Source organism: Bartonella sp. MR90HLJMH (assembly GCF_042194115.1).
GTDB lineage: Bacteria > Pseudomonadota > Alphaproteobacteria > Rhizobiales > Rhizobiaceae > Bartonella > Bartonella grahamii.
This window is the reverse complement of the sequence record NZ_JBHIMM010000007.1, coordinates 1-115,343: the sequence shown is the minus strand read 5'-3', so window position 1 is coordinate 115,343 and position 115,343 is coordinate 1. Positions and strand designations below refer to the sequence as shown.

Below are 115,343 nucleotides of genomic sequence, written 5' to 3'. Positions count from 1 at the left end.
GAGGACATATAATGATTTTGTCGGGTGTGGTTATGTCATACAAGACCCTTTTTAGGGGAAAGCATAGCGACGGACTTAACGCCGTGTTTTCAACGCCCAGTGCCCTTATAGGGTGTCAATTGAAAACTCCATTACGTTAAGGATTACTAGTATGAACGCTATAGTTAAAAATCAAATGACCTCCATTATTGCTACTGTTGCAAATGATACCCCCTCCTTTCAAAAGCACGCTCTTGCAAAAAAAATATGAATTAACAAATGAAATGAAAACAGTGAAAGATCTTTTAAGTGATCGAGTTCGAACCATTTATCGCATACGTGCATTAAGAGACTTTGGTAATGTAAAAGCGGATGACTTGGTGGTTTTATAGAGCATGAGGGCAATTTAAGTCACGAAGGGAATTGCTGGGTTGGTGGTAATGCATGGATTTATAATGATGCCTATATTTCTGATAATGCTCAGGTTTGTGGTCAATGCTAGCATTTGTGACACTATGCTTTTAAACAGCAAAAAGAAAGCCATGTCATTTGCGTGATGTGGCTTTATGTTTATCAAAAGATAAAAAAACATAATTTTATATGTTAAAAAATAATAATATCATTTTGAAATAATTGAAAAAATTATTAAAAAAGTAAGTGAAAACATGCTAAATAAAGTGATGTTAATTGGCTATTTAGGTGCTAATCCCAAAAGCAAAACAATGAATTCTGGTACAGAAATAGTCAATTTTAGTATAGCGACTTCTGAGAGCTATGTAGATAAAAAGACCAATCAAAAAGTAGAAAAAACAGAATGGTATTCAGTTGTGATTTTTAATCCACATTTGGCAAAAATTGCACTTCAATATCTAAACAAAGGTTCAAAGGTTTACGTAGAAGGCAAATTACAGACACGCAAATGGCAAGATAAAAATGGGTATGGCCGTTACTCAACAGAGATTATCTTGCCACAATTTAAAGGCGAATTATATTTACTTGATGCAAAGAAAGATCAATCGGCATCCCCTACTCCTTCATCCATTACTACCCCAAATTATGCTATCGTTTCAGGTGCTGCTGATCATAGTGCATCTCTTAATGATGCTATCCCATTCTGACTGATAAAATATGGCAAAGAGAAAAAATCGTACAAAACGCGGACGTCCTCGAATTAAAGGATGTATCAGAGAACCAAACGGACGCATCTCACGAGCAAAAACACTGGCAGGTACCCCAACGGGTAAAATGATATAGCCTCTCTTTTTTCTCCTTGCACGACGCATGATACGCCCCACCGCCTGTATGACATCTACATGACTTTATGGGGATGTAAAAACATAACCGCATCAAAAACAGGGACATCTACTCCTTCAGAGAGATATCTTACATTGGTGAGCAAACACGGACAAACATTCTCCCCCGCATCTTCCTTAAGCCAATCAAGGGCTTTATTACGTTCTTTGGCACTTTGTGTTCCATCAATATGAGCAAATTTACAGTCAAAAGGCGAAGTCTCTTTATGGACCTTATGAAGATCATATAATTCTTTCTGTATTTCTTTAGAATTGAATGTATCACGGATACGTTTAGACCTATTGATATCTTTACAAAAAGCCAAAGCCCGACGCATGAGATTTGGGTTATCACTCAAGTCAACCTTCAGATCTATTTTAGCAAGGGCTTGATAACAGCCTATGATCTTGGTTTTATCGTCAAGAATAAGTCCATAATTCTCATCTGTTATCAGATGTTGAATGGATTGACTTACTTCCTCTTCATCAACACACAAAATAATAATCTTATAAGGAGATAAAAGTTCATTCTTAACGGCTTTTGAGAGAATGTATAGATATAAAGCTCTTTTCCATAGAGTTCTTCATCATCCATAGAAGCCAGAACGGCATTGATCTCATTGGCTTGCTTTTTGGCATTATCCGTAAAGGCCTTGGGGATTGCTGTCATGTACAGACGTTTTTTACCCCGAATGATGCTGTTATCGTGAACCTTGATAAATTCAGATTCACGTTTGTCTGTTCCCAACACAACCCCAGTCGTACGGTGTACTTCATCACAAATGATCAGATCAAATTCGGATAAATCACATTCCTTTTGCTCATCCGCAATCACTTGGATTGATTGGTAAGTAGCAAACACCACGGTCATTGCATGTGCTAAGGCTTTATTTGCTTTTTCTCAAAGTTTTTGAGCATCAGTTGGTAGCTGGTAGAGCGAGATCTGAAACATCGAGTTCGACAGCATCATCTTGTGTTTTACGACGCTTGCCAATTCATATATCAGAACATACCGCAAAGGAAAGCAAGGGGACTTGTGCAGGTGTAAGCGCCCTCGCATTAGTATTCCGGAAGCCTGAAAGTACTGAGTTTGAATCAGCTTTTTTGCTTTTAGTGCTCATCGCACTTGGACATAGCAAAATCTCCCAGAATTCCGATACACCCACAGAGTGGGCTCATTTTTATGATCAAACTTTAGGGCTTTCAGACCCTACTGATCGCTGCCTAGACAACCAAAAACACCTTTAAAGTATTAAAGGAATTTCACGCGATTAGCAACCAAAATGAAAGCAGTGTTTCTTATCTCTCAAAAACTGTAAGATTAGGCACTCTTCAAAAGAGAGACAATGCTAAGGGCTGTCATCGTGGTTAGTTATCAACCCACACAATGCCTCTTGTTCAGAAAACGCACAACACGAGATAAGAAAAAATGTTGTTTGCAAAGTTCTCTCTTGCCTATACAAAGAAAAAATAAAAAATTTGGAGGGCTCCTATGATAAATGACATTTACTGTGTTGGACTCAATTATGTTGAACATGTTCATGAACTAGGCAATACTGTTGAAAATGAACCCGTTATCTTTAGCAAGCCAAACAGTTCACTCATCTTAGGCAATGAAATTTATCTCCCTGATTTTTCCAAAGAAATCCATTTTGAAACTGAAATTGTGCTCAAAATCTCAAAGGACGCTTTCATGGTCACAGAGGAAGAAGCAGAAAAATGCTATGATGCCGTAGCAATAGGTCTTGATCTCACAGCGCGGGATTTGCAAACAAAACTGAAAGGAAAAAGGCTTCCTTGGCTTTTATCGAAAGGATTTAAAGGCGCTGCATACGTCTCTGACTTCATAAACAAGGAAAAAATAAACAACCCAATAACCTTTGCAATGAAGTTGAATGGCGAAACAAGACAAGTTGGCAATACGAAAAATATGATCTTTAGCTTTGAGAAGATAATCTCATTTTTAAGTCACTACATTCAGCTAAGACGTGGTGATCTCATATACACAGGCACTCCACAGGGTGTCGGAAAACTTTCTCAGTTTGACAGAATAGAATTGTATCTCGAAAATCAATTAATTTCAGAGCTAAAAGTAAAATGAATCATCAAATACTGACCTTTTTCATTGTTTCATTTTTTTTAGTCATCTCACCGGGGCCGAATATGGCCCTTATCATCGATAATGCAACGAGATTAGGAAGAAAGAACGCATTTGTAAACGTTTTAGGATTGTGTACAGCAACATATGTGCATGGGGGGCATTTTCCATACTAGGTGTATCAGCGCTCATTCTCAACAACAAAACGCTGTTTTTTTTAGTAAAACTCATGGATGGCAGCTATTTATTATACATGGGCTTTAAATCAATTAAATCTGGAATACACAACTTAAATTCAAAAGAAAGAAGTTCAACGAATGAAAAGCATGCTACGAGTGAAACAAAGCTTTTAACCAGCTACAGAGACGGCTTTCTGACACAAATACTAAACCCCAAAGTATCAATATTCTATATAGCGGCCTTCCCGAAATTTTTATCTTCTGGTGGTGGCATTAAAAAAGGCTTTGAACTTGTAACCATACATTCCTTCAACATCTTTGCATGGTTTACCTTGATGACCATTTTTATATCATTTGCCAGCTCCGCTTTAAAAAAGCAGCGAATAAAAGGTGCGATTAATATAGCGACAGGAACAGTTTTATCTCTGTTTTCTTTTTTCATTTTCTTTGGATAGTTTTATCTTTTGATAACAAATTGCAAAGCTAATAAAGCAATCTTTTTCTGATTCTGTCTCTCACGATGAATAGCTCAACCTCTAACAGAGCTTATACAATCCCCAGTTTTTTCTTTGTATAACTGAATTACGCTGCATTTCTTTATCATAGTCTCAAGGATTTTTGTGTAAACGATGTGAATTTCTCGCAACGTTTTATAAAATGTTATCAATATCTAAACAAAATCCTTATTAATTACTTTAGAAGAAATAAGCTATGATATTCCTCTTTTCGTTTATGAAACAAAAGTAACTTTTTGATTTATGATAGCATCATACAAACAAAAAGTGATTTTAAAAATCATTTTAATTTTCTATCATTAAAAACTGTTTCTTAAACTAAGATGAGAACTCTTGAGCGCTATTTGAGCAAAATTAAAATTCTCACCATTGTGAATAATAACAATAAAAAAACTTCCTATTCAAATATCTGTTACGTTATTTAAGAGGAAAACATCCTCTTTTTTCAAAACCATATTCTTGTCTTTATCCACACAAAATCATAAAAAACGTTTTTTTCCTTTACACCTCATTTATATCATGCTTCGATACAGAATGATGCATTTTTTAGTGTAATTTAATCTCAAAATAATTAAAGGGAACCCCCAAAAAATGAACTGTAAACAAAATTTAAAAGATGGTCCTCATATGAAACTACAACGTGGCCTAGATAACCGTCACGTACAACTTATAGCCCTCGGTGGAGCTATTGGAACAGGTCTCTTCATGGGATCAGGAAAAACAATTAGTGTAGCAGGCCCTTCCATCATACTCGTTTATGCTATTATTGGATGTGCCCTATATTTTGTAATGCGTGCTATGGGAGAATTATTGCTTTCTAATTCACAATACCGGTCCCTTATTGATTTTTCAACCGATATGCTAGGACCAGGAATCGCTTTCTTTGTGGGCTGGAACTATTGGTTAAGCTGGGTTGTAACTGGAGCTGCAGATATTATTGCTATCATTAACTATATGCATTTCTGGTGGCCAACACTTAATCCATGGATTGTTGTTTTTGCTTGCATTGGTTTCTTTTTAATCCTTAACCTCCTTGCCGTAAAATTGTTCGGTGAACTTGAATTCTGGTTTGGTCTTATCAAAGTCGTAGCAATTTTGGCATTAGTTATTGTTGGATTTTATATGATCGCCACAGGCTTTACCTCTCCGAATGGTACTGTTGCCTCTCTTAACCATGTATGGAACGATGGAAATATCTTCCCGCGAGGAATTACAGGTTTTTTTGCTGGATTTCAAATTGCCATTTTTTCTTTTGTTGGTATAGAAATTGCTGGAACAACGGCAGCTGAAGTTAAAGAACCTAAAAAAGTTCTCCCTAAAGCAATTAATGCAATACCGGTGCGTATTGTACTCTTTTACATCCTTTCTCTCACTGTGATTATGTCCGTTACTCCTTGGAATCAAATTGTTCCAGAAAAAAGTCCCTTTGTCTCCATGTTTTGGCTTGCAGGCATTCCAATAGCTGCTGGTTTGGTCAATTTTGTTGTTCTCACCTCGGCTGCCTCTTCAGCAAATAGTGGTATTTTTTCGACTAGCCGCATGATATACGGGCTTGCAACACAAAAAGGTGCTCCTCCAATTTTAGGGAAGCTTTCCAAATACCATGTTCCAGCCAATGCTCTGTTCTTTTCCTGCCTATGTATTTTAGTAGGATACACAATCGCATCATCATCTCCAAGCATCATAAGTGCTTTTACAATTGTGACGAGCATTTCAGCGATTGCATTTTTATTCGTATGGTCCGTCATTTTGATTAGCTATATTGTGTATCGTCGCAATCACCCTCATCTACATGCTGAATCCGTCTACAAAATGCCGGGAGGTGTCATTATGTGCGGGATCGTGTTAGTCTTTTTTGCTTTCATGCTCTATTTATTGACATTAGAACATGATACCCTAACAGCTTTAAAATACAGTATCTTTTGGTTTATTTTCTTAGGTATAATGTATTTTATATTTATAAGAAAAAAAATCTCTCCAAAGAACAAATAAAATCTATACAAAACATCTCAAAAAGGGGTAACTAAAGTTACCCTTTTTCTACTTAACCTCCTCCTCATACCTCAAAAGACGAGGATTCCTCGCAAGTCTTGGTTTGTAAACAATCCGACTTTGTTAAGAGAGATGCCTGCTGACCACTTATATGATTCACCTACATAAGGCTCTATGGGCTAGCCCTACCCTGAATACTCACCACACATTCTAAAAATACTTAATATGTAAAATTTTATATGCTTTATATCACTACTCTAAACAACAGTATTTTACTGCATTATAGGATAAGAAACGCGCTCTTCTGTGAAGAATTCTCTATAAACTTCACTGATATTGTTTATTAATAAAACATGAGCTTTTATCTAAAACCACCCCCAAAAAGTTATATTCAATTTTTTAGCAAAATTAAAAATACAGCTCTAAACAGAATATATCTTAATAGCTATCTACAATAAAAAAAGATTCTATGAAAATATTTTTCTATTTATAATAAATTTTAAATATAAATATTTAAATTTAAATTTAAAATATATTTTTAATATTTAAATAATATTTTAACAATTTGAATATTATTATATTTATATACAAATATTTAAATTTAATAAATTTATAATTTTATTTATATTTTTCTGTAAAGGAAAATATTTATTAATAAATAATTTTAAATGAAAGCTATTTAATACAATGATTTATTACAAAATAATTGCAAATAAAATATATATAAATAATAAATTATTATTTATAATAAATAATATTATTTATTATAAATAATAAATAATATATAATGTTTATAATTTATGTATAAAACATAAAAAATATAATATAATTTATATTTTAGTTCTTATGTATAAAATAATTATTCCATTAATTTATAATGTTTTTTCTTTATTGACATATAGTCATAGAAAAAAATTCCTTTACTCCTTAACCATAGCGTGTTCCGATAGAAGGCATTACCTTTTTTAGGATAATTTTTATTTAAAAATAACTAAGGGGAACTTCCCAAAAATGAACAAACAAAATTTAGAAAAAAAACCTAAGAAGAAATTGCAACGTGGACTACATAATCGACACATACAACTTATAGCCCTCGGTGGTGCTATTGGAACAGGTCTCTTCATGGGATCAGGAAAAACAATCAGTGTAGCAGGACCCTCAATTCTACTCGTTTATGCAATTATTGGTTGTGCTCTATACTTTGTCATGCGTGCTATGGGAGAGTTATTGCTTTCTAATACACAATATCGATCTTTTATTGACTTCTCAACCGATCTTCTAGGTCCGTGTGCCGGATTCTTTATCGGCTGGACATATTGGTTATGTTGGATTGTCACCGGAACTGCTGAAATTATTGCTATTGTCACTTATACACACTTTTGGTGGCCTGAACTCAATTCGTGGATTCCTGTTATAATTGGTCTTATGTCCTTTTTAATTCTTAACCTCGTCGCCGTAAAACTATTTGGCGAACTTGAGTTTTGGTTTGGTTTTATCAAAATCGTAGCAATTCTAGTCTTAATTGTTGTAGGATTTTATATGATCTTTACCGGTTTTGTCTCTCCAAACGGCACGGTTGCTTCTCTTAGCCATATATGGAATGGTGGAAATATTTTTCCGCGAGGAATTACAGGCTTTTTTGCTGGATTCCAAATTGTTATTTTTGCTTTTGTTGGCATTGAACTCGCTGGAACAGCTGCTGCTGAAGTACAAGAGCCTCAAAAAGCTTTACCACAGGCTGTTAATTCAATACCAATCCGCATTGTATTCTTTTATATATTCTCTCTTCTTGTGATTATGTCTGTGACACCGTGGAATCAAATCAGTCCAGAAAAAAGCCCATTTGTAACAATGTATGCACTTATTGGTATTCCAACTGCTGCTGGTTTGATGAACTTTGTTGTCCTCACAGCTGCCGCATCTTCAGCAAATAGTGGAATTTTTTCTACCAGCCGTATGATATATGGGCTAGCAACACAAAAAGGTGCTCCTAAATTTCTAGGAAAACTTTCTCGTAACCACGTTCCAGCCAACGCATTATTCTTTTCATGTTTATGCATCTTATTTGGTTATGCAATTGTATCGTTATCTCAAACCCTCATAGCTGCTTTTACAATTGTTACGACGATTGCCGCAATTTTGTTTATATTTGTATGGTCTATCATTTTGATCAGCTATATCGTCTATCGTCGTAATCGTCCTCTCCAGCATACTGTCTCTCCTTATAAAATGCCAGGAGGTGTTATTATGTGTTGGGCGCTTCTTGTTTTCTTTGCATTCATTATTTATTTATTATCATTAGAAGCTGATACTGCCATAGCTTTAAAATACACTCCAGCGTGGTTCATATTTTTAGGAATTGTATACTTTCTTTTTGGAAGAAAGAATTATGCAAAAAATTAAAAAATAAAGCTTATGTTGCAAAAAACATATAAAAAAGGGTAACTAAAGTTACCCTTTTTTGATATTTATCTATAAAATTATAAAAGCTATTAACAAAATATCTCTTTAGAAGCTTCAATTACGCTCTTTATCAACCAAAGCGTTAGACTTTATCCAAGGCATCATAGAACGAAGTTTTTTACCAACTTCTTCAATAGGATGATTATCATTTAAACGCCGCATGCCTTTAAAATGAGCTGCACCAGCTTTATACTCTTGAATCCAATTTGACGTAAATTTACCCGTCTGAATATCCTTCAAAATACGCTTCATTTCTGCTTTTGTTTCATCAGTAATCACGCGTGGACCAGACATATATTCGCCCCATTCAGCCGTATTGGAAATCGAATAATTCATATTTGCAATGCCCCCTTCATACATGAGATCAACAATCAGTTTAACTTCATGTAAACACTCGAAATAAGCCATTTCCGGTGCATAACCTGCTTGTGTTAATGTTTCATAACCTGCCCGAATCAGTTCAACAAGACCTCCACAAAGAACCGCTTGTTCACCAAAAAGATCAGTTTCGCACTCTTCTTTAAATGTTGTTTCAATTACCCCAGCACGTCCACCACCAAGACCACATGCATAAGACAATGCTACATTATGAGCATGTCCTGAAGCATCTTGTGCCACCGCTATTAAGCAAGGAACACCACGACCACGTTGGTATTCATTGCGCACTGTATGACCTGGACCTTTAGGAGCAATCATCACAACATCAACTGTTTTTTTAGGTTCAATTAAGCCGAAATGAATGCTCAAACCATGCGCAAAAGCAATCACCGCCCCATCACGTAAATGATCATGAATATGCTCTTTATAAATATCAGCTTGCAATTCATCTGGTGTTGCCATCATGATGAGATCTGCCCATTTTGCAGCTTCCGCAACACTCACCACTTCAAAACCATCGGCCATAGCCTTCTTAACTGTTTCCGACCCTGAACGTAAAGCTATTTGCACATTTTTAACACCGGAATCTTTCAAATTTAAAGCGTGCGCACGCCCTTGAGAACCATAACCAACAATGGCTACTTTTTTCCCTTTAATAAGATTAACATCCGCATCACGATCATAATAAACACGCATAAAAAAACTTCCTTCTTTTTCTATTTAAACTGGATTTCAGATTATTTTTATTAAATAAGAAACATTATCTTCAGTGCATCACACACTTATAAAGACAAAAAACACCGCTTATAAGAACATAGCAATTGAATAATTTTTAAAGTTTACATATTGCATAAAAAAACTGTAGTCCCCAAACATTCCCAAAACATATACGGATCCCCAAATCAACTTCAACTGCTATTCCACAAAAACAATAATTACACAAAACAAGATTTCTAAAGAAAATATATTTGCTAATATTTTACTCTTCTATCGTGCAACAAAACCCTATATTCTAAAAATTAAGATACAATATACAATTGTTAACATGAACCAAATCAATACGGATAGCAAGAAAAATTACAAAATAACAAGTGTTGTTTTAATACAATCTTCAAAAGCATATACAACAATATCTTTAGAATAATAGAGAGGACGTTTTTACTTTTTACGTTCTTTAATATCCGCGCTTCTCACGCGAAAAAGAACACCCCCATACTGCCATTATGTTATTCATTTATGGCGCCTTATAAAAAAACTTTTAATGTGCTCGAGCCCTTTTCAAGAATCCCCTATAATCGCCTAAGATTTATTACACACCACTCTCTTTACTTCATAAAGCTACAAGTCGATATCATCATTCTATTTGACAGCTCTTATTGCATTAAGCCTATTCATAAAAAGCATTTTCTGATTTTAAATCTATTCATGATGAAATCATCAAAACCCTTATATGCCCAATATGCCCAAAACTGCCACAACATTGAATTAGCCAATAAAATGATGATAGCAATAGACTTCATATCATTCATGAAGATTTTACGTTATACTATTTACAGATAACCCGTAAAATGAGCTCAAACATCAAGAAAATTTGTGTATTGATCCATTAAAATCCTACGCACTTCTTTATAAGGAAAACACTTTCCAAACCCTATTTCTTCTCCCTAATAGATAGTACAAATAAAAAACACCGCATACACTCAAAACAAAAGATAGAAAGCAACCAATAAACAGAGCAACAATAGAATATTTATAATGCACGCTAATAGTGCTATTTATCTAAACATATATTATTTTTTAAAGATAAATTGGCAAAGCTTTATAAAAATTTCTCTTTCAATTTTATAGAGAGAAAAAGATTACGATAATAACCGGATAAAACGCTGAACAGTATCATGCATTCCATACTCTAATGCATCGGCAATGAGCCCATGACCAATAGAAACTTCATCAAGCCAAGGAATGTTTTTGACAAGAGCAGGAAGATTCATAAGCGTCAGATCATGCCCTGCGTTCATACCTAACTGCAACTCTTTTGCTCTTCTTGCTGCTAAAACAAGTTTATTGAGCTCTTGATCCTGTTTTATCTTATCCTGAAATGCACCACCGTAAGGTCCCGTGTAAAACTCCACACGATCAGCCCCTATTGCTTTAGCAGTATCAAGACCATCGATAGTAGGATTAGCAAAAAGTGATACACGAATCTTTCTTTTTTTCAAATGCTGAATAATAGGTGTTAAAAATTCTGCATCATGAGCAAAATTCCAACCATGATCAGATGTTGACTGATCTGGATCATCAGGAACAAGAGTAATCTGATCAGCATACTTTTCAGCGATATCCAAAAATTGATCACTTGGATAACCTTCAATATTAAACTCAGCTGTAGGAAAAGTATTCTTGATTAAACAATATATATCTGGCAAATCCGCAAAACGAATATGCCTTTCATCGGGGCGTGGATGAACCGTCAAACCTGCCGCTCCAGCAGCAAGCGCTATATGCCCCATATTCGTGATACTTGGCCACGGAAGATTACGTCGATTACGCAAAACAGCAACAGCATTAAGATTAACCGAAAGTTTTACCGCCATGCCCATTTCCATTTTTCTATAATGTGTAACAAGATAGAAAAAAGGCATTTTCCATCTGAAACTTAGATGATATACATATTTTTTCTATCGAACAATCATTAAACGTTCTGCTGCGCGCGTAATTCCCGTATAAAGCCAGCGCGCATACATATCACGAAATGCAAAACTTTCATCAAACAAAACGACGTTATTCCATTGAGAACCTTGCGCTTTATGAACCGTTAATGCATACCCATAATCAAAATCATCATATCGCTTTTTTAATTGCCATGAAATTTCTTGATCAGGGTTTTCAAACGCTGCTTTTAACAGTTTAATCTTTGCTACCCCACGCTCACTTTCTTCTGGTTTCACAAGAAGATTAATACTTGGTTTAACTGTTTCCTTCTGTGAAGTCATCACCTTCCATAAAGAGCCATTCAACAAACCTTTAGTAGGATCATTTCGCAAACACACCAGCTTATCTCCTGCTTGCGGATAATCTGCTGTAAATCCTTTTAACACACGCAAACGCTGATTATAAAGGTAGCGCGTACGATTAACCCCTACCAATACCTGATCAGCATCCAAAACCAATTGTTGATTGACCTCTTTACGTGTAACAACGCGCGCTTCTCCATAGTCACCATAAGCAATATCGCGTCCTTCACGCACATCCATAGCTAAACGAATAATCGGATTATCCCGCGCTTGCCGATGAATTTCTGAGAGAAGAAAATCTGGTTCTCCATTGGAAAAAAATCCTCCACCTGATATAGGAGGCAATTGACCTGGATCACCCAGAACAAGAATTGGCGTCCGAAAGCTCATTAAATCACGCGCCAATTTTTCATCTACCATCGAACATTCATCGACAATAATGAGCTTAGCTTGTGCAGCTGCACTCCTTCGATTTAATGTAAATGTTGGAGCAATAGACTTCTTTCCCGTAATTTCATCGGAAACTTCTTCTTCCCCACGCGGACAATAAATCAACGAATGAATTGTACAAGCATTGCTTGCACCTTTAGAGCGTAAAACCTGTGCCGCCTTCCCTGTAAAAGCAGCAAACTGGACAGAACCATCAACTGTTTCTGCAAAATAGCGCGCAAGCGTTGTCTTACCCGTCCCCGCATAGCCAAAAAGGCGAAAAAGTGGAGAACGCCCTTCCTTCAACCACGCAGCAACAGCCTTCAATGCACTATCCTGTTCCCGTGAAAACTGCATAGCTTACCAACATAAGATTTGCATAAAAAGAGCAGTATTTTGAAAAAAAACGACTATCAAGAAAAACTTTTTTATTAAGAATTGCTGACACACGCCCATCTAACAACTTTCGTAGCACAATTATCAATTATTTACCCATTGCTTTTTCAAGATATAGTAAAAATCTAAATTTTATCTATACATCGATCTTCTTGGTAACACCTTATACTTATCAAATAAAATATCATTTTCTACAACAGTAACAGCAACAATGGAATATACATATCTTAAATTTAAAATAATACCTATATACGCTTTTTCTAACCAAAATTTAGAATGAGAAAAAGAGCATTGCAGTTGCAAAACCCTCTCTAGAAAAAATGTCCTTAACAGGATAAGAATAATGTAATTTTATGAATACTATTTTACACAATCACTCAGCTTTCTTGCACATAAAAATAAAGTACATCCACTATTACGAAATAATAATTACATATATCAAAAACCTTTTGGCAGAAATAGCTCTCAACAAAACTACTTAATCCTATGATGATACACCTATAAAGTTCCTATCTCCCTCTTATCATGATTTTAATAAATTTACTCTTCATGCTACAAATAAGTTATATCTCAACGAATAAAGAGAGACATCACGCTTATATGAAGCGCGCTTTATCTCGCACAAATATGTAGCTTTTTCTGTTTCGACAATAAAATCTGGTTCGTAAGTATGGCCTTCTTGGTAGTCTATTATAAGAAAATTGGGACATGGGTTTCAGTCCAGCGTAGCACTTCAGATCCGTCCTCTAGAATATGAGAAAAGCGCAATTCTCCATCTACTGAGTCAAACTTTTTCTTTTTGTCGCAATGTTTTAAAGTTTATAAAAACTAACTGATTAATGCTATTCTTATTGCTAGAAATAACAATGAAATCAAGGGGGGTAATTTGTTAATAGGCTTGGCGTTATGTCAAAATATCAGCTATGAGATTGCTTTTTGGTTGTTTTAGAAATGAAATAATGAGCTCAAATATTGATGAATGAAACGGGAGATTTAAATTGAAAATATTAATTCCAGATGACTATCAAAAAGCCACCCTAACATTACAGTCTATTACAAAATTAATGAAATCGCATGAAGTGCTTGTTATAAATAATTTAGCTAAAGAATGTGATTTAGAAGATAAGCTCAAAGAGATAGATATTCTTATCTTAATCAGAGAGCGAACTATAGTTGATAGAAATCTTCTACTGAAACTGCCAAATTTAAAATTAATCTGCCAAACAGGCCCTATAGGTTCACATATTGATATAGAAGCTTGTAGAGACTTAGGAATTGAAATATTAGACGGTGGTGGAGATCCAACTTCTGCTGCTGAATTTGCGTGGCTCTTAATTATGTCTGCGCGTAGAAAACTCTGTAAATCTGTGTCTGATATGAAAAAAGGACGATGGCAAACAACATTTGGCAACCAAATGAAAGGGGCTACTCTTGGAATATTCGGGTTTGGGCGTATTGGTAAAATGGTTGCTCAATATGCTCAAGCTTTTGGCATGTCCATTTTGGTTTATGGGAGCGAGCGTTCAACGCAAGAAGCAAAAAATTTAGGTTATCATTTTACGCATTCAAAAGATGAATTTTTTACACGTCCTGACATTATATCCGTACATTTACGCTTAAGCGATAAAACCAGAGAAATCATTCAATTAGATGATCTATTGAGCATGAAACCTCATGCTATTTTTGTCAACACAGCGCGTTCAGCTTTGGTTGAAAAAGGGGCGATAGAAAAAATACTAAGTTTGGAAAATTCAACTTACTTTGCACTGGATGTTTATGACAGCGAGCCGGTATATGAGAGCAAATTATTGCAATCAGATAGAGTTCTTTGCACGCCGCATCTGGGCTATGTGACTGAAGAAAGCTTTGAGAATTATATTGAAAAAGCTTGCCAAAATATAGCATCTTTTATGAAGAGCGTTTAATGCCAGCTGAACCAATGTTTGTAAAATTTATCTTATATCGCTAGCCTATCAAATTTGCACGACACATAATAGCTTATTTCCTTAAATTAAGCATATTCCTTAGCTTTCATATTAATACCAATCGTATTGACAGATTTTTATGTAATCAGCATAAAATACCTGATTTATTGTTGCAATCATTATTAGAAAAAAGTCCACTTTATTGGAATACACTTTAATTGGAGGGAGAGTATAGTGAGCAATAATAAATTTATAGAAAAAAATTATTATAGATGGATTGTATTGCTTGTTGCCACTATCGCTCAAGCATCAGCCTGCTTCTTTGTTCAAGGGATTGGTCCTTTAGCTGAATTTTTTAAGAAAAATTTCTCGCTCAGTGACTCTCAGATAGGTTTGCTGTCTTCAGCAGCACAGTTCCTACCTATTATTGGGTTACTTGTAGCTGGTGAATTACTAGACAAATTTAACGAGCGCTATATTGTTGGAGTTGGCGCGGTCGGCGTTTCTGTCGCTCTTTTGTTGGGAGCAATCGCAGATAACTATATTTCCCTTTTGGTTTGTTTGCTCATTGTAGGGGGATTTTATAGTTCTGCTCAACCCGGTGGCGCTAAATCTGTTTCTTCATGGTTTCCACAATCGCAGCGCGGATTTGCAATGGGAATAAGGCAGGCGGGACTACCATTAGGTGGGGCATTAGCTGGGATAGTTCTTCCTGCTAGTGCGCTTGTTTATGGCATACAAGGTGCGTTTTTGGTCGGTGCCATAGTTTCTTTTTTAGGTGGATGTATATTTATTATTTTTTATCACTCACCAGCAAAAGTTGTAGCTATCGTTCCAAAAAGCAAGGCAAGAGTTTCGTTCTATGCAAATATAAGATCTCGTCTTGCGATGTTGGCTGCACCGCATATGAAGAATATTATTTTTTCAGGCGTTTCACTTGTGATCGTTCAATATGTTTTAACCATTTTTATAACGATCTATTTTTATAGAATCTATCACCTGTCTCTAGATAAAAGTGCTTATTTGTTTTTTGTTTTACAGGCTTCTGGTGCCTTAGGAAGAATTATTTTAGCAGCGTGGAGTGATCATTGTAGAAAAGGACGATTTTTTCCTGTCTTGTTTTGCATGATTGCAGTAATTTTTGGATTTTTAATATTAATTTTAGGCATGAGTGGATCCATAATTTATTTAACTATTTTATCTGCTTGGTTAGGTTTTTTTGGAATAGGATGGTATGGCCCTTGGGTTGCTTATATTGTAGACTCTTCGCCGAAAGAAAGCGTTGGCTTTTCTCTGGGTTTAGCAATGTCTGTAAATCAAATCGCAATTATTACTGCTCCACCATTATTTGGATTAATCCAAGATTTTACAGACACTTATTTGCTAACATGGCTGATTTTAATTTTAATTATTGTTTTTTCACTTTTCTTAATAAAAAAATAGGGAAATATAATTGGGGAAGAAATTATAATGATAAATGAAAATGCTTTTGAATTAAGCAATGTCGAAAGAGATAAACTTTGGTAGACTTTAGACCACGTTATTTATGATCCATACGGGTGTATTGAATATTCGGTTGAACTAAAAAATAGCATTTTCGCTGCTATCACATAGAATATTGACAATTCTTATGAATCAAAAGGTGTCTATTACCCCGAGACCATTTAATCTTTGAAAACCTTCCAATTGATAGACCAATTAATACGTCACCTAATCCTTATAATTTAGATGCGTCTTGTAAAAGTGGCTATATTAGCAAAAATTTAATTATGATGTTTTCTTTATTGATCGGAGAGCCTTATTCAATTAAGTTTGAAGGCGAATATATAGTAAATAACCTAGTTCCTTTAGAAGATAATAAAAAAGATTATACAGGATTAGGATCTGAAGTTGAGTTAGATTTTCATATAGAAAATGCTGCACTAAAATTTATAAAGGGTTTAAATTTATCTCCTAAAGGGATATTTTTATCTGGTGTTCGCAATGATGTTGATGGCCCGTTAACGAGAATATCTGGTGCACGTCTAGCTTTAAAACTTTTAATTGAGAAGGATTTGAGTAGCTTAAGCGATAATTTATATATAATTAATATTCCTTATAGAGGAGAAAAATGGGGTAACCTCTACAAGTAAAGTGCCCCTAGTTCAAGGGGACGGTGAATTCCCAGATATCAGCGCTGTTTTTTATCCGGGCATGTTAGAGCCACAGTCAAAAAAAGCTAAGGAAGCTTTAAATCATTTTTATGAAGCTATGAAGGCTGTATCTTTTGGAATTGATGTACAACCAAGAAGATTATTATACATTGATAACAAAATGGCTCTACACTCTAGAGATAAATTTTTTGGATCATTTGATAGTTATGAAAATCCAATGCGGTGGATTCAAAGAGTGTTTGTGTCTGTAGATTTATGGAATCATAAATATGTAGAACAAATAAAAGAAAGAATATTTAATTTTCAATGTTAATGTCCTGATAATGATACGATGTTGAGTATTATTCCGGTTTATATATATTGACTACACATCTCATATATATAGATCTCCCCCGCATAATCAGGTGAGATTACTACCTGATTATAAGCTATGGTGGATAATTGATTTTCTATGGCTGCATTTGATCTTCGTTATTTTTGCCCTTCCTTTCAAGCCGCTAGGGGGATTTTCCTATCAATCCCTTGAAAGAGCGATTTGGAGCAATTTCATAATGCGAAACCAAAACATAGTGACAAACTTTTCTATTGTTTTCATAGGCATGACGGTTTGCATGGTCGCACCCTTCAAGCACGGTGGCTTTTTTTCTTGCACGATGGAATCTTTCATATATGAGACAACATAATTAATTTATAACAGATAATTCAATGTATTATCTAAAAAATGCAACGAAATAGCTATTAATGTGAACATATGAATTAAAAAAACAAACATCGCGTACAAATAATAATACACCCCATGTCTTTAAACAAAGAATGAAAATCATAAAATGAGCTCTAAGGATAATAGGAACTCTCCACAAAGAAGAGACAGAGATGAAGACTTCAAAGAATTCAAAGACTTCATCATCACCATCTTTCACTATTTTGTTAACATATTAATTTTATACAAGAATCTTTCCCTCGGAAGAAACAGCATTTGCAACAGCTTCCTCGCTTGCCTCATCGGGTAATAACATCTCATTATGGGCACATCCTGATGGGATCATAGGAAAACAATTTTCTAAATGATAAACACGACAATCAAAAAGAACAGGCTTATCACTGTCAATCATCTGCTGAATTTTATCATCAAGTTCATCGGGTTTTGAACAATGAATTCCCACGGCTCCATAAGCTTGTGCCAATTTCACAAAGTCAGGCATAGATTCCGTATAAGAATGAGAAAGACGATTACCATGCAGCAATTGCTGCCACTGGCGAACCATCCCCATATACTGATTATTTAAAATGAAAATTTTTACAGGTGTGCCATGCTGAATAGCTGTTGCAAGTTCTTGAATATTCATCTGAATGGAAGCATCACCAGAAATACACACAACAAGCGCATCAGGATGGGCTATTTGAACACCTATAGCCGCCGGAAGACCATACCCCATCGTTCCAAGACCACCAGAAGTCATCCAATGTTTTGGTTCATCAAAATGATAATACTGTGCTGCCCACATCTGATGCTGTCCGACATCCGTTGTGATATAAGCACGAGCATCTTTGGTCAGTGCATAAAGCCGTTCAAGAGCATATTGTGGCATGATAACATCTTCTTTTTCCATATATGCCAATGAATTGCGTGATCTCCAGCGATTAATTTGCGTCCACCACGCCTCACGGACTTCACTGTTAAACGCTGGTTGCTGTATCTTTAAGAGTTGCGTCATATCTCCTAAAACACAAGCCACATCACCAATAAGTGGAACTTCTGCTTTTACGATCTTATTAATAGAAGAAGGATCAATATCAATATGAATAATACGCGCATGAGGTGCAAATGCATCCAATCGCCCTGTGATACGATCATCAAATCGTGCTCCAACAGCCAACATGACATCACAATCATGCATGGCCATATTAGCTTCATAGGTTCCATGCATCCCAAGCATTCCAAGCCAATTTTTGCCAGAAGCGGGATAAGCACCAAGCCCCATGAGTGTTGATGTAATCGGAAAATCACCCAGTTGAACTAAATCGCGCAAAAGCTTTACAGCTTCCATCCCCGATGAAATAACACCACCACCAGAATAAATAACAGGACGCTTTGCTTCTACTAAGAGAGAAACAGCCTCTTCAATAGCCTGCGCATTCCCTTTCGATTTTGAATAAGAATGCATAAATGTCGGCACTTGAGGCGCTCTATAAATTCCTGAAGCAAATTGAACATCCTTAGGAATATCAATCAAAACCGGTCCAGGACGACCTGATTGAGCAAGAGAAAAAGCTTCATGAATAATAGCCGCAAGATCATTGACGTTTTTAACCAGCCAATTACGCTTCGTACAGGGCTTTGTAATTCCAACCGTATCAGCTTCTTGAAAGCCATTTGTTCCAATGATCGTTGTCGCTACCTGACCAGAAAAACAAACAAGAGGTATAGAATCCATAAGAGCATCTTGCAAAGGTGTAACAGCATTCGTTGCGCCTGGACCAGAAGTCACAAGCATAACACCTACCTTTCCAGTACTGCGTGCATAACCTTCAGCAGCATGCCCTGCAGCTTGTTCATGGCGCACCAAAATATGCTGGAGTGTATCTTGGTGATAGAGAACATCAAAAATAGGCAGAACAGCCCCACCAGGGTAACCAAAAATATGTTTAACCCCTTGATCTATAAGAGCCTGAACCACTATTTCAGCCCCCGACATTATTTTTCCATCTGCACTCTCTTGCTTTCTTGGATCATTTCTCATTTTTCCCACTCACCTACTTGATAGGACAATAAAAAAGCCCCTAACGGAGCCCATAAAAAAAGACCCCAAAGGAGCCCATTACACAACACACACTGTATGATCACCCCCATTATTCCAACGTATAAAATATATAAAAATTTCCTTGTAGAAAGATTTCTAATTCCATTGATACCATTCGTCAATAAAAAATTCTATTTTCTAAAAAATTCTTTTTCACGAATTATCTTTTATCTTTCGAAAGTTTCTTTACAAAGCTCTAGCTCTTTTATCAAAAAGTAAGCATCCATTCTTCATCAAATTGATTACGAAACCATGTCATTTGTCTTTTTGCATATCTCCTCGTTTGTATTTTCACCGCTTCAAGAGCATTCTCAAAGCTTCTATATCCATCCAAATAAGCTATAAATTCAGGTATACCAATAGCCTTCATTGCTGGTAATGAAGGGAAAAGCTTAAGATTCTTCATGATCATCGCCTCTTCTAAAGCTCCTCTTTCAATCATAGAATCCAAACGTTTATGAATACGTTCATAAAGCAGAGGACGTGGTGGCATAAGAAGAATTTTTTCTGCACAATCTGACGAAATCAGAGGAAGCGTTTTTTTCTTCTGCCACCAACTGAGCTTCTTACCAGTTGCCTCATAAACTTCTAAAGCACGAACAATACGTTGACCATCTTGCGAAGAAATTTTCTCAGCAAGAACAGCATCAACTTGCAACAATTGGCGGTAAAGGCTTTCAGCTCCCTCTTTATCAAGCCGAAGTCGCCATTTCTGCCGTACAGCATCTGGAATATGAGGTATTTCCGAAAGCCCTTCTAAAAGAGCACGAAAATAAAGCCCTGTTCCACCAACAAAAATAACCGATCTTAAAGAAAAAGTTGCCAATAGCTTCTCGACATCACACAACCATTGCCCTACTGAATAATTCAAAGTAGGACTCACATAGCCATAGAGATAGTGTGGAACAATCGCAATATCAGCCTCCGTAGGCCGTGCTGTTAAAATATTTAAAACATCATAAACCTGCATTGAATCAGTATTAACGATGAGAGCATTTTTTTCTTGAGCCATTTGTAAAGCAAGCGCTGACTTACCACTTGCAGTAGGCCCCGCTATTAATGTAACTGTTCTCTGTGTCATGAATAGCAATTTCTCCCAATCAATAACTTATTGCAACACACAGCCCCCCCAAAGCCCCTATGAAACTTATAAAAAAAGAAAAAATGGACTTAATAACAACACCAAAGAAATTTCCAAGCATTTTTGCTATCATAATTCAATAATAAACTACATCCATAATCATTCTGTCCGTTAGTCCATTAAAAATAAACATATTCTTTGTCATCATTTATGAAAATAATACTGAGCTTAACCTATACAATCAGACAGCTTTATTTTTTTCCTATAAAAACAACATGCTACTCCGGTTTATAATAAGAGATTCAGAAATTGTCTTCTTCACGCTCTCTTTTTTATAACTATTTTTTCATCCATCACCAAGAAAGGTATAAATATATATAACTAATTTAGTCTAATATAATTTTTCTCTAGGATAACTTTTTTCAAACTGAAGTGAAAAAAAACGTTCTCTATAGCACACAAAGTACAATCACAAAGTGCTAAAAGTCTCACTAGATAAAACATTCTTTATAATAATAATTGCACCCTTTATTTATAATAGTTGAGCGTTTTGCAATCTGAATAAGAGCTCCCAATATCATAAGATTTTCTCATTTTTATCCTTCTCATAAAGTGCCATATCAATACCATTCACTTGTGCATCAAAAGCAGAGATAAAAATTGACTTAAACACAAGACAGTGATCTCTTATGCAGCATTTCAAAGCCTAGGCTGTTGCAATATTGGGAACTAGCAAATCTATTATGGTACCAACTTATACTTTTATTTAATGCAAAAATAGAACTGCCCAACGGATTTTATGTTATACAATCCATGCTCTTTGTCGTGAAATGAGCTTGAAAAATATTGAACATCACATGGCTGAGCTACAAAATAGCCCATATACCAAGGCTGATAAAAAACAAAAAATTAATTTTTAAGCCTCAATCTATTGGGGTATCAATCCATTAGAAGCGTTACGAACCGTAACTCTCCATCTGGACGCGCTACGATGAATAGAGCATTTTTGCGTCCGGCTTCACGTAATTTATGAATCCGTTTTTTAGCTTCATCGATTGTTGTGATAGCACTCTGATTGATATCAATAATGACTTCACCAACGCGAATACGCTTTTTATCCGCTGCGCTATTTTGTGCAACAGATGTTACCACTAGTCCTCGAAGTTTATCTGAAATTGAATAACGATGACGCAAATCCTCTGTCAATTCAGATAGCGTCATTCCCATAAATTGCATTGTCACGCTTTTCGACAGATCATTATCTTTTTTATCATCAACTTCTTCTTCTATATCTTCATTTGCATCTGTTTCAATCAAACGTCCAAGCTTAACTTTTACTGTTTTTTCTTGTCCATCCCGTAAAACGGTAACATCTACCACTTTTCCTTCCGGACTTTCCGCCACTAAACGCGGCAAATCACGTGCATGCTTAATTTTTGCATTGCCAAAGAAAAGAATAACATCTCCAGTTTGTAACTGGCTATTATCTACATTATTTTCTTCCGTCTGTTCTATTTTACCAGCCACCAATGCTCCTACCGCATTGTCCAATTTTAAACTTTTTGCAATATCCTCAGTCACCGGCTGAATACGAATAGCTAACCAACCACGCCTTATTTCTCCAAAATCACGCAATTGACTAATAACAGAAAGGGCCATATCTGATGGAATAGCAAACCCAATACCGATAGATCCTCCAGAAGGTGAAACAATTGCTGTATTAATGCCAATGACTTCACCATTTCTATCAAATAACGGACCACCAGAATTGCCCCGATTAATTGCTGCATCTGTTTGAATAAAATTATCATAGGGACCAGCATTAAGATCACGGTTACGTGCAGAAATAATACCAACCGTTACACTTCCACCAAAACCATAAGGATTACCAATAGCCATAACCCAGTCACCAATACGTGCTTTTTCTGAGTCACCAAAACGCACAGCTTTTAATTTTTTACGTCCCGCATCCACTTGAAGTAGTGCCAAATCAGTTTTGCTATCCTTGCCAAGAAGCTTCGCCTTGAGTTTTGTACCATCTGTAAAATTAACTTCAATATCATCAGCATCAACAATAACATGATAATTTGTAACAATAATCCCTTTTTGCGCATCAATCACAAAACCAGACCCCAAAGAACGCACCTTTTGAAATTGACTATTTTTTTGACCATCTTTGGGTGTAAAAAAATCATTAAAATATTCCTCCAGCAATGAATCTTTGGGAATAACGGGTACCGAAGTATTTTCATCCTGTTCGGTTCCTTCAACAGTCTGTGCCGTAGAAATATTCACAACCGTCTCCAAAAGCTCAGAAGCTAAATCAGGAACAGAAAGCAATGTCTTGTTTGTCTCTGCGCCCCAAGACAAATTCACTGATCCTGATAAAAACAAAATCACACACAAAACAACTCTTGTGATAAAAGACTTCAAAAACGTATTTCTACTCACGATACTTCTATCCATGACATGCCTTTAACCAAAGCTGCAAAGAGCCTTACTCAACTTATTATGCAAAATCAGTATGGCTTAACACTCTCTTACATGCATCATAAAAAAGCAGCTATAGAGCATACTTCTCATATGAAATAGTATACATCTATTCTCCACCAGACTTTGAATCAGTTTTGCTCAAACTAGGACTCATTGTTGATGAAAGCTTTTTCTTTACTTGCAGGGGATTTTGAAAATAAAAAAAGAAATCCTCATTTGGTGAAATGACCATCGAAACTCTTTCTAAATTCTTATACTGTTCCATCGCTAACCAAAAATCGTAAAAAGATGGATTAGCTTCCCGCGCATTTAATAAAATGCGAATACTTTCGGCTTGTCCTTCACCGCGAGTAATTTCAGCATCACGCTTTGCGGCTGCCACAATTTCCTCATATTCACGATTTGCTTCTGCCACAATACGATCTCGTTCTTGTTGACCACGAGCCCGGATATTTTCCGCAACAGCCTCCCGTTCAGCAGCCATTTGTCGATAAACATCTTCTGAAACAGCATCCGTTAAATCGGTTTTTCGAATACGCACATCAACAATCGTAATACCCAGCGAACCTGCATCTATAGAAAATTGCCGTTGCACCTCAGCCATCATTGCGCCTCGTTCATCCGATAAGGCAGCTTTAAATTCTCGCTTACCATAAACAGCACGCAAAGCGTCAATAAACCGTGGTGCAAGATTTTCACGTGCCGCAATTTGCGGACGCCCTGAAGCAATACGCTGTAAAAACAATTTAGGATCCGTAATACGATAAATAAAGAACGCATCCACTTCGTAATAAGCACCCCCACGAACTTGTACCGATTGCGTAGGAACATCATAACGCAACAAGCGATTATCCACCACAATCATCTTATCCACAAAGGGCATTTTCGAATAAATTCCAGGATTAGACTCGACCTTAACGATTTGACCAAAACGCTTAATTGCCACTTGTTGACGAGGATAGACAATAAAAAGTGACATCCACAAAATGATCAAAAGAAACATTATGGTACTAAAAATAAACAAAAAACGAGACTGCTGCATTATTAGCGTCCTCCAGAAATATGAGCATCCAAGAGCGATGTCGAACGTGCTGATTTCGCTTTTGCTTTTTCTGATAAATTGTTACCCAGCAATTCGTTCAAAGGAAGATAAGGCACCGCTGGAGAATTAATTTGATCAAGAACCAATTTATTTGGTGAAGAGAAAATACGCCCCATCGTTTCCATATAAAGACGATAACGCGCAGCCTCTGGTGATATTGCCGCCTCACGGGCTATAGCCTGAAAACGTTCAGCACGCCCGCGTGCCTCTTCAACCATTTGTGCTTTTTCACCTTTTGCGATTTCCCGTGTACGTGAAGCTTCACCATTTGCTAAACCAATCTTCGTAAAACGCACACGATTTCCTTCTTCAATCATTCGTCCACGTTCCTGCTCTGCCTGCTGAACAGAATTAAACGCAGCAGCAACCTTTGTCGGAGGAGCAGCTTCACTAATCGATACACGGCTTATTTCGACACCGAGTTGATATTTATCGACAGTCAACTGGGTAATCTTTCGCACATCGTTAGCAACTTCCTCTTTTTTATCGCGTAAAACATCATCAACAGGTCTGGAACCAATAACCTCGCGCATTGCACTTTCAGCAACCTGACGAACTGTCCCTTCTTGATCATTCACATTGAATAAAAATTGTCCTGGATGTGAAATGCGATAGTAAACAGAAAAATTGACATTAACAATATTTTGATCACTAGACAGCATCAAACCTTCACTTTGTTGTCTCTGTCCAGTCTGTCCACCAATTGCAATTGTTTTTTCAGTTAAAGGCACTTTCATATAGGTCTCAATTGGCCAAAAGTGAAAATGCAATCCATCCCCGATAATTCCCGCCTTAGGCACACCAAAACGCAATTCCACTGCTTGCTCATTTTGTTGGACGATATAAAGTGATTGATAGAGCAAAAAACACACAGCAAGCAGAAGGAACAAAACAACAATTCCCCCTCTACTAAATTGTTTAAACTGATCCTTCCCTTTACGCAAAATATCATCAAAATTGGGACCATTTCCGCCCCCATTATTGCCACCAGAACCAAAAAGATTCTTAGTCGATGTTTTTTTGTCACCACTGTTCTTGTTTTTATCGCCACTCCACGGGCCACCACCATTTTGATTTGTCCAGGGCATTATCACCTCTTTAACTGACTACCATTCATTCAAATACCAACCATTCAATTGGATCTTATAGGGATTATCTTATCTCATTACAATACAACTGACAGGTTCTTTTCACTTATGATTATTTTCGTTCATAAACCACAAAACGTGTCGGATGACTATCTTTTTCTCCTTTTGGAATATCTTGTGTTTCTACAATAGTCCATTTTTCTTTATCAAAAACAGGAAAAAAACTATCACCTTCTATAGAAGCTAAAACTTCTGTAAGGAATATTTTATCAGCCATATGCAACCCTTGTTGAAAAATTTCACCACCCCCAATAATAAAAACTGCATCTGCACCATTTTGAGAAGCCACACTTTTTGCAATCGAACAGGCTTGCGACAAAGAATGAGCAATAACAGCGCCTTCAGCCGTGAATACACAATTACGGGTAATAACAATATTTGTACGCCCTAGTAAAGGACGCCCAAGAGAATCCCATGTTTTTCGCCCCATAATAATGGGGTTACCAAAAGTCAAAGCTTTAAAGCGTTGCAAATCCGTGGATAAATGCCAAGGCATCGCACCTTCACGACCTATAACACCATTTTCTGCAACAGCTGCAATTAAACAAACTGGAAAAGTCATACTGCTACCGGTGCCTTAATATGTGGCTGCGCTTCATAATTAAGCAATTCAAAATCCTCAAATTTAAAAGAAAAAAGATCTGTTACCGCTGAATTTATAAGCATCAACGGCAAAGCATTTGGTATACGAGACAACTGGTATCTTGCCTGTTCAAAATGGTTAGAATAAAGATGAGCGTCACCCAGAGTATGAATAAAGTCTCCTGCTTTAAGTCCACTTACTTGGGCAATCATCATCGTCAACAACGCATACGAAGCAATATTAAACGGAACACCTAAGAAAATATCTGCTGAACGCTGATAAAGCTGACAGGATAGCTTCCCATCAGCAACATAAAATTGAAAAAAACAATGACAAGGAGGCAAAGCCATCTCCTCTATCAGTGCGGGGTTCCAAGCAGATACAATTAAGCGACGAGAATCAGGCGTTTCTTTAATCATCGTCAAAAGATGACTGATTTGATCAATATGCCGTCCATCGGGAGCAGGCCAAGAGCGCCACTGATAACCATAAATAGGACCAAGGTTCCCTTTCTCATCAGCCCACTCATCCCAAATTGACACACCATGTTCCTTCAACCATGCAATATTTGTATCACCTCTCAAAAACCACAAAAGCTCATAAATGATCGAGCGCAAATGCAATTTCTTCGTTGTTAACAGAGGAAAGCCAGCCTGCAAATCAAACCGCATTTGATACCCAAAAATTGATCGTGTCCCCACACCGGTTCGATCTGTACGATCAATGCCGTTATTTAAAACATGCGATAAAAGATCAAGATAGATTTTCATATAAATATTATGGTTGATTCTTAACGTTACAGGAAATAGAAACTTCAAAATTTATAAAAATACAATTCAAAAAAATCCTCCTCCCAAACATCTTTTATAGGAAATCATTATTATACGATTGCATTTTGATGAATCAAATCGTAAATAAATTTTAAAAGAAACAAGTTAGGTATGATCATAAAAGGGATAAATTTATGGAGAATGAACCAACTTTAGCACCACATGATACAAGAAAACGTATCTGGGCTATCGTGTCCAGTGCATCAGGTAATCTAGTAGAATGGTATGACTTTTATGTTTATTCCTTTACATCCATTTACTTTGCATCACAATTTTTTCCCTCAGAAGGCAATGTCGTTACGCAACTTTTAATGGCTGCTGGTGTCTTTGCTATTGGTTTTCTTATGCGCCCAATCGGCGGATGGCTTTTTGGCTTCATTGCCGATCGTTACGGACGCAAACGCTCAATGCTTATCTCTGTTTTTATGATGTGTGGTGGTTCGTTCTTAATCGCCCTACTTCCTACCTATGAAACCATTGGAGTAGCAGCAGGAATTCTTTTACTTTTACTCAGAATGCTTCAGGGGCTTTCTGTCGGTGGTGAATATGGTACAACAGCAACTTATATGAGCGAAATCGCCCTCAAAAATCGCCGAGGATTTTTTAGCTCTTTCCAATACACCACACTGATTGGTGGTCAGCTTCTAGCCAGTCTTGTTATATTCATTTTAGCGCTTTATCTCACTGAAGATCAGCTAAAAGCATGGGGTTGGCGTATTCCATTTGCCATTGGTGGACTAGGAGCAATTGTTGCGATTTATCTACGCCGCACGCTCCATGAGACAACGACCAAAGAAAGTCGTTCTAGTGCACAAGCTGGTAGTATTAGAGGACTTCTAAGCAACCACCGAAAAGCTTTTTTTCTAGTTATCGGCTTTACCGCTGGAGGATCGCTCACATTCTACACCTATACGACTTACATGCAGAAATATCTGATTACAACCACCGGCTTTGATAAACATACAGCCACAACTGTGATGACTGCTGCACTCTTTGTTTTCATGTTACTTCAACCTGCATTTGGTTTTATGGCTGATAAAATTGGAACAAGAACTTCACTCCTTATTTGGAGTGTCTTATCCATTATCTTTACCATTCCTGGACTTAATGTGATTGGTAGTACTGATAATACATGGATTGCTTTATCAGTCATTATTGGAATGCTCTGCATTATGAGCTTTTACACGTCCATCTCTGGCATTGTAAAATCAGAAATGTTTCCCGCTTCAGTACGAGCAATAGGAGTTGGGCTCTCTTATGCTATTGCCAACGCACTGTTTGGCGGTTCTGCTGAATATGTCGCGCTTGGATTAAAAGATCTTGGATATGAATCTGTCTTCTATTTTTATATAACCGGCATGATGATTATTGCATTCATTTCTGTTCTCTTAATGCCCGATGCCCGGAAAGAGGGTTATCTTCAAGGTGATAGTATCCATTAAATTTTCTAAACTAAATCAAGAATCCCGATTTTTCGGGCTTCTTGATTATGATAATACTGTAAAATCAATATTTACAACTTATTATAGACACGCCTTTCATAGCATAAACATCTCTCGTATCATAAAGGAGCAATGTCCTCTTCTTTGATATGAACCATGATGAATAAATTATCCCATGTCATGACCGTATATTTTTCATGATCCCAATAAATCCAGTATACTTAGCTTTAAAAACATCAGATCTGTTTTAATTAAGATCCTCTTTTCTTTATCAAAAATAAGCAAAACATCGTTTCCTTATTTGTCTAATAATGGAAATTAAACCGCATCTATTATCACCAATCAATCCTCTCTCAACACCCCTTTCTGATCTGAATAATCAATGATACCGTTAAAGATACAATAAAAATCAAAACATACCTTCCTATAAATATGAGCACCGTTTTGTTCTATGACAAAAAAAACTGCAAACATCATAAAAATAAGCTGTTTCCCCCCCCCTTTTTTTTAAGAAACATCGCAATATAATTGAATTTTTATGGCTTAAACTGTAAACAACCTTAAAGAGAAGAAAAGTTATCGATCTAAAAGGGGAATACTTCATGAATAATCAAACAACTTTAGATCCACATGATACAAGGAAACGTATCTTCGCTATCATATCCAGTGCATCAGGGAATCTAGTAGAATGGTACGACTTTTATGCTTACTCCTTTGCATCGGTTTATTTTGCATCACAATTTTTTCCTGAAGATGAAGATATCGTTACACAACTGTTAAAAACTGCAGGAATCTTTTTTATTGGCTTTCTTATGCGTCCAATTGGAGCATGGCTCTTTGGATTCATTGCGGATCGTTATGGACGAAAAAACTCGATGCTTATTTCTGTTTTTATGATGTGTGGGGGCTCTTTTCTCATTGCCATACTTCCCACTTATAAAACCTTGGGAATAACAGCAGCATTTCTCCTCCTTTTAGTCCGCATGTTTCAAGGACTTTCCGTTGGCGGTGAATATGGTACAGCAGCAACTTATATGAGCGAAGTTGCACCAAAAAATCGTCGTGGTCTCTTTGCTTCTTTTCAATATGCAACAACGATCACAGGTCAACTTCTCGCAAGTTTTATAATATTTATTTTATCCCTTTACCTTACTGAAGATCAGTTAAAAGCGTGGGGATGGCGTATTCCTTTTGTCATTGGTGGCTTTGGAGCAATTGTTGCAATTTATCTGCGTAGTTTGCTCCATGAAACAACAACCCACAAAAGCCGCTCTGAACAACATGCTGGTAGTCTTAGAGAACTTTTTCGCAATCATAAAAAAGCTTTCTTTTTGGTTGTTGGCTTTACAGCTGGTGGATCACTCACATTTTATACATACACCACTTATATGCAAAAATATCTGATCACAACCACAGGTTTTGATAAACAAACCGCAACAACGATAATGACTGCCGCCCTCTTTATTTTTGTGCTACTCCAACCCCTTTTAGGTTTCATAGCCGATAAAATTGGAGCAAGAGCTTCACTCATTAGTTGGAGTACCTTATCCATTATCTGCACCATTCCTGTACTTAAAATGATTGGGAATGCCCATAATGCATGGGCAGCACTCTTAATCATCATTGGAATACTCTGTGTTATGAGTTTTTATACGTCCATTGCTGGTATCATAAAAGCAGAATTGTTCCCAGCCTCAATCCGCGCAATTGGTGTTGGATTTGCTTTTGCCATTGGGAATGCACTATTTGGCGGTTCTGCTGAATATGTAGCGCTTGGATTAAAAAATATGGGATACGAATCTGTTTTCTTTTTTTACATAGTTGGTATGATGGTCATTGCACTCATCTCTATTCTCCTTATGCCCGATATAGATAAAGGAGGATATCTCGATAAAGACGATAAACTTCATTAAACTTATTTTTCGGAAAAAAAGCCCAAGAAAATGGGCTTTTTTTTATCATTATTTACACAAAAACTTAATTTTTATTTATGAAACCCATTTCATTATCTTACTCTCAATAATGGAAAGTCATCGAATATTTTCTATGACATACAGATATTACTTCCATAACGTATTGATTTGTAATGGTTGTTTATCATTTTGTATCTCAATTGAGAAACCCAAATACCATAAGATTTTTTCATTTCTACCCTTTTATATCTCGTCCTCATAACGATACCTCTTGCAACTCAGAAACAGAGTTAATGCTATGAATAAAATTATTTAATAAAAGAATAAAACAGCATTTTACAAAATATTTAAATTACAAAAAATGTATAAATCTATTGATGTAATTTACATTTAACAAATTTTCATGAACTTAAAGGTATTTAAATATAATAAAAACTTACTTAATTCTTATAAAGAATAATATTATATTTAATTATAAATTTATTAAAACGATTTTTATTATTTATATTAATTAATAAAACTATTTATACTATATAATAAATAATTTAAAATTGCAAAAGTATTTTATTTTAAATATTTTTCATAAAAATAATCATTTATACAATTGAATTTTTCTGGAAATCATAAACAATTATGGTTAGAAAATATCAACTATAAATTTAAAAGGGGAGCACTTCATGAAAAATGAAACAACTTTAGTACAACATGATACAAGAAAACGTATCTTCGCTATCATATCTAGCGCATCAGGGAATCTAGTAGAGTGGTATGATTTTTACGTTTACTCATTTGCTTCTATTTACTTTGCACCACAATTTTTCCCTTCAGATGGCGATGTTGTTACCCAATTTTTTAAAACTGCAGGAATCTTCTTTATTGGTTTTCTTATGCGCCCAATTGGAAGTTGGCTTTTTGGCTTTATTGCTGATCGTTATGGACGAAAAAACTCGATGCTCATATCTATTCTTATGATGTGTGGGGGCTCTTTTCTCATTGCCATACTTCCCACTTATGAAACTTTAGGGAGAACTGCAGCAATTCTTCTTCTCCTAATCCGTATGATGCAGGGACTTTCAGCAGGTGGTGAATATGGTACAGCTGCAACTTATATAAGCGAAGTTTCCCTTAAAAAACACCGCGGTCTCTTCGCTTCTTTCCAATCTGGTACGCTTATTACTGGTCAACTTTTAGCCAGTTTTATTATATTTATTCTGGCACTTTATCTAACGGAAGACCAATTAAGAACATGGGGCTGGCGTATTCCATTTGCTATTGGTGGATTGGGAGCATTCGTCGTACTTTATCTACGTCGTTCACTTCATGAAACAACCACCAAAGAAAGCCGCTCTCAAAAACACACTGGGAGTCTTAAAGAGCTTCTAAGCAAACACACAAAAGCATTTTTTGTGATTGTTCTCTTCGCCTCTGGAGGATCTCTCACATTTTACACTTGTACGACTTATATGCAGAAATATCTGATCACAACTACCGGTTTTGATAAACATACCGCTACAACTGTAATGACCGCGGCACTCTTTATTTTCATATTACTCCAACCCATATTTGGTATCCTAGCTGATAAAATTGGGACAAGAACTTTACTTATCCTTTGGAGTGCACTCTCTACTCTCTTTACAATTCCTGGACTTCTTATAATCGGTCACGCACATAATCCATGGATTGCGCTATCAGCCATTATTGGAATACTCTGTATTATGAGCATGTATACATCCATCTCTGGTGTCGTAAAATCAGCAATGTTTCCCTCTTCAGTACGAGCACTGGGAGTTGGTCTCTCTCATGCTATTGGCAATGCATTATTTGGTGGTTCTGCCGAATACGTAGCACTTGGATTAAAAAATATAGGACATGAATCACTGTTTTATTTTTACGTAATCGGCGTAATGCTCATTGCATTCATTGCCACCCTCTTTATACCGGATATGAGCAAAGGAGGATATCTTCAAGAAAACGAAACCGATTAAACCTTCGATGCTAAACAAAAAAGCCCAAAGAATTTTGGGCTTTTTTTATTGAGCAAAATTGAATTTTAAAATTGTTTAAATTTTATCAAGTGCGTTTAATTGTTTGGCTACCAAATAATAGAAAGTCATACGACTTTTTCTGCGATCTCCAGACATCATTTCTGCAACTTTTGACACAGCCATTTTAGCCCTCTGCTCATCCGCGCCTAATACATCTTGAACCCATTTTTCAACGCGTTCTAACTCTTTTGGATCCGATGTAGCAACAAGCGCTGCATCCTGCTTTTTCATCACCAAAGCTAAACGACGGCTAAGCCGTTCTACTGCTGCTTCATCGGGGTTTGAATCATATAGTTTAATATCTGCTAGATTATTGGTCATTTTGCATCATCTCCTCTCCAAAAATGAGCGGCCTATACTTTACAGCCGCATCATATAGCTCCATAAATAATTAGAGGATTAAAAATATTAACAACCCCCCCTTTTCCTAAGACTGTTCTTCATCTATATTTAAGGAGCTGGTTTACCAGCTATGGTAATAAATGGACAATGAAATAAACTCATTGGACCCGGGGGCGGTACCCGGCGCCTCCACCAAAATATAAGAGACCAAAGTTATATTTTGGTGGGGGCGAAATAGGATCGACAAGGGCGTAAAGATTGCTCTTTTACTCGGCATAGTACCACCGTTATCGGACTAAATGAGTAGTTGCAAATGACAACTATGCGGAAGCACGTCTCGCTGCTTAATGCAGTGCGAATGTTTCAATTTAAGTCTTAAACCGTCGCAGGTTTAAGCGGGGTTCGGAGGCACCTGGCAACAGAAGCCTTCATTTTTTTAAATGTTATTGATTGATCTTTCAGACATTATCAGACATTATTTACCATAGAGTTTCGTTTTTATTCGATTTATTGAGGTGCATCGTAGACAAAATACTGCTAATTTTAAAATATATTCTATCACACAATATCAATACGCCCCATTATCAATACGCTCCATTCTGCTACGTGAAATAAAAGGAATAAACTTCGATGGTTAAAGATCAAATCCGTTACGATATTCTCGTTCAGGATGCGCTTCGTGGAGTTATCCGTAAAGTTTTATCGGAAGTTAGCAAAGCAGGTCTTCCGGGAAATCATCATTTTTTTATAACTTTTTTGACGAATACCCCAGGTGTTAAAATTTCTCCTCGGCTAAAAAATCGCTATCCTGAGCAAATGACAATCGTCTTACAACATCAGTTTAGAGATCTCAGTGTTTCAGAAACAGCTTTCGAAGTAACCCTCTCCTTCAGGGAAATAACCGAAAAGCTCGTGATTCCTTTTACTTCTATTCAGGTCTTTTATGATCCTGTAGCAGCATTTGAAGCAGCATTTGATCTGCCCTCAAATCTTACCTCTGGAGAAAGTGAAAATTCAGAAAATACCTCAACTACGCCCATTACCTTATCAAACACACAAAAAAAAGAAAATACGCTTACAAAAGAACAAAATTTCAGTACAAATAAAGAATCTTCAAATAGCGATACAAAACAAAGTGCTGATGTTGTCTCTTTAGATTCTTTTCGGAAAAAATAAATTTTCTCATGACTGAATTGATTAATCTTCGCCGATTTCGAAAACAAAAAAAACGTATAGAAAAATCTCTTCGTGCTGAGCAAAATCGTTATCGTTTTGGACGAACAAAAACTGAAAAATTTTTTGAGCAACAAAAATCTTTAAAAACGCAAAAATTTCTTGATCAAAATCGTTTACGAAACGACGAATAAAGGTGGAAAAATGCACGAAAATAATTCTATCGATTGGTCAAAAGTCATTCCACGAAAAATATCTGTTCGCGTTGATGGGCACGCAACAAGCGTCTCTTTAGAACCGCCATTTTTAGATATTCTAAAAGATATAGCCCGCAAAAAAGGACAATCTTTAGCCTTTATTATCACTGATATTGATAGCAAAAGACCACAACAAGTCAATCTTTCGGCTTCTTTACGCGTTTATGCCCTTCAAAGCGTTCTCACCCAACGCCTTTAATGTTTATGCTTATTTTTTACGTTCTCTTTTTGTTTATTCAACTGAAGCTGTTGTGACTTTTTTTAGAGAAGTTTTTTTAATCTAGAACTTCAATGAAAAAAAGACTACAAAAGAGATATAATGAGTAATTTTTCTGATCACAACATACCTTTCTTTGAAGAAGATTCCCCTCCAGACCATGATAAAAAGAGCTCTGGTTTTTCCTCCCATACTCTAAAAGAACAAAAATCATATAACACAGACTATTTAAAACAACTCAATCCAGAACAGCAACAAGCTGTTATGAATACTGAGGGACCTCTTTTAGTTCTTGCAGGTGCTGGTACAGGAAAAACGCGCGTTTTAACAACCCGTATTTCTCATATTTTACGCTCTGGGCTTGCCTCTCCTCAGCAAATACTTGCTGTTACTTTCACCAACAAAGCAGCACGTGAAATGAAAATACGTATTGGTGAACTTATTGGAGGAGTTGTTGAAGGTATGCCTTGGCTTGGAACTTTTCACTCCACTGGTGCTAAAATTTTACGCCGTCACGCAGAGCTTGTTGGTTTAAAAAGAAACTTTACAATTCTCGATAGCGATGATGTTCTTCGACTTTTAAAACAGCTTATTCAAGCTGAGGGACTAGACGATAAGCGTTGGCCCGCACGAAACCTTGCCATGATGATTGATTCTTGGAAAAATCAAGGACTTTCACCAGAACATATCTCAAAAAGTGATGCTCATTCCTTTGGCAACGGCATGGGACGCAAACTTTATCACAGTTATCAAAATCGATTAAAAGATCTTAATGCTTGTGATTTTGGTGATCTTCTGCTTCATTCTATCTCTATCTTCCAACATAATCCAGATATTCTTCGCGAATACCATTCTCAATTTCGCTATATTCTTGTCGATGAATACCAAGATACAAATACAGCACAATATCTTTGGCTTCGCCTTTTGGCACAACATCCCCAAGGTCAACATATTAATCTTTGTTGTGTTGGCGATGATGATCAATCCATTTATGGATGGCGTGGTGCAAAAGTCGAGAATATATTACGTTTTGAAAAAGATTTTCCTTCTGCCAAAATTATTCGTCTAGAACGTAATTATCGCTCAACATCCCATATTCTTAAAACCGCCTCCCATCTCATTGCTCATAATGAAGAAAGACTGGGCAAAGTCCTTTTTTCTGCACAAATAAAGAGTGAGGAAGAAAAAGTAAAAATTCATTCAGCATGGGATTCGCAAGAAGAGGCCCGTGCCATCGGAGAAGAAATTGAACAAGCACACCAAACAGGTCATGCATTAAATCATATGGCTATATTGGTGCGTGCATCATTCCAAATGCGTGAATTTGAAGATCGCTTTGTAACGCTTGGTCTTAACTACCGCGTCATTGGTGGTCCTCGTTTTTATGAACGAATGGAAATACGTGATGCTATGGCTTATTTACGCGTTGTTGTCCAACCTGCTGATGATTTAGCTTTTGAGCGTGTTATTAATACACCGAAACGCGGCATAGGCGATGCAACCCTGCGCATTCTTTATGAGAGTGCGCGAGCACGTGCTGTTCCTCTCTTTTCTGCAGCCGCTGACATCATTGAAACAGATGAGTTAAAGCCTAAGGCACGCAGTGCGTTACGAAGCCTTATTGAAAACTTCCGCCGCTGGCAAAATATGCTTCAAGATACTCCTCATAAAGAACTTGCCGAGATTATCCTTGATGATTCTGGTTATACAACCATGTGGTTAGAAGATCGCTCACCAGAGGCTCCTACACGACTAGAAAATCTTAAAGAAATGATCCGTTCCATGGAACAATTTGAAAATCTTCAAAGTTTTTTGGAACATGTTGCACTCGTTATGGATGCTGAAAACAATGAAAATACCGATGCAGTCAACATCATGACACTTCATTCAGCCAAAGGACTTGAATTTGAAACAGTTTTTCTTCCTGGCTGGGAAGAAGGACTTTTTCCCCATCAGCGCTCATTAGATGAAGGTGGACGTTCAGGATTAGAAGAAGAACGGCGTCTTGCTTATGTTGGACTCACAAGAGCAAAAAAACACCTGCATATATGGTTTGTATCTAATCGTAGAATTCATGGACTTTGGCAATCTACTCTTCCCTCCCGCTTTCTAGATGAATTACCAGCAGAACATATAGAAGCCATAGCAATGGAAACATCTTATGGTGGTTATGGAAAATCTTCCTTTCAAAATCACGATTCCTGTTATACTGGCTATGCAACAGCAAGACAAAAGCATGCACAAAAAAACAAGACGATTGAAGGGAAAATTATCGCTCAATCAATCTCTCATGCATCATCAGATTTTTCCATCAATGATCGGATTTTTCACATAAAATTTGGTTATGGTCATATTACAGCAATAGACGATCATAAATTGACAATAATGTTTGAAAAAGCCGGAGAAAAGCGTGTACTGGATAATTTTGTCAACAAAGCTTAACTAAAAGCAAACCACGATCAGTTTTTGCAAGAGACCATTTTGTTTATTCTGATTATCATTTCCATTTGCGAACAAAAACTTCAATGGGTAAATTTTGCATATCAGGCAATGCATCGTAAATTTTATCAAGCGACCAATCCCACCAAGCCATCTCCAAAAGGCATTCTATGACATGATTGGGAAAACGCATCCGCAACCGTTTAGCAGGAACACCAGCGACAACCGCATAAGGCATAACATCTTTCGTTATAACAGCGTTAGCACCAATAATTGCTCCATGTCCAACTGTCACCCCAGGCATAATAACCGCGCCATATCCAATCCACACATCATGCCCAATAATAACACGTTTTGCACAACGCCTTTCGCGAAAAGAACGATCAAGAGCCATATAACGAAAATATTCGTTTGGACGATAGGTTATTTTATGCGTTGAAACGCGCTCCATAGGATGCTCCAACGCATTCATCCGTACATGAGATGCAATAGAACAAAAACGCCCAATATCGCTATAAATAGCCTCACTATTACGTTCTAAATAAGAAAAATCTCCAACGGTTACATCCCGTAAAATCACCCGCTCATTAATTTCCACATAGCGCCCTAATTTACAACCATGCAGCCGTGCTGTCGTATGGATACGAGGCTCACTTTCATGAAATCGAAGATCGTTCTCAATATTCATGCATCCCTCACCAATGTTTCATCAATAGATATGGAAAGACATACCAATCAAGCCAATAAAATCAACCATGAAACAGAGATTGCAAAACAAACCTGCCGATGTTACAATTTCTTGATCTATCTAAGAGAGTCAAACTATGAAAAATGTAATACGCATCTTGGGGCTGACAATCATATTTCTTGCAGGTATTTTTATTTATGATGCGCTGACAAATAAGCCTTTAGGTGATAATTTTACACTCACTGATTCTAATGGAAAAAATATCACTGAGGCTGATATTCGAAGCAAGCCTTCAATAGTTTTTTTCGGTTTCACTATGTGTCCTGAAATCTGCCCTACGACATTGATGAATCTTGATCGATGGCTTACAGCCCTTGGACCCAATGCCGATAAATTAGGCATATGGTTTGTTACTGTTGACCCTGAACGTGATACACCAGAAGTGCTCCATGAATATCTCAGTAATTTTAACAATAAAATCATGGGTATCAGTGGAGATCCTGATAAAGTTCATAAAATGGTCAATTCCTTTAACATCGTTGCTGAAAAAGTCCCTGGAACAGATGGAAACTATACATATAACCATACAGCAGCAATTTTTTTACTCAAAAAAGGTGGAAAATTAGCTGGCGTTATCCGTTATGACACGAAAGAAAGCGATAGCGAATTAAAAGATGAAATCGCCATTGAACGGTTAAAAAAACTCATCTTAAACTAAAAAAAGCCGATCAAAAGAAAGAACAGCATGTCGCAACAAATTCGCCTCTATTATACTGCTTCTAAAAATGAAGCAGAACGGTTCTATACCCTTATAGACACAGCCTTTGACGAAGAAGGTTATCCTCTTGCTCTTACAGAGATAAATGAACAAAATGCTGTATATGAACTTTCACTCTATGTAGACCAAGAAAACTACGAGCATATTTCGAAACGTTTTGCCCAAATCCTTTCTATAGATCCTAATAAAATTAACAGTGAAATTTTACCCAACATTGATTGGGTACAAAAAAGCCTAGAAGGACTAAAACCTGTGCAAGCCGGTCCTTTTTTTCTTCATGGAAGTCACAACCGAAACGCCATTCCAGCCAATGTTCTTCCTATTGAAATTGAAGCAAATCAAGCTTTTGGCACCGGACATCATGGAACAACAGCTGGTTGTTTAGAAATGATTGCCAAAGTGATGGAACATGAAAATCCCCAAAATGCACTTGATCTTGGTACCGGCAGTGGGGTACTCGCCATCGGCATCGCAATGCTCAAACCTATTGCTATACTTGCATCTGATATTGATCCAATCGCTATTCAAGTTACACAACACAATATCCAGCTCAATGGCGTAAAAAAATATATCACAGCTGTCACAGCAACAGATTTTGCCCATGATGAAATTGCTTCACGTGCTCCCTTTGATCTTATTGTTGCCAATATCCTTGCCAATCCTCTTATCGCACTTGCACAAGAAATGGTAAAGGCACTCCAAAAAGGTGGATCACTGATACTCTCTGGAGTTCTTGAAGAACAACATGCAGATGTTTTAAAGGCTTATGTAAAACAAGGGCTGAAACACATTGAAACATACCACCGTCAAGGATGGGTTACGATACATCTGAAATAAAGTAAAAGAAAAGGACGTCATTATGTATCAATCTTTTGAGGCGACAACAAATCCAGCCCATGCTCTAGAACGCATTGCCTCTCTGCGTAAAGAGTTTGACCGCCTTGGTCTCGATGGTTTTCTTGTTCCGCGGTGCGATGAACATCAAGGAGAGTATGTCCCTCCCCATGCTCAACGCCTTAGCTGGCTAACCGGCTTTACTGGATCAGCTGGGATTGCACTGATTTTAAAAAACAAAGCCATCATATTTACAGACGGACGATATAAGCTCCAAGTTCGCCAACAAACTGATCCTAATATTTTTGATTATGAAGATCTCATAACTTGCCCTCCCTCACAATGGCTTGAAAAAAATGCTCAAAAACTTTCTATTGGCTTTGATCCATGGCTCCACACCATCACTGCCACCGATGCATTGAGAAACGCATCAGAAATGAAAGCAGGTGGAAAACTTGTAGCAATTCACTCCAATCCCATTGATCTGCTTTGGCATGATCAGCCATCATTGCCACAAGCTGCCCTATCAATTCACCCTCTCAAATATGCTGGGTGCAATACGGATGAAAAACTCGCTTTGATTTACAAAGATATACAGAAAACTCATGCAAATGCTTTTATTTTTACAGACCCTTCCTCCATTGCATGGACATTCAATATACGTGGCAACGATGTTTCCAACACACCTTTTTCCCTTTGTTTTGCTTTCATTCCCATCCAAGAAACACCAGCCTTATTCATTAACAGCAAAAAACTTGGTGTAGAACAGAAACAATATCTGGAACGTTATGCAAAATTATATGAACCAGAACAGCTTATTCCAAAGATCAAAGAGTATGTTCAAAAAGGGACAGTGTTTGCCTTAGATCCACAGCTAACATGCGAAAAATTACGAACTGTTATTGAAGAAAAAAATAGCTCTTTCATCACACTTACCGATCCTGCCGCTCTACCACGTGCCATTAAAAATGACACAGAACTCAATGGCGCACGCAAAGCGCATCTACGCGATGGTGTTGCCCTAACCCGTTTTTTTTCCTGGTTAGATAAACAAATACCAGGGTCAATAAGTGAAATTTCTGCTGCGCAAAAATTAGAAGAATTTCGCATAAATACAGCAAAAGAAATGGGAGAAGAACTTAAAGATCTTTCTTTTGATACAATTTCAGCAGCAGGAGAAAATGGCGCCATTATTCATTATCGTGTAACAACACAAACAAATAAACAACTCAATGCGGGTGAACTTTATCTTGTTGATTCAGGCGGACAATATCGTGATGGAACGACAGATATCACACGTACAGTAGCAATTGGGAATATTGGAGAAGAAGAAAAACGCTGTTTCACGCTTGTCCTCAAAGGTATGATTGCTCTTTCAACTGCTTACTTTCCAAAAGGAACCCGCGGACAAGACATTGATATTCTAGCGCGCATTGCATTGTGGAAGGCTGGTTTTGATTATGCTCATGGCACCGGTCATGGTGTCGGGTCTTATCTTTCTGTTCATGAAGGACCACAAAATATTTCCCGCAAAGGATGCCAAGAACTCATCTCCGGTATGATTCTTTCAAACGAACCAGGATATTATCGCGAAGGTGCTTTTGGTATCCGTCTTGAAAATTTGATAATTGTAAAGCCAGCACAAAAAATTGATGGCGGGGATATAGAAATGCTTTCGTTTGAGACGCTTACACTTTGCCCTATTGATCGAAAACTCATTCTCCCAGAGCTTTTGACACAAGAAGAACGGCAATGGCTCAATGATTACCATGCGCGCGTTTATCAGATGAATGCACCTTACTTAAATGAAGAAGATAAAAAATGGGCAAAAGAGGCAACACTACCCCTTTAAATGAGGCAACACAAATATCTTCTAACGCTTCTTATAAAAACACCACACCCTTCTCTTTTAAAGAGGGAAATGCATATTTACCATCAGCAATCACAAAAAATGCTTCTATAAAATACTTCAAGTTTTTTTACCGATAGGATAAAAGCTCTTCCCAAACTGAAACAGAACGGGATATACTTATAACAGATAATGCTTATCAACTATCCTCTACCATCTTCACATGAGTTATAGCCTTATTCTGCTGTATAGAAATTTTCATTATATTTTGTAATCCTCCGCGTCTCATTTCTAAAACGCCTATTATAACCAGCTCATTACACTGTTTAAATTCAAAAATTCTGCATATTTAGTTACAATTTTTACCTTGATTCACAGTGATACCGTATATCTTTTACTAATAATAACCTTGTATATTCTTAATCATAAGAGTTTAAGTTTAATATTTAAATTCAACGTTTTTTAATCACTTAATAAATATCAAAATATATGGCGCTCTATTTTTGCAAAAAAAACAACCCCTATTATCCCCTTTTTGATTCCAGCCCCCCAAAATGTAAGAGAGATAACCATACAAACAGCATACGCATCTTCTAGAAAACGCCCTCTAAACATCATGTTCCTCAATCAACTGTAGCCAAGTCTCTTCATCGATAACCTCAACACCTAATTCTTCAGCTTTAGCCAATTTGGAGCCCGCTCCAGGTCCTGCAACAAGAAGATCTGTTTTTTTAGAAAGTGAACCAGATGTTTTGGCCCCTAATCGCTCTGCCAATGCTTTTGCTTCATCGCGTGACATATGCGCCAAAGTTCCTGTAAAAACAATTGTCTTCTCCGCTATTGGGGAAGAAGCTGTCGTGATAGGCTCTTCATCAAGAGGAGTTACTTCTTCAAGTAAAACAGACAAAACCTCACGATTATGCGCTTCTTGATAAAAATCAACAATTGCGCTCCCTACCTGTGGTCCAATTCCTTCGATATTGGTAAGCTCCATCCAAGCTTCATTGCCTTTTTCATTTGCCTTATCACATGGCATAAGTGCTCCCATAGCCGCAGTTTCAAAAGCTGTATAATTTTTATAAGTACGTGCAAGGCGGCGTGCATTCACCTCTCCAACATGACGAATCCCCAATGCAAACAAAAAACGGCTTAAAGGAATTTCGCGACGTGCATTAATGGCATCATACAATTTGCGAACTGAAACAGTACCAAAACCTTCTATATTTTCTAAACGTATCAAAGATTTTTCTTGGCGACGTTCTAAAGTAAAAATATCGGCTGGTGTATGAATACAAAGCGCTTCATCTTGAGCATAGAAAAAAAACTCTACCTGTTTTTTACCTAAGCCCTCAATATCAAAAGCATTACGCGCAACAAAATGACGAATACGCTCAATCGCCTGTGCAGGACAAATAAGCCCCCCTGTACAGCGACGCACGGCTTCTCCCACTTCACGAACAGCATGACTCCCACAAGCTGGACACAAATGAGGAAAAATAAAGACAGAAGCATCTTTCGGGCGTTTTTCAATAATAACATCAATAACTTGAGGGATCACATCACCAGCACGTTGTACAATCACGCTATCGCCTACACGGATGTCACGTCCTTCACGAATAGGCTCTCCTTTATGACCAATTCCCTTAATATAATCCTCATTATGCAAACTAGCATTGGTCACCACGACTCCACCAACAGTAATAGGTGTAAGACGTGCAACAGGTGTCAAAGCTCCCGTGCGACCAACTTGAATGTCAATATCTTTCAAAAGCGCTATCGCTTTTTCTGCTGGAAATTTATGCGCGATTGCCCAACGCGGCGAACGAGAAACAAACCCCAAGCGCTTTTGAAGCATCAAATCATTAACCTTATAAACAATCCCATCAATATCATAGCTTAAAGAATGACGGCATTCTTCGATATCGTGATAATAAGAAATAATTTCTTCTAACGTCTTAAAGGCTTTTGTTAATGGATTGATAACAAAGCCATATTCTTTTAGCTTTTTCATCATCTCCATTTGACTTTCTGCCAATATTTCACTCACCTCACCACAAGCATAAGCAAAAAATTGAAGCTTTCTGCTAGCGGTTATCCGTGAATCAAGCTGACGGAGTGAACCAGCTGCCGCATTTCGAGGATTGGCAAAGGTTAACTTGCCCTTCTCTTGTTGGCTGATATTAAGTGCTTGGAAATCCTCCCGCCCCATATAAACTTCACCACGCACCTCAATTATATCAGGAAAATCACCTTGCAAAACTTGTGGAATATCAGCAATGGTTCGGGCATTTGCCGTCACATTTTCACCGACAGTTCCATCCCCACGCGTTGCCGCCCCCACAAGCCGCCCCTTTTCATAGCGTAAAGACAAAGATAAACCATCAATTTTTGGCTCCGCTGTTATTTCCAACACCTGTGTTTCTGGAAGCCGTAAAAAACGACGAATACGCTCAACAAATTCAGTAACATCTTCAGAGCTAAACGCATTATCCAGTGAAAGCATTGGCTGTGCATGAACAGATTTTTCAAACTTTTCAGAAATTGGTGCCCCAATTTTATGTGAAGGAGAATCAACACGAATAAGCTCTGGAAAAAGAGCTTCAATTTCTGCATTACGGCGGCGCAAAGCATCATATTCTGCATCGGAAATTTCAGGCTGATCATCACGATTATAAAGCACATCATGACGTGCAATCTCTTTTGCCAACCACTCTAATTCACTTTCTGCTTCAACAGCTGTGAGATTTTTATCTGCATCTTTGTTCATAAAATCTATTCCAAATTACGAGCACTGCCACAAGGATGATCTCCGCGCCTCCTCATAAAGTGAATCTCAATAAATACAAGCTTTCCAGTATTTTTATCGCTGACTAATTACCTTCATGCTAGAAGCTTTTGAGCCGCTGCACGCGCTTCTTCAGTAATCTGTTCTCCTGCCAACATACGAGCAATTTCTTCTGCACGCTCATGCTCTTCCATTTTATGAATAGCAGTAACAAAGCGTCCTTTATCATGACTCTCAATTTTTGAAATAAGAAAATGACCATGCGCTTTCGATGCAACCTGTGGAGCATGCGTAATAGCGAAAACCTGAACATGTTCTGATAAGCGTTGCAACCGTTGCCCAATAGCAGCTGCAACAGCACCCCCAACGCCTGTATCAATTTCATCAAAGATCAGCGTCGGTGCTGATCCTCGATCAGATAAAACAACTTTTAATGCCAACAAAAAACGAGACAATTCACCGCCAGAAGCCACACTAAGCATTGGTCCAGCACGTGTTCCAGGATTTGTTCGCACCCAATATTCAATACGATCACATCCCTCTGCACTCCGCTTTTCGATATCACTTTGCATTTCAACAATAAATTCAGCCCTCTCTAATTTCAATGCCGGTAACTCAGTCATCACGCTTTCAGACAAGTGCTTTGCAATCTCTTGACGTTTTATTGACAACGCTTGTGCTAACGTATCGTAATTTTTTTGTGCTTGTTTTGCTTCATCTTCAAAACGTGTCAATATAGTCTGAGCCTCTTCAAAATCAGCTAATTCAGCATCCATCTTATCGTGTAACTGAACCAATTCATCCGCAGAAACTTGATATTTACGAGCAAAACCCCGAAGAGAAAAAAGACGCTCTTCTATCCGTTCCAATTCATCAGGTTCAAAATCTAATGCTCGTATTGCCGTCTCAATACCTTCTTGCGCTGTTGCAAGTGCATGCAATGCCTCATCAATAGATTTCACCACTGGTGCAATAAGCTCTTGTGCTTCAGGAATTTTCCGCTCCAAACGCCTCACCAAATTGGAAAGCACTGGGATTGGTGATTTTTGACCCGTTAAAAGATCATCCGCTTCTTTAATATCCGTCGCTATTTTTTCTAATTTAAGCATATCGGCACGACGAAGAGAAAGAGTATCCTCTTCACCAACTTTAAAATCAAGCTTTTCAAGCTCTTCTACACACGCACGAAGATAATCAACCTCACGTACAGCACTCTCTACTTTAAGACGCTGCCGTTGCAAACGCTCCTCAAATTCACGCCATGTGTAATAACACTGACGCAAATTTTCCACTTCATCCTCAAGACCACCAAAGGCATCTAATAATTGGCGATGTGTAGCAACATCAACAAGCGCACGATCATCATGTTGTCCATGGATTTCAACCAGCAAACGGCCAACACTCCGCATCAATGCAACACTAGACACCTGATCATTGATAAAAACACGGCTGCGTCCATCACTTGATTGCACACGTCGTAAAATAATATCACCCTCATCATCAAGACCATTCTCACGAATAAGTTGACGTGCAGGATGTGAAACAGACACATCAAAAACAGCTGTGACCTGCCCGCGCTCAGCACCATGACGCACAAGCGAAGCATCACCCCGCCCCCCTAGAGCAAGTGATAAAGCATCAAGGAGAATAGACTTCCCCGCACCTGTTTCTCCAGTTAAAACCGTCAACCCCGCCGTAAAATGAATATCGAGCGTTTCGATCAAAACAATATTATGAATCGAAAGCTGTACCAGCATAGAGAATCAACGTACCCTCTTCTTATCACCACCTAAAGCATTTGAGATCCAAGAAGATTTATGCTCGCGTGGCGATATTTTATTCTTCTGCAAGAGATTATAAGAAAATTTATACCACTCACTTTTGGGATAGTTACGTCCTAAAATAGCTGCTGCCGTCTGCGCTTCCGCCGTTAAGCCAAGAGCAAGATTAACTTCCGTCAAGCGGAAAAGCGCTTCTTCAATTTGATTTGTATCGGAATACTCTTCAACCACGGTACGAAACCGTCTACTTGCCGCAAGATAGCGCCGCCCCTCTTCATAATAACGACCAATCTGCATTTCTTTGCCAGCCAGCTGTTCGCGCCCAAAACGTATTTTATCCTTAGCATCCTTGACATATTCAGAATTAGGATAACGCTCTATAAGGAGCTGCATAGCAGCAATAGCACGTTTCGTATCACGTTGATCACGCGTAACATCAGGAATCCGACGGAAAGAAGAAAGACCAATAATATAGTACGCATAAGCCGAGTCAGTCGACCCTGGATAAAGAGTAATATAGCGTTGAGCCATACTAATTGAATCATCATACTTTCCGAGTCGGTAATTAGTAAAAGCACCCATGACCAAAGATTTACGCCCCCAGTCTGTATAAGCATACTGCTTTTCAATCTTCAAAAACTTCTTCGATGCATCCCCAAGCTTCCCACTCTCAAGGCTAGCAAGCGCCTGATTATATAAAACATCTGGTGGCTCTATTTTCAAAACATAAGCAGATGGATCAAGGGTATTTTTCTCTTTAAAGAGGCATCCCGCCAACATACAGGTGCTTCCCAAAAGCACCACCCCCAATATCTTGCGTACAATGTTAAATTTTCTATATGTCATATTTCCAATGCACACATGAGATTTTTTCATAGTTTTTCCGGCCTCCACAGAATATCACCTTGTAGCAAAAACAAGTTATCAAAGGTCTTATACCATATCACTTTAAAATCCACATAACCAATTTAGCAGTTTAGGTCAATCATCCCCTTAAAAATCAAATAAACGATAAAAAAATCTTGTCAATTTTTTTACTCTTTCTCTAAAAAGCTTTTTTCGTAATGTGATTCGTCTGCCAAAACAGCCTTCACCAATTGCGCATTAATTCTATGTCCACTACAATAAGAACGAAATAATCCAATAAAAGGCGCCCCAAGCAAAGCAGTATCACCAATCGCATCAAGCATCTTGTGCCGAACACATTCATTCTCCCAATAAGGACCATCGGGATTTAAAATTTTATCATTAAGGTCGATAACAAGAGAATTTTCCAAAGAAGCGCCTCTCGCCTTTCCAGAAAGCCTTAATTTTTCCACGTCTTTGAGAAAACCAAAAGTGCGCGCACGTGACAAATCATCTCTAAACCCTCGTGTGGTAAGATCAAAACTGAAATGTTGCTTACCAATAGCAGAAGAAGGAAAAGAGATCGTTATATCAAAACGACGTCCATCGAATGGCAAAAGCTCTGCAACACCATGAGCCTCTTCAACCCGCAACGGCTTTTTTATAATGAAATAAGAACGTAACGCATTTTGCTGTACAATGCCAACATCTTCAAAAGCTTGGCAATATAGCCACGCTGAACCATCCAAAATAGGAATCTCATTATGTGACATTTCAATAACAAGATTATCCAAATTATAAGCAACAATTGCTGCCATCAAATGTTCAATTGTTTCAACCCTTACATCTCCATCTCCAAGTACCGTTGATAATTCAGTTGCTCCTGTTTGCGATGCATGGGCTTGAAATATTTTCTCTGTTCCGTCTAATCCACAACGCTTAAAAATAATACCACACCCAACATCCGCTGGACAAACCTTCACCACTGACAAACAGCCACTGTGAACGCCAATCCCCTTAAATGTTACTGCTTTTTTAAGAGTAGACTGATATTTTGGCACCAAGTTCATCATATTATTTTATTGAATTGCTTTTACATCTTTTAACAAAATTTATAAAATCATAAAAAATATTCATAGTAAATAATAAAAAAACCGCTTAGTATAAGCGGTTTTTTTAAAAAAAGTATTTTATCCAAAAAACAGCAATATATTTTACTGTATAATTTTTGACTGATCATAAAAGAGGTAATAAAATTGCTTACTTTGCCTCATTTTTCATCAATTAATTTGCTTGACGACGTAAAAATGCTGGTATTTCCAACTGATCTTCTTCACTTATAAAAGTACGCTGATCTTGTGGTACCTGAGGGTGCAGCTCACCAGAACGACGTGGAACATAAACAGAAGCATCTTGAGAAAGCGCCTGAGAATTTTTATTGTAAACATGAGACTCTTGCTGCTGAGACGATCTAACAGCAGGCTCCAGCCTCGCTTCTGGCTCTGCTTCTTCACGATGCGTCAAGCTCTGTTTCAAACGCTGCCAAAGATTACGAGGACCTTGATCAGTCACAGATGTCCTTTGACTTTGTCCATGAGCAACAGGAGGAAAATCCTTTAACTCAGGCATACGCATTGGAGCGCGCGCTTGCATTTGTTGCATTTGTTTTGGTTGCACTGGCTTTTCTTTTTGCTTCACAACCCCTGTCATCTCATCAAGAACATGCGCTGTTGCCTCCATACTCACGGGAGCAGTCATAGCCTGTTGAGAACCACGACTTACTTGCATACGGGGCACATTTGATCTCTGTTCCTGAACAGCATTTGAACCATACGTAACAGCATTCGTCGCACTTCGTGTCGTCATTGCTTCTGTAGGATGTGCAAAAATTTGACTTTTGGGACGGAACTGTTCTCCGGTTGATTTACCCTTCTCTATTTCAAGTGATTCGATCACTTCTACCATTGACTCAGAACGCAATGGCGATGACTGAACATGAAAAGAACTGTGTGGCGTTCCAGGATCGCTCTTGCGCATTGAAGAAACAGGCCTTTGAAGCTGAGGATGAGAGGACTGAACCACATCACTAACTTCACGATCAATACCGGTGGCAACCACAGAAACACGAATAACGCCTTCCAATGACTCATCATCAATAGCGCCAAAGATCACATTCGCATCAGCATCCACTTCTTCACGAATACGATTAGCAGCTTCATCAACCTCAAAAAGAGTCATATCACGACCACCCGTAATAGAAATCAATAAACCACGCGCCCCACGCATAGAGGTATCATCCAACAATGGGTTTGCAATAGCAGCTTCAGCCGCAGCCAAAGCACGCCCATCACCAGATGCCTCACCCGTTCCCATCATAGCTCGACCCATTTCGTGCATAACAGAGCGAACATCAGCAAAATCAAGATTAATCAAACCCTCTTTAATCATCAAATCCGTAATGGAAGCAACACCAGAATAAAGCACTTGGTCAGCCATAGCAAAAGCATCAGCAAACGTTGTCTTATCATTTGCAATACGGAAAAGATTTTGATTGGGAATAACAATCAATGTATCGACAGACTTTTGTAATTCTTCAATACCAGCCTCTGCCGTTTTCATACGACGTGCGCCTTCAAACTGAAACGGCTTTGTCACAACACCAACAGTCAAAATACCTTTTTCACGCGCTGCGCGAGCAACAACGGGAGCAGCCCCTGTTCCAGTTCCTCCCCCCATACCAGCAGTAATGAAAACCATATGAGAGTCTGCAAGATGATCGATAATTTCATCAATACATTCCTCTGCCGCCGCTTGTCCAACTTCCGGTAAAGCACCAGCACCCAAACCTTCTGTCACAGCTGCCCCAAGTTGGATAACACGTTCAGCCTTTGACATAGCCAAAGCCTGTGCATCCGTATTTGCAACAACAAAGTCAACTCCCTGAAGACCAGCATTTATCATATTATTCACGGCATTCCCGCCACCACCTCCAACACCAAAAACGGTAATGCGTGGCTTCAATTCCGCGATATCTGGCCGATGCAGATTAATCGTCATTTTCTTTTCCTTCTCATAAGACACCGCAAGCCAAAGCGATGAAATTTATCCAACTAGACTTAACTAAAAACTCTCACGCAACCACTGACCAACACGCTGAAAATACCCACGCGTGCCCATCGACAAATGATTTCCTGCCGCCTGCATTGTTTTTTCTTCAAAACCCACCAATTGCGGATAAATTAACAACCCAACAGCAGATGTAAACGCCGCCCCTTTTGCAAGAGAAGGAAGCCTCGAAATACCTAAAGGCCGCCCGATACGAACATTTCTTCCTAATATAGTACGTGCCATTTCTGGCAATCCTGTTAACTGGCTTGCTCCCCCAGTCAAAATAACACGTTTACCAATGATGTGACCAAAACCAGAACGATTTAAACAATCACGGACCATTTCTAAAATTTCTTCAACACGCGCACGAATGATACGCCCAAGAACCGCGCGAGGATATTGAGTTTCACGCTGTTCACTCCCAATTTCTGCTACATTAATCATTTGCCGCTCATCGGTACTTGTTAAAAGTGCTGAACCATAAACAACTTTTAAACGTTCCGCCTCTGTTAGAGACATAGAAAATCCGCGCGCAACATCAAGAGTGACATGATGACCCCCAACAGCAAGAGCATCCGCATGAATAAATTTTCCCTCAAAAAACACTGAAAATGTTGTTGTTCCACCACCAAAATCAATACATGCAGCCCCTAAATGCGCCTCATCATTCATCAAGACAGAAAGACCACTTGCAAAGGGAGTAGCAACCATTGCTTCAACACTCAAATGTGCACGATTAACACAAGTTTCTAAATTACGCAAAGAAGCTGTTTCAGCTGTTACCACATGCACGTCAACACCAAATGTTTCCCCTGCCATTCCGACAGGATCAGAAATTCCTTTATCTCCATCCAATACATAAGAAACTGGAACTGAGTGCATAACATGACGTTCAGCATCAAAAGCTTTACGCGAAACATCTGAAAAGGCCATACGCATATCACGCTTGGTGACTTCACGACCATTCAAATGAACTTTTCCATTAATCAAAGCACTTTGTAATCGACTTGAGGAAAAATTCACAATCACTGAATCCACCACCAAACCAGCCATTTTTTCTGCCGCATCAACAGCCAATCTTATTGATTGTTCTGCTGCAAACATATCCATGACAACACCGGATTTAATACCGCGTGAACGCTGCACTCCAAAGCCTAGAATTTCCGTAGAATGTGTACGACCATGTAAATAGTGCGCATGCTTTAAAGGACGCAAACAAGCAATAAGACAAACAATCTTACTTGAACCGACATCAAGAACCGTTAAAAAACGTGTTTTACGCCCTCCCAGATGATGTGATCTAAGCAACATCATGGGTTTCCTGCCTTTCGTGTCTTTAAAATACGTTCTTCTTCTTCCACAGTAGCATGATAACGCTCCAACGTTTCATCTGATAAAGAAACAGTAATTCTATCAGCAAGACGTAAATCAACACTGCGAATATCGCGAGATAAAAGATCTTGCATTATACCGGACGAAACAAGAGAAGAAAGCTTTTCAAGGGCACCATTTTCAGGCAACATAACGCGCATTCCATTATCCAAAACAAGATCCCAACGTCGATCACCTACCCGCACGAAAGCACGAACACGATCATATACTTCCGGATAGACCGACAGCGCTTGAATAAACACTTTAGCAGCATTTTGCGCACCCTGCCCAACCACAAGAGGTAAATCCCGAACAATTTCCCCTTTAAAGGGCACAATGACACGACCTGTATTATCAACAATATCCACTATGCTATCATGTTGCCAAATAGCATAGGGTTCACGCTCCACGATGGAAATGCGCATTCTATTAGGATAAATTTTCTGAACATTAGCCGATTGCACCCAAGCCTGTTTTTCCAAAAGAGAACGTGCTCTTTCAACATCAAAAGTGAATATAGAAGGCGCAACATCAAGTTTTAAAATTTTAAAAATATCCTGCTTTGTCAAGCGCTTATTGCCGCTTATATCGACATGAGTGACCACAAAACTACTATCTAATATGATCGTGTTTACGATCACAGCCATCTGACCACTTGATGAAAGTCCATAAAAAGCCGTAACAAAGAAAAACCATACCACCGCAAAAGAACCGAAATGGCGTGGAATATGAATATTGACAAAAACAAACTCAAACATAAACCGGAGGAAACGACGATAAAGACGTGGCAAAGCCGGCACTGAAAGCACCTCCATCGGAACATTTGTTTTATTAACATTCAACGCATACATGATGCGTCCTCCACCATCCATTGAACAATATCGCCGTAAGTACGGCCGCTCGCTTTTGCAATATCAGGAAGAAGAGACGTCGATGTCATACCGGGTTGCGTATTAATTTCAAGCCAAACCAATTCTCCCGTTTTCTCATCAAAACGAAAATCAGAACGGCTAACACCTCGACACCCTATCGCCTGATGGGCTGCTAAAGACATTCTTTGCACACTTTGGTAAATATTTAGTGAAAGTTGTGCAGGACAAATGTGAAGAGAACCACCCGTTTTATATTTCGAGTCATAATCGTAGAATGGAAAGTGTTTATTGGGAAGAATTTCACACACATCCAGCACTTCATTCCCCAAAACAGCACAAGTCAATTCACGACCAGGAATATATTTTTCAATCATCACCTCATCGGCATACCCCCACTCAGCTCCCCCAATATTATGCGGCGGTGCTGCTTCATTTCCATGGACAATGACAACACCAAAACTTGATCCTTCACACACAGGTTTAATTACATAAGGAGGCTCCATGGGATGCGTTTGTCCCAAAGCAAAACGACTCATGATCCGAGAAGGAGCAACACAAACCCCAACATTTGCAACGATAATTTTTGCACGTCCCTTATCCATTGCCAAAGCAGATGCCATCACACCAGAATGGGTATAAGGAATTTTTAAATATTCAAGAATCCCCTGGATCCGGCCATCTTCACCAAATGGACCATGCAATGCATTGAAGGCAATATCGGGCTGCAACTGTTCAAGAACAGAAGCAATATGAGCGTCAACATCCACGCGGCTCACGCGATACCCCTGCAGCTCTAGAACATCAGCACAAGCCGCCCCTGAAGATAAACTTACAGACCGTTCAGAAGAAAAACCTCCCATTAACACAGCTATATGTTTATCTCTCATAATAAATCACCCTCTTTCGCATACTATATGTAGTCTATATAAAATACATCAGCACCACATACAGAAAAAACAAGGTTTATCCTTGCGAATCAATAACCTAGCATTTTGCATAATGAATCAGACTCAAAAGCCTGATGCAAGAGATTCTTTGTTAATTTATTGATTCTTAATAGAAATTTTTTATTATCTCTTTGAAATGACTCAATTTTTTATTTTCACTTTTTTAGTGAACAATAAATCAATGAAATGGATCAAAAGGAGAAACACTTCGACCACGCTCAAATTGACCGATACGCTCTATTTCCCACTGTAAAAGGTGGGCTGAATTTGCAAAAACACGCGCACGCACTGTTTCTCCCAATGCTTCAAGATCATATCCTGTTGCTTGCCCTGTATTAATCATAAAGTTACAGTGCATTTCACTCATTTGAGCGCCACCAATCCGTAAACCACGACACCCTGCTTCATCAATCACGCGCCACGCAGATCCATTCTCAGGATTTTTGAACGTTGATCCTCCTGTCTTTTCACGAATGGGTTGTACTGTTTCTCTGTGGAGGGAAACTTCATCCATAGCAGCACGAATATCATCTTTATTACCGAGTTCTCCTTCCAATAAAGCAGCTGTAAAAATAAAATCTTTAGGAATATCACAATGGCGATAGGAATAATGCATATCTTTCAAACTCAAGATATGACGTTGCCCTTTACGATCCAGCGCATAGACCTCAACAACACGCGCTGCGGTTTCAATACCATTCGCACCCGCGTTCATTTTGAGAGCTCCTCCAAGAGCACCAGGAATACCATGATAAAAATGAAAACCTGCAATTCCTGCCTTTAAAGCGGCAACAGCTAAATGTTTATCCGCCGTACCAGCACCAACTAAAAAGCCTTTTGGAGAAACTTGCTGCACTTGCCCAAAGTTTTTTGGCGAAAGACGAATCACAACACCAGGAACGCCCCCATCACGCACCAGAAGATTAGAACCGATACCGACAATTGTTACAGGAACAAATTCAGGCAAATTTTGAAGAAAGAGAGCCAAATCTTGTTCATCAACAGGCTGATAAAAAAGCTCTGCCAACCCACCCGTGCGAAACCACGTTACCTTACGCATTTCAACATTAGGTGTAAGTTTGCCTCTCACGCCACCCAACAGCGGTTGCAATTGCGCCAATAGCGCCTCACCATCAATGTGCTGAAAATTTACCATGACCATCCAATACCGCTAATTGATGAGGCAACGCACAAGCCCATTGTGTGATATTGCCAGCACCAAGAAAAACAACATAATCCTCTGCCTGAGCAAATTTTGAGACAAAAGACACAACATCTTCCAGACTATGTATCAAGCGCACATCACGATGACCCGCCATTTTAATATGCTCTACCAATTCTTGAGAACCAAATCCTACAATAGGCTCTTCACCAGCCGCATAAACGGGCGTAATCAACACTGTATCTGCATCATTAAAACAAGCAGAAAAATCATCAAATAAATGATACAAACGTGAATACCGATGGGGTTGTGCAATCGCAATAACACGCCCTTTTGCACTCTCACGTGCTGCACGCAAAACAGCCTTTATTTCAACAGGATGATGTCCATAATCATCAAATATTTCAATACCCCGCCAACTTCCTGTTCGCGTAAAACGCCGTTTTACTCCGCCAAATTCTGCTAAGCCCCTTTTTATAGCTTCATTTGAAATGCCTAGTTCATGCGCAATAGCAATCGCCGCCGTTGCATTAGCAACATTATGCTGTCCTGCCATGGGCAAAAGCAAATTTTTCAACTCAATTTTTCTTCCTGTTTTGCGTGAGCGAACAAGAACATCAAAATGCGTTTTTTGACCATCCATCGAAAGATTAAGAAAACGAACATCCGCTTGTGGATTTGCACCATAAGTGATCACCCAACGATCATCAATACGGCCCGCCAATGACTGAACCTCTGGATGATCAAGGTACAAAACAGCAAAACCATAAAAAGGAACATTTTCTACGAATTGCCGAAAAGCCTCACGCACAGCATCAAAACTTCCATAATGATCTAAATGCTCAGCGTCAATATTAGTAATAACAGCAATATCAGCAGGCAGCTTTAAAAATGTACCATCACTTTCATCAGCTTCAACAATCATCCAATCGCCATCTCCTGTACGAGAATTCGTACCATAAGCATTAATAATACCGCCATTAATCACCACTGGATCAAAATGACCAGCATCAAGGAGAGCTGCGACCATTGATGTGGTCGTTGTTTTACCATGTGTACCACCCACCGCAATTGCACGCCGAAACCGCATCAGCTCCGCTAGCATTTCTGCACGTCTGACAAGCGGTAAATGTCTTTCCTTTGCAGCAATATACTCAGGATTTGTTTTTTTAACGGCAGTAGAAAAAACAACAACCTCTGCATTCCCTAAATTTTCAGCACAATGACCTATATGAACGTTAATTCCTTTTCTCCGCAAACGTTCAACATTCGCACTCTCAACTTGATCTGACCCTTGAACTTTATAGCCAAGATTATAAAAAACCTCCGCAATTCCACTCATACCGATCCCCCCGATTCCGATAAAATGGATAACGCCTATATCAAGTGGCATTTTCATTAAAAAGCTCCTCTTTTATATCTGACAACAATCGCCCTGAAATTAAGGATTCAGCCATATCAGCAAGACAACGGGTTGCATGAGGTTGCCCAACTTTTTTTGCAGAAAGCGCTTGTTTTTCTAATAAATGGGGCGCACAACAAGCGTGCATTAAAAGAGAAAAAAGCTTTTGTGCATTTAAATCTTTTTCTGATACAATTTGCGCACCACCTACACGAGCAAGCAGAGCTGCATTGGCAGCCTGATCATGATCTAAAGCATGGGGATAGGGAACAAGCAAAGCAGGTCTACCAATCACCGCTATCTCACAAACAGATGAAGCCCCAGCGCGCGACAAAATAAAATGGGCATGTGCCATACGTTCAGCCATATCATCAAAAAAAGGAGCTACCTCTGCTTGTACGCCCATATCACGATAGATTTTGATCAACCCTTCTGCTTCACCTCGAACTTGCTGCACAATTCGTAAACGTTTACGGTTCTTATCATCGAATAAAGCAATAGCTTCTGGAACAATATGTGAAAAAGCAGAAGCCCCTTGGCTACCTCCAAAAATCAAAAAATGAAATGGCTCTTCACCAGTTGAGGGATGATAAGGAATTTTGGCCGCCTTCAACACAGCCTCACGAACAGGATTCCCCGTCAAAAGTATTTTATGAGCATAAGCGCCATTTGGCGACAACAAACCACCAGCGATTGCACGCACAAAAATTGCCAACACCCGATTGGCACGCCCCATAACAGCATTTTGTTCATGAATAAATGTTACACGCCTCGTTAAGGCCGCAATAAAAAGAGGAGGAAAGCTCGGATACCCTCCAAATCCTCCAACAAGAACAGGACGTAATTTATAAAACAACGCCAACGATTGCCCCATCCCCCTTAGCAAAGACCAAAACGTCTTTATCAGAGCAAAAGGATGGCGTCGTGTAAATGTTGCCGATGAAACGATATGAATATGCTCTTCATCAAAGCAGCGAACAAAAGGTCGTGCTCTTTCATCTGTTATTAAATGAACATCATATCCACGCTGCCTTAATTCAACAGAAAGGGCTTCAGCAGGAAAAAGATGTCCACCTGTACCACCAGCCACCAAAACAATAACTTTTTTATCATTCATAAGGGGTATCCAAGATAGAAGAGGAAGAAAAAGCTGAAAGGCGTGCTTCTGGCCAACGACGTGTTAAACTGAGCAAAATGCCCATTGAAAACGCAATCGCCACCATCGAAGAACCACCATAAGAAATAAAAGGCAATGTCATGCCTTTTGGAGGAATTAAGTGAAGATTAACGGCCATATTAATAGCTGATTGAAAGCCAATCATCATTGCTATGCCAGTAATACCAAGACGTATAAAGGAATCACGTGTATTCATGGCTATATACAATGAACGCATAACGATAAAGCCAAAAAGCATCATAATTAATAAACAAAGAATAATACCATACTCTTCAGCAGCAACGGAAAATACAAAATCTGTATGGCTATCAGGAATGATACGTTTTACTGTTCCCTCCCCAGGACCTTGCCCAAACCAACCACCATTCAAAATAGCCTCACGTCCTACATCCACTTGAAACGTATCCCCTTCACCTGTCAAAAAACCATTGATACGCTCGCGTACATGATGCAGAAAAAGATAAGCTAAAATAATTCCTACAACGCCTAAAATGAGAAAGAGAAAAATAATGGTAAGAGGTACACCAGCAATAAAAAACAGCCCCCCCCATGTTGCACTTATTAAAACTGTTTGTCCAATATCAGGCTGCAAAACCAGAAGCACACAACAAATGGCATAAAGTAGAATCGCTAACGTATAACCCAGAATTCCCCTCCTGCGTATCTGTTCTGAAAAAAGCCAAGCAGACATAACCACAAAAGCTGGCTTCATAAACTCTGAAGCCTGTACAGAAAAACCAAATAGTAGAATCCACCTCCGTGCTCCCTTTAATTCTGGACCCCAAAATAAGGTTGCAACCATAAGAGCAAGCGTTACAATGAGCAAAAGAGCACATAAACGACGAATATTAGAAAGCGAAAAAAAGGAAATGGTAACCATCGTAAAAAATGCTGAAATGCTAAAAATGATATGCCACCGAACAAAATAAAAACTATCAGCAATTCCGATTTTTTTTGCAATAATAGGGCTGGCAGCAAAAGACAGCATAATGCCAATTCCCATTAAAATTAAACAAGCTGCAAAGATAGAGCGATCAATCGTCCACCACCAATTAGCAATTGGATCTCTATCTGCACGCGTAACCATGGTATCCACCTTATCCATTTTATAAATTATCTTAAAGTGATATGGTTCCCCAGCCTATTTAACAAACACTTTAAAAACTAAATTACACAAAAAAAGATTCTGGAGTCTTAACGCAAAATATTTTTTTATAACTGATGATTTTTTTATTGTAACTGCATCACAAAAGAGACAAATTCTTCGCCTCGCATTTCATAATTTTTAAATTGGTCATAACTTGCACAAGCAGGTGACAAAAGAACCGTCACCTCTTTTTCCTTACAACCCATTGCATCAACAGCTGCTTCACGCACCGCATTTTTCAAAGTTAAGCTCATAGAAAAGGGAAAAGCAGATCCAATAGTGCGAGCAAATTCTTCCGCCGCGCTCCCAATCAAATAGGCTTTACGAATTTTAGGAAAAAATTTTCTAAGAGACTCTATTCCTCCCTTTTTTGCCTGTCCCCCAACAATCCAAAAAATATCATTAAAGGTGGAAAGCGCAGGAGCTGTTGCATCTGCATTAGTCGCCTTGCTGTCATTGATAAACAAAACCGCCCCCATTTTACGCACCTGCTGCATACGATGATCCAGCCCTTTATAACTTGCTAAATGCTTGTTCATAGAAGGATCGGTTATTTTTAAAGCCTGCAACGTTGCTAATGCCATAAGGGCATTTTGCGCATTATGACGTCCGCGCAAAGCAGTCATAGACGTCAGATCTGCAAGCATATGACGCTGTCCTTGATAAACAGAAAAGAGCTTAGTCCCATCTGCATAAAAACCATTTTCAACAAAATGATCCTTGGAAATTGCCCCAATTTTCTTCCCTTCATGAAGCAACTGTTGATATAAAACCCTACAAGCTGCATCATCAACTGAAATAAAAGCCTGTGAAGCCTGAGCAATCAGATGCCTTTTGGTTTGCACATAACAGGCAAAACTCCCATGTCGATCAATATGATCAGGTGTTAAATTCAATAAAAGTCCAATGGTCGGCTGAAGAGAGGGTGTAAGATCAATTTGAAATGATGAACATTCAATCACATAGATACGTTTTTTAACAAATGGCTTAAGCGTCAATATTGCCTTTCCGATATTCCCCCCCACCTGCACATCATAACCCATTTTTTCCAACAAATGCGCAAGTAAAGCCGTTGTGGTTGACTTTCCATTCGTCCCCGTAATCGCAATGAAAGGAACATCTTGGTCACAAAAACCATAATGCTGTAAAAAATGCTGGCGCGCACGAACAAATAATTCAATATCACCGATAATTTCTATATTTTTTTTTCGTGCTTTTTCAACAACCCAATGGGGTTGAGGATAATTTAAAGGAACTCCAGGAGCTACAATCAATGCAACAAATTCTGACCAATCTTCATAACGGAGATCTCGCGTTGGAATATTGTGCCGGAAAGCCATCTGCACGCTTGAAGGACTATCATCCCACGCCACCACTTCTGCACCGCCACGCATCAATGCTTGTGCCGTTGCTAGTCCAGACTTTCCTAATCCAAATAAAGCAACTTTTTGTCCTTTATAACACGCAACAGAAATCAAAATCTCACCGCAATTTAAGTGTTGAAAGACCAATAAGAGCAAGAACAATTGAAATAATCCAAAAGCGTATCACGACTTGGCTTTCAGTCCAGCCTTTTTTCTCAAAATGATGATGTATCGGTGCCATAAGAAACACTCGTTTTCTTGTTAATTTGAAATAACCAACCTGAATAACGACCGAAAAAGCTTCCACAACAAAAAGCCCACCAATAAGAGCCAAAACAATTTCGTGCTTCGTAGCGACTGCAACAGTCCCCAATAATCCTCCAAGAGCCAACGAACCAGTATCTCCCATAAAAATAGCTGCAGGTGGTGCATTAAACCATAAAAAACCAAGCCCTGCCCCAACAACAGCTCCCAGTAAAACAGCCAATTCACCTGCTCCCGATACATAATGGATTTGGAGATAATCAGCAAAATTCATATTACCAGAAAGATAAGCAATCAGAGCAAAAGATAAGGCTGCAACCATCACAGGAACAATAGCAAGGCCATCAAGTCCATCCGTCAAATTAACCGCATTACCCGTCGCGACAATAACAAAAGCAGAAAAAGGAATAAAAAACCAGCCCAAATTGATAAGATAATCTTTCAAAAAAGGCAAAGCGAATCCAGATGAGCCAATTTGTAGGATGACAAAAGCAGCAATTGCGGCAACACAAAACTCCAAACTTAACCGTGCTTTCCCAGAAAATCCTTTGTCTGTTTGTTTTGTGACCTTAAGATAATCGTCATAAAATCCAATTGCCCCAAAAGAAAGCATAACCAATAGCGATACCCAAAAATAAATATTCGATAAATTACACCACAAAAATGCCGCTACCACAATACCGGTTAAAATCATCAATCCACCCATTGTAGGTGTTCCAGCCTTTTTAAAATGTGTTTGAGGACCATCCGCACGAATCGGTTGCCCCTTACCCTGCCGCAATTTAAGAGAAGCAATGATGCTAGGTCCAAACAAAAAGACGATGAGCCCCGAAGTAAGCATAGCCGCTATCGTGCGAAAAGTAATATAACGAAATACATTCACACCTGGAAGCCAATCACTAAACGAAGAAAAAAACAGCATCATGGTACAAAAAACCTCTTAAAACTATGAAGAAACCGCTTTATAGCGGTCAAGCAATGCAGTCACAATATTTGATGAACAAAGGCTATTGGATGATTTAACCATAAGCAGATCCCCAGAAGAAATTTCTGCTAAAAGGAGAGATAAAATTTTCTCAATATTTTCAGCATAATGAACCTTAACACCAGCAGACAAATCACTGACTAAAGATTTCATCGCCTCACCAAATAGAAAAACCGGATTAGCACCGGAAAGACGTATTGGCTTTATTAAATCACGATGAAGCTTTTCACTATACTCCCCTAACTCTAGCATATCTCCTAAAATAGCAATTCGCCGCCCCTCTTCCCCGACTGGTCCTGTAGCAAGAAGCTCAAGCGCAGCACGCATAGAAGCAGGATTTGCATTATAGCTTTCATCAATGAGATAAAATTCACCCCCATTTGATAAAGACAGTCGATAACGAACACCTCGCCCCTTTTGAGAAGAAAAATGGCGAAAAGAAAGAAGAACAGGCTCTAACTCAACTCCCATAGCATCACAAGCAGCAATAACCCCTAAACTATTTTGCACAATATGGCGTCCGGGAGCACCAATTTGAACCTCCCTATCCCGCTCCCTAATACGTACAATCATAGAAGAACGATCAGTTAGAAGACGTATATCTCGCGCTTGATAATCAGCATTTTTGCTCTCACCAAAGCTTAAGATATTCTTTACACCGCATTTCCTTGCTTCTTGAACGAGATAAGAAAAAAAATCACTATCCGCATTTAAAATGGCAATGCCTTTCTCATCTAATCCTTCAAAAATTTCAGCTTTTGCCTTTGCTATTTCTTCAAGATTTTTGAAAAAACCCATATGTCCTGCACAAATATGCGTAATGAGAGCAACATGCGGACAAACCAGTTTGACCAGAGGGCGAATTTCATCTCTATGATTCATGCCAATTTCAAAGATACCATAAGCACTCTCCATAGGCATCCGCGCTAAAGTGAGTGGAACCCCCCAGCAATTATTTAAAGAAGCGAGATTCGCATGAACGTTCCCAGTCGTTGCAAGTGCTTGTTTCAAAGCTTCTTTTGTCGTTGTTTTTCCCACCGATCCTGTTATCGCAATAATCTTAGCTCTTGAACGTTTGCGTGCAGCTTGTGCAAGTTTTTCCAGGGCTTGCAAAACATCAGGAACAACAATAAGTGGAGCCGATATCTTTTTCATATCCCTTAAACGGTGTTCCGCAACGATAAGAACCCCTGCACCTCGTTCATAAGCTTGCGCAGCAAAATCATGACCATCAAGATGATGCCCCTTAATGCAGAAAAAAATATCACCTTCCGCAAGAGTACGGCTATCAATGGAAACCCCAGAAAAAGTTTCTGGCATGCTTCCTATTACAACACCATTAATTGCAGCAACAAGTGCTTTCTTATCCCATAAAGCTGTCATTTCTTTCGGTTCTCTAGAGCTTCTATCGCTTTCAGACGATCTGAAAAAGGATAAGTTGTCTGCCCTATAATTTGGCCATCCTCATGACCTTTTCCAGCAATGATTAATGTATCACCAACTTTCAAAAGCTCCACCGCGTAAGAAATAGCCTCACCACGATCTGCTATCTCTATTGCTGTTGGCACTGCCTGTAAAATATCCTTGCGTATTTTTTCTGGCATTTCTGTGCGAGGATTATCATCCGTTACAATAACAATATCCGCTTTATCCGCCGCAATTTTTCCCATCAAAGGTCTTTTTCCTTGATCACGATCTCCTCCACAACCAAAAACAACGATCAAACGCCCTTGCGTAAAGGGACGAACAGAAAGCAAAACCTGCTCCAAAGCTTCTGGTTTATGGGCATAATCAATATAAACAGGCGCATTATTTTCTGTCTTTCCGACAAATTCTAACCGCCCAGGTGCCCCCTGCAAAGTTTCAAGCGCAGAAAAAACCTTACGAGGTGAAACACCCGTTGCAATCGCTAACCCCGCTGCCATAAGCGCATTGGCTACCTGAAAATCTCCAGCCAAAGGCAAATCAAATGTATAAATATTATTTTCCACACGACACTCAATACACTGTTTTGAGCGTTGATGTTCAACACGATTAATCGTGATAAATTTCCCCTTACGGCCAATTGTCAAGACACGGCGGCGCGCTTGTGTAACAACATCAATAACCTTTTGTGAATAGACATCATCAGCAAAAATCAAAGCAGGAGCAGATACAGGCAAAAGTGTATCAAACAACCTCATTTTAGCTCGCAAATAATCCTCTACCCCCGTGTGATAATCCATGTGATCTCGCCCTAAATTGGTAAAGGCACCAGCCGTTAAACGAACTCCATCAAGTCGTCCTTGATCAAGCCCATGCGAAGAAGCTTCAAGAGCTGCATGAGTCACACCTTCATGAGAAATTTCACAAAGAAGACGGTGCAAGGCAACCGGATCAGGTGTTGTGAGAGAACCATAAACATTCCGTTTAGGAGAAACAACACCAACCGTTCCTATACTCGCAGCACAAAATCCAACATGAGTCCAAATTTGCCGAATAAAAGAGACAACAGATGTTTTACCACTTGTACCAGTCACAGCAACGACCGTTTCAGGCTGAGAACCGTAAAAACGTGCAGCTGCCAACGCTAAACTATGACGAACATTAGAAACACGTAAAATGGGAACAGGTAAATCCTCAAGAACAGCATAACAATCTGTAACAATTGCTCGTGCGCCACGCTTTATCGCATCATCTATATAGTGTCTTCCATCACTTTTTTTTCCTTGAACAACGACAAAAACATAGCCTGGCAAGACTTGTCGAGAATCTGCACTGATTCCTGTTATTTCCATTGAAGAAAGATTCTGATCTTCAAGACATTCTGTAAAAACTGTTCCAAACAACATAACGATGCACCTTTTATTCATTTTACCGTTGTTTAACGAAACTTGAATTGCTCTTTTTACTTAAAAGAGGCTCATATTCTTTTTTAAAATCGGGTTTTACACCAAGAAAACTAGCTGTGCGACGAATAATATTAGCAAGCATTGGTCCAGCATTCATCCCCGCTGTTGCTGAACGCTGTCCCTCTGCAGGCTTTGGTTCATCAATAATTGTTAAAACAACATAAACAGGATCATCAATAGGAAAAGCAGCAAGAAAACTATTGAAATTTTTTGTTTTAGAATATTTTCCATTTTCAACTTTTTCAGCTGTTCCTGTCTTACCACCTACACGATAACCTTCGACTTTTGCATTACGTCCAGAACCAATATCACTATTTAATTTATAAAGGTAACGCATATTTTGACTTGTTTTAGCCTGCAAAACCCGTTTTGCATGGTACAAAGTTTGTCCTTTTGTACGTTTTAAAAATGTCGGAGCAATTAACCAACCACCATTCATTAAAGCAGCAGCCCCGACAGCTGTTTGCAAAGGTGTTGTTGCCATACCATGCCCAAAAGAAATCGTCATAGAATGGATATCCTTCCAATGATGTGGTACAATAGGATGGGCAACTTCAGGCAACTCTGTTGTAAGACGATCCAGTAACCCAAGTTTTTGCAAAAAACCACGATGTTTATCAATCCCTATCGCCAATGCCTCTTTAGCAGAACCAATATTGGAGGAATAAATAAAAACCTCCCATAACGTTAAGGGACGATTTTTCCCATGAAAATCATGAATAGTATACCCACTACTTGCTTTTATTGGCTTTGAAGCATCAATAATACTGTTTAAATGAAAAATATCGGAATCAAGAGCCATGGCAGTTGTAAAACTTTTAATGATCGATCCCATTTCAAAAGCTCCTGCCGTCATCCGATTGAGACGATCACTTTTTAAAGCTTCAATAGGATTTCCAGGATCAAAATCTGGTAGTGATGCCAAAGCCAAAACTTCCCCCGTATGTATATTTAAAATAACAGCTCCCGCAGCAATTGCCCTATAACGCTTCATAGCCTGAATAAGTTCATCATGAACAATTGCCTGAACACGCACATCAATCGAAAGCTGAACTTGTTTTAATGATTCTTCCATAGCAAGACCAGCGGCACGCAAAGCACTCAACTCCGTATCATCAATATATTTTTCCATACCTGCAATGCCCTGATTATCAACATTCACCATACCGAGAATATGGGAAGTTACAGGTCCATCAGGATAAAAACGACGAATTTCAGTCCGAAAACCAATTCCTGGTATACCAAGAGCCATAATTTTCGTCTTCTGCATTGGTGTTAACCCACGCTGGATCCAAGAAAAACCAGATTTTCTTTTTAAGCGCTTATAGGTTCCCTGCCAATTAAGATCAGGCAAAACTGTTGAGAGCAATTCAATTGTTTCATCCACATCAATAATACGTCGTGGCTCAGCAAAAAGTGAATAAGTTTTAATATCTGTTGCCAATAAACGACCATTACGATCAACAATATCAGGCCGTGCCATCAATTGAAGAACTCCTGGCCCCTTTGCTTCTTCAATCTGTCCACCTTCCAACCCATAAGAAATAAGGCAAGCCCCCATGATGCCATATAAAATTAAAAAGCAGAACAACGAAAAAAGCAAACGTGGACGACTAGAATAGGGACGACGAACAGAAACATTATGATTATTCAACGAATTCTTTAAGCGCTTTTTCTTCTGTGAGAATAAAAAAGTCGATTTCATTACTGCGCGCCTTTTTGGACAACACCATTTATCTGAGAAGCCCGATTATTTGTCAAAATATCCTGATTATCTTCCAAGATATTTTGTTTAATCACTTCTTCAATTTGATCATGTATCCGTACCGGAATATCTTTAAACGCCACGATTTGACGCGGCTGTATAACCTCTAACTCAAGTTCTTTTTGATAACGTTTTGCAAGTTTTTGCATGCGTGAAGGCCTTATCATCACAGCCCACTCAGCACGAAGCAAACTTACCGTATTTTTTGCTGCAGCAATTTCATGCTCAAGATGACGAACTTCGTTCATTCGTTTTTGAACATCATATTTTACTTTATAAGTAAGACCTGCCATACAAATCATAATCATCACTAAGATCATATCAAATGTACGAAAAACTGTCATTTCTTGCCGCCTTCAAAACTGGCAATCTCTGCTAAACCAAATAATTTCATATCTGCTGCAAGAGCCTCTGCTTCAGTTCGTACACCAATACGCAACCGCGCAGAACGTGAACGAGGATTTTGCTGTAACTCCTCTTCACTTGCAGTTATCCCCCCTTTAAACAAAGGGAAAAATGTTGCTGGAGCCGTTTTTATTTCAGGAAGATAGCGTGATCTCATACACTCTCCAGAACGAAAAGAAAAAAATCTTTTGACCATACGATCTTCAAGAGAATGAAAACTGACAACACCCAAACGACCACCCGGTTTCAAAATGCGTTCAGCAGCAAATAAGCCACGTGCAAGTTCACCAATTTCATCATTAACATAAATGCGAAGAGCCTGAAATACACGTGTTGCAGGATGAATGCGATCTCCCGGCTTACGTCCTATCAACGCTTCGATAGCATACGCCAAATCACCTGTACGCAAAAAAGGCTGAACAACACGACGCTTTTCAATCATCCGTGCAATTCGCCCCGCATAACGCTCTTCTCCTAATATCTTAAAGATACGTGCCAAATCCCTTGCTTTTAAGTGATTTACAACATCGCCAGCAGTAAAACCAGTCTGAGCCATTCGCATATCTAATGGACCATCTTTTTGAAAAGAAAATCCCCTTTCAGCTTCATCAAGCTGCATTGAAGAGACACCAATATCCAAAATAACAGCGTCTACCTTCTCTTCAACAACGCGATCCAACTGTGAAAATTCCATTTGCACCAAACGAAGTCGTGGAAAAAATTCTTCAACAAGCGATTGTCCCGCACTAATAGCATGAGGATCACGATCAAGAGCGATCACCTCCGCCCCTGCCTTTAACAAAGCGCACGTGTAACCACCAGCACCAAAGGTGCCATCAATCACTTTTGCTCCAACCAATGGCATAAGCCCAGCCAAAACTGGCTGCAACAACACTGGAATATGGCGTTCAGCTCTTTGATCCTGCTTTATCAAAATAATCCGTCTTGAAGTTATGCTGTCTCAAATCAACAGCTCTCTCATAGCAACTGATTTTAGAGTAACCTAGCCTTCAACTTTCATATTAATCACAATGAACGAAAAAACTAAAGTTATCCCAAGACAGATCCTAACGCATTATACTTAAAGAAATGTTATAATTTTTTAAAATACTCTTTTCTCAAGTGTCCATTTCAAACACATAGACTCCATAAAAGATCATATAATCGATCTTATAAAATATCGCGTATCATCATGAAATATCAGTCGGCCTATAAGCCGGGTTCTGTAGAGTAAAGCTTACACTTTACATGGCAACCATTCATCTGGGACGGATGTTACCATCCGCCTCGTGCAACCTACCCGAATGACTCGCCCGGAAATCGGCTGCAAATTAAATTTTGCACGTCATTTCTATTTGGTCTTGCTCCCGGTGGGGTTTACCTTGCCACATTCATTACTGAATGCGCGGTGGGCTCTTACTCCACCCTTTCACCCTTACCTATAAAAATAGGCGGTTTACTTTCTGTGGCACTTTCCCTAGGGTCACCCCCGCCGGGTGTTACCCGGCACCGTCTTTCCATGGAGCCCGGACTTTCCTCACCTGCCGCATTTTAGCATTAGACAAGCGCGGCTGCCCAGCCGACTGACGCATTAATTTATAAAACATTTTCAGCTCCGTGAAAATAGCATCTTAAAATATTTTACAACAAACCTGTCTAAAAAGATGTTTTTATTTTAATGAAGCCAGATAAGTTTTCACTTTTGCGCAATATTTCGCCGAAATGGAATTCATTTTTTTTGCAGCATGACCTGCGTTATATTTAAGGATTGTACCACACGTACTTCCACCACTGAGTTTATACGCCCGTGCCAAATAACGCATACCATATTCAAGGTTGGTCGCAGGATCGTACAAATCCTGTACAGAACCACTAAAGCCCAACCCTCGTGCCGTAGAGGGTTTAATTTGCATCAAACCTATTTCGCCAGCAGCCCCCTTTATACCTGCCTTATAATTACTTTCAACTTTTACAACAGCATGTGCTAAATTAACGGGAACATTATATTTATTCGCAAGTTTCTGAATAAGAAACTCATAAGGACGATCAGAAATCTTAGAAGCAACAATTACTGAAGCTTCTCCTGATTCCGCAACATTTAAGACACTATGAGTCCAACTTATATCAATTACAAAAAATACAGCACACGCTGTACTTAACAAGATTTTCAAAAATTGCATTTTCTTTCTCTTCACTCAAACATTCTCAAATTCTAGCTGCAAATAATTTGCAAATGTATTGTACAAAAAAAGAAAGCAAAAGAACGGCTTGAAAAAGGAAAGAGTAAGACAATTTCAAGATAAAATTCTGCAACAAAAGAAAATCTCTTTATGCACAAATTATAGATTTGTCTATATCATAAAATAAAAAAAATAAAGAGACTATAATTAATCTTATAGCGTATTAAATAAAATGATATAATCTGTAAATTTCTGCTATCACTATTGTATCACTCAATTTTTATATTAAAAAAATAGCATCTTAAAGAGAGACAAGAACATCTTTTTACCGAAGATCCTCAATATCAAAAAAGTTTCACAAAAAATATAAACTGTTATCAACACTTCTCTCTGGTTAATAAACACCCACAGCACTCTTTATGTCCGATAAAACCCCAACAAATAATAAAAAAAATCCCCACTCCCATCATTGCGCATAAAAAATTCATAAATATACTAAAACCATCATACTCTTTACCAATTCAAAATATTGCAACAGACTTTTAGCTCTCAAGATGCCTCAAAGAAGCTTTTTACTTCTTCTTTTGAAAGAGCTTTTATCCACACAAGCCTCTCACTTGTAGTGCACAAGAAACTAATTTTGATTTTTTCACCATGAATAAATTTAAAACGAGAGAATTTTACAATTCTTAAGATTCTCACTCAACATGAAAATGACAAATTATCATTATAAAATAATATGCTAAAAAAGTTATACCCGTCTTTGTCCCTACAACAAAGCTTAACAATTACTTTTGTCTGTTTTTTGAAAAATGTTAGAAAACTCAATACCCCCAAAGCCCTTTAAATAAAAATAAACCCTCATCTTCATTCAAATATTTTTTTCTTTGTCACAAACTATCACCTTATCAGCCTTGCACCTCATTTTCAGAAATCATACAAATGAACAAATATCCTAAAATCCGTAGAACAAAGGAAGCCTAAATCCCTTAAATTTTTTTTATTTGCCCATATCAAATAAAAAAACAACTGGCATATAAAATGCGATTAACGTGTTTTATTATAGTCAATACTGCTTTTGTCATTGTAGCGATTGATAATGCAATTAACTTGACCAATACCCTTGACAGACTTGCTTTCACTCCTGCAATGATTGCAACATTATCCTTATACTCCGATTGCTTATCTTTTGAGTAAGATAAACTTTGCTAATTATCTTACAAATTGATTATCTCCTCGGACTTTTCAAAAATTCATGAAAAGCTCTTGCTGCTTAAAATAAAACCCAAAAGCGCGATTAAAAAAACAGCTAAAAATAAGCATTAGCAATGGAAGGACGAGAAATCGCTTTTGAAAGAGCCATAGCAACAGTTTCACCAGATTTGTGAGCCTGCTCACGACTCTGACCACTTTTAAAAGCAAGCGCAATTACATCACGACGCAGCTGCGCAATAAACAACTCTTGCTGTTGAGGACTCATCTTAGAAAGATGCTTGATAATATCTGGAAAAGATACAGACAATCTCTCTAACAACTCCTCCTCTGTTACATCAAGCTTCTGAGAAGAAAAAGAAGAGCGACCGGAAAAAAACTGATAAACAGCACTACTTTGAGAAGCAAAAAAGACAGCGCCAAAAATAAAAAATACAAATAAAATAAAAACAATACGACGCGAAAAAGATTCCATTATCTCTTACCTAAAGATCACAGAACACAAACATAGATTCCTTTTATGATTCTCCTTATAGCATTCAACGATGCCTCAATAAAGAAAAATCAAATTATTGAAAATAAATACGCTAACACTATCTGCCCAACAAGACCTGCCCCTCATGTATTTAGGTAGTATAGGCGAAACAATAACAGATCTTACACTTCCCCCTAATAACACGCTACAACATCCCCTAAAACAATTATAAAAAGCCTGACTGAGGAAATCCTCAGTCAGGCCAGACAATCTAGGGGATCCACGCGGGGGGGGGGGGGAGGAGGTTCCCCGATCGTCCTCTCACATCAACCACTAAGATAGCCGATGCAATATTCTTGCTATGGAATAAAATTCTTTAAACAACAAGAAATTCTTATCATCTTCTACGCAAAAAAACATAAAAGAGTTATAAATTGTTTAAAAATGTTTAAATTTAGGCAAAAAAAGTTTAAAATGACCCAATTTGAAGCAATTTTATTTCAAGAAGCATCAATTAGAATCTACGATCATTATAACTTTTAAATAGTTTCTTTCATAATTCTGATGATCATAATTAAAAAAACCGTAATTTCTACGTATCCACCCTATAAAAATCAAACTATGTAAAAGTAGAATCACTTTTCCAACAGCAATCACCACAAAAAGAAAAATGTAGATTTTTAAAATCTTACACAAATAACCGTAAAAAATGAAAAACATCTTCTTGCAAGAAAACAATAAATTTAGAGAAATAAAATCTTATCTATCTTCATAAAAAATTTTGTAAATGATTATTAAAATATTGTCGCATCTCTCATGTAACAATCAATGAAGAATTTAAACAGCTTAATTTTATGAAAAAATGAGAACTCTGAAGATATTTGTTTCGAATCACGTCCTATAATCATTTCAAATAACGATAAACTATTTTACAATAACCAACAGGCTCTAACGCATTTTAACATAACAAACCGAGATCAATGCAGACAGTTTCTCTTAATCTCTATCATTTAAATGATCCCGTAAAATAATACACACAGTAGTTTCTATGCTCAAAAATTGTTATAGTCTGTTCTTCTACCGTAAATAATGCATTGATTTACAATCATAACTCATCATTTTACAACTTACATGAGAGATCTCAAGAACGTAAGATTCCCTTATTTTAAATCTTCGTCTATTGAATCAATGAATAGCCATACTATGGCACATCACAAACAAGAAAAAGCATATGGATAAAAAACATAAAACGATGATGCCCTATCAATTTTACGCTATACTAACGGGCTGCGTCATAAAATGAGCAGTAAGCATAAAAAGAAAAAATCACTTTTGGCAAGAAAAATGGACTTATTTAATAACCTTTTTAATAACCTTCATACTTCTCATGATAAAGAGATACGAAACTTTAGTGTAATATCACGCTTTTCTTTTCTACTTTCAGCCACGGACTATCCATAGATTATCGTCAATCTTATTTTTATGAATATAATGAAAAACACATAGACGAACGCCATATATGAAGCTTGTAAGAAGAAATAAACGTAAAGTCAGATACGCTATTATAACCATTGTTGTACAAAATGTTTTTAAAATTCAGAATATCACTCCAATCGATTACTAATTTATGAGTAATTTTATGGCGTCATCTACCAAGCTTTTACGTTTGCTATTACTTGTAAATCAACACCTGCTCCTAACATGGCAATATGCTTGAGATAAAGACTAGAGCAAATGAGAACCATGTAAACAGTCCCAGCTTTTATATGCCCAATTAGAGTAAAAATATTTACGTCTGTTTGAGTAATCTTAAAAAAGCCATCATTTATTTTGAACGAAACATAAAAGCCCAAAGATAAAAACCTATTGCCATCTTTACCATCCCTTTCATTTGCCTTTACGACTTTCAAACACACTCATAACGCTGTGTTTTAAATAATGAAAATCATGCATTGTCTTACCCTTTTACCCCTTCGTCTTTTTAGAGCATCTTTTTGCACCCCTCACTAAAAATTCCAAGGTACTTCTTATCTAAGCACCTGTTTTAAAGAGACATCGTAAGATCTATTGGGTACCACCATTTTTGACATTTATGAAGGTATGAGCCATCACTATATTGTATTGTGCGCTGTTACATCATATCGCCGCCGCTCTCATATTTAGAAATATGTATTTCCTTTTACAAACGGTATTATTTAGATAAATATCTTCTCTTGTAACAAACAAACAGACTCTTTTGGATTCTGAAACAGGAAATTTGAAATGAAAAAATATTCCTATATTCGAGCCTCTCATTGAAGTCTAAAAAATCAATATATTGGCTAATAAAACAAATATGATATCAAGACACCTTAAATAACGATCCTCATAGGCTTATCTCTATAGAAGGTGCTTTCATTACACAGTACACAGCCACCAAGCCCCTGTAAAACACCAATACTCTCATATAAAAACATAATACACATGTAAAAAACAATAGATTATCAATGATTGAATAAAGGTTTATCTCTACGCTATTCCTTAAGAAAAATCAGAGAATAAAGCAGGTCAACAAATGCGATTTATGCAAAATCGACTTGTTTATCTTTGATATCGTCAACTAATAAACGCGGATCACGAGCAAGCCAAAGCGTAACCATACCCTTCTCACTGTTTTCATTTTGTATAGGAGTAAGACAAACCGTTTGTTCTAGAACAAGTCCCGTATTTTTAAGCCATTGTTCTATTTGTAAAGCCGAAAATCCAAAACGTATATGTGCTTGATCAGAATATGAAGACTCAATTTCATGATAACCAAAATCCACAATCAATAAACGTCCATGAGGACGCAACACACTTGATATCTCATGAAGAAACATTTCAGGATTTTCAAGAAAATGTAAAACCCAATGAAGAATAACTAAATCAAAAGTTGTATCTCCAACAGACAAGTGAAAAACATTGCTATCAAGCACAACTTCAACCGCATGCGTATAAAGATTAGAAAACAATTTTAAGACAGAGTCTCCACCTATTCCAATATTCAGCATCGTTTGAAATGGCTTATCGCCAATGATTTCAAGTAAAGCGTTTTCCACACCATGATCTGCCATATAGGATGACCGTAATACATCCCATTGCAACGTATTTTGTAAAAAATGCTTCTTCCTCGTTTTTTGACGCTGCTTTTTAACATCCTTCAAACGTTCTAAATCATGCGCTAACAACATATCATGCTTTGGCAAAGCCGAAAGAACACCCATCACAATGTCTTTACCCAAAAAATCATGACAAAGCTTAAAATAAAGGCTATCTCCCTTCTGATAACGCTCAATCAATCGTGCTTCGTACAACAAACGTAAATATCGTGATATACACGCTTGCGACTGATCAAGAATAAAAATAAAATCAGAAATTGTTAAATCTTCATGACGCAAGAGCGTAAGAACACGTAAATGGTTTATTTCTGCGACCGCTTTTAGCAGCACAATCATTGCATCTAAACTTGCACTTTTTTTCATAATTATCCCTTAAACATTCCTATAAACATTTGTTTACAGAAAAAAAAGTCAAGCATAAAACGCATATTCTCATCTATTTTGTTCTCTCTATTTTATTATACTATGAAAAAAATAGGCTACTGTAAAAAACGAACAGATTATCCCCCTGCTTCTCGTTATAATGATAATGCATTGATTTATAATAACAATTCATCATTTTCAACTTGAATAAAACATCGGAGTACCGTAAATTTTTCTCATTTCAAACCTATTCATGATAAATCAATCCAAATTATTCTCTTACAGCTCATAAACAGAGGAGACATATGGATAAAAATACCTTTTATGGTCATCTCAAAACAAGAACTGCACACTATTGAGAGAAAATAAATAACATGATGGTGCCAGCTTGCATTTTTATTAAGTAAAAATGATAATGCTCAATGACTAGAGCATTTGTAGAAATAGCGCTATACTCTTCATCCCCTCCTTTTCATTACAATACAATTTTACAAGCAATAGTCGGTTATATATCATGAGTAGAATAACCCTATCTAGGTCGTAATTTCATAAAGTATCTCTTACTATTTTCAATGAATAAAAACTTCCACAGAGTACACTCACACTTTATTTATGAAATAACAAATGCAATAAAATACACCATTTTTTCAAAAACGTTGAGATAAGATAAAAAATTCTAGCGTGTAAGAGGTTTATAATTTGCATGCTTAGGATTAAGAGATTCCGCCCCAAGACGACGAACTTTATCAGCCTCATATTCAGCAAAATTACCTTCAAACCATTCTACATGGCCATCACCTTCAAAGGCTAAAATATGTGTTGCCAATCGATCAAGAAACATACGGTCATGCGATATGATAACTGCACAACCAGCGAAATTTTCCAATGCATCTTCCAATGCACCCAATGTTTCAGTATCAAGATCATTTGTCGGTTCATCAAGAAGAAGCACATTCCCCCCCTCTTTTAGAAGTTTTGCCAAATGTACGCGATTGCGCTGCCCTCCTGATAAATTTGCCACCTTCTGCTGTTGATCTGCCCCCTTGAAATTAAAAGCCCCGCAATAAGCGCGACTATTCATCTCATATTTGCCTAATTTAATAATGTCATTTCCACCAGAAATTTCCTCCCAAACAGTTTTATTCCCCACCAAGGAATCGCGACTCTGATCCACATAACTCATGTGAACTGTTTCACCGATACGTATTTGACCTGAATCGGGCTGTTCCTGTCCCGTCAACATTTTAAACAAGGTCGACTTTCCCATACCATTGGCCCCAATAACGCCGACAATACCACCAGCAGGAAGTTTAAAAGAAAGAGAATCAATCAATACACGCTCACCATAAGCTTTAGAGAGATTATCAACTTCAATAACAACCTGTCCTAATCTTTCTCCAATAGGGATAATAATTTGTGCCTCTCCAGGACGACGCTCACGTGCTGCTTGAACCAACTCATCATAAGCCTTAATCCGAGCTTTTGACTTTGCTTGTCGCCCTTTTGGACTAGAAGCGATCCATTCTTGCTCACGTGATAAAGCACGTTGACGCGCTGCCTCTTCACGTCCTTCTTGAGCCAAACGCTTGGCTTTAGCCCCCAAATAAGCAGAATAGTTTCCCTCATAAGGAATACCTCTCCCGCGATCTAACTCTAAAATCCAACCCGTTACATTGTCGAGAAAATAACGATCATGGGTTATCAAAAGCACAGCCCCAGGATATTCACGTAGATGCCTTTCAAGCCAAGCCGTCGTTTCAGCATCTAAATGGTTTGTCGGTTCATCCAAAAGTAACAAATCAGGTTTTGACAAAAGCAATTTACAAAGTGCAACACGCCGCTTCTCACCACCCGAAAGTTTTGTTACATCCCCATCGGCTGGCGGACAACCAAGAGCAGCCATAGCCATTTCCACTTGACTTTCTAAATCCCAAAGATTCTGACTATCAATAATGTCCTGAAGCCGTGCACTTTCATCAGCCGTTTCCTCGCTATAATTCATCATCAATTCGTTATAACGCTCAAGAATTTCTTGTTTATCTGCAACACCTTCCATCACATTGCCACGCACATCTTTGCTCGCATCAAGCAAAGGTTCTTGTGGTAGATAGCCACAGCGTGCTCCTTCAGAAATCCATGCTTCTCCCGTATATTCCTTATCTAGCCCAGCCATAATACGTAAAATAGTTGACTTCCCTGCACCATTCGGCCCTAAAATACCGATCTTCGCATCTGGATAAAAAGACAAATGAATATTTTCTAGAACTTTTTTATTGCCGTAAGACTTGTTAAGCCCAGCCATATGATAGATAAATTGACGTGCCATAAATTTCTCTTTATATTGTGCGATATTAAAGATTAGGATTTTGAAAAAAACTGCTTTTGCTTTTTGAAACTGTACAGTAAATAGCACTTACATCGTATCAAAAGCTTTTCACTTTATATTGGTACATTTTTTCTAATCTCACAAGCCCCAGTATGGTCCTGAATGCAAAAAAACATCCCCCAAAAAAGCAAAAAGCAAATCTTTTTAGCTGTACCTGAAACCTGTTATCAAACATTGCCTCTCTTTTCCATACCAGATATAACGTTGTATTTTTATCGTATTAAACCAACTTATCAATGTAATATGGTACCAAAAAGAAAAGCAATTCTCTATGCGCCTTCTTTTTTTGCTTTATGGGCTTTATATTACGCAGTAAAAAATCCTTCCCTTTTTTCATCGATTTTTTGCTACGGGAAACAATGGTCTTCCCCCCTTGCCTTGATATGGCTTAAATTACGTTTACAAAATGATCGCCGCCTTATGGGATCTGACGTCCCAAGCCCAATGATCATGAAAGCTTTGCATCAACACGTAGCAACAAATGACTACAGTGCACTTCCCATTGGTACGTGGTTACAATTCGTAAAAAACTATAAAACCAATTGTAAAAACTTATCCATCCCCCTCTTTTGGCTTGATAATTATAAAAATAATATCAATATTCAGCAAATCATTTCAAAACTTCAAGACGAAATATAGCTTTTTAAAAATACGATAAAAGATCATCTCATATAGGAATATATTTATGGAAAAAAAAGCCTTAATCGTCATTGATGTTCAAAATGACTTCTTACTAGGTGGAGCACTTGCCGTACCACAAGGTGATGCTATTTTACCCGCCATCAATAATCTCATAAATCATTTTGACCACGTTATCTTAACCCAAGACTGGCACCCAAAAAACCATTGCAGCTTTGCTTCCTGCTATCCTGAAAAAAAGCCCTATGATACCATCATTCTTGACTATGGTCCTCAAATACTCTGGCCTGATCATTGCATACGAGGAACACAAGGAGCAGAATTTCATCCATCTCTTAGAGTGGAAAAGGCACAACTTATCCTTAGAAAAGGCTATAATCAAAAAATGGATAGCTATTCTGCTTTTCTTGAAAATGATCAAAAAACACCAACAGGTTTACAAGTTTATCTCAAAGAACATGGTTTTACCAAGCTCATTATGTGTGGCTTAGCAACTGATTTTTGTGTCGGATTTTCTGCTCTTCACGCTATACAATGCGGTTTTAAAGTCAGTGTTTCATTAAATGCCTGTGCTGGTATTGATGTAAATGGATCACTAAACACTATGCTTAAAACTATGAACGAAGCTGGTATAGAGCTTTTAATGGTCTCTTAAAATATTCTTCTCTAATCTACTACTATAATATACTGATTTATAAAGGATAAATTATTTTTCACATATTTAAGTGAGAGTCTAGAATATCGTAAATTCTCTCATTTCAAACCTGTTTCAAAACCATTCTCCTACACGTTACAAAGAGAATCAATGTATGAATAAAAATCATTCAAAAAAACAGTAAAAACACTTCTTATGAACCATTAGATGCAAGAGCTTGTCATAATATTGAAAGCTAGTAAAAAGTATAGCATCAGCTTTCTGTCTTAAATTTAGGTCAAAAAGCACCTTAGAGATTGTACACTATTCCCTTCATGAGTAGTATCATGCAATGGACTCAACTTTAAAACAAAAACGCAAATAAGCAATAAAATAGAATAGTATTTTATTTTGCATAAAAGACCTCTTTCTATTCAAAGATATGCGATAAACAAAAGCGTAAGAAAATAAGAAATCTCCATTACTTAGACACAACATGTTTATCCACCTGACGATGCTTAAAACGAATCGAAGAATATAATGCCATTCCAATAATACAGACTCCCACAAGTCCTGTTAAGACTTCAGGAACCGATATAATCGTCTGCAGATACATAATCACTGCAAGAACTAAAATTGCATAAAAAGCACCATGTTCCAAATAACGATAATGCAATAATGTTCCTGATTCAACCAACATAATTGTCATAGAACGAACGTAAAATGCACCGATACCAAGACCTATCGCAATAATAAAAAGGTTGTGTGAAAAGGCAAAAGCACCAACCACGCCATCGAAAGAAAAACTAGCATCAAGAACTTCTAAATAAAGAAACGCCCCTACTCCCCCGTGAGTTACTGTTGTTAAAGTCTTTTGAGGGGTATCCAAGAGATGACCGACAACTTCAACACCGATAAAGGTCAAAAGTCCATAAAGGGCTGCCAATAAAAAAGTTATTTTATCTTCTGTGTCAATCTGACCTGAAACAAATAAGATCAAAATCAAAACAATTGCAATATCAATCCCAACAAGCGCCCCAAACTTTTGAGCAGGTCTCTCTATAACATTAAGCCAATGTACCTCTTTTTCAGAATCAAAAAAATATTTTAAGCCAACCATCATAAGGAAAGTGCCTCCAAAAGCAGCAATCCCCATATGTGCATCGGTTAAAACTTCCGCATATCGGTGTGGTTCCCATATAGCTAATTTGACTGCCGCAATTGGATTAATCCCAACAGCAACGACAACCACCAATAATGGAAAAACAATTCGCATCCCAAATACAGCTATCAAAATGCCCCATATAAGAAAACGACGACGCCACAACGGATCCATTCTACTAAGAACACGCGCATTGATAATAGAATTATCAAAAGATAAAGAAATTTCCAAAACTCCTAAAACAAAGCAAATAAAAAAATATTTAAGAAAACCAATAATACTTTCCGTTTCAAACCAACCAATAACCCCTCCTAAAAAGACACCAATAATCGTGAAAAAAAAAGCAAACCCAAAATAGCGTAATAGGGCCATGATCATTCCTCAAAGTTTATTTTCTCATTCATCTAAAACACACCCAGTCCAAATCCAAAGTTTGCATCTCTTTAAAGTTGCATCTATTGATGCAAAAGTGTATAGAATATATATGGTAAAGTTACATGAAAATTCTCTCAAAAAAAGCAAGAGACAAATGTAGCAAACAGAGAATTTTGTTTTGAAATGAATATCAATTGTCAATACAATAAGCGAAAGATTTCTTTCTATCCACGAAAATAAAAAATAAAAAGAAATTAAAGCTATAAATATTGACATTATATCATAGAATATTAATACATAGTGTGCTTTTATTATTTAATGATTTATACCATGATGATTTACTGAGGGAGATAATTCGTGGCACGTCCTGAAACTGAATCAAAAACCATATTTGGAAAACGTTTACGTTATGTACGTCTTGCTTTAGGCGATCCATCACGTGAAACCTTAGCTAAAAATTTTAGCATGACAAAAAATTCCATTGCTTTTTATGAGCGTGGAGAGAGAGAACCCAATCTTAGTGTCTTACAAACATACCGCACGTTATATGGTGTCAATATTAATTGGCTTTTAACTGGGCAAGGAAAAATGTTTGACACCGAATATACAAAAGGTGATTTTGACTGGAATTATTTTATTAAAAAAATCGAAGGACTGGAAGAAACACTTGCCAATAGTGATCGTAATGAAAAACCAAATCAAGAAAAAATCGACAGTTCTTATGAAAAATTGCAGCAATATTTGTCAAGACAAGGTTTATCAAATGGACTTAACCCCAAGACTACAACCTCTCTGATCGATATGAAAGCTAAAATGGCCAATTCTTATACTCTTAGCTTATTCATTGATTTACTCATTCGAAGCGTATCCCAAAAAGAGGTTATAGCCAATCAATAAACGTCTGTTTCAAAAGAAAAAGCAAGAAATGATAAAACTCTACCAGTATGGAGAAGAGTATTTTTTACTTTATCCATGCTGGTGAAATTTTGTATAATTTATAAAATTTATTTCTGTACTGACAATAAAAATATTCGCATTTTAAATGAAAGTATAGTGTCTTTAAATTAAAAAAAATAATTTTATAGTATAAAATTCTCATTCATATCTTATTGACAAGAATTTTTTTCTTGTTAAAAGAATAATAGCTCTCATAGAAATTATTTTTTAAGGTCAGAAAATTTAAGGGGAATATATTGACGACTTCCTATAGAGACATACATTAGTGTTCACAGACGGATTAGTTAAATATTTATCCTGAAAATTATCAGCTATTTTATGAGGTGGGAAGCATGTATTTTGAGGTGTTTCAAGGAGTTCACAATCAATGGTACTGGCGTTTAATCTCAGGAGATGCACAAAAAATTGCTTTTTCTAGTAAAGGTTATCCAACAAAACAAGATATCCTAGTCAATATTGAACAAATCAAAGAAATTACACATAAGGCTCTTATTAGAGAACTACAGTCCTGACGTTCTTTACCATTAAAACAAACGTTTATTTTGTGTAATGGTATGGTGAGTTGTTTTTGTAACAAATAAAAAGTGGTCGTTTTTCCCTCAACGGGAGGAGGTTTTTGTGTTATTTCTGATACTCACAAATAACAATCACATTCTTGCAGTTTATTATGTTTGCTTTCAATCATACTTAAGTCTCTATAGCATTTATCAAAAAGAAAGTCTCTTAAGTCTTGTATTTTTCATAAAAAATAAACACACATGAAGAAAAGATAAGTTATCAATGATAATATAATTACTTTACAAGATATTAATATCTTTTATGTTCATATTCCTCTTCTGCATTTGATAATCATAACTGACTTACCCATTTCATCTTCATAAAAAGCAAATATCTCTTTCTTTCTATTATCATGCAATTTTTTAGACATATTAGCTGAAACTATCGTAGCATTTATACCTTATATCTAAAAGGAACGTGCAAAATTGTTTCCAGCATACTGGATTGTATAGACGCGCTTTTTAATAACCAGCATACCTATAAACTGGTTTATCACCATAACCTCTTATTTTATAATCAAAGACGCTCTGTCTTATAAACTTAAATGTTTTCATAAAATCAGAGTAAACTTGAATATTCTCTTTCAATACAATCTCTCCATCAGCACCATAATTGGCTTCATTAAAGTTTATCTCTCTCGTCATTCCAATCTTCCTAACACATTTCCAAGCCCTTTAATGCAAAATATGAATACATATCACTCTTTATCATCTTCAGATTTAAGCATTTTTTGATATTTCTTTTCATTTTTTTCATATTGTTTAATTTGTTTTTTCAGTTTTTCAATTGCTTGGTCACGTCTTTTAATCACCATACTTTGCTCTCTAATAGCTCTATCTCGTTCTTCAGTCATCTTCATAGAATCTCTTAAAAACTCATGCTTTATTCTTCTAGATTCATCTTTTAAAACTTTCACTTGACTGCGATAATATAAAGAAAACCGAAATATAACCCCACTGCACAACAAAACAACAACCATTGCTCCCAATAAAATTTCGTTTACACTCATTTGGATCTCCCTTAATTGTCGCTCAAGTGATCATCTTGACCAATTTGTTTCATCCTCAATCAAAAAAAGAATGCAATAAACCGCATGTTCCAAGTGTGAACAATCACTCTCGGCATTCTTATTTTCTCCATTAAAGCCATTGATAAATGACGCAAAAAAATCTCTGAAAGCGGCTAAATCTACACGCTTACACCAATTATTTGCGACACATTTATTGACACAAAAAACAAAAATAAGGAACGTCAAATAAAACTAACGACGCAACGCAATCGTACAAGCCTTGCCCAAATCGTTCCTATCTTCCTTTTTACGCCATGGGGAATACGGCTATATATGAAAGTTTTTCATTATTACAAAAATCATCGGTGTCACAAAGCACAGCATTTCTGTAAAATTTTGCCTTCCCAAAAATCTTTACATCACCATAAATTAAAGCATCACTATAAACTCGAGCCTTTCTATAATCACGAGTATCACCATAAAATTCAATACATTGAGCATTCAAAACTTGATCAAAAAAGACCGCATTAGCGTAAACATATGCATCTCCACTCATATTCGAATAACTATAAAGTTCTTATCTTTCATAAACATGCAAACTCTTACGAACGACTACACAACCATATGTTAATGCATTGTTATAAATAACAATATCATTGTAAATACAGACTTCATTATAAACTGCAGCTGCCTTAAAACACACTCATCCCCGTAAGGGCATTGATCAAATGTATACACCCTACCAAACAACCACCTATGTGACTCAGATTACCTTCCTGTTTAATAAAATATCCAAGATCACTTTTTTGATATTTTCCAAATTTTTTAACGCATATATACGATATACCATCTGATAGTGATCTAATTTATTACAATAAAGGAGAAATCAGTATTCTTTGCCTATGAATTTACATTTTTTCTACAGCCATTATCCTATCTCTTAAGGCTCTAAAGCTTCGTTATACTCACACACCGCCTCAACACAGAATTTTTTTACAAATTCTGATGTTGGGGTATATCTTGATTTATAATGCTGCTACGTATACTATCACAGTGAAATCTCATAAACATACGAGTGTGTATCGCCATTTCTGGTATACACGTTTATTTTTTCACAACCGTGGAACTAAGCAACCATTTTTTATTGATTCGAATCTGAAAGTGTATGGGGACATTTTGTTATTAGTTAAAAACAACTCTATATGCTTCATTAGCGAAGAGCTACACATGGATATTTTCACGCTCCTTGTATCATATATTCTGGATTCGCAACGCAATATTAACGCTATAGCGTAAATATGTAAAGGTCTAAAAATGACAAAGACTGAAAAAGATTGGTTCCAACGCTTAGTTGAATTGATTAAAAGTGACGGACGAACAATGATTGAAATAAGCAGAGCTGCAGGCTGTGGACAAAATTACGTCCAACAAATGATAAATGGAGGAAAGAGGCCTTCAGTAGATAAACTCATGGCTATTTTGAACACACTGGGAAATGCTAGTGCCATATATGTAATAACTGGTTTCAACATCTCCGATGAAGACTTAAAACTCATAACTTTGATTTCGTCTGGAGATAAAAAGAAGATTGAAGCCTTAAATGTTCTGTTGAATGAGCAGAATCTGTAGAATTTTCTACTCTATCCAATATCGCTTGCTTTTGAGACGTCGATAAAGACTCCCATTTTACAATAATATCAGATAAAGTTGTTTCAAATTTTTTATCATTCTTCATAGTCATACTCCATGTAGTCAAACCATATAACGCTAAAGCGTTTAAATATATCTCATACCTTAGAAAAAAATATTTGCAATAGGCAGTATGGAAGCAATTGTGTACAAACTTATTTTACAAAATCAGATGAAGTTCTATTAGTCATGTACCATGGTGAAACAGAAAGCATCACACGATCCAGATCTTCTTATGAAAATTGGTATAATCTATCAAAAATGCGAATAATGTTACGCATATCTTGTGATTCGGACCAGTAACAAACTAATGTGAAAATATCCCTGAAGACACTCCTGAACTCTATATAAGAGAACACGAAAAAGCTTTTTTGAAAAAAAATATATCACAATTTTATTCTACATAGCACCGTCTATGTTTTTTAAACAATATTGCAAAGCAAGAATATAACAATGTTATAGGAATAAATTCTTATAAACAGAGCCACACTACCTAAAACTCTGTAACACGTTTATAGGTAACCTCCCCTCTAAACGCACCTTGTAAATACTAATATAAGTCTCTACCATAAGCAAAAATGATACTATTAAAAAATAAAACGAATCACCACGCATAATCCTTGTACGTAAATTGTATTGCAGATTTACAACAAGAGAGAAATTCCCTTATGTAAATGAAGAATTATATTTTCAAAGTATGATTTTGAAGAAAAGTATACTTTTCCAAAAAAAATTACCCTCTCTGCCAATAATTTTTCATAAGAGAGAAAACTCACAACAAAGATAAAACTCTCTACATAATCAATACGAGAAAAATGTTAGCAATACCCAAAAGTGCTAGGTTGACCTAAATATTGCCAATCCCCTATGAGAGTAAAATCAAAAAAGACTTCTGCTCTTCAATAATAATTTGGCTTACATCAAAACTCTATAATTTGAGCATTAAGCGAAAAATACACAAAAACAGAAAATGGCATTTTAACGAATTTTCCAATATCATAGAAAACATTTTTTACAGAATAAATAAAATGCTTATTACAATAAAATCTGGATGATGCAAAGCGATAGAAAAAACCACTCAATTGACTTTTCAAAGAACAATTGATGAGATTCTTTTCAGAGAACACGCCAACATCACTATGAACAATATTTCTCAAAAATCAAATAGAACTCCTCTCTTGGGAAAAAGAAAATATCAACAAATGTTATCATCGTTAACCCAACGATACATACGAGCGCCTATGGATCACATTCTCTTATATACAACCTTTCATCACGATAATGCTATTCGAACGTCTAAAAGACATTAACATCACTCAGAAAAAAGCAAATTCACACTAAATGTTTTTTGAGCCATTTGTTCTAAACAGGTACAATCTTTAAAATTGGTTTTATTGGGATCTGTTTATTTGCAAAACAAGCATAAATAAACTTATCCAATGAAGCTTTTAGCCTTCTATTTTATGAAGAACATCATACAGAAAAAGTACAAAACAGTATATGAATTAAGAAAGTAAATAGCGCCACATATCAGTTAATCCAAATGCTACAATGTTTCAAATGAGAGCACTTCTTTAATGAGACTAAAAAACATACTATCACTTTATATTAAAGCGACTGATAGAAAAAACAGCAACAAACAATGACAAAGGATTTTAGAACAAACAGAAAAATAAATAAAAAACGAAAAAGGTAGAATCCCAAAATTTTTATATAAGCTACCCATTTTTCTATTGGCCATTTCCCTATTGGTGGGCCCGGAGGGACTCGAACCCCCAACCAAGCGGTTATGAGCCGCTGGCTCTAACCAATTGAGCTACAGGCCCCATATATAGGTTGTTTCTCTCTAAACTAAAATGCCCTATGATACAAGAGCTGACGAAGATTATAACCCATCTTTTTCTCTTTTCTATTGGTTTTTTTTTCAGTGCCCTAATTTCTTTACAAGAACTCTTAAAAATGAGAGAATAGTTAACTGACAAATATAAAGGTATAGATATGATAGAAAAGAAAATTCAACCACTGAAGGGTTCTCTGGTTAAAGCAGTTATATTAGCATTTACACTCTTAGCCACATCGTTGACTGTACGTGCTTATGCTGAAGAAAATAAAATGAAAAATGCAACTATTACAGTGACTGCAATCGGAGAAAGTCAAGCTGCACCGGATATGGCAATTATTAATCTAGCCGTTGTTACCTATGACAAAACTGCCCAAAAGGCATTAGCTTCCAATAATCAATCCATCAATGATATTATAAAAGCTTTTAAAAACGATGGCATCCAAGCAAATGATTTGCAAACATCAGGTTTATCCATTTATCAGTCGACTTCTGATAAACACCACGAAAAAAAGAATAATGAAAAACTCTATCATGTTTCAAATTCTTTAACCGTGCGCATTCGTGATCTTAATAATGCTGGTAAAATCTTTGATCAAGCGATGACTCTAGGTGTTAATTCAGTCAACGGCATTACTTTTACCAACGCAGATACAAAGCCGTTTTATCAAGAAGCACGTAAAAAAGCCATTACTGAAGCCATTGAAAAAGCGCAAACGATAGCGCAAGCAGCCGATTTAAAATTAGGAAAAATTATTGAAATCAATGAAAGGGATGATTACTACCACCCAACACCACGTCTCATGAGTAGAGCAGCAGATGCAAGCTACGAAAATACAAATTTTGCAGGTGGTGAATTAACTTATAATGTGAGCGTCACTGTCGTCTTTGCGATCGATTAAGTCGCCAACTGTTGTATAAAAAATCATATTACTGGCCTTTACATAGAAGACCAGTAATGTGATGAAGATAATCTTCCTCAGATAATAATTCGTCTTCGTAAACCTCTATCTGTCCGCGTGCAGAAATATGCGCTGTATGTACCGTCTGGCAATCTCCTGATACCAATGGATGCCACCAATGAAGATCTTTTCCCTCATAAATTAATCTATAAGCACAACTTTCTGGAAGCCAACGCGCTGTTTTAACTGTCGTAATGTCTAGCGATATACAATCTGGTACAATTGATTTGCGATGAGCATAATCTCGACACCTACAAGTTTCCCCATCTAAAAGACGACAAGCAATACTGGTTGCATAAAGGTCACCCGTATCATCGTCCTCAACTTTATGGAGACAACAACGACCACAGCCATCACAAAGGCTCTCCCACTCAGAAATGGAAATCTCTTCTAATTTTTTTACTTTCCAAAAGGGAAGCTCTCCACTCATAAACTCAGACACACCTTTTTTAATTAAGACGATCTATAAAAAATGAAACGTTTAATTTCTATAATTTCATCTATTTCTGTCTCTTAAAAAGATTCAACTCAATGTATGCTTTAAACCGTTTTCTTAAAATCTATCTGAATAAAAAGAGAATATTCAAAAAATAGCGCATATAAATGAACATAATCTATTGAAACATTCCTTTATAAACTGACGAAGAATAAAATGCGTCACCTAAAATGATAAAAATTCCGCAACGAATACACATTTCTCATCAAAAAGTCCGTATGTTGCAATATAAGTTTATTCTTAATAGATCCTATTTCTTAAGAAACGAGCCGCTACACGCAAGATAATGTTTTTCGTTCATTTTTTCAAATGACTACCACACCAGTATTTACCCTACATCTGTTATTTTCAGAAAGAGAAATACAAAATTCAAAAGCTAAGAAAAACATTAAACATCGTAAACTTTCTGGATTATTCAAATTCTTCCCATATTTTCTCAAAAAAGCATCAAAGTACAATGTGACACACCTCCCCTTCATTAAGAAGAAAGAGGGATTTATTAAAATACACACGAATTTCTTTATTTAAGAATCGAGAAAACTACGCAATTTTCGTGAACGGCTAGGATGTTTTAATTTACGAAGTGCCTTTGCTTCAATCTGACGAATACGCTCTCTTGTAACTGAAAATTGTTGTCCTACTTCTTCCAACGTGTGATCTGTATTCATCCCTATTCCAAAACGCATCCGCAAAACACGTTCTTCCCGCGGTGTTAATGAAGCAAGAACGCGTGTTGTCGTATCTCGCAGATTAGCTTGGATAGCTGCATCAATTGGTAATAACGCATTCCTATCCTCAATAAAATCACCTAAATGGGAATCATCTTCATCACCAACAGGCGTTTCGAGTGAAATGGGTTCTTTTGCAATTTTAAGAACTTTTCGTACTTTTTCCAACGGCATAGAAAGCTTGCTAGACAATTCTTCTGGTGTTGGTTCTCGTCCAATTTCATGGAGAATCTGACGCGATGTACGAACGATTTTATTAATTGTTTCAATCATATGAACAGGGATACGAATAGTACGCGCCTGATCAGCAATTGAACGTGTAATAGCCTGACGAATCCACCATGTTGCATAAGTTGAAAACTTGTAGCCGCGCCGATATTCAAACTTATCCACAGCCTTCATCAAACCGATATTACCCTCTTGAATAAGATCAAGAAACTGCAAACCACGATTAGTGTATTTTTTTGCAATTGAAATGACAAGACGCAAATTAGATTCTACCATCTCTTTTTTCGCAATTGTTGATTCGCGTTCACCTTTCTGCACCTGCATAACAATCCGACGAAATTCACCAATCGAAATAGCCGTTTCTTGCGCAAGATTTTGTATCTCACTTCGCAGTTTTTGGATTTCTTTTGCTTCACGCATCGAAAATTCTTTCCAACCAGGTGTAGGCAAAGCAGCAATATAATTCATCCAATCTGCGTCCAATTCACGCCCTTGGTATTCTTTTAAAAAATCCTCGTGGCCAATGCCATAGCTGTTGGCAATCCGTTTCAGCTTACCTTCATTATGAATCAATCTCTTATTGATGTCATAAAGCTGTTCAACCAAAGCTTCGATACGATTTTGGTTTAAAGAAAGAGATTTTACTGCTTGAATCAACTCACCCTTTAATTGAATATATTTTTTCTTCTGAGAAGATGTAAGGGCCCCCTCTTTACGCTCTGCCAAACTGCTTTCAACATGCTGATCTTGTAATTTTCGTAATTTCACATAGGTTTGAGCAATAAAATCCAATGTTTCCATAACTTGAGGACAAAGTTCATTTTCCATTGCAGCAAGCGATAAGTTAACATCGTCATCGTCTTCTTCATCGTCGTCTTCAATGTTTCTCTCTCCTGCGCTCTCCTCCATATTACGTATACCAGAAGACATTTTTTCTTCTTCTGTCTTATTCACTTCACTTCGCTCAATAACAGGAGCCTGCTTTGCTTCTGGACCAGCATAAGTCGTTTCAAGATCAATAATTTCACGAAGAAGAATACGCTGTTCTTTTAACTCGTCACGCCATATAATAAGAGCCTGAAAAGTTAAAGGACTCTCACAAAGTCCCGCAATCATTGTCTCACGCCCTGCTTCAATACGCTTAGCAATGGCAATTTCACCTTCCCGTGAAAGAAGCTCAACAGCTCCCATTTCACGCAAATACATACGCACCGGATCATCCGTACGATCTGTTACTTCGCGTTTATTCGTTGTCGTTGCAATTGCGTGGCTAGAGGCTTCTACTAAATCACCACCCTCTACTGTAACTTCTTCTTCATAATTTTCAGACTCAACTTCATCCTCATCATCCACAACATTAACCCCCATCTCAGAGAACATCGCCAAGATATCTTCAATTTGTTCGGATGTAACCTCGTCAGAAGGAAGAACAGCATTGAGTTCATCCATTGTTACATAACCATTTTTTTTGGCAAGTTTAATCATTTTCTTGATGGCATCATCAGAAAAATCAAGAAGAGGACCATCCAAACTCGCTTGGCTTGTTACTTCTGCATTATCTTTCTGTTTAACCTTTGTTGCCATACCATAACTCCACTCGACCACTTCACAGTTTCCATGTAACCATAGTTTCCATGTGACCAGTTTTTTTTGCTCTCACTAAAATCTACCAATAATTTCTCATATATACTTCCTTTTAAGAGATTACTATTGGAAAGAATACATTTTGTATACGCCTTAACATCCAGACAAACTTGACATCCAGACAAAAACGCGGGAAAACTCCAGAAGTTTCCCCGACACCTCTCAGCCCTTCTGAGATAATCTCTGTACCCTATCGTAAGAACCAATTTCCCGCTTTTCCTAAAATTTACCCGCTTTTCCTAAAATTTAATTGCCATCTTTATGAAAATGTCACTCCCATAAACTTCCTCGTCTAAAATTTAAGTGACTGATTCGCATTAAAAAAGCGAATCATTTTATCGTATCTTGTGTATTCCCGTCTATTTTTTCATCCAACCAACTTCCAAACCCTTCAATTAACGCTTCTGTTGCCTGCATCTGCTCCAGCTCATTTTTTACCTCACGAAGCAGATCAAAAACCTCACTCCTAGGATTTTCTACAAGTTGCTCTTTAATATCCTGTAATCTCTTATGTAGGTGGTGTTCTTGAAGATGCAAGTAGACAGCTTGTTTTAATATCGCACGTGCATCCTCTATAGAAGCTCTACCAAAGATAATACGCATACCAATATTTTGCACAAGATGTTTCATACGCTCTAACAGAGCCTTTTGCCCTCTTTTTTCTAAGAGCGCAACCATCGTCTCCTCATCATGAAGCTGTTGATTCCCAAGAATTTCCAACATAGCTTGATGAAAGCACATCAATTGAGTATTTTTTAATTCTAACTCAGAAAGAATTTCAAAATTTTCATACCACAACTCAGGATAGTAAGCTAAAGTGAGTAAAATCACTGCTTCTCGCAAAGGAATAGATTGCGAAGAATTTCGTACTATTTCAGAATTTGCTAACAGAGAAAAGGATTGATCTTTAAAGATCCTATTTGATGAAGATTGATCATATCGCCCTTCTCCCTTTTTTTTCGAAAAAGAGGGACGAAAAAAATCAAAAAGGCGTTTTTTTACATCTTGCAAATAATAACGACGGACATCTTCATCCTTAATCGTAAAAATTTGTTGTTTTAGTTGTTTTTCTAGCGCTGCTCGTGTCTCTGGAGTTTCAAAATGCTTTCCATAGGTAGCTCGCCACCATAAAAGCTCACTCAAAGGAATTGCTTTTTGCAAAAAAGAAGAAAAAAGTTGTGCTCCACCAGCACAAACAATTTCATCAGGATCTTTTCCTTGTGGCAACAAAACAAAGCGTACACAAACCCCAGCCTTTAAAAGAGGCAACACACGATCAGCAACACGAAAAGCAGCGTTTAAACCAGCATCATCACCATCAAAACACAAAATGGGCTCCTTCCCCATCTGCCATAAAAGCTCAATTTGCGCTTCCGTTAATGCTGTCCCCAAGGGCGCTACAACTCCTTCAAAACCAGCTTTAGTCAATGCAATGACATCCATATACCCCTCAACAACAAGGAGTGAATGATTTTTTTCATCGCCAACAAAGCGACTGTTTTTGCGAGCTGCTACCGCGTTATAAAGTATATTTCCTTTATGAAACAGCACTGTTTCAGGGCTATTGAGATATTTTGCTCGTGTCTCTTTCTCTAATGCACGCCCTCCGAAAGCCACCACACGTCCGCGCAAATCTTCGATAGGAAACATAATGCGATTTCTAAATCGGTCATAAGAATCCGCACTCCCCTCACGCACTGTGAGAAGTCCACATTCTTCCATTTGCTTTATTGAAATGCCCCGTGCACTCAAAGCTTCTTTCAAAGCTGTACGCCTTACCGGTGCAAAACCAATGCGGAAACGCTCTACGAGCTCTGGTGTCACACCACGTGCATCCAAATAACGACGTGCTTGCACACCTCCTTTATCGCGTAAATTATATTGAAAAAAATCTGTAGCAATTTTCATTACATCATAAAGCTCAGCTTTTTCCAGTTGACGTTTATGACTTTGTGAATCCAAAATAGGGAGTTTCATTCCCGCAAAATCAGCCAAACGCTCTACACTTTCTGAAAAGTGCAATCCATCAAGCTCACACAAAAAGGTAAAAATATCTCCACTTACACCACAACCAAAACAATAATAGCGCCCTTTATGATCATCACAATGAAAACTTGGCGTTTTTTCACCATGAAATGGACAACAACACCAAAAGTCTCCCCGTGAAGGCTTACTTTTTCGAGGATCAAAATCCACCCGTTGACCAATCACTGTTGAAATTGGGAGTCTAGTACGCAGTTCATTAAGGAAATCGGGCGGGAAACGCATTATCTCTCACAGAGTTTGAAAATTCTTTTTTGCATATTTAACGACTTTAGAGCATAATTCCAATACTTCCTCTTAAGTAGTTGTAAAATTTTAAACTCTTAACTGCATATAACTTTAGAAATGGAGAGTGGAAAAGTGATCGAATTTATTGTTCAATATCCGTGGTTAGAGGCTATTTCTTGGCTTATTATTCTTACTATATTTGCCCTTTTAGTCAACTTTCTAGGACGAAAATTACTTATTCACGGAGCCAAAAAACTCTCTTCTTTTCTCCCCAAAAATACAACGATCGATATTAATAATGCTATTCAATACATAGCGGATATCATTTCAGCCTTTATTATTTCGGTTGGTGTTAATTTTATACCAACATTGCCCAATGCATTCAGTACTATCATCGGTAATGTTGCTAACGCCTTCATTATCTTTTTTGTTGTTCTGACAATTTCTGCCTGTCTGAATGTCATTAACATCCTCTACGAACAACGACCAACAGCACGGTTAAAACCAATAAAAGGTTATATTCAAATTGCTAAAATTGCACTTTTTGCTGTTGCGACAGTTTTAATGGTCGCTACATTGATTGACCGCTCCCCTCTTATTCTTTTCTCCGGTCTTGGTGCAATGGCCGCGGTTCTCATGTTAATTTTTCAAGATACGCTTCTTTCTCTCGTTGCCGGTATTCAAATTTCATCCACTGATATGGTTCGCGTTGGTGATTGGATTGAAATCCCTAATCTCGGTGCCGATGGTGATGTTATTGAAATTGCCCTGCATACTGTTAAAGTTCAAAATTTCGACAACACCATCACCTCAGTTCCTATCCGTAAACTTGTGACCGACCCTTTTAAAAATTGGCGTGGAATGCAAGAATCGGGTGGAAGACGCATCAAACGCTCCCTTTTTATTGATCAATCAAGTATCCATTTTCTCACAGAAGAAGAACAAAAATATCTTTCCCGATTTAATTTATTAGAAAATTATTTCACGCAAAAATTAGCAGAAATTGACCAATGGAATGCTCAATTAGATAAAAATCATGATGTCTTAGCCAATACGCGCCGTTTAACCAACATTGGAACTTTTCGTGCTTATGTTTTTGCTTATCTACAACAACATATAAACATCAACCCTAATATGACCTTTATGGCACGGCAATTACCTCCTACAGAAAATGGTTTACCATTGGAAATTTATTGCTTTACGAACACCACCGTTTGGATAGACTACGAACAAATTCAAGGTGATATTTTTGATCACCTTTATTCCATTCTTCCCTGTTTTGGTCTAAAGGTTTTTCAAAATCCAAGCGGTTATGATTTTAATCAAGTATTAAAAGCAAAAACGAAATAAAAACGATAAACTTTAATTTATCAATTTTGAGGCAAACATACTCATAACAACAGAGAAAGAATAAAGTATCATGAATGGTTCATTGGTACTCCTTCATCTTGCCGGCGCTATTTCTTTACTTCTCTGGGCCACACGCATGGTGCGCACAGGAATTGAACGCGCCTATGGTGACAGACTTAAATATAAAATGTGCCACGTCATTTCAAAACCATTGTTTGCGGTAAGTTTTGGGCTTTTTACAGCAATGATTTTACAAAGCTCTACAGCAATAACGCTCCTTGTTGGTTCTTTCGTTGAATCTGGTTTTGTCTCTGGAGTAGCGGGACTTATGGCTGTACGCGGAGGAGAATTAGGATCAGCAATCGTTGTTAAAATTCTCACCTATGATCTCACACTTGTTGTGCCCCTTTGTCTTTTAATTGGCACTTGTATCTTCATGACAACAGAAAAACGTGAGTGGCGTCAAATAGGACGTATTGTCATCGGTATTGGTCTGTTAATTTTATCTTTAGAGATGATAAGTACAGCGACAGAACCTTTACGTGAAAGCGAAATTTTGCCTAGCATCATTCGTTATCTTTCAACCGATCCTGTTTCCACTTTTTTGTTGGCTGCTGGCTTAACCTACCTCTTACATTCATCTATTGCAGGAATCATTTTGCTGGTCAATTTTGCCAACTACGATCTTATCCATACGCAACTCTGTGTTGTCATGGTTCTTGGTGTCAACTTTGGCTCTTCTCTTATAGCACCACTTTTAACGCGCAACGCCTCTCCTAATACCCGCCTCGTTCCCTTAGGAAATTTACTCATGCGTGGGGCCGGTTCAATCCTTGTACTTATCTTATTTCTCTCCTTCCGCCCTCCCATCACATGGCTTGGCAATAACGCCCCTACTCAAGTGATCAACGCCCACATTATTTTTAATGTTTTCATTCTCCTTGCTGGAATACCGCTTTCAAAATGGGTTTTAAAATTAACCACTCAAATTGTTCATATAAGTGCAAAAAAAACGCAAGCCGACAAAACGCTCAATTTATCGGATCAAACAGCTCTTGATGACAGTGTGCTTGAACGCCCCTCTCTCGCTCTCTCGAATGTCATGCGTGAAGTCATTCATATTTGTGATCTTGTAGACATCATGCTAGAAAAAATCATGGGACTTTATGAAAATCCTGATCCCAATATTATTCGTGAACTCAACCAACTCAACACCATATTGGACAAAAAACATATCGCCATCAAACTTTATCTTGCACGATTAGCGGGACAAAAATTATCTGACGAAGAAGCTCTTCAAACGCAAGAACTTCTAGGCGCCTGTATAAAATTAGACCAAGCAGGCGATATCATTATTCATAATATGCTGATGCTGGTTAAAAAGAAACAACAAAAAGGTTTACAGTTCAGCAGCGAGGGCTGGAATGATCTCCTTCGTTTCCACGCCATTGTACTAGCCAACGCGCATATAGCATTTAACGTTCTTGTCTCACGTGATACACACACTGCACACCTATTGGTACAAAAAAAAGATCAACTACGAAACTTAGAAAAGGAGATGAGTTTAAAACATTTTAAACGTTTGCGTGAAGGGGATCTCAAAAATGTAGAATCATCCAGTCTTCATCTCGACACTGTCCGCGACCTCAAACAAATCAACTCTCTTTTGACCTCAATGATCTACCCCATTTTAGAAGAACAGGGACTTCTTCAAAGTTCTCGCCTACGCAACCCTGCTGAAGAACAAACAGAAAAACCTTAAACTTTTAAATAACTTGAATAAGAAATACATCACATCGATTACTCGATTTTGAATATGGTCAAGATACTGATTTAATCAAAATATTTTATTATTTGACAATTTAAATGAGCTTTCTGCATCGTAAATTTCTTTCATTTAAAATCTATTCATGATGAATTACTCAAAGTCATTTGCTTACACATTATAAACAAAGCAGCATGTAGAATAGAACTCTTGAAGAAAGACGTAAAAATGCCTAATCATCTCAAAGCCAAGACTGTTAAACACATAAAGAGAAAGTCAAGAGTATAATGGTTCCAACCTAAACTCTCCTTGTAAAAAGGAATTGCCCCACAGTAGCAGCAAAAACAGAAATACTCTATAAGGAATGCAAAACCCCACAAAAATGCAACATTTATATCAAGATTGGTAGAGACTCAACCTATACAGCCATTCTATAACGTGTCAACAAAACAGTTTTAATTTCATTTCAAACATCATTGATATCAATTGGCAAGCTCCAAACTTTTAAATATCTATTTTACTTATTGCTTTAATCACAAATCACAATTGTTTTTTTAAACTTAAGAGAGAGATTAAAAAAGCTTATAAATAAACTTTATGACTTTTTAAAACATTTTCACTAATATTTTCTTCTTTTATTCATATTTCTCAATTAATTAATTTATTTATAAATTAAAATGTGTTATATGTTTATACTTATTAAGTATTATTATGATATCAATGTAAATATTATTTTAATATAAAGGAAAATAATAAGTAAAATTTCTAACAGAAATATCCTTTTCACTGGATAAAAAGGGGATAAATCTTGATTTTTAAAAAGTTTACTCTAGTTACAATTTAAATTCAGGCAAAGGAGAGTATCATGGAAAATGCAAACATCGGTTGGATTGCTGCTATTATTATCGGCGGGATTGCAGGTTGGGCTGCACAGTATATTATGAAAAGCCAAACAGGAATATTATTAAATATTATCTTAGGGATTATTGGCGCTGCGCTAGCAAGCTTTCTTTTTAGTCTTTTAGGTGTAAATTTTGCTGGTTGGCTTGGCTATCTTATTTCAGGTTTTATAGGAGCCTGTATTCTTATATGGATAGTACAAAAAATTCGATCCTAGAGCATTTATTTTTTATACCTTTTGGGATTCAATAAAAAACTGGGAAACAACTAGAAAAATTTGAAATATTTCCCAGTAACTCGTTGTTACCAGTTTTGATATGATGGTGAGGTGCTTAAGCTGCGATTTTGGGCATACACCATCACCATATTTTAAAACGAAATGCAGTAAAGACCTTTATAACGCACCCATTTCATACCTATATAAACTTACGCATATCAGGAGAGATATGTTGCGTTATTTTAACGCAATACGAACCTATTTTTGTACAGTGCGCGCAAATCTAGCTCATCTTACTGTAATAACAATCCATAAGGTTACAAAAATCACTAACGATGATTAAAGACTCTACCGCATAGCACTTAACGCCTATACACTTCATCAACAATACCCTTTTTACCGAAAAAATCGAGGAGCTCTTTTGCATTCTTAAGAAGTAAAGAGAGAAGGTAAGCAAAAAATGATAAAGAATTTTTTTCTAATCTGTGAAATAAAAGAATATCTAAAGTAGATATACTATAAATACATATGAATATAACTTTATTATAAAATGACTACATATTCTGTAATATGAAGTAATTTATTACAATTTAAATAATATAATATATTTTAAAGTTTTCAAAAATATATGTATTACTATAAAATTATTTATTATAAAGAATACGATCTTCTTTACATCTCAATTCAAAAGGTTTGAATATCTCTTCACTTTCCAAAGTATAAAATAAAGTTTTATTTCTCTTACAGTTTCCTCTTTATATCATCTTACATAGATGATTTTTTATATGCGTTACAAACGAATTTTAAAGCACAAAACATTTTTCCCATTGCTCTCATGCGATAAAGAAATTTCCGTAATGCATTGTGTGAAAGCATCTTGGATAAAACATAATACTTATTTTGCTTTTTTAATGAAAATGATCCTATAATATGTATTTTCCGCATATCTTCTTTTAAAGACCTTTGATATCTTCCTGTTAAAATCTTGCTGCTTTTATACTCCTTGTATTACAATAGAGCTATTTATTTTAGTTCGCCCAACATAACATATGGAATAAGACTTTAAATGTGGAGTAAAATGATGTCTGATCTTGAAGATTCCATCTTACCACCTCTAAAGTGGCTCTCTGATCAAAATCCTCCAATACCAGAAAATATTCGCGATTGGCTCATGGAATCGGGTTCAATGACGCTTCGATTAAAGAAATATTGTACCTGCCTCCAAGTTCAACCACAACGCGAATGTTTTATTACGCGAGATCAATTAACAGACGAAGCAGAGCATCTCCCCGAAAGTGCGCGTTATTGGCTACGCGAAATCATATTGATGGGAGATAATAAACCTTGGCTTTTTGGACGCACTGTAATTCCACAAGAAACCCTCCTACACAATCAAGCCTTGATGCATTTGGGAACTGTACCTCTAGGACATTATTTATTTAACCATGACAAATTAACCCGCGATTACATTCATATTGGTCAACAAGGTGTGCTATGGGCACGCCGTTCCCGTTTACGGTTAACGGGTAAACCATTGTTGCTAACTGAACTATTTTTAACAGATTCACCACTGTATCCCCACAAATAGAGATTACTCATTTTATTCTGCATAATTTATAGATTTTATATAGCTTATAAGGGATTTAATCAGAGAAAAGAATTTCAAAATCAGCTCAAAACACATTACAAACAAAGACTTATTTTAAAAATATCTTTTCATTTCATCAACTCAGCTTAAAAATGTCTTCTATAGAAAAAACGTTTTAAAGTTCTGATTTTCTTATCATTAAAACCAGCGCTTGAATTAAGAAGATACACACCATATTGATAAATATCATCTACATTTAAATTTCTTGCCGAATAATCACCACTCTAAAAATACGGCAACTCTTTATCAAAAAAATGCTTTGAAACAGCAAAAAAGACAACAATACACTCCCCAAAATTGGAAATCTGTATCAATTAGCTAATCATCCTATTTTAAAATTTTTAACAGTGCAGACAATAGATCTTTTTTAAAAAGTAGAAACTCTATAATTTTTTTGTTTTGTTAATGATCTAACAGCTTTGAAGAACAGAAAAATTTAATACATAAAAGATGTTTTTATTGCTCTATGAGCTCCAAAAAAGGTTCGTTTATTTCAAAAAATATTTTTTTGATAATAATTATGTATGTACAAGATAAATGACATTTATCAACATCCTACTGACTTACAAAAGCGACGCACAATAAAAAATATTTTCCAATCCCCTTGAATTAATAAGATCTATTGCAATTTTTTACGAAGACTATTGCACACTTTAGAAAAATTCATTTGCCCCGCATACCGTTCCTTAAGCCATGCCATCACCTTGCCGATATCGCGTAATTTTTCAGCTTTTGTTTGTGCCAAAGCTTCACAAAGAACCTGTTCTACTTCCATCTCCTTAAGTTGATAGGGAAGAAACTCACGAATAACTTCTATTTCTGCTTGTCCTCTCTCTGCCAATTCCAAGCAACCAGACTCTTTATAGACTCGCATCAATTCTTCACGCTGTTGAAGCATTTTAGTGAAAACAGACTGTATCTGCTGATCATCCACTTCTAACTTCCCTTGATCATAATAAAGAATATCACGATCCCTAACTGCAGCATTCATTAAACGAAGTGTAGCAAGACGCGCACTATCTTGCGCTTTCAAAGCAGCCCTAAGTGCCCCATCAATCTGGTTACGCAACATAAATTTATCCAATTTTGTTCAAGAAAAAAGTGCCTTTTAACCAATCTTTATCCATCTTGCAATGGAGGATAAAAAAATAATTAAGGACTCGATCTTCGAAAAGCTAAAACAAGACTTTACCTCTTCATGGAATGTACTTATACTGCCTATTTCAAGCGAAACATTACCAGAATAATATACACAGCATCTGTTAAAGGTATGATTTTTGTGTAAAGTTGATCATTATACCTTTCAGAGAATAAATTGTGGATACATACTATGATACAAACGACTTCACCCAGCAGCCCTTGGAGTATCAAAAAACCTACAGCCCTCTTAGTCTTAGCTGATGGAACCGTTATTGAAGGCAAAGGAGCAGGTGCTACAGGTATTGCTGAAGCTGAAGTGTGTTTTAACACCGCCATCACAGGCTATGAAGAAATCCTCACAGACCCGTCATACACACAACAAATCGTTAATTTTACTTTTCCTCATATAGGAAATGTAGGGGCAAATAGTGAAGATATTGAAGCTCTCACTCCTCTCAATTGTCATGGTGCTGTTGGCGCTATTTTCAAGGCAGACATTACACACCCCTCAAATTATCGTGCCAATGAAAATCTTCATCAATGGCTTAAAACGCGTAAAATTATTGCACTTTGTGGTATTGATACACGTGCGCTCACAATTCTTATTCGTGAAAAAGGTGCGCAAAATGCTGTCATTGCACATGATTCTAATGGAAATTTTGATATTCCTTCATTAAAGAAACGTGCGCAAAAATGGCACGGTCTCGTCAATCTTGACCTTACGAAAGACGTGACATCTCAATCATCAATGCAATGGGATGAAAAACCATGGAGCTGGAATAAAGGATACGGTACAAATAATGTGCACAATCTTCATATCATTGCAATTGACTATGGTATTAAACGCAATATTCTTCGCCTTATGGCAACACAAAAAGCACGCATTACTGTTGTACCTGCCCACACAACTGCAAAAGAAATTCTAGCAATGAACCCTGATGGCGTTTTTCTTTCTAATGGACCAGGGGACCCCGCAGCTACGGCTCAATATGCCGTTCCAACGATCAAAACGTTAATTGATCATAATTTACCAATTTTTGGAATATGTCTTGGTCACCAACTTCTCGCTCTTACGGTTGGTGCAAAAACCATGAAAATGCACCAAGGACATCATGGTGCCAACCACCCAGTTAAAGACCTCAACACTGGAAAAGTTGAGATTGTATCGATGAATCACGGTTTCGCCGTAGATTCTGCCTCTTTACCACAACATGTTCAAGAAACACATATTTCTCTCTTTGATGGTTCAAACTGTGGTATTCGAATCATTGGAAAACCAGTTTTTTCTGTTCAATATCACCCCGAAGCTTCTCCTGGACCACAAGATAGCCACTACCTCTTTCAGCATTTCTGTGATCTCATTATGAATTATAAAAAAATATCTTAAAATAAAATATCTCACCTTCTAGCTTCTCTCCTTTAAATTATATCATCTTCCCATACACAACTATATTATTTTTATACCTACAACTTATTGAATAAGTGTTATTATTTATCATTTTGCAACTAAAATGAGAGCACTGAATAGCTTGAATTTTTCTCATGACTCTCCTCTTAGAATTGTATTCATCAAAATCATTGGCTTCCCCTAAGCAAAATAAGTGTGTCAATAAAAACCATTTTTAAAAAGAGTAAAGTACCTAACCGTACCAAAAGCTCAGAGCTATCGGAACATTGGAAACTGGCAAAGTGAATGATTGGTGCTGCATCTTTTATATACGTAAAGTGAGTAGTGTACGGCAGATCTTATACCATTGACAGTGACTTTTACCTTATATTCTTTATTGGCACTATCATGAAATTGGCGCAAACACATTGAAAGCTATTCCTTCAAATAAGTATTGGATTCACAATACAATTTTAAGCATTATATTTTGCATGAGAAGCATAATTCCTATTAAAGAATAAAAAACTAAAGTGTGAGACCATGCAACAAATCTCTACTTTTAAAAAGATATTACCATAGATGGTTTTGAAAGCTGTAAAGCCGAATAAAAAAGTGATGGCAAAACAGGAAACGGTTTTTCAATTTTACAACTTTATATTCTTCCAAAATGAGTTTTTTTCGATTCTAGAAGTGATGCAAACAAATATACGCAATATTTTACTTCCAATTTGCCATATAAAATTTGGAATTGTTCGCACAGTACTAATACATCTAACGCAGATACGTTTTAATCTTTGTTTTCAATATGCTGCTGCATTAGCACTGAATATTAATTTGCAAGCAACAGAAAAAATACGGACTCTACTATACAAACAATATCACAAAAAACTTTTTACCTATAAAATGATGCATTTTGTTTATCTTGTGCATTCTCTAGCAAAATAGTACGTACCAGCTCTCCTCAACAAATTAACGTACCCGCAAGACAAAAATAACTGTCGCAACGACAAGAAGAAAAAAGCCTCCAACAAAAGGAGCACCAGAAAAATAAAACTGTGCATTTTTATCTGTAAAACATTCAAAAAGAAACACATAAAAAACAGAACCAAATATTAAACTTAACGAAATAACAGATGTCATCGCTCCTTGCAGTTCTCCTTGTACATTTGTTGGTACCTGCGCTGAAGCAATAGCACGTATAGGTGCATGAACAAGATATTCAAGCATTGTACACGCACAAACCATATAAACCATCCACCCCTGCGTCGCAAATGTATAGCCCAGCATAGCAACGGAGGCAAACAGAAGCCCCACTATAACAATATGCCAATCACTCCATCGTTTAGAAAAATAAGGCAAAATGAGAGCGACTACAATAAATTGGCCTATCCCAAAAACACTATAGGAGAGCCCAATAGAAAAAGAACTCCAATCATAGCGTTCTTTTGCAATGAAAGCCCAAATGCTTAACCATACAGATTCCGCAAACCAATAAAGAAAAAAGACCAATAACACCCAAAGAACCATCGGATATTGTTTCAGGTGCCAAAAAGCACCTAAGGGATTTGCCCGCTTAATATCAAAAAAGCGCCTATTCCATAGAGAAAGAGTTTCTGGAAGCATAACCCAAGAAAAAATAAAATTAATGAGTGAAAAACCAGCAGCAAAATAAAACGGAATACGCGGACCAAACTGACCTAAAAAACCACCAATAAACGATCCTAAAATAAACCCCAATGCGGATGCAACGCCTAACAGACCAAAATTGCGTGTACGGGTTTTATCATCGGATATATCAGCAAGATAAGCTGTACAAGTTGCAAAACTAGCACCACTCATCCCTGACAAAAGACGCCCGATAAATAACATAGAATAACTCCATGCTATAGCACATATGAGGTTATCAAGAGCAAAGCAGATAATAGAGAGAAGCAAAATAGGACGACGACCATAACGATCAGAAAGATTGCCAATAACAGGAGCAAACAAAAACTGCATCACTGAATAAGCTGCAAGTAATTTTCCTCTTTCTACAAAAGATGTACTGATATCTTTTCCAGTTAATTGAGAAAAATATTCAGGCAAAACAGGACAAATAATCGCAATGCCAAGAATATCTAACAATAAAGTGATGAACACTAAAACGAGCCCACGCTGAACAAAATTCGGGTTAAGCATTTGGTCTTGCATAACATACACACTATTTTACGCATACAATTACTCCCCCGCTATCTTTTTACTCCCTTTTCCTTTTAAAAGTATTCTATACCATATACTTGTCACATATAAAATAATAACAAAGTAAAAATTTAAGTAAGAGTCAAGATAAAAATATAAAATTACATTTTAATTGGTATATCTTTGTCAAAGCATAAAAAATATTTTTTTGCATTATACGAACAAAATATTTGTGCGACCAACTCATAAACAAAATTTCATGAAACACAGAGCATTTCCAATAATTTTAGATACATTATGATAGATTTTATCAGACATCATTTCCCCTTCTCATACCAACGTTTTCAGGAATCTCAATTCCACTTGATACGTTAGATATCCTCTAGCAATTGAAACCTTTTAAAAGATAAGCTCTTAAAAAATTTTCTTACCCTCAGAATGTGCTATAAGATTAAAGCAGCATCACCCGAATAGCTTAACAACGTAAAAAGCTCATCATATTTTTTAAAAATATTCATTTGACAATCATTTTATTTAAAAAATAAGTATATTATAGAGAAATATTCTTTGATTCTATAATCTTAGAAACTATTCATATTGCTTGCAATTTGTGTAACCTTAAAAAACATGATTATATCTTTATATTCATTGATGCTCTTAATGATTATATGCTACCGTTAAATCTAATGATAATCATGATACGCATTTTAAAAATAGCACTTTTAGAAACAGTTAGTCATGAATTGTTAATGCAAAAATGGTGTATAGAATGCGAAAAATATCCCTATTAGTTCTCATTTTAATATTGGTAACAGGATGTGATGTTCAGGATTCTGATTCACAAGAGAGTATTTTAGGAAATAAAATAAAAACACAACAAACAACCAACGTAAACTTAGATCCTTATACTCTAAATAAATTAAATGCTCTTCTCAAAAAACGTTCAGAAACAAATTATCAGGAAAAAGGGGCACTAATTGGCTTTCTTTCTGAAGCTTTTTTAGGGACACCTTACCAAGCAAATATGTTACATGGCTCAGAAAATACACCAGAAAAACTGATTATTGATTTTAGAGGCTTAGATTGCTTCACTTATCTGGATTATGTTGAAGCATTGCGCAAATCAACATCCCAACCAGAATTCATAAATAACGTCATAAAAACGCGTTATATTAACGGTAATGTTCATTTTTTAAATCGCAAACATTTTTTTACAGACTGGGCTTATAGAGAATATAAACTCGCCACTGATATTACCGCTGAAATAAGTCCCCATGCGGTAAAAATAGAAAAATATCTCAACAAAAAAGCTGATGGTGAAAGCTATCTACCTGGGTTGCCAGTTGTGAAACGCACGATAACATATATTCCAAGCAACTTTATTAATGAGGAGGTTATAGGTCGTTTACAGTCTGGTGATTTTATTGGTATTTATACGAAACTTGCTGGATTGGATGTAACACATGTGGGCTTCTTTATCATGACAGATAAAGGTCCAATATTAAGAAATGCTTCTTCACGAAAAGCAAACGAAAAAGTCGTTGATTCTCCTTTTATGGATTATGTTGCAAAAACACCAGGAATCATTGTTTTAAGAGCTCTTTAATAACATTATAATGATATGAAATATCTTCTCTATTCTTAAAATATATACCATAGTTATTTAGGTAAACATCTAACTTCGTTCAAGCTATACGGATACAATATATTTGTTTACAGTTTTTAGAGAAAAAATTCGTTTTGATCTAACTTTGTTTATAGGTATGATAAAATCACTTGTGACGAAATCACGGATTTGTAATCACTTTTACTGGTTGAACCATAAAGACAGGCAAAACTCTACTATAGTATCACGCTTTCCTTTCATATTCTCAACCAAGAGTTATCTATAGATTACCGCTAATCTGATCTTTACGAATATAACGCAAAAGACATAGACGAACGTTTGTAAAAATAAGTAAAAGTAAAGCCAGATATGTTTGGTTGTTGTCTCATAAAGTATTTTATAAAAATTCGATCTATCTCTCTAATTTATTGCGTATAAATTTTTGACTTTATAGCATTGTTTTCCTCATAAAGTCTTTGCTTTTTCTTGTTGTCTATACATTAAAATAGCCCTGATGTAGCAGCATATTTATGATTAGGATGCACCAATACTGTACGAGTCATTGTAAAATTTTTGATGTCAGATTGGAATGAAAATATGAAGGCATCAATTAAAAACCAGTTTCTATCTTTAGCATCATTCTTTAGTTCAACTTTGCGATTTTCTAAAGCAACGACAATAATATCCTTTAAAGAATAGAGATATGAGCATTATTTTTTGTTTTTTTCATTCTTTAATGAGTCCCCCATTATTCATGCAATAAAGAACACTTAAAACAAAACACATTTTATCGATAAAACAACACATTTATTAGCAACAATAATGATGATTAATCTATGATCACAAACTTTAAAATTCTATTCATAACTTTTATATAAAATTTATAATTAAATCTCATTAAACTTATTACGAAAGCTTCATTCCTCTTCGCCCTAAGAAACGAAACATCTACTCCCGACAGTCTGTAAACAATCCGTTCTCTTAAGTGAATTTAAGCTGCTAACCATTTCATGAGATTCACTTACACAAGAATACACCGGCAAGCCCTATTTTGAATATTTACTCCACACTCTAAAAACACTTAAAAGATCAAATTTTATATGCCTTATCTCACCACACCTTAAATGACAGTGTTTTAACGAAATAGAATAAATCTTGCTTAAATACTCTGTTTAACCTTTTATAATTGATTGATGCAAAAATTAAATCAACGAAAGAGATTCATTGTATTTTCGAGAGGTATGAATCGCCCCATCATAAAAAAACAATCTCCATAACATGACAGGCAATTTGAAAAAAATCTTTTTATATAAAAGGTATCACCGTTGTACCGGGAGGCAATTTTGCCTCATCTTCAGGCTCGACATGAATAGAAATACGCACATTATCAAATTCTTTTTGAAGAACACCTTCGATTTTATCACAAATCTTATGTGCTTCTCCTACCTGCATTACAGCAGGCACAACCAAATGAAACTCTATAAAAGTAACCCTCCCAGCAACACGCGTCCGTAAATCATGAACCTCAAGCGCACCAGATGCATTTGCAGAAATCAGCTCCCGAATCCGCATGCTTTCATTCAATTCAACGCCGACATCCATTAATCCCTGAATAGCATTTCTAATCACCTTCCAGCCCTGTAAGAGAATATTAACGGCAACGATTATCGCTAAAATTGGATCTAAAACTCCCCATCCTCCTACAAAACCAGCAATCAGACCAATTAAAATTGCAAGCGAAGTAAAAACATCTGTTATAAAATGGACTCCATCAGCTTTAAGAGCCGGTGAGCGATGATGTTTTCCCTGCCAAATAAGGACCATTCCCCACATACAATTTATGACAGTTGCAATAAGATGAATAACAAGCCATATTCCAGGCTTCTGCAATAATTGAACGGTAGAAAGAGCTATCCATGCTTCTCTTAAAATAACAATTGCCGCAATAATAATGAGTATCCCTTCAAGAATTGCGGAAAAATATTCCGCTTTATGATGCCCAAAGGGATGATCCTGATCCGCTGGCTTCATACTCACTTTAACAGCCCACCATGCTGCCGATGACGCAAGGATATTAACTATTGATTCCAATGCATCAGAATAAAGTGCAACCGAACCTGTGATGTGATATGCCCAATATTTCAAAGCAAAAACAATACACGCAATAAAAATAGAGTATAAAGTTAAGCTTTGTATATTGATTTTTACATCCATGAGCCTCATCCTTTTCTTCACGAAATAGGGAATTAATATTTTCAACCATATCATTATACTTTTGGCATATCGACGATATTTCCTCAATATTACAGAAGCTTCATCATACAATAAACGCCCCAGCTCACCATTATTATCGTAAAAACTGCTCAGTTACACGAACAGCACCAATAAAGGAAGAAGAAAGGAAAATAATAAACAAAGAGCTTTCCCAAGAGCAATCAAACACATCATCTTCATTATTAATCGTTTTCTGAATAACTTAAAGCCATTTCACATCTCATAAACAAAAAACTTGTTTTTGCTCAAATGTATCATGATCATGCGTTATTTTTCAGTCTTATGATGTGCATTATAACCCATCTATAAGCCATCTTTGCACCTTAGAAAAATATCTTAGCGCTCTACTGTAACCTTACAGATCAACTGGATTTTAAAATATGATTTACTAAAAAATTGAGATATAAAAAAGAAGAACAGTGATACCCTCAAAAAAAGAATCTGGGCATTGGGGACCCAGATTCTTTTCCCTTAGAAATTAAGGGCATACAGAACTTGGGAAATAGCGGGGACCCAAGACACTGCACCCGATACGAGAAAAATATATGATTCCGTACCAGTGTTTTTATACTATACCTATGGTTGTATATTGTCAACATAAATTCTACCATAAGTTTTAAAATAATGTTTTTTTATCTCTTTTTTTTAAATAAAATAAATTCTAACATCTGGAAATCATAAGAAAAAAGCACTAAAAATCTCGCATGCATTTGAATATCATAACAATCAATGAAACAGATGATCCACGTCTAAAAGCCTATCATAATATCCGTGAAAAAGATCTTGTTGGACGGCAACATCAATTTATTGCTGAAGGCAAAGTAACCTTGTCCGCATTACTGCACTCGAAAGAGTTTTCTGCCATCTCACTGCTCACCGTAGCAAACCGTCTCTCTGGACTTCTACCGCTTTTAGAAAAAACACAGCCTCTATGTCCCATTTATTGTGTTCCACAAAAAGTCATGGATAATATCACCGGCTTCCATGTTCATCGTGGTGTCTTGGGTATTGGTAAACGCAAAACACTGCCATCCTTACAAAGTTTTCTACAACATCTTCCAGAAAAAGCTTTGATTCTTGTTTTATGTGGTATCTCGAATCACGATAATATGGGATCAATTTTTCGTAATGCAGCAGCCTTTGCCAGTAATGGCATTATTGTCGACAAAACCTCATGCGATCCACTTTATCGTAAATCAATAAGAGTTTCTGCCGGCGCTGCTTTAAAAGTACCCTATACGCAAAACGCTGATATAAATGACATTATAGCTGCTCTAAAGGATAAAAGATTTCATCTTTATGCACTCTCCCCTTCTGCTTCACACACTTCTCAAGCAAGCCAACAAAACTAAAAGAATGGCACTTATTTTTGGAACAGAAGGCGATGGCTTACCGCCCCATATACTACAACAATCAAAAACCTTACGTATTCCCATGACTAACGGTTTTGACAGCCTTAATGTTGCCACAGCCTCAGGTATTGCACTTGCCCATTTTACCAACTTTGACCACTAAAAATGATAACACTTTAAGTTGTAAAACATATCCAATGTTGTATGTTATTCATCAGTCCCAATAATGTTGCTGTTCCCTAGCATTTGAAAGCATTGATTAAAAAGCATTTTATATTTTTCTTATCAATGCTTTCCACACCCTAACCCCGCTCATGACGTGCAAAAGACATAATTTTGATGGATCCAATCATAAAACAAACTCTCAATGAGAGAACCTTCTGGAAGTCTCTCATTCAAGTTTAAGGTTAAAAATTATCGTTATAAATCAATTGACTATGTTTTACGAAGCTGTTGTTTTAGTTCAGAGGAAACAGAATCTTTTGTTTCGAGATTGCATAAAACGCGCTTTAACATCATTTCAGTATCGGCCGCACGTTCTGAATGTGTTACAAATCCTCCCCCAAGAATACGTGCCTCATGACCATTTCCATCATAAAGAACGCAAGCTTGCCCTGGTGCCACAGCATTTTCACATTCCAATAAATCAACGGAAAAAATACCTTCTTTATAATGTAAGCGCGCAAGGTGAGGAGGACGCGTTGAACGCACCTTTACAGCTACCTCAATACCTTGAGAAGGAAATTTATCTAACGACTCATCACCAAGCCAATTCACATCACGTAAAAAAAGCTTATGCGTTTCTAACATTTCACGCGGTCCAACAATAACACGTGCATTTTCCACATCGAGATAAACTACATAAAGCGCTTCACCCGTTGACACCCCAATACCACGACGTTGACCAACCGTATAATTAACAATTCCCGAATGTTTACCTAAAATCTTTCCATCAATATGGACAATAACGCCAGGATTAGCGGCTTCTGGACGCAGTTTTGCGATAACATCTGAATATTTTCCTTGTGGAACAAAACAAATATCCTGACTATCATGCTTATTGGCAACCACAAATCCCATTTCTGCTGCCATTTCACGAACGCGGGCTTTTGGAAGATCACCAAGTGGAAAACGCAAATAATCAATCTGTTCTTGTGTCGTTGCAAAGAGAAAATAACTCTGATCACGATCATTATCGAGAGGACGAAAGAGTGCTCGATGCGCTCCGTGGGAACGCGAACGAATATAATGTCCCGTAGCCAAAGCATCTGCCCCCAATTCACGTGCTGTTGCTAATAAATCAGCAAACTTAACCGTTTGATTACATGCAATACATGGTACTGGTGTCTCTCCATGAGCATAGCTTTCTGCAAAAGGGTCAATAACAGCTTCGCGAAAACGCTTTTCATAATCAAGAACATAATGCGGTATTCCTAATGTTTCTGCAACGCGGCGAGCATCCTCAATATCTTGTCCTGCACAACATGCCCCCACCCGATGCGTTGCTGCCCCATGATCATAAAGCTGCAACGTAATGCCAATAACATTATACCCTTCCTTTTTCAAAAGACCTGCAACAACCGATGAATCAACCCCCCCCGACATTGCAACAACAATGCGAGAATCCTCAGGTTGTCCTGGTAAATCAAGACTGTTTAAAAACATGTATTCATTCTCTATTTAATGCTCTGTTTAATGGCTACCCATATGTTAACATTTTGATGTACGCTCTTCAGCACTTTTACACGATTGATTGTCTTTATATTGTTTTTTTATCTTTTCCACAACCATAGGCATTACTTTCTTAAAGGCTGCTGCAAACAAAAAAAGAATGATAGAAATAAGGCATAATGGCAATCGTTTGGGAGAAAACCTTTTTTGCTCTTTTTAAAATCTGAAAAATATTACAAGAAGCTCTTCTACACACTTCACCTAAACTTCTTTTTACGTGCTCAATCACTTTATTAATTTTTTCTTTCAGCGTGTTTAGCTCTTTTTTAAATTTCATGCTCTATAAACGAATCAAGTCCTTGACTAAAGGTAGAGGATACGAATGACCAATTTGATAAAAACACAAATGAAATATGTTATTGGGCCAGATGGAAGTCCGCTTACAATTGCCGACCTACCGCCGCAAACAACACGACGCTGGGTGATTCGTCGCAAAGCTGAAGTTGTTGCGGCTGTCAGAGGTGGATTGTTAAGTCTTGACGAAGCGTGCCAACGTTATACTTTGACTGTAGAAGAATTTCTTTCATGGCAAAGTTTGATCGATGAACACGGTTTAGCGGGATTACGAACGACCAAGATTCAAAACTACAGGCATTAAGTTGCCATTAATTACGATTCGATAACATAAAAAAACTTATAAAACAGCCAAATTTGATAAAAATTTGGCTGTTTTATACTATACCCAAAAGATAAATCTGAAAGAATGGATTTTTCAATAATTGCTTTTATCATCCAACCATTGAATTAGATTGAATCAAAATATCCTCATCATCCGCAGCAATCTTCTTTTCTCGTGCTTCCAAAAGCTGTGCACGTTGCAGCTCTGTATTAGCTTCATGGAGAGCAATTTCAGCGTTTGTTTTTTGAAGCTGTAAATCACGAATTGAATTGATCAGATTATCACGTCTTTGCCGCGCTGCACGCGCAAAAGCAGAATAAGCGAAATGGTGAACATCATTGTTTCCAGATTTACGTTCTTCATTAGTAATCTGTGCTTCCAGCTCTAACACCATTCGTTCAAATTCTGCGATCATCATCTCAAGCTGTGCAATTTCACGGCGTTTTCCACGCACTTGAAACATCCTCAATCGCACCATATTTTCTCGCGGCTTCATACTCACTACTCCTTGATTGCGCCAACTCAAAACTCGCATTCACACCCAATAAATATCTTTTAGTTATATGTCTATCCGACAAAAACAGTCTATTGACTTGAAATTATAATAATTTTCGCCTTTCATTAAAGCATCTGAAAATACAATCTGCTTTAAAGAGCAATAACTATTTCTTTACTTTTCCCTCCATTATAAAATGAAGAGGTTTAAAGCTCAGTAAATAAACACTGAAATTGTAAAAAAGTAATTTATAATGCTCTTTTACAAATTTTTTTAAGTTAAAGTTTATAGAAAAAGCCGTTCTTTTTTTATTATGTTAAAAAATATGCGATTTTTCTAAAATAATTTTGTAGCCTCTTTCAAAAATAAAAATATTTTGTTAACCACTATCATGGATAGTGGGGAATTTAGTAGTGATTGTTACGCGTACTACTGAAATATACATAAACACTTTGTTATAAGTGTTTGATTTCATGAATTGTTTTTATAACAGTGGCTTTGCTAACTGATTATAAAATAGAAATGCTCCTTATGATTCGTGAAGGAGCGAAGTGAGGGATCTAAAATGCGCGTATTATTAATTGAAGATGATAGAGCAGTTACTCAAAGCATTGAGTTAATGTTAAAGTCAGCTAACTTTAATGTTTATATCACTGATCTGGGTGAAGAAGGTATCGATTTAGGAAAACTCTATGATTATGATATCATTTTGCTTGATCTGAATTTGCCCGACATGTCAGGATATGATGTCTTGCGGACTCTAAGGTTGGCAAAAATAAAAACTCCTGTCCTAATCCTTTCTGGTATGAATGCCATTGAAGACAAGGTCCGTGGTTTTGGCTTTGGAGCTGACGACTATATGACGAAGCCTTTTCATAAGGATGAACTCATTGCACGTATCCATGCAGTTGTTCGTCGTTCTAAAGGGCATGCACAATCGGTTATTGTTACCGGTGATCTCACTGTTAACCTTGATGCAAAAACCGTCGAAGTTGCAGGGCGCCCCGTTCATTTAACCGGAAAAGAGTATCAAATGCTAGAGCTTCTCTCTTTACGTAAAGGTACCACCCTTACTAAGGAAATGTTTCTCAATCATCTCTATGGTGGAATGGATGAACCAGAACTAAAGATTATCGATGTTTTTATCTGTAAATTGCGGAAAAAATTGGAAGCAGTCTCTTCTAGTGTAAATTACATTGATACAGTTTGGGGACGTGGTTATGTATTACGTGATCCAGTTGAAGAGAACGTACGAAAAACCGCTTAAGCAGTGAAAATGCACTTTGTAAAATCTCGGAGTGTAGCGGGCCGAGATTTTTCCCGAGATCTGTTCTCTGTTAAAAGTAGAAAACTCGCACACCAAGAATCTCATATAGAAAGCGCTTAAAGCTTAAGAAGTAACCACACAGAATTTACACATATAACCCTATTGCTCATAAGTTCAATCGAAGCCACTTTTCCCAACACGGCTTAAGCGCTTCTCTCTTATTCAAAGCTTTTTTACACTTTCTAAAACAATACAATGATCACTTTCATCAATATTTATTTTCATCTCTGTCATCTGAGAAAGTAACATTGTGTAATAAAATTGGATGACATGTGCATCAATAAGCTCTTCTTGAACTTCTCCACGAAATAACGCAAGAAAATGAGGGGGTATACGGAGAGTTTTACCGAAAACCTCAAATCGAAAAGAACGTTTATTTTCTTCTTGCAAAATCATAACAACAATTTCACCACCACGAGAAACTGTTGCGTTTGCAATCAATAATAAATTAAGCAAAAGTTTAACTTCATCTTTTGGTAACAATAAAGAAGAAGCTTGCCATTTTAAAGTTGCTTTTTCTTCTTTCATATATTGTTGAGCAACCTGCTCTGCAGCCCGTGTATCTATTTGTCCTCCACTTGCACCAGCAAAACCAAAAGCCAATCGCGCAAATTGTAGACGTGCAGCAGCACTCGCAACGGATAAACGCACCAATTGTAAAGCATCTTCTTCAGCTCCTCCTTCATCATAAAGCTCCATTGCATTTTGAATAGCCCCCACAGGTGAAATCAAATCATGGCAAATGCGACTACAAAGCAAAGCAGCAAGATCCATAGGCTTCAAAGAAATATCTAACTTCATAATGATTGAAAACTCCTAGATTCAAAAAAACAAACTTTATTTTAAAGAAAAACTCTTAATATCTGATGCATAGTAGGAAACATTAACAATCATGCTAAAAAAATTTCAGAAATAAATTCAAGAATTTAAATAACCTTATATCTTATTTTTTATTTGAATAGAATGAAAATTCTAATATTATCTTTTTGTTTATCACTAATAAAAGGAGAAAACTTCATGGCTCTCTCTCTGCTCAAATACTGGTACAAAAATATTATATCTTTAATCCTCCTTTTATTCATCACCATAAACACTGCAGATGCTCAACTTCAACCAATAGAGCAAAATGAACCCCATTATTCACTCCAAGAAATTATTGATTCTGGTCATCTTTTTTTTGGAAAAACAGCTAGTGGTCTAGCTGTTGCAATTCAAAATATTTTTTCACAATACGGTTATCCCAATGCCTATATTTTAGGAGAAGAAGCTTCTGGTGCCTTTTTTGCTGGATTAACCTATGGCGAAGGAAAGGTTTTTACCAAAAGCTATGGTCAACATAAAGTTTTTTGGCAAGGTCCCTCAGTAGGATGGGACTTTGGCGGCCAAGGCTCCCGTTTAATGATCTTAGTTTACAACCTTAATAGCATAAATAATTTATGGAAACGCTATGGCGGTATTTCAGGTTCGGCCTATTTAATTGCAGGTGTTGGTTTTCATGTCCTCAAATACCATAATACCTTGTTAATCCCAATACGTACAGGAATCGGCGCACGCCTTGGTATCAATATAGGATATTTAAAATTAACACCTAGACCGACATGGAATCCGTTTTAAACGTATTCTTATTTGAAAAGGGGTATTATGCTTATTCAATCGTTTCTTTTTTTTATTCTTGGAGTTGCTTTCACTTCTTGGGTACTGGTGCTTTTGTCTCCTTTTATTTGGCGTAAAGCCGTTCATTTTGCGTATAAAGATGTTTGTGCGCAAATGCCATTATCACTCGCGGAAATAGAAGCAAATCACGATTTTCTTCGTGCACAACATGCTGTAGAATTAGCAAAAAACCAACAAAAGTACGAGTTTTTGCAAAAAAAATACGCCCAACAAAAAATACAACTGAGCCAAATAACAGAACAATTTTATCGGCTATGCCTCCCCATACAAGACACTCTCACCAAAGAAGCGATAGCAATCAAACAAAATATCGCCACAATACACACTTTCAAAGGAAAGAAAAATGATGCGTGAAAAAATCGCACACTATCAGCAACGTTTACAAAAAATCCAAACTCATGAGCTTGACACGACTGCTAACCACCAATTGCTGGAAGAACTCCGTGAAGAAACAAAAGAACTTGCAGCAACATTGGCAGCTCAAATAGCGCTACAAGAGGGGAATACATCACCCATCAATACATTGATTCAAAAATCAAAAAACAAAAATGACCTCGCATCACGTATTCGCAAAAAAATCACTTGTCTCTCCAAAAGCTCTGTTAAATAAGTTATCTTTTAAAACACCTTGAATGAAGAGTAAAACCAACAAAGGTTCATTGTAACTTTCATAACCCAAATCCTTTTTATTAAACGTGACTTTCTTGCTAAGCTAAACGACAAAGTTTCTTAACCCATACCGTTCTGTTAAAAAGCATCTTCTTGTCTAGCAGATTCCACTTGCTAATCATATCACCGCCCTAAAGGACAACATTTCATAGGTCCTAGAAAGCAAATAATACCAAAAACATTGGTCACACGCTCTAACAAAAATACCTTCTAAGATGGGTCACCAATAGAGCTCTTACGATAATTTTAAGGATAAAACACGCTCTCAAGAGTGATAAAAATCTCTTATTTTTTGGATAATCATATCCTGATCCGTTTGTGTCAAGTAAGGATGCATTGGTAAACTTAAAACACACTCTCCTAAAGACTCTGAAACAGAAAGGGAATCTTTTACATAAGGAAAGTGTTTATAAGCTGGCTGTTGATGTAACGGAGTTTTATAATAAATCATTGTAGGGATAGATTTTTTTTGTAAAAAATCTTTTAATTTATCACGTTCTTTTACCTTAATCGTATATTGTGCATAAGCAGAACGAATATTTTCTCCTATTTCTGGAACTGTAACAATATCTCTTAAGCCATTGGAATAGCATTGAGCAATTTCTACACGCTTTTCCATTTCATCTTCAAAGATCGCAAACTTTTCTAGTAAAATTGCAGCCTGAATGCTATCTAAGCGCGAATTCATGCCAATACGTACATTGTCATATTGCGTTTCACCTTTACCATGAAACAAAATAGAGCGTAAAAGTTCTGCAAAATGATCATCATTGGTCATCATAGCGCCTCCATCGCCATAACATCCTAATGGTTTTGCAGGATAAAAACTTGTAGCAGCCACATCACCAAAAGCACCGCACATAGTATTACCGCTTCTTCCACCCATAGATTGAGCAGCATCTTCAATTACAAAAAGATTTTCCTTTGCAGCCACTTGAGCAATTTGCACATAGTCAGCAGAAAGCCCAAATAAATCAACAGCAATAATAGCCTTTGGCTTTAAACGTCCCTCTTTTTTTACCATTTCGATAGCGTAAGAAAGTTTTTCAACATCAATATTGAATGTATCAGGTAAAACATCAACAAAAACAGGCTTAGCCCCCACTAAAGCAACCACTTCAGCCGTTGCTGAAAATGTAAAACTAGGACAAAACACAGCATCCCCTGGACCAATATTTTTAGCCATAAGAGGCATCTTCAAAGCATCTGTTCCATTAGCACATGCAATCACATGTTTAACGCCAAGATATTCTGCCAATTTCTCTTCAAATTCTGTTACTTCTGGTCCCAAAATATACTTACCACTAGCGACCACATGTGCAATTGCAGAATTAATTTTATCTTCAATACGCGCACGCTGCGCCCCAAGGTCGATGAATTGCATATTAACTCCATTGATCATCACAAGAATGCAAAAGCGCTACCTATCTCTTTTATCTATCATAATTGACACCAGCAGCTGTTAAAATCCGTAAAACCGCAATAGCATCATCACCATTTGTACAAGGTGATTGACGCGTTTCAATACAATGAAGAAAGTGCCGTAATTCGCAAGTAAGCGGCAAATCTTCACAAACATCAATATAATTCAGCTCATCCATGCTAAAAGCCCACTCTTGATTTTCTTTCCAAACGGCAAAATGGTGCATTGCCAATTTACGGCTCCACGGTTCCATATCATCAAAAACGAGCATAGCTTTTGTTCCAACAACAGTTAAACGTCTCTCACGATAAGAACTCAAGCGTGAAGTAAAAAGATGACTACGCACACCATTTGGAAAAGTCATATGAATATGAGAAAAATCAGAAATCTGATCAACGACAGCAGCCCCCTCACCGCGAATTTCGGAAGGTTCACACCCTGTCAACGCCAAAATCATTGAGAGATCATGAGGCGCAAGATCCCATAAAGCATCGCTGTGTGTGTGAAATTTTCCAAAGCCTAATCTATGAGAATAAATATATCGCACATCTCCCACTTCTCCGTTTTTCACCAATTCACACATTTTTTCAAAAGCCGGATGAAAACGTAAAATATGGCCCACCATAAAAACTCGCTCATAAGCCTCAGCCTCCTGAACTTGGCGTTTAGCATCAGAAACATTCAAGGCTATTGGTTTTTCCACCAAAACATCTTTACCATTTTTAACAGCACGGAGCACATTTTGCGTATGCAATTGTGGCGGCAGAGCTAATACCAGCGCATCAATATCTCGATGCGTAAAAAGATCATCTGGTGTAACAAGCTCTACACCATACATCGTTGCAAAACTAGCAGCACGATCATTATCAATATCAGAGACTGCTGCCAAAGCCCCGAGAGAATGGAGTGTCCGTATATGATTTTCACCCCAATGACCGCATCCTAAAACCGCTACACGTGGCACCATTTTCATGCCTTACCCTACTTTATCATATAAAATTACACTTTTACATATCGAGGATAAAATAGAATGACAAGAGAAAAGCTTAAAAACGATGCTTGACATCTTACTATTCTACCCCTTATATCCGCAAAAGATGTAATTCTTTACAATTATGATTGCTTATTTTGTATGATTGCTTATTTTGGCGGAGTAGCTCAGTAGGTTAGAGCAGAGGAATCATAATCCTTGTGTCGGGGGTTCAAATCCCTCCTCCGCTACCATTACTTTTTTTGTTGTGTAGTTTTAGCTTGTCATTGGTGTATGTATGTAGCTTGCCAGCGGGTTTTGTATATTTTGCCACTAGGTTTTGTACCAATTTATTTTTTCTCAAAGAGTTTTAAAGGTGTTCTCAAAGGGTATTCAAAGACCTTTCAAAGATCGTTTAAAGCCTCTTTTCTTTTCTGCTCAAAATCGCAATTTGAGATGATCAATCAAATTGACTGATGATTTTTCTGTATCCTAAGGACATTATTAAAAAGAGAAGCGTTTAAGGAATTGAGTAGACATTACCTTATTGCTGTACTCATGCAATTGGTGCA

88 protein-coding genes, 2 tRNA genes, 2 other RNA genes and 4 pseudogenes are annotated in these 115,343 nt (G+C 37.0%); 40 read left to right on the top strand and 56 right to left on the bottom strand.

Annotated features, from left to right (window positions below; all coding sequences use genetic code 11):
• Nucleotides 1–233 precede the first annotated feature (233 nt).
• From ACFIJ9_RS06345 to ACFIJ9_RS06335, 3 genes and pseudogenes are all read left to right on the top strand, one after another.
• Nucleotides 234–472: pseudogene (locus tag ACFIJ9_RS06345) on the top strand (hypothetical protein); the annotation flags it as partial.
• 172 nt (nucleotides 473–644) lie between these two features.
• Nucleotides 645–1,097, top strand: coding sequence for a single-stranded DNA-binding protein (gene ssb / locus ACFIJ9_RS06340; RefSeq protein WP_375636206.1), 453 nt, complete (start codon nucleotides 645–647; stop codon nucleotides 1,095–1,097).
• A gap of 10 nt (nucleotides 1,098–1,107) precedes the next feature.
• The gene (locus tag ACFIJ9_RS06335) at nucleotides 1,108–1,233 is read left to right on the top strand and encodes a hypothetical protein (protein ID WP_375636237.1); all 126 of its coding nucleotides are present in this window, start codon (nucleotides 1,108–1,110) and stop codon (nucleotides 1,231–1,233) included.
• Here ACFIJ9_RS06335 and ACFIJ9_RS06330 read toward each other — a convergent pair.
• Nucleotides 1,185–2,308 (bottom strand): annotated as a pseudogene (locus ACFIJ9_RS06330) (helicase-related protein); the annotation flags it as partial. The gene ACFIJ9_RS06335 and the pseudogene ACFIJ9_RS06330 overlap by 49 nt on opposite strands.
• Nucleotides 2,309–2,763: 455 nt before the next feature.
• Between ACFIJ9_RS06330 and ACFIJ9_RS06325 the strand changes: the two are divergent.
• The 4 genes from ACFIJ9_RS06325 to ACFIJ9_RS06310 all read left to right on the top strand — a co-directional run bounded on the left by ACFIJ9_RS06325 (nucleotide 2,764) and on the right by ACFIJ9_RS06310 (nucleotide 8,458).
• Nucleotides 2,764–3,372 (top strand): fumarylacetoacetate hydrolase family protein, encoded by a 609-nt coding sequence (locus ACFIJ9_RS06325; RefSeq protein WP_375636204.1) that lies wholly within the window; start codon nucleotides 2,764–2,766, stop codon nucleotides 3,370–3,372.
• 130 nt (nucleotides 3,373–3,502) lie between these two features.
• Entirely contained in the window at nucleotides 3,503–4,003 is a 501-nt protein-coding gene (locus ACFIJ9_RS06320; protein ID WP_375636202.1) for a LysE family translocator, read from the top strand.
• A gap of 651 nt (nucleotides 4,004–4,654) precedes the next feature.
• Nucleotides 4,655–6,055 carry an amino acid permease gene (locus ACFIJ9_RS06315; RefSeq protein ID WP_375636200.1) on the top strand — a complete coding sequence of 467 codons (1,401 nt, stop codon included), beginning with the start codon at nucleotides 4,655–4,657 and terminating at the stop codon, nucleotides 6,053–6,055.
• A 1,011-nt stretch (nucleotides 6,056–7,066) separates the two neighbouring features.
• Nucleotides 7,067–8,458: an amino acid permease gene (locus ACFIJ9_RS06310; RefSeq protein WP_375636198.1), complete on the top strand. Its 1,392-nt coding sequence runs from the start codon at nucleotides 7,067–7,069 to the stop codon at nucleotides 8,456–8,458.
• Nucleotides 8,459–8,572: 114 nt separating this feature from the next.
• On the opposite strand, the gene ilvC is transcribed toward ACFIJ9_RS06310, so the two are convergent.
• The 3 genes from ilvC to ACFIJ9_RS06295 form a co-directional block, all read right to left on the bottom strand.
• Entirely contained in the window at nucleotides 8,573–9,592 is a 1,020-nt protein-coding gene (gene ilvC, locus ACFIJ9_RS06305) for a ketol-acid reductoisomerase (RefSeq protein ID WP_375636196.1), read from the bottom strand.
• Between the two features lie 1,163 nt (nucleotides 9,593–10,755).
• The gene (locus ACFIJ9_RS06300) at nucleotides 10,756–11,490 is read right to left on the bottom strand and encodes a pyridoxine 5'-phosphate synthase (RefSeq protein WP_375636194.1); all 735 of its coding nucleotides are present in this window, start codon (nucleotides 11,488–11,490) and stop codon (nucleotides 10,756–10,758) included.
• A gap of 84 nt (nucleotides 11,491–11,574) precedes the next feature.
• Complete coding sequence (locus ACFIJ9_RS06295) at nucleotides 11,575–12,696, bottom strand: ATP-dependent RecD-like DNA helicase (RefSeq protein ID WP_375636192.1); 1,122 nt, start codon at nucleotides 12,694–12,696, stop codon at nucleotides 11,575–11,577.
• Nucleotides 12,697–13,733: 1,037 nt separating this feature from the next.
• Here ACFIJ9_RS06295 and ACFIJ9_RS06290 point away from each other — a divergent pair.
• From ACFIJ9_RS06290 to ACFIJ9_RS06275, 4 genes are all read left to right on the top strand, one after another.
• The gene (locus ACFIJ9_RS06290; protein ID WP_375636190.1) at nucleotides 13,734–14,660 is read left to right on the top strand and encodes a D-2-hydroxyacid dehydrogenase family protein; all 927 of its coding nucleotides are present in this window, start codon (nucleotides 13,734–13,736) and stop codon (nucleotides 14,658–14,660) included.
• A gap of 234 nt (nucleotides 14,661–14,894) precedes the next feature.
• A complete protein-coding gene (locus tag ACFIJ9_RS06285; RefSeq protein ID WP_375636189.1) occupies nucleotides 14,895–16,103 on the top strand; it encodes an MFS transporter in 1,209 nt (402 codons plus the stop codon).
• Between the two features lie 326 nt (nucleotides 16,104–16,429).
• The gene (locus tag ACFIJ9_RS06280) at nucleotides 16,430–16,792 is read left to right on the top strand and encodes a hypothetical protein (RefSeq protein ID WP_375636187.1); all 363 of its coding nucleotides are present in this window, start codon (nucleotides 16,430–16,432) and stop codon (nucleotides 16,790–16,792) included.
• Nucleotide 16,793: 1 nt separating this feature from the next.
• Nucleotides 16,794–17,126 (top strand): hypothetical protein, encoded by a 333-nt coding sequence (locus ACFIJ9_RS06275; RefSeq protein WP_375636186.1) that lies wholly within the window; start codon nucleotides 16,794–16,796, stop codon nucleotides 17,124–17,126.
• A gap of 628 nt (nucleotides 17,127–17,754) precedes the next feature.
• Here ACFIJ9_RS06275 and ACFIJ9_RS06270 read toward each other — a convergent pair.
• The 7 genes from ACFIJ9_RS06270 to ACFIJ9_RS06240 all read right to left on the bottom strand — a co-directional run bounded on the left by ACFIJ9_RS06270 (nucleotide 17,755) and on the right by ACFIJ9_RS06240 (nucleotide 26,791).
• Nucleotides 17,755–19,554: an acetolactate synthase 3 large subunit gene (locus ACFIJ9_RS06270; protein ID WP_375636185.1), complete on the bottom strand. Its 1,800-nt coding sequence runs from the start codon at nucleotides 19,552–19,554 to the stop codon at nucleotides 17,755–17,757.
• A gap of 268 nt (nucleotides 19,555–19,822) precedes the next feature.
• Complete coding sequence (miaA, locus tag ACFIJ9_RS06265; RefSeq protein ID WP_375636184.1) at nucleotides 19,823–20,695, bottom strand: tRNA (adenosine(37)-N6)-dimethylallyltransferase MiaA; 873 nt, start codon at nucleotides 20,693–20,695, stop codon at nucleotides 19,823–19,825.
• A 939-nt stretch (nucleotides 20,696–21,634) separates the two neighbouring features.
• A complete protein-coding gene (locus ACFIJ9_RS06260) occupies nucleotides 21,635–23,161 on the bottom strand; it encodes a Do family serine endopeptidase (RefSeq protein WP_375636183.1) in 1,527 nt (508 codons plus the stop codon).
• A gap of 133 nt (nucleotides 23,162–23,294) precedes the next feature.
• Nucleotides 23,295–24,230, bottom strand: coding sequence for a protease modulator HflC (gene hflC, locus ACFIJ9_RS06255; protein WP_375636182.1), 936 nt, complete (start codon nucleotides 24,228–24,230; stop codon nucleotides 23,295–23,297).
• A gap of 2 nt (nucleotides 24,231–24,232) precedes the next feature.
• Nucleotides 24,233–25,378, bottom strand: coding sequence for an FtsH protease activity modulator HflK (gene hflK, locus ACFIJ9_RS06250; RefSeq protein WP_375636181.1), 1,146 nt, complete (start codon nucleotides 25,376–25,378; stop codon nucleotides 24,233–24,235).
• A gap of 112 nt (nucleotides 25,379–25,490) precedes the next feature.
• On the bottom strand, nucleotides 25,491–26,000 hold the full coding sequence (locus tag ACFIJ9_RS06245; protein ID WP_375636180.1) for a dihydrofolate reductase: 510 nt from the start codon (nucleotides 25,998–26,000) through the stop codon (nucleotides 25,491–25,493).
• Nucleotides 25,997–26,791 (bottom strand): thymidylate synthase, encoded by a 795-nt coding sequence (locus ACFIJ9_RS06240; protein ID WP_015856618.1) that lies wholly within the window; start codon nucleotides 26,789–26,791, stop codon nucleotides 25,997–25,999. Before ACFIJ9_RS06240 ends, ACFIJ9_RS06245 begins: the two co-directional genes overlap by 4 nt.
• Before the next feature lie 194 nt (nucleotides 26,792–26,985).
• On the opposite strand from ACFIJ9_RS06240, the gene ACFIJ9_RS06235 reads away from it, so the two are divergent.
• From ACFIJ9_RS06235 to ACFIJ9_RS06225, 3 genes are all read left to right on the top strand, one after another.
• On the top strand, nucleotides 26,986–28,293 hold the full coding sequence (locus ACFIJ9_RS06235; protein WP_375636179.1) for an MFS family transporter: 1,308 nt from the start codon (nucleotides 26,986–26,988) through the stop codon (nucleotides 28,291–28,293).
• 602 nt (nucleotides 28,294–28,895) lie between these two features.
• A complete protein-coding gene (locus tag ACFIJ9_RS06230; RefSeq protein ID WP_375636178.1) occupies nucleotides 28,896–30,206 on the top strand; it encodes an MFS family transporter in 1,311 nt (436 codons plus the stop codon).
• A gap of 677 nt (nucleotides 30,207–30,883) precedes the next feature.
• Nucleotides 30,884–32,191: an MFS family transporter gene (locus ACFIJ9_RS06225; protein ID WP_375636177.1), complete on the top strand. Its 1,308-nt coding sequence runs from the start codon at nucleotides 30,884–30,886 to the stop codon at nucleotides 32,189–32,191.
• 75 nt (nucleotides 32,192–32,266) lie between these two features.
• Here ACFIJ9_RS06225 and ACFIJ9_RS06220 read toward each other — a convergent pair whose 3' ends face one another.
• Nucleotides 32,267–32,572: a DUF2853 family protein gene (locus ACFIJ9_RS06220; protein WP_015856622.1), complete on the bottom strand. Its 306-nt coding sequence runs from the start codon at nucleotides 32,570–32,572 to the stop codon at nucleotides 32,267–32,269.
• A 97-nt stretch (nucleotides 32,573–32,669) separates the two neighbouring features.
• On the opposite strand from ACFIJ9_RS06220, the gene ssrA reads away from it, so the two are divergent.
• From ssrA to ACFIJ9_RS06195, 5 genes are all read left to right on the top strand, one after another.
• Nucleotides 32,670–33,026: a transfer-messenger RNA gene (gene ssrA / locus ACFIJ9_RS06215) on the top strand.
• A 197-nt stretch (nucleotides 33,027–33,223) separates the two neighbouring features.
• Nucleotides 33,224–33,769, top strand: a complete 546-nt coding sequence (locus ACFIJ9_RS06210; protein WP_375636176.1) for an SspB family protein — start codon at nucleotides 33,224–33,226, stop codon at nucleotides 33,767–33,769.
• A gap of 8 nt (nucleotides 33,770–33,777) precedes the next feature.
• A complete protein-coding gene (locus ACFIJ9_RS06205; RefSeq protein ID WP_375636175.1) occupies nucleotides 33,778–33,960 on the top strand; it encodes a DUF4169 family protein in 183 nt (60 codons plus the stop codon).
• Nucleotides 33,961–33,970: 10 nt separating this feature from the next.
• A complete protein-coding gene (locus ACFIJ9_RS06200; protein ID WP_273788067.1) occupies nucleotides 33,971–34,222 on the top strand; it encodes a ribbon-helix-helix domain-containing protein in 252 nt (83 codons plus the stop codon).
• A 120-nt stretch (nucleotides 34,223–34,342) separates the two neighbouring features.
• Nucleotides 34,343–36,682 (top strand): ATP-dependent helicase, encoded by a 2,340-nt coding sequence (locus ACFIJ9_RS06195; RefSeq protein ID WP_375636174.1) that lies wholly within the window; start codon nucleotides 34,343–34,345, stop codon nucleotides 36,680–36,682.
• Between the two features lie 55 nt (nucleotides 36,683–36,737).
• On the opposite strand, the gene ACFIJ9_RS06190 is transcribed toward ACFIJ9_RS06195, so the two are convergent.
• Nucleotides 36,738–37,367 carry a DapH/DapD/GlmU-related protein gene (locus tag ACFIJ9_RS06190; protein ID WP_375636173.1) on the bottom strand — a complete coding sequence of 210 codons (630 nt, stop codon included), beginning with the start codon at nucleotides 37,365–37,367 and terminating at the stop codon, nucleotides 36,738–36,740.
• 136 nt (nucleotides 37,368–37,503) lie between these two features.
• Here ACFIJ9_RS06190 and ACFIJ9_RS06185 point away from each other — a divergent pair, with 136 nt between their 5' ends.
• From ACFIJ9_RS06185 to ACFIJ9_RS06175, 3 genes are read left to right on the top strand one after another with little or no spacing between them, the layout of a single operon-like run.
• Nucleotides 37,504–38,085 (top strand): SCO family protein, encoded by a 582-nt coding sequence (locus ACFIJ9_RS06185; RefSeq protein ID WP_015856628.1) that lies wholly within the window; start codon nucleotides 37,504–37,506, stop codon nucleotides 38,083–38,085.
• 27 nt (nucleotides 38,086–38,112) lie between these two features.
• Complete coding sequence (locus ACFIJ9_RS06180; RefSeq protein ID WP_375636172.1) at nucleotides 38,113–38,982, top strand: 50S ribosomal protein L11 methyltransferase; 870 nt, start codon at nucleotides 38,113–38,115, stop codon at nucleotides 38,980–38,982.
• Nucleotides 38,983–39,004: 22 nt separating this feature from the next.
• Complete coding sequence (locus ACFIJ9_RS06175) at nucleotides 39,005–40,831, top strand: aminopeptidase P family protein (RefSeq protein ID WP_375636171.1); 1,827 nt, start codon at nucleotides 39,005–39,007, stop codon at nucleotides 40,829–40,831.
• 604 nt (nucleotides 40,832–41,435) lie between these two features.
• Here the strand turns inward: ACFIJ9_RS06175 and ligA are convergent.
• The 25 genes from ligA to ettA form a co-directional block, all read right to left on the bottom strand.
• Nucleotides 41,436–43,595, bottom strand: coding sequence for an NAD-dependent DNA ligase LigA (ligA, locus tag ACFIJ9_RS06170; RefSeq protein ID WP_375636170.1), 2,160 nt, complete (start codon nucleotides 43,593–43,595; stop codon nucleotides 41,436–41,438).
• A gap of 113 nt (nucleotides 43,596–43,708) precedes the next feature.
• On the bottom strand, nucleotides 43,709–45,370 hold the full coding sequence (gene recN, locus ACFIJ9_RS06165) for a DNA repair protein RecN (protein ID WP_375636169.1): 1,662 nt from the start codon (nucleotides 45,368–45,370) through the stop codon (nucleotides 43,709–43,711).
• A 6-nt stretch (nucleotides 45,371–45,376) separates the two neighbouring features.
• Nucleotides 45,377–46,270: an outer membrane protein assembly factor BamD gene (locus ACFIJ9_RS06160; protein ID WP_015856633.1), complete on the bottom strand. Its 894-nt coding sequence runs from the start codon at nucleotides 46,268–46,270 to the stop codon at nucleotides 45,377–45,379.
• A 158-nt stretch (nucleotides 46,271–46,428) separates the two neighbouring features.
• A complete protein-coding gene (gene lpxC, locus ACFIJ9_RS06155) occupies nucleotides 46,429–47,313 on the bottom strand; it encodes a UDP-3-O-acyl-N-acetylglucosamine deacetylase (RefSeq protein ID WP_375636168.1) in 885 nt (294 codons plus the stop codon).
• Nucleotides 47,314–47,524: 211 nt separating this feature from the next.
• Nucleotides 47,525–49,297, bottom strand: a complete 1,773-nt coding sequence (ftsZ, locus tag ACFIJ9_RS06150) for a cell division protein FtsZ (RefSeq protein WP_375636167.1) — start codon at nucleotides 49,295–49,297, stop codon at nucleotides 47,525–47,527.
• A 63-nt stretch (nucleotides 49,298–49,360) separates the two neighbouring features.
• The gene (gene ftsA, locus ACFIJ9_RS06145) at nucleotides 49,361–50,662 is read right to left on the bottom strand and encodes a cell division protein FtsA (protein WP_375636166.1); all 1,302 of its coding nucleotides are present in this window, start codon (nucleotides 50,660–50,662) and stop codon (nucleotides 49,361–49,363) included.
• Nucleotides 50,659–51,570, bottom strand: coding sequence for a cell division protein FtsQ/DivIB (locus tag ACFIJ9_RS06140; protein WP_375636165.1), 912 nt, complete (start codon nucleotides 51,568–51,570; stop codon nucleotides 50,659–50,661). Before ACFIJ9_RS06140 ends, ftsA begins: the two co-directional genes overlap by 4 nt.
• The gene (locus ACFIJ9_RS06135) at nucleotides 51,558–52,478 is read right to left on the bottom strand and encodes a D-alanine--D-alanine ligase (RefSeq protein ID WP_375636164.1); all 921 of its coding nucleotides are present in this window, start codon (nucleotides 52,476–52,478) and stop codon (nucleotides 51,558–51,560) included. Before ACFIJ9_RS06135 ends, ACFIJ9_RS06140 begins: the two co-directional genes overlap by 13 nt.
• Before the next feature lie 238 nt (nucleotides 52,479–52,716).
• Nucleotides 52,717–53,694 (bottom strand): UDP-N-acetylmuramate dehydrogenase, encoded by a 978-nt coding sequence (murB, locus tag ACFIJ9_RS06130; protein ID WP_375636163.1) that lies wholly within the window; start codon nucleotides 53,692–53,694, stop codon nucleotides 52,717–52,719.
• Nucleotides 53,672–55,099: a UDP-N-acetylmuramate--L-alanine ligase gene (gene murC, locus ACFIJ9_RS06125; RefSeq protein ID WP_375636162.1), complete on the bottom strand. Its 1,428-nt coding sequence runs from the start codon at nucleotides 55,097–55,099 to the stop codon at nucleotides 53,672–53,674. The genes murB and murC overlap by 23 nt, the downstream gene beginning before the upstream one ends.
• The gene (locus ACFIJ9_RS06120) at nucleotides 55,083–56,219 is read right to left on the bottom strand and encodes a UDP-N-acetylglucosamine--N-acetylmuramyl-(pentapeptide) pyrophosphoryl-undecaprenol N-acetylglucosamine transferase (RefSeq protein ID WP_375636161.1); all 1,137 of its coding nucleotides are present in this window, start codon (nucleotides 56,217–56,219) and stop codon (nucleotides 55,083–55,085) included. The genes murC and ACFIJ9_RS06120 overlap by 17 nt, the downstream gene beginning before the upstream one ends.
• A complete protein-coding gene (locus ACFIJ9_RS06115) occupies nucleotides 56,212–57,366 on the bottom strand; it encodes an FtsW/RodA/SpoVE family cell cycle protein (protein ID WP_375636160.1) in 1,155 nt (384 codons plus the stop codon). The genes ACFIJ9_RS06120 and ACFIJ9_RS06115 overlap by 8 nt, the downstream gene beginning before the upstream one ends.
• Nucleotides 57,367–57,509: 143 nt before the next feature.
• Nucleotides 57,510–58,904 (bottom strand): UDP-N-acetylmuramoyl-L-alanine--D-glutamate ligase, encoded by a 1,395-nt coding sequence (gene murD, locus ACFIJ9_RS06110; RefSeq protein WP_375636159.1) that lies wholly within the window; start codon nucleotides 58,902–58,904, stop codon nucleotides 57,510–57,512.
• Nucleotides 58,905–58,908: 4 nt separating this feature from the next.
• Nucleotides 58,909–59,979 carry a phospho-N-acetylmuramoyl-pentapeptide-transferase gene (mraY, locus tag ACFIJ9_RS06105; RefSeq protein ID WP_375636158.1) on the bottom strand — a complete coding sequence of 357 codons (1,071 nt, stop codon included), beginning with the start codon at nucleotides 59,977–59,979 and terminating at the stop codon, nucleotides 58,909–58,911.
• 21 nt (nucleotides 59,980–60,000) lie between these two features.
• A complete protein-coding gene (murF, locus tag ACFIJ9_RS06100; RefSeq protein ID WP_375636157.1) occupies nucleotides 60,001–61,422 on the bottom strand; it encodes a UDP-N-acetylmuramoyl-tripeptide--D-alanyl-D-alanine ligase in 1,422 nt (473 codons plus the stop codon).
• Nucleotides 61,419–62,870 (bottom strand): UDP-N-acetylmuramoyl-L-alanyl-D-glutamate--2,6-diaminopimelate ligase, encoded by a 1,452-nt coding sequence (locus tag ACFIJ9_RS06095; RefSeq protein WP_375636156.1) that lies wholly within the window; start codon nucleotides 62,868–62,870, stop codon nucleotides 61,419–61,421. The genes murF and ACFIJ9_RS06095 overlap by 4 nt, the downstream gene beginning before the upstream one ends.
• Nucleotides 62,871–62,892: 22 nt before the next feature.
• Entirely contained in the window at nucleotides 62,893–64,635 is a 1,743-nt protein-coding gene (locus tag ACFIJ9_RS06090) for a peptidoglycan D,D-transpeptidase FtsI family protein (protein ID WP_375636155.1), read from the bottom strand.
• Nucleotides 64,635–65,039: a hypothetical protein gene (locus ACFIJ9_RS06085; RefSeq protein ID WP_015856648.1), complete on the bottom strand. Its 405-nt coding sequence runs from the start codon at nucleotides 65,037–65,039 to the stop codon at nucleotides 64,635–64,637. The genes ACFIJ9_RS06090 and ACFIJ9_RS06085 overlap by 1 nt, the downstream gene beginning before the upstream one ends.
• Nucleotides 65,036–66,034: a 16S rRNA (cytosine(1402)-N(4))-methyltransferase RsmH gene (gene rsmH, locus ACFIJ9_RS06080; protein ID WP_015856649.1), complete on the bottom strand. Its 999-nt coding sequence runs from the start codon at nucleotides 66,032–66,034 to the stop codon at nucleotides 65,036–65,038. The genes ACFIJ9_RS06085 and rsmH overlap by 4 nt, the downstream gene beginning before the upstream one ends.
• A 262-nt stretch (nucleotides 66,035–66,296) precedes the next feature.
• Nucleotides 66,297–66,687: RNase P RNA component class A (gene rnpB / locus ACFIJ9_RS06075), an RNA gene on the bottom strand.
• 83 nt (nucleotides 66,688–66,770) lie between these two features.
• A complete protein-coding gene (locus ACFIJ9_RS06070; protein ID WP_375636154.1) occupies nucleotides 66,771–67,280 on the bottom strand; it encodes a lytic transglycosylase domain-containing protein in 510 nt (169 codons plus the stop codon).
• Between the two features lie 1,309 nt (nucleotides 67,281–68,589).
• Complete coding sequence (locus ACFIJ9_RS06065; protein ID WP_015856651.1) at nucleotides 68,590–68,967, bottom strand: hypothetical protein; 378 nt, start codon at nucleotides 68,965–68,967, stop codon at nucleotides 68,590–68,592.
• A gap of 1,649 nt (nucleotides 68,968–70,616) precedes the next feature.
• A complete protein-coding gene (locus ACFIJ9_RS06060; RefSeq protein WP_375636153.1) occupies nucleotides 70,617–70,883 on the bottom strand; it encodes a hypothetical protein in 267 nt (88 codons plus the stop codon).
• Nucleotides 70,884–71,528: 645 nt separating this feature from the next.
• Entirely contained in the window at nucleotides 71,529–72,467 is a 939-nt protein-coding gene (locus ACFIJ9_RS06055; protein WP_375636152.1) for an ArsR/SmtB family transcription factor, read from the bottom strand.
• A gap of 676 nt (nucleotides 72,468–73,143) precedes the next feature.
• A complete protein-coding gene (gene ettA / locus ACFIJ9_RS06050; protein WP_375636151.1) occupies nucleotides 73,144–74,793 on the bottom strand; it encodes an energy-dependent translational throttle protein EttA in 1,650 nt (549 codons plus the stop codon).
• A gap of 162 nt (nucleotides 74,794–74,955) precedes the next feature.
• Between ettA and ACFIJ9_RS06045 the strand changes: the two genes are divergently transcribed.
• Nucleotides 74,956–75,492 (top strand): hypothetical protein, encoded by a 537-nt coding sequence (locus ACFIJ9_RS06045; protein WP_375636150.1) that lies wholly within the window; start codon nucleotides 74,956–74,958, stop codon nucleotides 75,490–75,492.
• A 46-nt stretch (nucleotides 75,493–75,538) separates the two neighbouring features.
• Nucleotides 75,539–76,147 (top strand): bifunctional nicotinamidase/pyrazinamidase, encoded by a 609-nt coding sequence (pncA, locus tag ACFIJ9_RS06040; protein ID WP_375636149.1) that lies wholly within the window; start codon nucleotides 75,539–75,541, stop codon nucleotides 76,145–76,147.
• A gap of 460 nt (nucleotides 76,148–76,607) precedes the next feature.
• Here the strand turns inward: pncA and ACFIJ9_RS06035 are convergent, their stop codons facing one another.
• Nucleotides 76,608–77,660, bottom strand: a complete 1,053-nt coding sequence (locus ACFIJ9_RS06035) for a DUF475 domain-containing protein (RefSeq protein ID WP_375636148.1) — start codon at nucleotides 77,658–77,660, stop codon at nucleotides 76,608–76,610.
• 360 nt (nucleotides 77,661–78,020) lie between these two features.
• On the opposite strand from ACFIJ9_RS06035, the gene ACFIJ9_RS06030 reads away from it, so the two are divergent.
• Nucleotides 78,021–78,560, top strand: a complete 540-nt coding sequence (locus ACFIJ9_RS06030; protein ID WP_026500335.1) for a helix-turn-helix domain-containing protein — start codon at nucleotides 78,021–78,023, stop codon at nucleotides 78,558–78,560.
• 392 nt (nucleotides 78,561–78,952) lie between these two features.
• Nucleotides 78,953–79,132, top strand: a complete 180-nt coding sequence (locus ACFIJ9_RS06025) for a DUF1508 domain-containing protein (RefSeq protein ID WP_015856658.1) — start codon at nucleotides 78,953–78,955, stop codon at nucleotides 79,130–79,132.
• A gap of 507 nt (nucleotides 79,133–79,639) precedes the next feature.
• Here ACFIJ9_RS06025 and ACFIJ9_RS06020 read toward each other — a convergent pair.
• From ACFIJ9_RS06020 to ACFIJ9_RS06010, 3 genes are all read right to left on the bottom strand, one after another.
• Nucleotides 79,640–79,822, bottom strand: coding sequence for a hypothetical protein (locus ACFIJ9_RS06020; protein WP_375636147.1), 183 nt, complete (start codon nucleotides 79,820–79,822; stop codon nucleotides 79,640–79,642).
• 53 nt (nucleotides 79,823–79,875) lie between these two features.
• Nucleotides 79,876–80,187 carry a hypothetical protein gene (locus ACFIJ9_RS06015; RefSeq protein ID WP_375636146.1) on the bottom strand — a complete coding sequence of 104 codons (312 nt, stop codon included), beginning with the start codon at nucleotides 80,185–80,187 and terminating at the stop codon, nucleotides 79,876–79,878.
• Nucleotides 80,188–80,494: 307 nt separating this feature from the next.
• Entirely contained in the window at nucleotides 80,495–80,743 is a 249-nt protein-coding gene (locus ACFIJ9_RS06010) for a hypothetical protein (protein ID WP_375636145.1), read from the bottom strand.
• Between the two features lie 758 nt (nucleotides 80,744–81,501).
• Here ACFIJ9_RS06010 and ACFIJ9_RS06005 point away from each other — a divergent pair.
• The gene (locus ACFIJ9_RS06005; RefSeq protein WP_007347852.1) at nucleotides 81,502–81,816 is read left to right on the top strand and encodes a helix-turn-helix domain-containing protein; all 315 of its coding nucleotides are present in this window, start codon (nucleotides 81,502–81,504) and stop codon (nucleotides 81,814–81,816) included.
• Here ACFIJ9_RS06005 and ACFIJ9_RS06000 read toward each other — a convergent pair.
• Both ACFIJ9_RS06000 and ACFIJ9_RS05995 read right to left on the bottom strand, forming a co-directional pair.
• A complete protein-coding gene (locus tag ACFIJ9_RS06000; protein WP_015856659.1) occupies nucleotides 81,740–81,922 on the bottom strand; it encodes a hypothetical protein in 183 nt (60 codons plus the stop codon). The genes ACFIJ9_RS06005 and ACFIJ9_RS06000 overlap by 77 nt on opposite strands.
• A 1,703-nt stretch (nucleotides 81,923–83,625) precedes the next feature.
• Nucleotides 83,626–83,702: transfer RNA gene (locus ACFIJ9_RS05995), tRNA-Ile, on the bottom strand.
• Between the two features lie 172 nt (nucleotides 83,703–83,874).
• On the opposite strand from ACFIJ9_RS05995, the gene ACFIJ9_RS05990 reads away from it, so the two are divergent.
• Nucleotides 83,875–84,618 carry an SIMPL domain-containing protein gene (locus ACFIJ9_RS05990; protein WP_015856660.1) on the top strand — a complete coding sequence of 248 codons (744 nt, stop codon included), beginning with the start codon at nucleotides 83,875–83,877 and terminating at the stop codon, nucleotides 84,616–84,618.
• A gap of 28 nt (nucleotides 84,619–84,646) precedes the next feature.
• Here ACFIJ9_RS05990 and ACFIJ9_RS05985 read toward each other — a convergent pair whose 3' ends face one another.
• The 3 genes from ACFIJ9_RS05985 to dnaG form a co-directional block, all read right to left on the bottom strand.
• On the bottom strand, nucleotides 84,647–85,108 hold the full coding sequence (locus ACFIJ9_RS05985) for a YcgN family cysteine cluster protein (protein ID WP_015856661.1): 462 nt from the start codon (nucleotides 85,106–85,108) through the stop codon (nucleotides 84,647–84,649).
• A 590-nt stretch (nucleotides 85,109–85,698) separates the two neighbouring features.
• Nucleotides 85,699–87,714, bottom strand: coding sequence for an RNA polymerase sigma factor RpoD (gene rpoD, locus ACFIJ9_RS05980; RefSeq protein ID WP_375636232.1), 2,016 nt, complete (start codon nucleotides 87,712–87,714; stop codon nucleotides 85,699–85,701).
• A gap of 390 nt (nucleotides 87,715–88,104) precedes the next feature.
• Nucleotides 88,105–90,042 carry a DNA primase gene (dnaG, locus tag ACFIJ9_RS05975; protein ID WP_375636144.1) on the bottom strand — a complete coding sequence of 646 codons (1,938 nt, stop codon included), beginning with the start codon at nucleotides 90,040–90,042 and terminating at the stop codon, nucleotides 88,105–88,107.
• A 135-nt stretch (nucleotides 90,043–90,177) separates the two neighbouring features.
• Here dnaG and ACFIJ9_RS05970 point away from each other — a divergent pair, with 135 nt between their 5' ends.
• The 4 genes from ACFIJ9_RS05970 to ubiC all read left to right on the top strand — a co-directional run bounded on the left by ACFIJ9_RS05970 (nucleotide 90,178) and on the right by ubiC (nucleotide 95,865).
• On the top strand, nucleotides 90,178–91,395 hold the full coding sequence (locus ACFIJ9_RS05970; RefSeq protein ID WP_375636143.1) for a mechanosensitive ion channel family protein: 1,218 nt from the start codon (nucleotides 90,178–90,180) through the stop codon (nucleotides 91,393–91,395).
• Between the two features lie 70 nt (nucleotides 91,396–91,465).
• Nucleotides 91,466–93,157, top strand: coding sequence for a Na/Pi cotransporter family protein (locus tag ACFIJ9_RS05965; protein ID WP_375636142.1), 1,692 nt, complete (start codon nucleotides 91,466–91,468; stop codon nucleotides 93,155–93,157).
• Nucleotides 93,158–94,025: 868 nt separating this feature from the next.
• Nucleotides 94,026–94,277 (top strand): GlsB/YeaQ/YmgE family stress response membrane protein, encoded by a 252-nt coding sequence (locus ACFIJ9_RS05960; RefSeq protein ID WP_375636141.1) that lies wholly within the window; start codon nucleotides 94,026–94,028, stop codon nucleotides 94,275–94,277.
• A gap of 1,078 nt (nucleotides 94,278–95,355) precedes the next feature.
• Entirely contained in the window at nucleotides 95,356–95,865 is a 510-nt protein-coding gene (gene ubiC, locus ACFIJ9_RS05955) for a chorismate lyase (protein ID WP_375636140.1), read from the top strand.
• Between the two features lie 679 nt (nucleotides 95,866–96,544).
• Here ubiC and ACFIJ9_RS05950 read toward each other — a convergent pair.
• Complete coding sequence (locus ACFIJ9_RS05950; RefSeq protein WP_015856668.1) at nucleotides 96,545–96,997, bottom strand: GatB/YqeY domain-containing protein; 453 nt, start codon at nucleotides 96,995–96,997, stop codon at nucleotides 96,545–96,547.
• A gap of 258 nt (nucleotides 96,998–97,255) precedes the next feature.
• On the opposite strand from ACFIJ9_RS05950, the gene carA reads away from it, so the two are divergent.
• The gene (gene carA, locus ACFIJ9_RS05945; RefSeq protein WP_375636139.1) at nucleotides 97,256–98,452 is read left to right on the top strand and encodes a glutamine-hydrolyzing carbamoyl-phosphate synthase small subunit; all 1,197 of its coding nucleotides are present in this window, start codon (nucleotides 97,256–97,258) and stop codon (nucleotides 98,450–98,452) included.
• 969 nt (nucleotides 98,453–99,421) lie between these two features.
• Here the strand turns inward: carA and ACFIJ9_RS05940 are convergent.
• Nucleotides 99,422–100,642, bottom strand: a complete 1,221-nt coding sequence (locus ACFIJ9_RS05940) for an MFS transporter (RefSeq protein WP_375636138.1) — start codon at nucleotides 100,640–100,642, stop codon at nucleotides 99,422–99,424.
• A 757-nt stretch (nucleotides 100,643–101,399) separates the two neighbouring features.
• Between ACFIJ9_RS05940 and ACFIJ9_RS05935 the strand changes: the two genes are divergently transcribed.
• A complete protein-coding gene (locus ACFIJ9_RS05935; protein ID WP_375636137.1) occupies nucleotides 101,400–102,236 on the top strand; it encodes a DUF1460 domain-containing protein in 837 nt (278 codons plus the stop codon).
• Between the two features lie 1,305 nt (nucleotides 102,237–103,541).
• Here the strand turns inward: ACFIJ9_RS05935 and ACFIJ9_RS05930 are convergent.
• Nucleotides 103,542–104,450: a cation diffusion facilitator family transporter gene (locus ACFIJ9_RS05930; RefSeq protein WP_375636136.1), complete on the bottom strand. Its 909-nt coding sequence runs from the start codon at nucleotides 104,448–104,450 to the stop codon at nucleotides 103,542–103,544.
• A gap of 764 nt (nucleotides 104,451–105,214) precedes the next feature.
• Between ACFIJ9_RS05930 and ACFIJ9_RS05925 the strand changes: the two are divergent.
• Nucleotides 105,215–106,025: pseudogene (locus ACFIJ9_RS05925) on the top strand (TrmH family RNA methyltransferase).
• A gap of 272 nt (nucleotides 106,026–106,297) precedes the next feature.
• Here the strand turns inward: ACFIJ9_RS05925 and mnmA are convergent.
• A complete protein-coding gene (gene mnmA, locus ACFIJ9_RS05920; RefSeq protein WP_375636135.1) occupies nucleotides 106,298–107,527 on the bottom strand; it encodes a tRNA 2-thiouridine(34) synthase MnmA in 1,230 nt (409 codons plus the stop codon).
• A gap of 139 nt (nucleotides 107,528–107,666) precedes the next feature.
• Nucleotides 107,667–107,870 (bottom strand): hypothetical protein, encoded by a 204-nt coding sequence (locus ACFIJ9_RS05915; RefSeq protein ID WP_375636134.1) that lies wholly within the window; start codon nucleotides 107,868–107,870, stop codon nucleotides 107,667–107,669.
• 45 nt (nucleotides 107,871–107,915) lie between these two features.
• On the opposite strand from ACFIJ9_RS05915, the gene ACFIJ9_RS05910 reads away from it, so the two are divergent.
• Nucleotides 107,916–108,191, top strand: a complete 276-nt coding sequence (locus ACFIJ9_RS05910) for a DUF1153 domain-containing protein (protein WP_015856675.1) — start codon at nucleotides 107,916–107,918, stop codon at nucleotides 108,189–108,191.
• 130 nt (nucleotides 108,192–108,321) lie between these two features.
• Here ACFIJ9_RS05910 and ACFIJ9_RS05905 read toward each other — a convergent pair whose 3' ends face one another.
• Nucleotides 108,322–108,708 carry a flagellar export protein FliJ gene (locus ACFIJ9_RS05905; protein WP_375636133.1) on the bottom strand — a complete coding sequence of 129 codons (387 nt, stop codon included), beginning with the start codon at nucleotides 108,706–108,708 and terminating at the stop codon, nucleotides 108,322–108,324.
• 565 nt (nucleotides 108,709–109,273) lie between these two features.
• Between ACFIJ9_RS05905 and ctrA the strand changes: the two genes are divergently transcribed.
• On the top strand, nucleotides 109,274–109,975 hold the full coding sequence (ctrA, locus tag ACFIJ9_RS05900; RefSeq protein ID WP_015856677.1) for a response regulator transcription factor CtrA: 702 nt from the start codon (nucleotides 109,274–109,276) through the stop codon (nucleotides 109,973–109,975).
• Nucleotides 109,976–110,197: 222 nt separating this feature from the next.
• Here ctrA and chpT read toward each other — a convergent pair whose 3' ends face one another.
• Nucleotides 110,198–110,836, bottom strand: a complete 639-nt coding sequence (gene chpT / locus ACFIJ9_RS05895) for a histidine phosphotransferase ChpT (RefSeq protein WP_375636132.1) — start codon at nucleotides 110,834–110,836, stop codon at nucleotides 110,198–110,200.
• A 216-nt stretch (nucleotides 110,837–111,052) separates the two neighbouring features.
• Here chpT and ACFIJ9_RS05890 point away from each other — a divergent pair, with 216 nt between their 5' ends.
• Nucleotides 111,053–111,649 (top strand): DUF1134 domain-containing protein, encoded by a 597-nt coding sequence (locus ACFIJ9_RS05890; protein WP_375636131.1) that lies wholly within the window; start codon nucleotides 111,053–111,055, stop codon nucleotides 111,647–111,649.
• Nucleotides 111,650–111,676: 27 nt separating this feature from the next.
• A pseudogene (locus ACFIJ9_RS05885) lies at nucleotides 111,677–112,319 on the top strand (hypothetical protein).
• A gap of 324 nt (nucleotides 112,320–112,643) precedes the next feature.
• Here the strand turns inward: ACFIJ9_RS05885 and ACFIJ9_RS05880 are convergent.
• On the bottom strand, nucleotides 112,644–113,762 hold the full coding sequence (locus ACFIJ9_RS05880) for a DegT/DnrJ/EryC1/StrS family aminotransferase (protein WP_375636130.1): 1,119 nt from the start codon (nucleotides 113,760–113,762) through the stop codon (nucleotides 112,644–112,646).
• 49 nt (nucleotides 113,763–113,811) lie between these two features.
• Nucleotides 113,812–114,768 (bottom strand): Gfo/Idh/MocA family protein, encoded by a 957-nt coding sequence (locus ACFIJ9_RS05875; protein WP_375636230.1) that lies wholly within the window; start codon nucleotides 114,766–114,768, stop codon nucleotides 113,812–113,814.
• A 180-nt stretch (nucleotides 114,769–114,948) separates the two neighbouring features.
• Between ACFIJ9_RS05875 and ACFIJ9_RS05870 the strand changes: the two genes are divergently transcribed.
• A tRNA-Met gene (locus tag ACFIJ9_RS05870) sits at nucleotides 114,949–115,025 on the top strand.
• The last annotated feature ends 318 nt before the right edge of the window (nucleotides 115,026–115,343 follow it).

Coding starts and splice junctions, on each gene's coding strand:
- ftsA (WP_375636166.1), bottom strand. CDS start 50,662: ATGATGTTGCTTAGATCACATCATCTGGGAGGGCGTAAAACACGTTTT.
- ACFIJ9_RS06095 (WP_375636156.1), bottom strand. CDS start 62,870: ATGTTGTTTGGAACAGTTTTTACAGAATGTCTTGAAGATCAGAATCTT.
- ACFIJ9_RS06200 (WP_273788067.1), top strand. CDS start 33,971: ATGCACGAAAATAATTCTATCGATTGGTCAAAAGTCATTCCACGAAAA.
- ACFIJ9_RS06230 (WP_375636178.1), top strand. CDS start 28,896: ATGAATAATCAAACAACTTTAGATCCACATGATACAAGGAAACGTATC.
- ilvC (WP_375636196.1), bottom strand. CDS start 9,592: ATGCGTGTTTATTATGATCGTGATGCGGATGTTAATCTTATTAAAGGG.
- murC (WP_375636162.1), bottom strand. CDS start 55,099: ATGAAAATGCCACTTGATATAGGCGTTATCCATTTTATCGGAATCGGG.
- ACFIJ9_RS06295 (WP_375636192.1), bottom strand. CDS start 12,696: ATGCAGTTTTCACGGGAACAGGATAGTGCATTGAAGGCTGTTGCTGCG.
- ACFIJ9_RS06055 (WP_375636152.1), bottom strand. CDS start 72,467: ATGAAAAAAAGTGCAAGTTTAGATGCAATGATTGTGCTGCTAAAAGCG.
- ACFIJ9_RS06315 (WP_375636200.1), top strand. CDS start 4,655: ATGAACTGTAAACAAAATTTAAAAGATGGTCCTCATATGAAACTACAA.
- ctrA (WP_015856677.1), top strand. CDS start 109,274: ATGCGCGTATTATTAATTGAAGATGATAGAGCAGTTACTCAAAGCATT.
- ACFIJ9_RS05915 (WP_375636134.1), bottom strand. CDS start 107,870: ATGAAATTTAAAAAAGAGCTAAACACGCTGAAAGAAAAAATTAATAAA.
- ACFIJ9_RS05940 (WP_375636138.1), bottom strand. CDS start 100,642: ATGCAAGACCAAATGCTTAACCCGAATTTTGTTCAGCGTGGGCTCGTT.
- ACFIJ9_RS06010 (WP_375636145.1), bottom strand. CDS start 80,743: ATGAGTGGAGATGCATATGTTTACGCTAATGCGGTCTTTTTTGATCAA.
- chpT (WP_375636132.1), bottom strand. CDS start 110,836: ATGAAGTTAGATATTTCTTTGAAGCCTATGGATCTTGCTGCTTTGCTT.
- ACFIJ9_RS06225 (WP_375636177.1), top strand. CDS start 30,884: ATGAAAAATGAAACAACTTTAGTACAACATGATACAAGAAAACGTATC.
- ACFIJ9_RS05875 (WP_375636230.1), bottom strand. CDS start 114,768: ATGGTGCCACGTGTAGCGGTTTTAGGATGCGGTCATTGGGGTGAAAAT.
- ACFIJ9_RS05880 (WP_375636130.1), bottom strand. CDS start 113,762: ATGCAATTCATCGACCTTGGGGCGCAGCGTGCGCGTATTGAAGATAAA.
- lpxC (WP_375636168.1), bottom strand. CDS start 47,313: ATGATGAACTTGGTGCCAAAATATCAGTCTACTCTTAAAAAAGCAGTA.
- ACFIJ9_RS06220 (WP_015856622.1), bottom strand. CDS start 32,572: ATGACCAATAATCTAGCAGATATTAAACTATATGATTCAAACCCCGAT.
- murB (WP_375636163.1), bottom strand. CDS start 53,694: ATGGTAAATTTTCAGCACATTGATGGTGAGGCGCTATTGGCGCAATTG.
- ACFIJ9_RS06175 (WP_375636171.1), top strand. CDS start 39,005: ATGTATCAATCTTTTGAGGCGACAACAAATCCAGCCCATGCTCTAGAA.
- murF (WP_375636157.1), bottom strand. CDS start 61,422: ATGACAGCTTTATGGGATAAGAAAGCACTTGTTGCTGCAATTAATGGT.
- ACFIJ9_RS06280 (WP_375636187.1), top strand. CDS start 16,430: ATGATGTTTTCTTTATTGATCGGAGAGCCTTATTCAATTAAGTTTGAA.
- ACFIJ9_RS06260 (WP_375636183.1), bottom strand. CDS start 23,161: ATGGATAGAAGTATCGTGAGTAGAAATACGTTTTTGAAGTCTTTTATC.
- ACFIJ9_RS06115 (WP_375636160.1), bottom strand. CDS start 57,366: ATGGTTACGCGTGCAGATAGAGATCCAATTGCTAATTGGTGGTGGACG.
- ACFIJ9_RS05935 (WP_375636137.1), top strand. CDS start 101,400: ATGCGAAAAATATCCCTATTAGTTCTCATTTTAATATTGGTAACAGGA.
- ACFIJ9_RS06235 (WP_375636179.1), top strand. CDS start 26,986: ATGGAGAATGAACCAACTTTAGCACCACATGATACAAGAAAACGTATC.
- ACFIJ9_RS06065 (WP_015856651.1), bottom strand. CDS start 68,967: ATGGAATCTTTTTCGCGTCGTATTGTTTTTATTTTATTTGTATTTTTT.
- ACFIJ9_RS05985 (WP_015856661.1), bottom strand. CDS start 85,108: ATGAGTGGAGAGCTTCCCTTTTGGAAAGTAAAAAAATTAGAAGAGATT.
- ettA (WP_375636151.1), bottom strand. CDS start 74,793: ATGGCACGTCAATTTATCTATCATATGGCTGGGCTTAACAAGTCTTAC.
- ACFIJ9_RS05965 (WP_375636142.1), top strand. CDS start 91,466: ATGAATGGTTCATTGGTACTCCTTCATCTTGCCGGCGCTATTTCTTTA.
- ACFIJ9_RS06190 (WP_375636173.1), bottom strand. CDS start 37,367: ATGAATATTGAGAACGATCTTCGATTTCATGAAAGTGAGCCTCGTATC.
- ACFIJ9_RS06025 (WP_015856658.1), top strand. CDS start 78,953: ATGTATTTTGAGGTGTTTCAAGGAGTTCACAATCAATGGTACTGGCGT.
- carA (WP_375636139.1), top strand. CDS start 97,256: ATGATACAAACGACTTCACCCAGCAGCCCTTGGAGTATCAAAAAACCT.
- ACFIJ9_RS06090 (WP_375636155.1), bottom strand. CDS start 64,635: ATGAAATCGACTTTTTTATTCTCACAGAAGAAAAAGCGCTTAAAGAAT.
- mnmA (WP_375636135.1), bottom strand. CDS start 107,527: ATGTTTTTAAACAGTCTTGATTTACCAGGACAACCTGAGGATTCTCGC.
- ssb (WP_375636206.1), top strand. CDS start 645: ATGCTAAATAAAGTGATGTTAATTGGCTATTTAGGTGCTAATCCCAAA.
- pncA (WP_375636149.1), top strand. CDS start 75,539: ATGGAAAAAAAAGCCTTAATCGTCATTGATGTTCAAAATGACTTCTTA.
- hflC (WP_375636182.1), bottom strand. CDS start 24,230: ATGCAGCAGTCTCGTTTTTTGTTTATTTTTAGTACCATAATGTTTCTT.
- ACFIJ9_RS06210 (WP_375636176.1), top strand. CDS start 33,224: ATGGTTAAAGATCAAATCCGTTACGATATTCTCGTTCAGGATGCGCTT.
- ACFIJ9_RS06120 (WP_375636161.1), bottom strand. CDS start 56,219: ATGAATGATAAAAAAGTTATTGTTTTGGTGGCTGGTGGTACAGGTGGA.
- ACFIJ9_RS06300 (WP_375636194.1), bottom strand. CDS start 11,490: ATGGCGGTAAAACTTTCGGTTAATCTTAATGCTGTTGCTGTTTTGCGT.
- ACFIJ9_RS06325 (WP_375636204.1), top strand. CDS start 2,764: ATGATAAATGACATTTACTGTGTTGGACTCAATTATGTTGAACATGTT.
- ACFIJ9_RS06085 (WP_015856648.1), bottom strand. CDS start 65,039: ATGACAGTTTTTCGTACATTTGATATGATCTTAGTGATGATTATGATT.
- hflK (WP_375636181.1), bottom strand. CDS start 25,378: ATGCCCTGGACAAATCAAAATGGTGGTGGCCCGTGGAGTGGCGATAAA.
- ACFIJ9_RS06035 (WP_375636148.1), bottom strand. CDS start 77,660: ATGGCCCTATTACGCTATTTTGGGTTTGCTTTTTTTTTCACGATTATT.
- ACFIJ9_RS05930 (WP_375636136.1), bottom strand. CDS start 104,450: ATGGATGTAAAAATCAATATACAAAGCTTAACTTTATACTCTATTTTT.
- dnaG (WP_375636144.1), bottom strand. CDS start 90,042: ATGCGTTTCCCGCCCGATTTCCTTAATGAACTGCGTACTAGACTCCCA.
- ACFIJ9_RS05890 (WP_375636131.1), top strand. CDS start 111,053: ATGGCTCTCTCTCTGCTCAAATACTGGTACAAAAATATTATATCTTTA.
- recN (WP_375636169.1), bottom strand. CDS start 45,370: ATGCTGGTACAGCTTTCGATTCATAATATTGTTTTGATCGAAACGCTC.
- ACFIJ9_RS06000 (WP_015856659.1), bottom strand. CDS start 81,922: ATGAAGAATGATAAAAAATTTGAAACAACTTTATCTGATATTATTGTA.
- ftsZ (WP_375636167.1), bottom strand. CDS start 49,297: ATGACGATTAATCTGCATCGGCCAGATATCGCGGAATTGAAGCCACGC.
- ACFIJ9_RS06140 (WP_375636165.1), bottom strand. CDS start 51,570: ATGTATGCGTTGAATGTTAATAAAACAAATGTTCCGATGGAGGTGCTT.
- ubiC (WP_375636140.1), top strand. CDS start 95,356: ATGATGTCTGATCTTGAAGATTCCATCTTACCACCTCTAAAGTGGCTC.
- ACFIJ9_RS06205 (WP_375636175.1), top strand. CDS start 33,778: ATGACTGAATTGATTAATCTTCGCCGATTTCGAAAACAAAAAAAACGT.
- ACFIJ9_RS06245 (WP_375636180.1), bottom strand. CDS start 26,000: ATGACTTTTCCAGTTTGTTTAATTGCAGCTGTTGCAGAAAATGGTGTT.
- ACFIJ9_RS06240 (WP_015856618.1), bottom strand. CDS start 26,791: ATGAAAATCTATCTTGATCTTTTATCGCATGTTTTAAATAACGGCATT.
- ACFIJ9_RS06310 (WP_375636198.1), top strand. CDS start 7,067: ATGAACAAACAAAATTTAGAAAAAAAACCTAAGAAGAAATTGCAACGT.
- ACFIJ9_RS05950 (WP_015856668.1), bottom strand. CDS start 96,997: ATGTTGCGTAACCAGATTGATGGGGCACTTAGGGCTGCTTTGAAAGCG.
- ACFIJ9_RS06070 (WP_375636154.1), bottom strand. CDS start 67,280: ATGCAATTTTTGAAAATCTTGTTAAGTACAGCGTGTGCTGTATTTTTT.
- ACFIJ9_RS05910 (WP_015856675.1), top strand. CDS start 107,916: ATGACCAATTTGATAAAAACACAAATGAAATATGTTATTGGGCCAGAT.
- rpoD (WP_375636232.1), bottom strand. CDS start 87,714: ATGGCAACAAAGGTTAAACAGAAAGATAATGCAGAAGTAACAAGCCAA.
- ACFIJ9_RS06005 (WP_007347852.1), top strand. CDS start 81,502: ATGACAAAGACTGAAAAAGATTGGTTCCAACGCTTAGTTGAATTGATT.
- ACFIJ9_RS06185 (WP_015856628.1), top strand. CDS start 37,504: ATGAAAAATGTAATACGCATCTTGGGGCTGACAATCATATTTCTTGCA.
- ACFIJ9_RS05960 (WP_375636141.1), top strand. CDS start 94,026: ATGGAAAATGCAAACATCGGTTGGATTGCTGCTATTATTATCGGCGGG.
- ACFIJ9_RS06160 (WP_015856633.1), bottom strand. CDS start 46,270: ATGAAAAAATCTCATGTGTGCATTGGAAATATGACATATAGAAAATTT.
- ACFIJ9_RS06045 (WP_375636150.1), top strand. CDS start 74,956: ATGCAAAAAAACATCCCCCAAAAAAGCAAAAAGCAAATCTTTTTAGCT.
- ACFIJ9_RS06335 (WP_375636237.1), top strand. CDS start 1,108: ATGGCAAAGAGAAAAAATCGTACAAAACGCGGACGTCCTCGAATTAAA.
- ACFIJ9_RS06135 (WP_375636164.1), bottom strand. CDS start 52,478: ATGAGAGATAAACATATAGCTGTGTTAATGGGAGGTTTTTCTTCTGAA.
- ACFIJ9_RS06270 (WP_375636185.1), bottom strand. CDS start 19,554: ATGAGAAATGATCCAAGAAAGCAAGAGAGTGCAGATGGAAAAATAATG.
- miaA (WP_375636184.1), bottom strand. CDS start 20,695: ATGACACAGAGAACAGTTACATTAATAGCGGGGCCTACTGCAAGTGGT.
- ACFIJ9_RS05905 (WP_375636133.1), bottom strand. CDS start 108,708: ATGAAGCCGCGAGAAAATATGGTGCGATTGAGGATGTTTCAAGTGCGT.
- ACFIJ9_RS06195 (WP_375636174.1), top strand. CDS start 34,343: ATGAGTAATTTTTCTGATCACAACATACCTTTCTTTGAAGAAGATTCC.
- mraY (WP_375636158.1), bottom strand. CDS start 59,979: ATGATGCTGTTTTTTTCTTCGTTTAGTGATTGGCTTCCAGGTGTGAAT.
- ligA (WP_375636170.1), bottom strand. CDS start 43,595: ATGAACAAAGATGCAGATAAAAATCTCACAGCTGTTGAAGCAGAAAGT.
- ACFIJ9_RS06020 (WP_375636147.1), bottom strand. CDS start 79,822: ATGACGAGAGAGATAAACTTTAATGAAGCCAATTATGGTGCTGATGGA.
- ACFIJ9_RS06180 (WP_375636172.1), top strand. CDS start 38,113: ATGTCGCAACAAATTCGCCTCTATTATACTGCTTCTAAAAATGAAGCA.
- ACFIJ9_RS06015 (WP_375636146.1), bottom strand. CDS start 80,187: ATGAGTGTAAACGAAATTTTATTGGGAGCAATGGTTGTTGTTTTGTTG.
- ACFIJ9_RS05990 (WP_015856660.1), top strand. CDS start 83,875: ATGATAGAAAAGAAAATTCAACCACTGAAGGGTTCTCTGGTTAAAGCA.